The sequence below is a fragment of the Sphingobacterium sp. HMA12 genome, from assembly GCF_002933815.1.
GTDB lineage: Bacteria > Bacteroidota > Bacteroidia > Sphingobacteriales > Sphingobacteriaceae > Sphingobacterium.
This window is the reverse complement of the sequence record NZ_BEYR01000001.1, coordinates 2,785,165-2,900,507: the sequence shown is the minus strand read 5'-3', so window position 1 is coordinate 2,900,507 and position 115,343 is coordinate 2,785,165. Positions and strand designations below refer to the sequence as shown.

At 40.3% G+C, this 115,343-nt stretch carries 109 protein-coding genes (1 of these 109 running past the window's edge); 66 read left to right on the top strand and 43 right to left on the bottom strand.

Annotated elements, in window-relative coordinates; genetic code table 11:
• Positions 1 to 238 precede the first annotated feature (238 nt).
• Positions 239 to 1,048 (bottom strand): hypothetical protein, encoded by an 810-nt coding sequence (locus HMAT_RS12480; RefSeq protein ID WP_104383009.1) that lies wholly within the window; start codon positions 1,046 to 1,048, stop codon positions 239 to 241.
• Positions 1,049 to 1,443: 395 nt separating this feature from the next.
• On the opposite strand from HMAT_RS12480, the gene HMAT_RS12475 reads away from it, so the two are divergent.
• The 4 genes from HMAT_RS12475 (at position 1,444) to HMAT_RS12460 (ending at position 9,781) form a co-directional block, all read left to right on the top strand.
• The gene (locus HMAT_RS12475; RefSeq protein WP_104383008.1) at positions 1,444 to 4,782 is read left to right on the top strand and encodes a TonB-dependent receptor; all 3,339 of its coding nucleotides are present in this window, start codon (positions 1,444 to 1,446) and stop codon (positions 4,780 to 4,782) included.
• Between the two features lie 17 nt (positions 4,783 to 4,799).
• Positions 4,800 to 6,839 (top strand): RagB/SusD family nutrient uptake outer membrane protein, encoded by a 2,040-nt coding sequence (locus HMAT_RS12470; RefSeq protein ID WP_104383418.1) that lies wholly within the window; start codon positions 4,800 to 4,802, stop codon positions 6,837 to 6,839.
• An 89-nt stretch (positions 6,840 to 6,928) separates the two neighbouring features.
• Positions 6,929 to 8,575 (top strand): glycoside hydrolase 43 family protein, encoded by a 1,647-nt coding sequence (locus tag HMAT_RS12465; RefSeq protein WP_104383007.1) that lies wholly within the window; start codon positions 6,929 to 6,931, stop codon positions 8,573 to 8,575.
• A 201-nt stretch (positions 8,576 to 8,776) separates the two neighbouring features.
• Entirely contained in the window at positions 8,777 to 9,781 is a 1,005-nt protein-coding gene (locus HMAT_RS12460) for an alpha/beta hydrolase (protein ID WP_104383006.1), read from the top strand.
• 153 nt (positions 9,782 to 9,934) lie between these two features.
• On the opposite strand, the gene HMAT_RS12455 is transcribed toward HMAT_RS12460, so the two are convergent.
• Both HMAT_RS12455 and HMAT_RS12450 read right to left on the bottom strand, forming a co-directional pair.
• Entirely contained in the window at positions 9,935 to 11,653 is a 1,719-nt protein-coding gene (locus tag HMAT_RS12455) for a hypothetical protein (RefSeq protein WP_104383005.1), read from the bottom strand.
• Positions 11,654 to 11,674: 21 nt separating this feature from the next.
• Positions 11,675 to 11,860 carry a hypothetical protein gene (locus HMAT_RS12450; RefSeq protein ID WP_104383004.1) on the bottom strand — a complete coding sequence of 62 codons (186 nt, stop codon included), beginning with the start codon at positions 11,858 to 11,860 and terminating at the stop codon, positions 11,675 to 11,677.
• A 466-nt stretch (positions 11,861 to 12,326) separates the two neighbouring features.
• On the opposite strand from HMAT_RS12450, the gene HMAT_RS12445 reads away from it, so the two are divergent.
• The 7 genes from HMAT_RS12445 (at position 12,327) to HMAT_RS12415 (ending at position 18,365) form a co-directional block, all read left to right on the top strand.
• Positions 12,327 to 12,584: a hypothetical protein gene (locus tag HMAT_RS12445; RefSeq protein ID WP_104383003.1), complete on the top strand. Its 258-nt coding sequence runs from the start codon at positions 12,327 to 12,329 to the stop codon at positions 12,582 to 12,584.
• Positions 12,585 to 12,605: 21 nt separating this feature from the next.
• Positions 12,606 to 12,830: a hypothetical protein gene (locus tag HMAT_RS12440; protein WP_104383002.1), complete on the top strand. Its 225-nt coding sequence runs from the start codon at positions 12,606 to 12,608 to the stop codon at positions 12,828 to 12,830.
• A 299-nt stretch (positions 12,831 to 13,129) separates the two neighbouring features.
• Entirely contained in the window at positions 13,130 to 14,188 is a 1,059-nt protein-coding gene (locus HMAT_RS12435) for an acetoacetate decarboxylase (ADC) (RefSeq protein WP_104383001.1), read from the top strand.
• Positions 14,189 to 14,215: 27 nt separating this feature from the next.
• A complete protein-coding gene (locus HMAT_RS12430) occupies positions 14,216 to 15,577 on the top strand; it encodes an aldehyde dehydrogenase (RefSeq protein WP_104383000.1) in 1,362 nt (453 codons plus the stop codon).
• 91 nt (positions 15,578 to 15,668) lie between these two features.
• Positions 15,669 to 16,616 carry an NAD-dependent epimerase/dehydratase family protein gene (locus HMAT_RS12425; protein ID WP_104382999.1) on the top strand — a complete coding sequence of 316 codons (948 nt, stop codon included), beginning with the start codon at positions 15,669 to 15,671 and terminating at the stop codon, positions 16,614 to 16,616.
• 7 nt (positions 16,617 to 16,623) lie between these two features.
• Positions 16,624 to 17,559, top strand: coding sequence for an AraC family transcriptional regulator (locus HMAT_RS12420; protein ID WP_104382998.1), 936 nt, complete (start codon positions 16,624 to 16,626; stop codon positions 17,557 to 17,559).
• A gap of 119 nt (positions 17,560 to 17,678) precedes the next feature.
• Positions 17,679 to 18,365 carry a type 1 glutamine amidotransferase domain-containing protein gene (locus HMAT_RS12415; RefSeq protein WP_199768613.1) on the top strand — a complete coding sequence of 229 codons (687 nt, stop codon included), beginning with the start codon at positions 17,679 to 17,681 and terminating at the stop codon, positions 18,363 to 18,365.
• Positions 18,366 to 18,449: 84 nt separating this feature from the next.
• On the opposite strand, the gene HMAT_RS12410 is transcribed toward HMAT_RS12415, so the two are convergent.
• Entirely contained in the window at positions 18,450 to 19,232 is a 783-nt protein-coding gene (locus HMAT_RS12410; RefSeq protein ID WP_233789228.1) for an NIPSNAP family protein, read from the bottom strand.
• A gap of 119 nt (positions 19,233 to 19,351) precedes the next feature.
• Entirely contained in the window at positions 19,352 to 19,927 is a 576-nt protein-coding gene (locus tag HMAT_RS12405; RefSeq protein ID WP_104382995.1) for a phosphatase PAP2 family protein, read from the bottom strand.
• Between the two features lie 838 nt (positions 19,928 to 20,765).
• Between HMAT_RS12405 and HMAT_RS12395 the strand changes: the two genes are divergently transcribed.
• Positions 20,766 to 21,896: a serine hydrolase gene (locus HMAT_RS12395; RefSeq protein WP_104382993.1), complete on the top strand. Its 1,131-nt coding sequence runs from the start codon at positions 20,766 to 20,768 to the stop codon at positions 21,894 to 21,896.
• A 51-nt stretch (positions 21,897 to 21,947) separates the two neighbouring features.
• Here HMAT_RS12395 and HMAT_RS12390 read toward each other — a convergent pair whose 3' ends face one another.
• Positions 21,948 to 22,319 carry a helix-turn-helix domain-containing protein gene (locus tag HMAT_RS12390; protein ID WP_104382992.1) on the bottom strand — a complete coding sequence of 124 codons (372 nt, stop codon included), beginning with the start codon at positions 22,317 to 22,319 and terminating at the stop codon, positions 21,948 to 21,950.
• A gap of 77 nt (positions 22,320 to 22,396) precedes the next feature.
• Here HMAT_RS12390 and HMAT_RS12385 point away from each other — a divergent pair, with 77 nt between their 5' ends.
• Positions 22,397 to 23,248, top strand: a complete 852-nt coding sequence (locus HMAT_RS12385) for a DMT family transporter (RefSeq protein ID WP_104382991.1) — start codon at positions 22,397 to 22,399, stop codon at positions 23,246 to 23,248.
• Between the two features lie 64 nt (positions 23,249 to 23,312).
• Here the strand turns inward: HMAT_RS12385 and HMAT_RS12380 are convergent, their stop codons facing one another.
• The 8 genes from HMAT_RS12380 to HMAT_RS12345 all read right to left on the bottom strand — a co-directional run bounded on the left by HMAT_RS12380 (position 23,313) and on the right by HMAT_RS12345 (position 35,168).
• The gene (locus tag HMAT_RS12380) at positions 23,313 to 24,455 is read right to left on the bottom strand and encodes a P1 family peptidase (protein ID WP_104382990.1); all 1,143 of its coding nucleotides are present in this window, start codon (positions 24,453 to 24,455) and stop codon (positions 23,313 to 23,315) included.
• 271 nt (positions 24,456 to 24,726) lie between these two features.
• Entirely contained in the window at positions 24,727 to 25,947 is a 1,221-nt protein-coding gene (locus tag HMAT_RS12375; protein ID WP_104382989.1) for a TCR/Tet family MFS transporter, read from the bottom strand.
• Between the two features lie 83 nt (positions 25,948 to 26,030).
• The gene (locus tag HMAT_RS12370) at positions 26,031 to 26,906 is read right to left on the bottom strand and encodes a helix-turn-helix domain-containing protein (RefSeq protein WP_104382988.1); all 876 of its coding nucleotides are present in this window, start codon (positions 26,904 to 26,906) and stop codon (positions 26,031 to 26,033) included.
• A 380-nt stretch (positions 26,907 to 27,286) separates the two neighbouring features.
• The gene (locus HMAT_RS12365) at positions 27,287 to 28,474 is read right to left on the bottom strand and encodes a thioredoxin-like domain-containing protein (RefSeq protein WP_104382987.1); all 1,188 of its coding nucleotides are present in this window, start codon (positions 28,472 to 28,474) and stop codon (positions 27,287 to 27,289) included.
• A gap of 29 nt (positions 28,475 to 28,503) precedes the next feature.
• On the bottom strand, positions 28,504 to 29,922 hold the full coding sequence (locus HMAT_RS12360; RefSeq protein WP_104382986.1) for a RagB/SusD family nutrient uptake outer membrane protein: 1,419 nt from the start codon (positions 29,920 to 29,922) through the stop codon (positions 28,504 to 28,506).
• Positions 29,923 to 29,934: 12 nt separating this feature from the next.
• Complete coding sequence (locus HMAT_RS12355) at positions 29,935 to 33,411, bottom strand: SusC/RagA family TonB-linked outer membrane protein (protein ID WP_104382985.1); 3,477 nt, start codon at positions 33,409 to 33,411, stop codon at positions 29,935 to 29,937.
• Positions 33,412 to 33,427: 16 nt separating this feature from the next.
• Positions 33,428 to 34,528, bottom strand: coding sequence for a FecR family protein (locus tag HMAT_RS12350; protein WP_104382984.1), 1,101 nt, complete (start codon positions 34,526 to 34,528; stop codon positions 33,428 to 33,430).
• 61 nt (positions 34,529 to 34,589) lie between these two features.
• The gene (locus tag HMAT_RS12345; protein ID WP_104382983.1) at positions 34,590 to 35,168 is read right to left on the bottom strand and encodes an RNA polymerase sigma factor; all 579 of its coding nucleotides are present in this window, start codon (positions 35,166 to 35,168) and stop codon (positions 34,590 to 34,592) included.
• 311 nt (positions 35,169 to 35,479) lie between these two features.
• Here HMAT_RS12345 and HMAT_RS12340 point away from each other — a divergent pair, with 311 nt between their 5' ends.
• The gene (locus HMAT_RS12340) at positions 35,480 to 36,340 is read left to right on the top strand and encodes a serine hydrolase domain-containing protein (protein ID WP_104382982.1); all 861 of its coding nucleotides are present in this window, start codon (positions 35,480 to 35,482) and stop codon (positions 36,338 to 36,340) included.
• A 454-nt stretch (positions 36,341 to 36,794) separates the two neighbouring features.
• On the top strand, positions 36,795 to 37,763 hold the full coding sequence (locus HMAT_RS12335; RefSeq protein WP_104382981.1) for a metallophosphoesterase: 969 nt from the start codon (positions 36,795 to 36,797) through the stop codon (positions 37,761 to 37,763).
• 408 nt (positions 37,764 to 38,171) lie between these two features.
• Here the strand turns inward: HMAT_RS12335 and HMAT_RS12330 are convergent, their stop codons facing one another.
• A complete protein-coding gene (locus tag HMAT_RS12330) occupies positions 38,172 to 38,435 on the bottom strand; it encodes a hypothetical protein (protein WP_104382980.1) in 264 nt (87 codons plus the stop codon).
• A 345-nt stretch (positions 38,436 to 38,780) separates the two neighbouring features.
• On the opposite strand from HMAT_RS12330, the gene HMAT_RS12325 reads away from it, so the two are divergent.
• The 6 genes from HMAT_RS12325 to HMAT_RS12300 all read left to right on the top strand — a co-directional run bounded on the left by HMAT_RS12325 (position 38,781) and on the right by HMAT_RS12300 (position 48,243).
• On the top strand, positions 38,781 to 39,365 hold the full coding sequence (locus HMAT_RS12325; protein ID WP_104382979.1) for an RNA polymerase sigma factor: 585 nt from the start codon (positions 38,781 to 38,783) through the stop codon (positions 39,363 to 39,365).
• A gap of 54 nt (positions 39,366 to 39,419) precedes the next feature.
• Complete coding sequence (locus HMAT_RS12320; protein WP_104382978.1) at positions 39,420 to 40,628, top strand: FecR family protein; 1,209 nt, start codon at positions 39,420 to 39,422, stop codon at positions 40,626 to 40,628.
• A 102-nt stretch (positions 40,629 to 40,730) separates the two neighbouring features.
• Positions 40,731 to 44,345: a TonB-dependent receptor gene (locus HMAT_RS12315; protein WP_104382977.1), complete on the top strand. Its 3,615-nt coding sequence runs from the start codon at positions 40,731 to 40,733 to the stop codon at positions 44,343 to 44,345.
• A gap of 31 nt (positions 44,346 to 44,376) precedes the next feature.
• Positions 44,377 to 46,128 carry a RagB/SusD family nutrient uptake outer membrane protein gene (locus HMAT_RS12310; protein WP_104382976.1) on the top strand — a complete coding sequence of 584 codons (1,752 nt, stop codon included), beginning with the start codon at positions 44,377 to 44,379 and terminating at the stop codon, positions 46,126 to 46,128.
• 11 nt (positions 46,129 to 46,139) lie between these two features.
• Positions 46,140 to 47,021 carry an endonuclease/exonuclease/phosphatase family protein gene (locus HMAT_RS12305; RefSeq protein WP_104382975.1) on the top strand — a complete coding sequence of 294 codons (882 nt, stop codon included), beginning with the start codon at positions 46,140 to 46,142 and terminating at the stop codon, positions 47,019 to 47,021.
• A 154-nt stretch (positions 47,022 to 47,175) separates the two neighbouring features.
• Positions 47,176 to 48,243, top strand: coding sequence for an SGNH/GDSL hydrolase family protein (locus HMAT_RS12300; protein ID WP_158655810.1), 1,068 nt, complete (start codon positions 47,176 to 47,178; stop codon positions 48,241 to 48,243).
• Between the two features lie 177 nt (positions 48,244 to 48,420).
• Here HMAT_RS12300 and HMAT_RS12295 read toward each other — a convergent pair whose 3' ends face one another.
• The 4 genes from HMAT_RS12295 to HMAT_RS27435 form a co-directional block, all read right to left on the bottom strand.
• Complete coding sequence (locus tag HMAT_RS12295) at positions 48,421 to 49,653, bottom strand: DUF4374 domain-containing protein (RefSeq protein WP_104382973.1); 1,233 nt, start codon at positions 49,651 to 49,653, stop codon at positions 48,421 to 48,423.
• 18 nt (positions 49,654 to 49,671) lie between these two features.
• Positions 49,672 to 52,095 (bottom strand): TonB-dependent receptor plug domain-containing protein, encoded by a 2,424-nt coding sequence (locus HMAT_RS12290; RefSeq protein ID WP_104382972.1) that lies wholly within the window; start codon positions 52,093 to 52,095, stop codon positions 49,672 to 49,674.
• A 496-nt stretch (positions 52,096 to 52,591) separates the two neighbouring features.
• Positions 52,592 to 53,053: a VOC family protein gene (locus HMAT_RS12285; RefSeq protein ID WP_104383417.1), complete on the bottom strand. Its 462-nt coding sequence runs from the start codon at positions 53,051 to 53,053 to the stop codon at positions 52,592 to 52,594.
• Positions 53,054 to 53,291: 238 nt separating this feature from the next.
• Complete coding sequence (locus tag HMAT_RS27435; RefSeq protein ID WP_233789221.1) at positions 53,292 to 53,507, bottom strand: hypothetical protein; 216 nt, start codon at positions 53,505 to 53,507, stop codon at positions 53,292 to 53,294.
• A gap of 692 nt (positions 53,508 to 54,199) precedes the next feature.
• Between HMAT_RS27435 and HMAT_RS12275 the strand changes: the two genes are divergently transcribed.
• A complete protein-coding gene (locus HMAT_RS12275; RefSeq protein ID WP_104382971.1) occupies positions 54,200 to 54,676 on the top strand; it encodes a hypothetical protein in 477 nt (158 codons plus the stop codon).
• Positions 54,677 to 54,746: 70 nt separating this feature from the next.
• On the opposite strand, the gene HMAT_RS12270 is transcribed toward HMAT_RS12275, so the two are convergent.
• The gene (locus HMAT_RS12270; RefSeq protein WP_233789219.1) at positions 54,747 to 55,001 is read right to left on the bottom strand and encodes a metal-dependent transcriptional regulator; all 255 of its coding nucleotides are present in this window, start codon (positions 54,999 to 55,001) and stop codon (positions 54,747 to 54,749) included.
• Positions 55,002 to 55,380: 379 nt separating this feature from the next.
• Between HMAT_RS12270 and HMAT_RS12265 the strand changes: the two genes are divergently transcribed.
• Genes HMAT_RS12265 through HMAT_RS12255 form a run of 4 tightly spaced genes read left to right on the top strand, consistent with a single transcriptional unit; the run spans position 55,381 to position 57,076 of the window.
• Positions 55,381 to 55,620, top strand: a complete 240-nt coding sequence (locus tag HMAT_RS12265) for a hypothetical protein (RefSeq protein WP_104382969.1) — start codon at positions 55,381 to 55,383, stop codon at positions 55,618 to 55,620.
• The gene (locus tag HMAT_RS27055; RefSeq protein ID WP_158655809.1) at positions 55,608 to 55,772 is read left to right on the top strand and encodes a hypothetical protein; all 165 of its coding nucleotides are present in this window, start codon (positions 55,608 to 55,610) and stop codon (positions 55,770 to 55,772) included. The genes HMAT_RS12265 and HMAT_RS27055 overlap by 13 nt, the downstream gene beginning before the upstream one ends.
• Before the next feature lie 28 nt (positions 55,773 to 55,800).
• Positions 55,801 to 56,619 (top strand): ZIP family metal transporter, encoded by an 819-nt coding sequence (locus HMAT_RS12260; protein WP_104382968.1) that lies wholly within the window; start codon positions 55,801 to 55,803, stop codon positions 56,617 to 56,619.
• A 13-nt stretch (positions 56,620 to 56,632) separates the two neighbouring features.
• On the top strand, positions 56,633 to 57,076 hold the full coding sequence (locus HMAT_RS12255) for a tetratricopeptide repeat protein (RefSeq protein ID WP_158655808.1): 444 nt from the start codon (positions 56,633 to 56,635) through the stop codon (positions 57,074 to 57,076).
• A 147-nt stretch (positions 57,077 to 57,223) separates the two neighbouring features.
• Here the strand turns inward: HMAT_RS12255 and HMAT_RS12250 are convergent, their stop codons facing one another.
• From HMAT_RS12250 to HMAT_RS27765, 5 genes are all read right to left on the bottom strand, one after another.
• Positions 57,224 to 57,673, bottom strand: coding sequence for a DUF1569 domain-containing protein (locus tag HMAT_RS12250; protein ID WP_104382966.1), 450 nt, complete (start codon positions 57,671 to 57,673; stop codon positions 57,224 to 57,226).
• A gap of 772 nt (positions 57,674 to 58,445) precedes the next feature.
• The gene (locus HMAT_RS12245) at positions 58,446 to 59,507 is read right to left on the bottom strand and encodes a cytochrome-c peroxidase (protein WP_104382965.1); all 1,062 of its coding nucleotides are present in this window, start codon (positions 59,505 to 59,507) and stop codon (positions 58,446 to 58,448) included.
• Complete coding sequence (locus tag HMAT_RS12240; protein WP_104382964.1) at positions 59,504 to 59,821, bottom strand: DUF3817 domain-containing protein; 318 nt, start codon at positions 59,819 to 59,821, stop codon at positions 59,504 to 59,506. Before HMAT_RS12240 ends, HMAT_RS12245 begins: the two co-directional genes overlap by 4 nt.
• Before the next feature lie 37 nt (positions 59,822 to 59,858).
• A complete protein-coding gene (locus HMAT_RS12235; protein ID WP_104382963.1) occupies positions 59,859 to 60,320 on the bottom strand; it encodes a hypothetical protein in 462 nt (153 codons plus the stop codon).
• A gap of 35 nt (positions 60,321 to 60,355) precedes the next feature.
• Positions 60,356 to 60,736 (bottom strand): rhodanese-like domain-containing protein, encoded by a 381-nt coding sequence (locus HMAT_RS27765; protein WP_104382962.1) that lies wholly within the window; start codon positions 60,734 to 60,736, stop codon positions 60,356 to 60,358.
• A gap of 343 nt (positions 60,737 to 61,079) precedes the next feature.
• Between HMAT_RS27765 and HMAT_RS12225 the strand changes: the two genes are divergently transcribed.
• From HMAT_RS12225 to HMAT_RS12165, 13 genes are all read left to right on the top strand, one after another.
• Positions 61,080 to 61,667 (top strand): TetR/AcrR family transcriptional regulator, encoded by a 588-nt coding sequence (locus tag HMAT_RS12225; RefSeq protein WP_158655806.1) that lies wholly within the window; start codon positions 61,080 to 61,082, stop codon positions 61,665 to 61,667.
• Between the two features lie 233 nt (positions 61,668 to 61,900).
• Entirely contained in the window at positions 61,901 to 62,428 is a 528-nt protein-coding gene (locus HMAT_RS12220; protein ID WP_104382960.1) for a DUF420 domain-containing protein, read from the top strand.
• Positions 62,429 to 62,493: 65 nt separating this feature from the next.
• Complete coding sequence (locus HMAT_RS12215; RefSeq protein WP_104382959.1) at positions 62,494 to 63,630, top strand: efflux RND transporter periplasmic adaptor subunit; 1,137 nt, start codon at positions 62,494 to 62,496, stop codon at positions 63,628 to 63,630.
• A 36-nt stretch (positions 63,631 to 63,666) separates the two neighbouring features.
• On the top strand, positions 63,667 to 66,831 hold the full coding sequence (locus HMAT_RS12210) for an efflux RND transporter permease subunit (protein ID WP_104382958.1): 3,165 nt from the start codon (positions 63,667 to 63,669) through the stop codon (positions 66,829 to 66,831).
• Between the two features lie 21 nt (positions 66,832 to 66,852).
• Entirely contained in the window at positions 66,853 to 68,277 is a 1,425-nt protein-coding gene (locus HMAT_RS12205) for an efflux transporter outer membrane subunit (protein ID WP_199768612.1), read from the top strand.
• Between the two features lie 37 nt (positions 68,278 to 68,314).
• Positions 68,315 to 68,863 (top strand): biliverdin-producing heme oxygenase, encoded by a 549-nt coding sequence (locus tag HMAT_RS12200; RefSeq protein ID WP_233789218.1) that lies wholly within the window; start codon positions 68,315 to 68,317, stop codon positions 68,861 to 68,863.
• A gap of 71 nt (positions 68,864 to 68,934) precedes the next feature.
• Positions 68,935 to 69,159 carry a hypothetical protein gene (locus tag HMAT_RS12195; protein ID WP_104382957.1) on the top strand — a complete coding sequence of 75 codons (225 nt, stop codon included), beginning with the start codon at positions 68,935 to 68,937 and terminating at the stop codon, positions 69,157 to 69,159.
• A gap of 214 nt (positions 69,160 to 69,373) precedes the next feature.
• Positions 69,374 to 69,820 (top strand): hypothetical protein, encoded by a 447-nt coding sequence (locus HMAT_RS12190; protein ID WP_104382956.1) that lies wholly within the window; start codon positions 69,374 to 69,376, stop codon positions 69,818 to 69,820.
• Between the two features lie 126 nt (positions 69,821 to 69,946).
• Positions 69,947 to 70,288, top strand: a complete 342-nt coding sequence (locus HMAT_RS12185; protein WP_104382955.1) for an RNA polymerase sigma factor — start codon at positions 69,947 to 69,949, stop codon at positions 70,286 to 70,288.
• 15 nt (positions 70,289 to 70,303) lie between these two features.
• Positions 70,304 to 70,498, top strand: a complete 195-nt coding sequence (locus HMAT_RS27760) for a sigma-70 family RNA polymerase sigma factor (protein WP_104382954.1) — start codon at positions 70,304 to 70,306, stop codon at positions 70,496 to 70,498.
• 67 nt (positions 70,499 to 70,565) lie between these two features.
• Complete coding sequence (locus HMAT_RS12175; protein WP_104382953.1) at positions 70,566 to 71,696, top strand: FecR family protein; 1,131 nt, start codon at positions 70,566 to 70,568, stop codon at positions 71,694 to 71,696.
• Positions 71,697 to 71,775: 79 nt separating this feature from the next.
• The gene (locus tag HMAT_RS12170) at positions 71,776 to 75,126 is read left to right on the top strand and encodes a SusC/RagA family TonB-linked outer membrane protein (RefSeq protein WP_199768611.1); all 3,351 of its coding nucleotides are present in this window, start codon (positions 71,776 to 71,778) and stop codon (positions 75,124 to 75,126) included.
• 9 nt (positions 75,127 to 75,135) lie between these two features.
• On the top strand, positions 75,136 to 77,019 hold the full coding sequence (locus tag HMAT_RS12165; protein ID WP_199768610.1) for a RagB/SusD family nutrient uptake outer membrane protein: 1,884 nt from the start codon (positions 75,136 to 75,138) through the stop codon (positions 77,017 to 77,019).
• A 986-nt stretch (positions 77,020 to 78,005) separates the two neighbouring features.
• Here the strand turns inward: HMAT_RS12165 and HMAT_RS12155 are convergent.
• The 7 genes from HMAT_RS12155 to HMAT_RS12125 all read right to left on the bottom strand — a co-directional run bounded on the left by HMAT_RS12155 (position 78,006) and on the right by HMAT_RS12125 (position 84,070).
• Positions 78,006 to 78,707: a DUF1080 domain-containing protein gene (locus tag HMAT_RS12155; protein ID WP_233789217.1), complete on the bottom strand. Its 702-nt coding sequence runs from the start codon at positions 78,705 to 78,707 to the stop codon at positions 78,006 to 78,008.
• A 115-nt stretch (positions 78,708 to 78,822) separates the two neighbouring features.
• Positions 78,823 to 79,437 carry a Crp/Fnr family transcriptional regulator gene (locus tag HMAT_RS12150; protein ID WP_233789213.1) on the bottom strand — a complete coding sequence of 205 codons (615 nt, stop codon included), beginning with the start codon at positions 79,435 to 79,437 and terminating at the stop codon, positions 78,823 to 78,825.
• 60 nt (positions 79,438 to 79,497) lie between these two features.
• Positions 79,498 to 80,097 carry a hypothetical protein gene (locus tag HMAT_RS12145; protein WP_104382952.1) on the bottom strand — a complete coding sequence of 200 codons (600 nt, stop codon included), beginning with the start codon at positions 80,095 to 80,097 and terminating at the stop codon, positions 79,498 to 79,500.
• 133 nt (positions 80,098 to 80,230) lie between these two features.
• Positions 80,231 to 81,544 carry a hypothetical protein gene (locus HMAT_RS12140; protein WP_104382951.1) on the bottom strand — a complete coding sequence of 438 codons (1,314 nt, stop codon included), beginning with the start codon at positions 81,542 to 81,544 and terminating at the stop codon, positions 80,231 to 80,233.
• Between the two features lie 4 nt (positions 81,545 to 81,548).
• Entirely contained in the window at positions 81,549 to 82,295 is a 747-nt protein-coding gene (locus HMAT_RS12135; RefSeq protein ID WP_104382950.1) for a hypothetical protein, read from the bottom strand.
• A gap of 79 nt (positions 82,296 to 82,374) precedes the next feature.
• Positions 82,375 to 83,049 (bottom strand): CPBP family intramembrane glutamic endopeptidase, encoded by a 675-nt coding sequence (locus HMAT_RS12130; RefSeq protein ID WP_104382949.1) that lies wholly within the window; start codon positions 83,047 to 83,049, stop codon positions 82,375 to 82,377.
• Between the two features lie 10 nt (positions 83,050 to 83,059).
• On the bottom strand, positions 83,060 to 84,070 hold the full coding sequence (locus HMAT_RS12125; RefSeq protein WP_158655805.1) for an Ig-like domain-containing protein: 1,011 nt from the start codon (positions 84,068 to 84,070) through the stop codon (positions 83,060 to 83,062).
• Positions 84,071 to 84,289: 219 nt separating this feature from the next.
• Here HMAT_RS12125 and HMAT_RS12120 point away from each other — a divergent pair, with 219 nt between their 5' ends.
• The gene (locus HMAT_RS12120) at positions 84,290 to 84,775 is read left to right on the top strand and encodes a hypothetical protein (RefSeq protein WP_104382947.1); all 486 of its coding nucleotides are present in this window, start codon (positions 84,290 to 84,292) and stop codon (positions 84,773 to 84,775) included.
• Here HMAT_RS12120 and HMAT_RS12115 read toward each other — a convergent pair.
• A complete protein-coding gene (locus HMAT_RS12115; protein WP_104382946.1) occupies positions 84,765 to 85,493 on the bottom strand; it encodes a LytTR family DNA-binding domain-containing protein in 729 nt (242 codons plus the stop codon). The two genes, HMAT_RS12120 and HMAT_RS12115, sit on opposite strands and share 11 nt — an antisense overlap.
• A gap of 307 nt (positions 85,494 to 85,800) precedes the next feature.
• On the opposite strand from HMAT_RS12115, the gene HMAT_RS12110 reads away from it, so the two are divergent.
• Positions 85,801 to 86,694, top strand: coding sequence for a sensor histidine kinase (locus HMAT_RS12110; RefSeq protein WP_233789210.1), 894 nt, complete (start codon positions 85,801 to 85,803; stop codon positions 86,692 to 86,694).
• Between the two features lie 300 nt (positions 86,695 to 86,994).
• Positions 86,995 to 87,228 (top strand): putative glycolipid-binding domain-containing protein, encoded by a 234-nt coding sequence (locus tag HMAT_RS12105; protein ID WP_158655804.1) that lies wholly within the window; start codon positions 86,995 to 86,997, stop codon positions 87,226 to 87,228.
• A 32-nt stretch (positions 87,229 to 87,260) separates the two neighbouring features.
• On the opposite strand, the gene HMAT_RS12100 is transcribed toward HMAT_RS12105, so the two are convergent.
• Genes HMAT_RS12100 through HMAT_RS12090 form a run of 3 tightly spaced genes read right to left on the bottom strand, consistent with a single transcriptional unit; the run spans position 87,261 to position 89,216 of the window.
• Positions 87,261 to 87,626 (bottom strand): SRPBCC domain-containing protein, encoded by a 366-nt coding sequence (locus HMAT_RS12100; RefSeq protein WP_104382943.1) that lies wholly within the window; start codon positions 87,624 to 87,626, stop codon positions 87,261 to 87,263.
• Positions 87,616 to 88,563: a cyclase family protein gene (locus HMAT_RS12095; RefSeq protein ID WP_104382942.1), complete on the bottom strand. Its 948-nt coding sequence runs from the start codon at positions 88,561 to 88,563 to the stop codon at positions 87,616 to 87,618. Before HMAT_RS12095 ends, HMAT_RS12100 begins: the two co-directional genes overlap by 11 nt.
• Positions 88,564 to 88,601: 38 nt before the next feature.
• A complete protein-coding gene (locus tag HMAT_RS12090) occupies positions 88,602 to 89,216 on the bottom strand; it encodes a Crp/Fnr family transcriptional regulator (protein ID WP_104382941.1) in 615 nt (204 codons plus the stop codon).
• A gap of 168 nt (positions 89,217 to 89,384) precedes the next feature.
• Here HMAT_RS12090 and HMAT_RS12085 point away from each other — a divergent pair, with 168 nt between their 5' ends.
• Positions 89,385 to 90,422, top strand: coding sequence for a hypothetical protein (locus HMAT_RS12085; RefSeq protein ID WP_104382940.1), 1,038 nt, complete (start codon positions 89,385 to 89,387; stop codon positions 90,420 to 90,422).
• A gap of 55 nt (positions 90,423 to 90,477) precedes the next feature.
• Here the strand turns inward: HMAT_RS12085 and HMAT_RS12080 are convergent, their stop codons facing one another.
• Positions 90,478 to 91,047 carry a GNAT family N-acetyltransferase gene (locus HMAT_RS12080; protein WP_104382939.1) on the bottom strand — a complete coding sequence of 190 codons (570 nt, stop codon included), beginning with the start codon at positions 91,045 to 91,047 and terminating at the stop codon, positions 90,478 to 90,480.
• Positions 91,048 to 91,186: 139 nt separating this feature from the next.
• Here HMAT_RS12080 and HMAT_RS12075 point away from each other — a divergent pair, with 139 nt between their 5' ends.
• Positions 91,187 to 91,558 carry a winged helix-turn-helix domain-containing protein gene (locus tag HMAT_RS12075; protein WP_199768609.1) on the top strand — a complete coding sequence of 124 codons (372 nt, stop codon included), beginning with the start codon at positions 91,187 to 91,189 and terminating at the stop codon, positions 91,556 to 91,558.
• A 154-nt stretch (positions 91,559 to 91,712) separates the two neighbouring features.
• Here the strand turns inward: HMAT_RS12075 and HMAT_RS12070 are convergent, their stop codons facing one another.
• The gene (locus tag HMAT_RS12070; protein ID WP_104382937.1) at positions 91,713 to 92,930 is read right to left on the bottom strand and encodes a hypothetical protein; all 1,218 of its coding nucleotides are present in this window, start codon (positions 92,928 to 92,930) and stop codon (positions 91,713 to 91,715) included.
• 25 nt (positions 92,931 to 92,955) lie between these two features.
• Entirely contained in the window at positions 92,956 to 94,005 is a 1,050-nt protein-coding gene (locus HMAT_RS12065; protein ID WP_158655803.1) for a hypothetical protein, read from the bottom strand.
• 102 nt (positions 94,006 to 94,107) lie between these two features.
• Here HMAT_RS12065 and HMAT_RS12060 point away from each other — a divergent pair, with 102 nt between their 5' ends.
• The 11 genes from HMAT_RS12060 (at position 94,108) to HMAT_RS12010 (ending at position 100,959) form a co-directional block, all read left to right on the top strand.
• Positions 94,108 to 94,440: a hypothetical protein gene (locus HMAT_RS12060; RefSeq protein ID WP_158655802.1), complete on the top strand. Its 333-nt coding sequence runs from the start codon at positions 94,108 to 94,110 to the stop codon at positions 94,438 to 94,440.
• Positions 94,440 to 94,802: a hypothetical protein gene (locus tag HMAT_RS12055; protein WP_104382934.1), complete on the top strand. Its 363-nt coding sequence runs from the start codon at positions 94,440 to 94,442 to the stop codon at positions 94,800 to 94,802. The genes HMAT_RS12060 and HMAT_RS12055 overlap by 1 nt, the downstream gene beginning before the upstream one ends.
• Before the next feature lie 10 nt (positions 94,803 to 94,812).
• On the top strand, positions 94,813 to 95,343 hold the full coding sequence (locus HMAT_RS12050) for a cysteine hydrolase family protein (protein WP_104382933.1): 531 nt from the start codon (positions 94,813 to 94,815) through the stop codon (positions 95,341 to 95,343).
• 40 nt (positions 95,344 to 95,383) lie between these two features.
• Entirely contained in the window at positions 95,384 to 95,701 is a 318-nt protein-coding gene (locus HMAT_RS12045; RefSeq protein ID WP_104382932.1) for a colicin immunity domain-containing protein, read from the top strand.
• 19 nt (positions 95,702 to 95,720) lie between these two features.
• On the top strand, positions 95,721 to 96,221 hold the full coding sequence (locus tag HMAT_RS12040) for a hypothetical protein (RefSeq protein WP_104382931.1): 501 nt from the start codon (positions 95,721 to 95,723) through the stop codon (positions 96,219 to 96,221).
• Positions 96,222 to 96,869: 648 nt separating this feature from the next.
• Positions 96,870 to 97,499 carry a hypothetical protein gene (locus tag HMAT_RS12035; protein ID WP_104382930.1) on the top strand — a complete coding sequence of 210 codons (630 nt, stop codon included), beginning with the start codon at positions 96,870 to 96,872 and terminating at the stop codon, positions 97,497 to 97,499.
• A gap of 71 nt (positions 97,500 to 97,570) precedes the next feature.
• The gene (locus HMAT_RS12030) at positions 97,571 to 97,882 is read left to right on the top strand and encodes a hypothetical protein (RefSeq protein ID WP_104382929.1); all 312 of its coding nucleotides are present in this window, start codon (positions 97,571 to 97,573) and stop codon (positions 97,880 to 97,882) included.
• A 159-nt stretch (positions 97,883 to 98,041) separates the two neighbouring features.
• Positions 98,042 to 99,235 (top strand): ImmA/IrrE family metallo-endopeptidase, encoded by a 1,194-nt coding sequence (locus tag HMAT_RS12025; protein WP_104382928.1) that lies wholly within the window; start codon positions 98,042 to 98,044, stop codon positions 99,233 to 99,235.
• An 11-nt stretch (positions 99,236 to 99,246) separates the two neighbouring features.
• Positions 99,247 to 99,801, top strand: a complete 555-nt coding sequence (locus tag HMAT_RS12020) for a hypothetical protein (protein ID WP_104382927.1) — start codon at positions 99,247 to 99,249, stop codon at positions 99,799 to 99,801.
• 63 nt (positions 99,802 to 99,864) lie between these two features.
• Positions 99,865 to 100,050, top strand: coding sequence for a hypothetical protein (locus tag HMAT_RS12015; protein WP_104382926.1), 186 nt, complete (start codon positions 99,865 to 99,867; stop codon positions 100,048 to 100,050).
• A gap of 6 nt (positions 100,051 to 100,056) precedes the next feature.
• Positions 100,057 to 100,959 (top strand): LPO_1073/Vpar_1526 family protein, encoded by a 903-nt coding sequence (locus tag HMAT_RS12010; RefSeq protein WP_158655801.1) that lies wholly within the window; start codon positions 100,057 to 100,059, stop codon positions 100,957 to 100,959.
• Positions 100,960 to 101,027: 68 nt separating this feature from the next.
• Here the strand turns inward: HMAT_RS12010 and HMAT_RS12005 are convergent, their stop codons facing one another.
• Positions 101,028 to 101,273 carry a helix-turn-helix domain-containing protein gene (locus HMAT_RS12005; RefSeq protein ID WP_104382924.1) on the bottom strand — a complete coding sequence of 82 codons (246 nt, stop codon included), beginning with the start codon at positions 101,271 to 101,273 and terminating at the stop codon, positions 101,028 to 101,030.
• A 671-nt stretch (positions 101,274 to 101,944) separates the two neighbouring features.
• Here HMAT_RS12005 and HMAT_RS12000 point away from each other — a divergent pair.
• From HMAT_RS12000 to HMAT_RS11985, 4 genes are read left to right on the top strand one after another with little or no spacing between them, the layout of a single operon-like run.
• Positions 101,945 to 102,313, top strand: coding sequence for a hypothetical protein (locus HMAT_RS12000; protein ID WP_104382923.1), 369 nt, complete (start codon positions 101,945 to 101,947; stop codon positions 102,311 to 102,313).
• Positions 102,314 to 102,317: 4 nt separating this feature from the next.
• Positions 102,318 to 103,757 carry a TlpA disulfide reductase family protein gene (locus tag HMAT_RS11995; protein ID WP_104382922.1) on the top strand — a complete coding sequence of 480 codons (1,440 nt, stop codon included), beginning with the start codon at positions 102,318 to 102,320 and terminating at the stop codon, positions 103,755 to 103,757.
• Complete coding sequence (locus HMAT_RS11990; protein WP_104382921.1) at positions 103,747 to 106,941, top strand: SusC/RagA family TonB-linked outer membrane protein; 3,195 nt, start codon at positions 103,747 to 103,749, stop codon at positions 106,939 to 106,941. The genes HMAT_RS11995 and HMAT_RS11990 overlap by 11 nt, the downstream gene beginning before the upstream one ends.
• 11 nt (positions 106,942 to 106,952) lie before the next feature.
• Positions 106,953 to 108,317, top strand: coding sequence for a RagB/SusD family nutrient uptake outer membrane protein (locus HMAT_RS11985; protein WP_104382920.1), 1,365 nt, complete (start codon positions 106,953 to 106,955; stop codon positions 108,315 to 108,317).
• A gap of 37 nt (positions 108,318 to 108,354) precedes the next feature.
• Here the strand turns inward: HMAT_RS11985 and HMAT_RS11980 are convergent, their stop codons facing one another.
• The 3 genes from HMAT_RS11980 to HMAT_RS11970 form a co-directional block, all read right to left on the bottom strand.
• Positions 108,355 to 108,687, bottom strand: a complete 333-nt coding sequence (locus HMAT_RS11980; RefSeq protein WP_158655800.1) for a hypothetical protein — start codon at positions 108,685 to 108,687, stop codon at positions 108,355 to 108,357.
• A gap of 162 nt (positions 108,688 to 108,849) precedes the next feature.
• Positions 108,850 to 109,437, bottom strand: a complete 588-nt coding sequence (locus tag HMAT_RS11975) for a MauE/DoxX family redox-associated membrane protein (RefSeq protein ID WP_104382918.1) — start codon at positions 109,435 to 109,437, stop codon at positions 108,850 to 108,852.
• A 106-nt stretch (positions 109,438 to 109,543) separates the two neighbouring features.
• Positions 109,544 to 110,545, bottom strand: a complete 1,002-nt coding sequence (locus HMAT_RS11970) for a helix-turn-helix domain-containing protein (RefSeq protein ID WP_104382917.1) — start codon at positions 110,543 to 110,545, stop codon at positions 109,544 to 109,546.
• Positions 110,546 to 110,822: 277 nt separating this feature from the next.
• On the opposite strand from HMAT_RS11970, the gene HMAT_RS27050 reads away from it, so the two are divergent.
• From HMAT_RS27050 to HMAT_RS11940, 7 genes are all read left to right on the top strand, one after another.
• A complete protein-coding gene (locus tag HMAT_RS27050; protein ID WP_158655799.1) occupies positions 110,823 to 110,963 on the top strand; it encodes a hypothetical protein in 141 nt (46 codons plus the stop codon).
• Positions 110,964 to 111,029: 66 nt separating this feature from the next.
• On the top strand, positions 111,030 to 111,896 hold the full coding sequence (locus HMAT_RS11965) for a hypothetical protein (protein ID WP_104382916.1): 867 nt from the start codon (positions 111,030 to 111,032) through the stop codon (positions 111,894 to 111,896).
• Positions 111,897 to 111,965: 69 nt separating this feature from the next.
• Positions 111,966 to 113,027 (top strand): histidine kinase, encoded by a 1,062-nt coding sequence (locus tag HMAT_RS11960; RefSeq protein WP_104382915.1) that lies wholly within the window; start codon positions 111,966 to 111,968, stop codon positions 113,025 to 113,027.
• The gene (locus HMAT_RS11955) at positions 113,017 to 113,781 is read left to right on the top strand and encodes a LytTR family DNA-binding domain-containing protein (protein WP_158655798.1); all 765 of its coding nucleotides are present in this window, start codon (positions 113,017 to 113,019) and stop codon (positions 113,779 to 113,781) included. The genes HMAT_RS11960 and HMAT_RS11955 overlap by 11 nt, the downstream gene beginning before the upstream one ends.
• Positions 113,782 to 113,845: 64 nt before the next feature.
• Positions 113,846 to 114,139 (top strand): helix-turn-helix domain-containing protein, encoded by a 294-nt coding sequence (locus tag HMAT_RS11950; RefSeq protein ID WP_158655797.1) that lies wholly within the window; start codon positions 113,846 to 113,848, stop codon positions 114,137 to 114,139.
• A gap of 443 nt (positions 114,140 to 114,582) precedes the next feature.
• On the top strand, positions 114,583 to 115,224 hold the full coding sequence (locus tag HMAT_RS11945) for a DUF6266 family protein (protein ID WP_104382912.1): 642 nt from the start codon (positions 114,583 to 114,585) through the stop codon (positions 115,222 to 115,224).
• Between the two features lie 61 nt (positions 115,225 to 115,285).
• On the top strand, positions 115,286 to 115,343 hold the 5' portion of the coding sequence (locus tag HMAT_RS11940) for a hypothetical protein (protein WP_158655796.1). Its footprint extends 329 nt past the window's final position; the window shows 58 of its 387 coding nt (coding positions 1–58); the start codon lies at positions 115,286 to 115,288; the stop codon falls past the right edge of the window.

Below are 115,343 nucleotides of genomic sequence, written 5' to 3'. Positions count from 1 at the left end.
CCGTCTTCTACCTCATAAGGCATATGTATAAGTGGGCTTTCTTTGATGCCTTTCAGAAAGTTCTGTATTTCTAGGCGCTTAGCCATTGCATTATGTGCTATGATCCAAATTAAGTCAACGCCACTTTGTGCTTTAACTTTCGTTTCGATAAGTTCGAGGGGTACCTCTTTATTTTCAAAGTTATGTAAACACGTTTGTCAAATTTTTCTAAACTCATTTATGAATTGTTGGTGTTCATTTATTTGGTTAAGTCAGGCCTTTTTTTTAGAAAGTATTTGATTTCTTTATTTAGAGACCAGATCGAAAAATAATAAAACCCCAAATTTAAAATTCCTATTAATGCAATCATGGCTGTAAGCCCTTCTTCTTTATACATTTTGTATGCAATTATTGAAAAAATAGGACATAACAACAATATGATAATGGCAATGACTAATGATTTCTTGTTGAATTTTTGTTTTTCTACAATGACTGCGGTTTTTCTGTTTTTGAGTTCTTTTTGATAAGACAAAAACGATGAAAAATCTTTGTCCTCACTCATCACAAACCCCGTTCCTTGTGCTATTAGATCTTCAATTACTAAAAATTTTATGTCAGCTGGATTATCGGCTTCTATTGCGTTCAACTCGTTGTCAAGTATGTTATAGAAAGTATTTATTGAATTGTAAAATGCGGACAATTGAGTGATGTCAATTTCAAGCTTATCATCGGTTTCAAATTGCGCTTTGATATACCTGATAAAATCATCAAATAGTGGAATTGTTTCTGGAAAATGCTTTTGTAAAAATATCCTGCTTTTTGACGAATTCACATTTAAAGCTTGTTCGCTTATAGTGATACCATTGGGATTAAGTGTTGAAAATTGTTCAAATTTCTGTTGATTACCGGTTTCTTGATCCACTAGAGACTTTTGCCAATCGTGAAAATATTTCTTTAATATTGTTTTATCTATAAGTGCAATCCAAAAAAATGGCAATGAATTATTTGCCTCAAAGAGGTATAAATTTCTGCCAGTTTTTCTCAGATATAAATAACTTCTATATCCCATTTTCTGAATAAATATTGCTCAACTCCTGTTCTATTATCCGTACTAAAAATACGTAAAAACTTTTCTAATATATCGTCAAATCGAGCAAATGTATTGTAATGTAACTTCATACAGAAACGAAAATCTACAGGAAAAACCACTAAATCAATACTTCGACAAAAAAAGGTTAAAAATTGTTTCTTATTTGACACCGTATCGGGGTGAGGAGTTTAAATTATGGCAAGTTTTTGTGTCGGGAACGATTGCGTAAAAAATTGCTTACAATAAAAATAAAATGTACTAATTTCAATTTTAATGCAACCGGTTGTTTTACTTCAGATTGCGTGGAATAACCAAATTATAAATAGTGAGGGAAATAAGTACTCCCCATTGTACGCAATAATCTTTTAATCATTATGAGACCTAAAATAGAATGGACAGACGTTCTGATCAAAGCAACTACTTTCGCTTTTTTCACGATCAGCGCAAACCAGGTACTGGGACAGGAGAAAAGTATAACGGGAACTGTAAAGGATCTTGAGGGGCGTCCGATTGCCAGTGCGACAATCAAAGTGGTGGGCGATGATCAGCGCTCGATTTCCACGGACAATAATGGTCATTTTAATCTTAAAGTTCCTTCAGTAGCAAGACAACTGAGCGTAAGCTATGTGGGATCCACTACGCAGACAGTTGATATCGTTGCTGGAAAACCTTTACAGATCGTGCTGCAACGAGATGATCAGGCCTTGGATGAAGTGGTGGTGGTGGGATATCAGACTGTAAAACGGAAAGACCTGACAGGCTCGGTGGCATCGGTGACTGGTAAAGATATAGCGGCCACTCCGGTCGCCAATATTGCCCAGGCCATTCAAGGAAAGTTGCCAGGGGTGAATGTCGTATCGCAGGACGGTAGGCCAAATGCCGATATCGCGATCCGGGTACGTGGTGGCGGTTCGATCTCACAAAGCAACCAGCCCCTGATCCTGGTCGATGGTATTATCGTCAACTCCATGAACGATGTACCCAGTGATCTTGTCGAAAGTATCGATGTGCTCAAAGATGCTTCTTCGACAGCAATCTATGGAGCCCGAGGTGCCAATGGTGTTATTATCGTGACCACAAGGCAGGCCAAAGAAGGTAAGATAAACCTCACGTATAATAGTTATGCTAAATTTAATACACCGGCCAAATATCTCGATATCTTAAATCCGTATGAATACCTAAACTATGTATGGGCAAATGCTGATGCCAATGGCAGCGCTTACCGCACCTCCTTTGAAAAACTGTATGGCTTGGGGGAGTACGAGGGCAACAATACGCTGGGGATTGAAGCCTATCGGGATATCGCTACCACTGATATGCAACGGCAGGTATATAAAAGTTCTTTTTCACACAACCACGATCTGACCATTTCGGGTGGCAGTGCTAAAACGAAGGTACTCTTTGCCGCTAACTATATGGATGACCAAGGGATGAAACTCAACTCGTATGCCAAACGGGCCAATCTTTCTTTGAAAGTGACACAAAAGATCTTTGATAACCTGGATTTTAATTTGGATACGCGCTTTTCGGACTTAAGTAATATGGGAAATGAGGGCACGACCAATGGAAGTGGTTCGCTTTTATCTTCGGCCTACCGTTTTCGTCCGATCAGTACCCAGGATATTAAAGGTGATCTAGCAGCACTGCGGGAAGCAAATATCGAGCAGTATGGCAAACTTTCGACCTGGGATAGCTATAGCGCTTATAATCGGATCAAAGATTATGAAGCCTTGGAGCATACACAGAATTTGCGTGGTACTGCTGCGCTTAACTGGCGTATACGCAAAAATTTAAGCTTCCAGAGCAATTTTAACATCAGCAGGCCTTGGGGACAATCTAAGATATGGGGTGGGGCAACCTACAACAATTACCTGGATGATGCCACTGGCGAAAAGTTATATGCGGGTTCAGCTGAGTTGAGTAAATCGGATGGTTGGAACCTACGCTGGACCAATACCTTAAACTATGACCTGAATATACATGAACAACATAAATTGAATGTGATGGTCGGACAGGAAACATCAAATTCTGCAGGCAATTCCGTCCATATCAGTGCCAATCACTTTCCGGCAAGTTTCACGAAAGACAATGCTTTTGCTATGATCGATCAGTATGACCCTGACCACGGAACAAGTTCATTTTCGACACTCGTGGATTCACCGGTACGGATCATGTCTTATTTTGGACGGGCAAACTACAATTTTGCGGACCGTTACCTGTTTACTTTCACCTTTCGTGCGGATGGTTCATCCAAGTTTGCACCTACCCAACGCTGGGGATACTTCCCCGCAGCAGCATTGGCCTGGCGTATTTCGGAAGAGTCTTTTGCAAAAAATATTAATTGGCTGGATGACCTCAAACTACGCCTTTCGTATGGTGAGGTGGGCAACGATGGGATCAGTTCCAACCTATGGTCTCAAACTTGGTCGTCAGAGACCGATCGCAGATTGCAGTATGTGATCAACAATCAATACCAAAAATCTTATGACTTATCTTCGGACCAAATGTCCAACCGCGACCTGAAATGGGAAACGACCATTACCCGTAACATCGGTCTTGACTTTTCGTTCTTTAACCGGAAGCTTTGGGGTACGGTAGACCTGTATAAAAATACGACTAAAGATCTACTGATGCAGACAACGCTACCTGGGATTACCGGATTTACATCCATTTTCCAGAATATCGGGCAGACCAGTAACAAAGGCCTCGAAATTTCGTTGTCGGGGCAGCTGCTGAAAAATGCTGACTGGAATATTACCGCCGGAGCCAATATCAGCTTTAATAGAGGGAATGTCGATGCGCTGGCCGAAAATATCACTGGGCTTTATGGTACCTCCTGGGCGAGCACAAGCACATACCCCAATAGTGACTATATTTTAAAAGAAGGTCGCCCGGTGGGATTGGTACGGGGATTAGTGTATGATGGCTTTTATACCACCAGCGATTTTGAATACGCCAACGGCATGTATACCCTCAGGGAGGGGGTAGCCGATGTCGGTAATTTTATTGGTGTTGTACATGGGCTCGGTTCGAAAGATCGTCCGTCAGGCCAGACTGCCTACCCTGGCGTGGTCAAATATAAGGACCTGGACAATAGTGGATATATCGACGATAAGGACCTTACGGTGATCGGAGACATGAATGCCAAACATACCGGTGGATTGAACTTTAACGTATCTTACAAAGGACTCGACCTCGCCGCGTTCTTTAACTGGAGCTACGGCAACCAGGTGTATAACACCAATAAATTAGCTTCCTTATATGGCTATAAGGAAGCAGGGGTATACGAAAATAAACTTGCAATCTTAAAAAATGCCTATAGCTTATACGAAGTGGCTGACGGTAATCTGAACAGACTGCAGACACCCGAACAGCTTGATGCGATCAACAGAAATGCCTCGCTGCCCCTAGCTTACAACGAAAATGGAGTGACATCTTCCCTAGGGATCGAGGATGGATCCTATCTCCGCCTCAATACGGTTACCCTAGGCTATACATTACCCAAATCGTTGCTTAGGACCAAGGCCATCAATCGACTTCGAATTTATGGCAGTATATACAATGTATGGACGATCACAGGCTATTCGGGGCTAGATCCGGAGGTAAATGCCAATGCCGCTGCAAATCATGCTATTTACCCAACTCCGGGACTGGACTGGGGGACTTATCCACGGGCACGTTCATTTGTACTGGGTCTTAACTGTAGTTTCTAATTTAATTTTAAATGATCATGAAAAGAAGAAATATTGTATTGGCATTGCTCGCATTGAGCATATCTTTTGTCCAATGTAAAGATTATCTGGATACCTCATCGCCATCAAATACAGATGATCAATTTGTGACCACCACACCTTCGGAGGCTTTTAAGATCCTTTCCTGGTGTTATGCCAATTATCGGCAAAATTCATCTGTTCCCTTATATAATTGGAATGATCCGATCGGTTCGGATGCTGAAATGTATCCCGAAGGGAGTTCCACTAACAATATCAGTGCGATTATGCAGCCCGAATTATTGACGGTGGACGCAATGAAAGATGCATTCAATAATTTGTACACAACATTAGCCCGAGCAGTTAAAGTGGCCGACCTAATTAAAGAAAAAGAAGGGTATAAAACCGCCATAGCCAATGGACAGATCAACGACTGGACGCAACTGTATGGTGAAGCCATTACGATGAAGGCCTTCTGTTATTTTAATCTTGTCAAACATTTTGGCGATGTACCATATGGCTTTGAAAATACGTATGTGACGGATTATGGCCTCACTTCACGATTTGATATTTATGATGCACTGATTGCAGAGGTAAGTGCTGTTGAACCTTTTATGTACAAGATCGGCGAAGGGGGGATTACCGCAGAGCGCTTTTCAAGAACATTTGCCGATGCGCTGGTGGGGCAGATGGCGCTATTTGCCGGCGGATATCAAACTATCCGCACGGACGATGCTAATCTATATGGTAAGATCCAATTTTCCCGGAAAGGTGCCGTGGTTGCCAACAGTGTGTATGCACGCCGAACCGATTACCAGAATTATTATAAAATTGCTAATGAATACCTGCAAAGGGCCCTGGACAACAGTGGTACGGCTAAAATAATAGAAACGGACGAAAGGAGCCATACTTCAAATCCTTTTCAACGGCATTTTCAGTATATGCAGGATCTGCAAGTGAGCCCTGAATCTTTATTTGAGGTCGGAAATATCCAGGGAGGACAAGCCGGACAGACTACCAATAGTGATTACCCTTATAATTTTGGGCGGCCTTCCAACGGTGGTAGCAATAATGCAGCACCGACTAAAACTTTTGCCGGTGTGCGCATTATCCCGGTCGTTTACTACAATGATTTTGAAGATGGGGATCGGCGACGGGATGTGTCGGCAACGGTGACAGGCAGTACTGGCGATGGCAATGAGGTTATGCTGACTTTTGTTCCAGGGTCAAAATTGGATGGTGGCATCGCCTTAAACAAGTGGGATGAAAATCGTATGAGCCCACCTTATTCGGCAGCACAGCGTCAATCGGGGATTAATCATCCTGTACTGCGAATGGCGGATGTGATACTCATGCTGGCCGAGGTTAAGGCAGAGCTCGGAGATGCAACCGGCGCACTCGAACTAGTCAATAAGGTGCGGCAAAGGGCTTTTGGCAATAGTGCGCATAATCTGGCTGGATTGACTGGCGAGACGCTGAAGGAGGCAATCTGGTGCGAACGGAAGTTAGAGTTTGTAGGGGAGGGGATACGCCGTTGGGATATGATCCGATCAGGTAGATTTTCAGAATATGCCCTGCAGGTTCGTGCGGCAATGAATATCATGATTACAGCGCTGAAAACAAAGGGTTACTATCAATTCCCGAATGGGAAGATCATTTCGAATTATATCTATACCAAAAACGTAGCGCTAGCCAATCCGTTGACTTTCGAGGCACAAGATCCTGCAGATCCAGTCTTGTACCCCGGTTGGCGAGGTCAGTACGATTGGTCAAAAACGGCCCTCAAAGTGAAAGGAACAACGCATAACACGTCTATAAAAGGATTGTTTGATTATATTGACCCAAATAGTGAGCTGGCAAAATCTTTAGAATCTGAAGGTTATAAGAAAACAAAATGGGCCATTGATATTGTCAACAACGAAAGTAGCTTTGATCGGAATATCTTTTCAGGAATCAAAACAGCACAGGAGCCGCCGCGCTATTTCTTCCCGATCCCCTTTGAAACGGTCAGCAAATCAAAAGGAAAAATAACCAATGGCTATGGTCTGCCACAACAGTAAATGGGCTAAAATGAAGCAGCAGTGTGCAGCTAGAAAACCTGTGAATTGAATGTAAAAGAATTGAAATAAACCTTATATACACAAAATTTATGTTGAATACATGGAGAAATGTCTGGAAATATTCTGCGTTAGTGGCTTATCTGGCCTGCGGCGAATTAACATCGACATTTGGACAAAATTATCATTCCCAAGTGTGGAATCCTGACCTGGGAAATGGAAAATTCAAAAATCCGATCATCAATGCTGATTATTCTGATCCGGATGCGATCCGTGTTGGTGAAGATTATTATATGATAGCCTCGAGCTTTAACCACAGTCCGGGACTACCGATTTTACATTCAAAAGATATGATCAACTGGACGATTATTGGGCATGCATTGCCTCGGCAGGTCCCTGAAGCTGTGTTTAGCAAAGTGCAGCACGGTGGTGGGGTATGGGCACCTTCGATACGGTATCATAACGATGAGTTCTATATTTATTATCCAGACCCGGATTTTGGAATCTATCAGATCAAAACAAAGGATATCCGGGGACGATGGTCTGCACCTATATTGGTATTTGAAGGAAAAGGTTTGATCGATCCCTGTCCATTTTGGGACGAGGATGGGCGTGCATATTTGGCCTATGCCTATGCTGGTAGCCGCGCAGGGCTAAAGAGCGTGATTGGTATTGCCAGAATGAATGCCGAGGGGAACAGTGTGCTGGATCGGGGGACTATTGTTTATGACGGGCATGAATTGGATCCCACGATTGAAGGGCCCAAGGTATATAAGCGAAATGGGTATTATTATTTGTTTGCTCCAGCAGGTGGTGTCGCGACAGGCTGGCAATTGATCCTACGCTCGAAAAATATTTATGGCCCATATGAGCGCAAAGTAGCGATGGCTCAGAATAAGTCTACCGTCAATGGACCTCATCAGGGGGCCTGGGTGGATACACCTACTGGCGAGGATTGGTTCTTCCACTTTCAGGATAAGGAAACCATTGGGCGTGTTGTCCACCTACAACCTATGGTTTGGAACGCCGACTGGCCTATCATCGGAGAGGACAAAGATGGGGATGGAATAGGGACACCCGTGATGAGCTATAAAAAACCGAATGTAGGGACCTCGGTCCTTGCCCGGACCAACCCTCAGGAGTCAGATGAGTTTGATACACCACACCTTGGATTACAGTGGCAATGGCAGGCCAATCCGGACGGTACTTGGATTATGCCCTCCCAAAACGGCAAGCTTCGCCTATATAGCCAACAGCTTCCTGAAGGAAGTAACAACCTAATGGCGGTCCCCAATATACTGACGCAAAAATTCCCAAGTGATGATTTCAGAGCAACAGCAAAAATACGGCTGCGCCCCAATGAAAAGGATCTTGATGAAAAGGCCGGTCTCGTGGTGGTGGGTGAAGATTATAGCCAATTGTTTATCCGTAAGGAAAAGGACAGTTTCCAGCTTTATTACGGCAGCTGTGTCGGGGCCTATTCAGGGACAGGAGAGCATGTCAAGTTCATAGCTACGTTGCCAGAAGACTTTGTCTACCTGCGTGTACAAGTCAAAAATGGAAATAGCTGCAGTTGGATGTATAGCTTGGATGGTAAAAACTATACCGTCGTAGAAAGTGGCTTTCAGGCAAAACAGGGAAAATGGATAGGTGCCACATTAGGGCTTTATGCCAGCCGAGATAAGCATATCAATGACAGTGGCTATGCAGAAGTGGATTGGTTTCGAATAGAGCAATAGAACAGTTTAGGCCCGGGGGCATTTTTTGTTGGCTGCAAGCTGATCTCATTGCGAAACTTGTATATCATCACAGCTTGCACAGCGGTATTTAAAAGCCGCTATTGCGCCTGAGTGTTGGAATGGATGGAATGGCGACAAGATGTTTCCGGATGTATAGTCTTGTTAAAGTTATTGACGATTGGAATGTTAAATTGATGCTCAATGAAATGGAAAAATAAAAGAGGTTGTTACCTGCAGCTTAGTTATATTTTTGTACTTCTTTTTTACAGTAGTACAGTATGGGCGCAGCATAAGGTCATTCCACGGGATACAACCTATAATACCATGCGTGTATGGCGGCAGATTAAGAAAAATTACCCACAAGCTAGACCTGCGGTGGACAGTGCAGGGACGGATCTTAGGGTAATCCGTAATGTCGTATATGCGCATCTACCCCATACAGATTTTGGGCCACGTGATCTGCACCTGGATATTATTCGGCCCAATGATAAGCTGACGCGTGCCGCAGTACTATGGATTCATGGTGGCGGCTGGCGTTCGGGCCAAAAGGAAATGGATATGCCCATAGCTCAACTGTTGGCCAGAAAGGGGTATGTTTGTATTCCAGTGGAGCATCAATTGTCTTTGGAAGCGAAGTACCCACAAGCAGTGCTCAACATTAAATCGGCGATTGTTTGGGTCAAGGAGCATGCTGGGCTATATGGCATAGACAGCAGCAGGATCGTCGTGGCCGGGAGCTCAGCAGGGGGGCAATTGGCAAGTTTGGTCGGATTGACAGGAGGAGTGGGCCGTTTTGAACCCCAGGTCGAAGCTCAGGCGAGTACGCATGTACAGGCTATCGTGGATCTGGATGGCGTGGTAGACTTCATGGCACCACTTTCGCTCAATCTGGAGCGAAAGACCGACTCCCCAGATGCCTTTTGGTTGGGTGGGACGTTCGCCGAAAAGCCGCTTGTCTGGAAGGAAGCATCCCCCATATTCTGGGCCAGGGAGGAACAGCCAGTTCCCATGCTTTTTATCAACAGTGCATTGCCGAGGTTTCATGCGGGGCAAGATGAACTTGTCGGCATGCTCAAGCGCTGGGGTACGGCCCATGAAGTGCATCGCATTGATGTCAATGTACATCCTTTTTGGCTTTTTCACCCTTGGGTAGAGCGCTGTGTTGGCATAATCGACCAATTTTTGAAGCATACAGAGTTAAAATAAAAGAAGAAAATCCATTAAAAAAATAAAGTTCATTGGCATTCACCACCAGAATACAATTAAATAATTATACCCCGAGAATTTTATTTCTCGGGGTATAATTCAAGTGACGATTTATGCCATTTCAAAAGCTTATAGAATCAAAGCTTTTATAATTTAATTATTAACAATTTGTCTTACACAACGGACATTTCTGCCCTCGGCTTTATTGAGATTAGGGTAAGTTACATTTCCCCAAGAGAATAGCCAGGCAACCCTTGTAAATGCAGACTTGACAGCAAATGCTGTGTTGGAGTCTCTATTGTCGGAAGTCCAATAATGACATTCTCCAGAGGCAAAAGCACCTAAAGCGATGCCGCCTGGGCTCCCTATTACTGATGTTCCGCCACCAATTGCGCTCGGTTTAGTACGGTATCCACCAAAAGATAAGGTAAGGTCATTGTCGTCATATGCCGGATTACTAGGGTAATCACTGTCTCTATTCCATTTGTACGCATATTGCGCACCCCAGAATAAACCCAATACCTCTTGTTTTTTATCCGGTTGTCCGATGGATTCCCATTCTTGTTTTGTTGACATACGCCATGTTCCTTCCGGATAAACCGAAACACAAGGATCTGTGCTGCCTGCAGCCCCGGTCGGTGTAGAAGATTTCCAGTTCCAGAATTCAGTGTCTTTTGTCGCCGGTGTTGATCCGCCCGGATTGGATTTCAACCTATAGTGGTCCATCTCAGTTGCGCTATACACCAGGTTGGATCGTGCCCATAAAACACCTTTAACTTTAACCGGAGATTCAATAAGGCGGATATTCAATCCATAGGTACTACCTATTGTCGGAGTGTAGGCGCCGGCATAAGTGTAAGTCAATGGAGTAAATGTTCTTATACGTGAATCATCCAATGTAACTTTCAATGTGTTAAACTTCATCTTGAAACTATTGGCAGGAATTGTTTCCGTGCTCAATGTGAAGAAGCTTGCTACTTTAACTGTAGCAGCCGGATTTCCACTTTCCTCTACCATCGAAGAACCTAATACCGCTTTGTCTACATTTACGACATTATTAAACTGCCCCGTTAGCACATTCAAATCACCCATTTGCAAAACAGTCGTATTTGTACTGTTTTTTACTAATGAAATGCTCGTACTATTCTCTATTCTGGCAAAAAGCCCTCTAACATTCAATTTTACTTGAATTCTAGCGGTCATGCGTTTAAATGTTATCGCCAAATAGTTCTCACCATTTACGGTATTGACGTTGCCTGAGGCATACAATACATCTTTGTTCTCTAGCCCGGTACGGGAGATCACTCCGGCACCATTTACATCTGGAACAGATGCATTCTTTTCATTTACGGATACGGCGTACCAAGTATATTTCTTATTGGCGTCTACCTTGATCTGTGGATCCACTCCTGAAGTAACAACTTGATTGACGACAAGAGCGTTAGCAGCATCGTAGATCAGAAGACGGAATTTAGTGCCATTTTCCATTTGAGATGAAGCTACCGCTTTTGTTGTTCCTGATGCGGCTTTTTTGCTCAATGTATCTGTTGAGCTGGCTTTTGTTACAACCGGTAGGTCCTTACCGAGTGTACCTTCACCAAAATCCACAAAAGCATCTACGCTTCCAAATGATACTAATGATTGCTTATTAATACCACTATTTCCTTTGTTGGACATTTTCAGGTTATTTCCTGTTCCACCAACTATTGCTTCTTCTATTCCTTTCACACCAACTTTCAGTACAGCACCGTCTCCGGTTGGCACTAGCTGTTCTTCTTTCGAAGAGCAGGATGTGAAACTGGCCAATAGTAAGCAAAATACGGCCGCTCCGGAAATGTTTCTTCTTAATTTATTTGATATTATACTTTTCATCTTTTCTTTTTTTATTTAAGATTAAATATCAAAGTCCGAATTCTGACTGCCATTATCAAACCAATCTTCAGTTTTGGGACTTGAAGGATTGGACGAATCTCCGGGATTAACAGAAGCCGATCCCGCGGCAATGCCCTGTTCTAATTCAACAATCGTAGTGGTTACACTCGGTACCACATAAGACTTGCGTTTTTGTTGTTTTTCCATACTTAATTTTTTTTAATTAATGATAATTGTGATTTATTTGGCATAGTCATTATTACGTGAGCAAAACTATATCCATAAAAGTTAAAAATCATTGTTTTGCAGTATGTTATGTTTTGTGTGTAGATGTCGACCTACGGTTGTGTGGCGTAATAGCTACAGGTTGTTATATTTTTCATTTATACTTAATATTTCAAATTTAGATATATAGTATATTTTAATATTAAAAATATTAATGTTTACACATTTATGTTTGCACTTTTATTAAATGTAGTTTACTGTTTGAGGTTTGAGTGGATGTATTTTAATTGGGACTATGTAGAAATAAAGCTACAGGTTGTAATTGGGCTTCTACAAGCTTGTAATGAGAGGCTGATAAAATGTTTTTTTTTTATAAAAAGAACCACATTTGCTTGCAATATTTCATCATCCGAGGTAGATAATAAGTTATAAACCAAAATAAACTGCAATGGAAAAAGATAATAATGATGGCAAGAGAATCTCGAATAAAGCGAGGGTTCAATGTGCAATTTCAGATATAATGCGTGGTTATTTATTTTTACATGAGGCTGTAGAGAAATATGAGGTTCCCGCTTCCACCATTATTCTACATTTAAAAAAAATCCAAAGAGAAAAGCAAAAAGAAAAGAAAGATCCCTTACCAATTAACAATTCCAAAACAGTAGCTAAGGAAAACACCGACTCGAGAAAAAAAGACGATAAATAAATAGAATAAACAAACGAAAAAATGAAAAATAGCAAAAACATTATTGAAATTTTGGACAGTAAATACAGAACCTATTTGGAAGCCGAGGGAAAATGGCTTAATGAAGGGTTTAAAGGTGTTTTTACTGATAAGGGCGAGCAAAAGGAGAATTTAAAAACGCCAATATATCTGATGTTACCGAAGGAGATCAGGGTATATGTGGATCAGCTCCTATCGGACGAAGGGCGTTTGACATCTACTGTGTAGTACATTTAAAAATATTTTCCTTTGCTTGAGATAAAGTCTCTGAATTTTCTTATGAAGTCCAATAATCGCTGCTCTTATGTCATTTGTAGAATCTCTACATTAAAAATAAAACTATCCCGGATTGGGATAGTATAAAATTCTAAAAGACCCAATACCATATTTCGCTCCCTTTTCAGGTCTACTGTGTAACGTTTGAAATTTTAAATAATTTAAAACAGAGATTCTGTTACAACTTCCCCTAATCCAGCTACTCCTGCTGTCTTCACAGTGCTGAACTTTGTCATAGAAAATAAAAAAGTATGAATATTATTAAAATATTGACAACAGCAGGACTTGTAGGGATGTACTCGCAAGTAATAACAGGTAGTTTTGCTGCTGCTTATCAAAAATCTTTTGATTACAATACTGTATTTGCAAACCAAAAAAATCAAATCACGATGGACACGATCAAACCCGAACAGACAATTATTGATCTTGCAGGACATCAAGTTCCTGTGTTAAAGGATGGACTTTATGATCGGTTCCGTTCGAATCCGCCATTAGCTGTCATTGAAAAAGAAAGACCGGATATTGATCTTAGCTGGTTCAAGACTATCCAAAAAGAGAAAAAGAACGTTGGATTTACAACCTATTCTCCCAATTTTTATTACAGCAACAGCAGTATTACAGCAATCTATACAGCTGATATGAAGACCTTGAAAAAACTGATTCCAGTCGAAGTCCGTGATATTGTAAAACCAATTTCCATCACACCGGGACGGGGGCTTATTGCCATCACTGCATATGCCTATCATTATTGCGATAACGATTCGTATAACGAGTTGTCTATTTCTATTGTTACGACCAAACCTGATGCAGGAAACTGGGGTGTATTCTCTTTGCTCAGCGAAGTTAAAAATAAGAATCTTTGGGGATACGTTTTAAAGCTTCCCGTAGATACAGAGCTAGCCAGAGTACGAGGAGTAGTTGGGTATAACTTACCGAAATGGCTAATCCCAATGGATTATAGTGACAAAGGAGAGGTTATGAACTTTACTTTTTATGATGAATCAGGTAAGTCGGATTTTTCGATAGCAGGAAAGAAATTAGCTATAGAAACCACAGAACCTGAAATAGTTCGTTCCAATTTCATTAACTTGGATAAAAACGGGAAACTAACTCACGGATACACAGATGTACGGGCTCTAAAAAAAGCAACCAGTAAAAAGAAAGAAGACGTGAAACTTGATCTTACTGAGGGCCCTTTATCAAAATTCATTAGATCACTGGATCTGGGTAAACTGATGCGGTATGATTATCAGCCGGAATTTCAAGCTGCATTGTACACTCCTGAACAGGTAAGTAATACAAAGAAATAACGGGTTTAAACTTTAAAGACTATTACAATGGATTATGCAAACATATTTCAGTCACAAAAAGAGTTTTTTAATTCGCACCGAACAAAAAACATTGCTTTTCGCAAGGAAACTCTGCAACAGATAAAAAATCTCCTGAAATCAAATGAAGAGCAACTTTATGAAGCGATCTATAAAGATTTTAGCAAAGGAAAATTTGATACCTTTCTTACAGAACTCAATCTAGTGTATAATGAAATAGATTTTTTTCTAAAAAATTTGGACAAGCTGAGCAGGCCTAAAAAGGTCAAAACAGCACTGAGTTTGCAACCCGGTAAGAGTTACATTCATTATGACCCATTGGGAGTTACACTTGTCATTGGCGCATGGAACTACCCTTATCAATTGACATTGAGTCCTATGGTTAGTGCCATTGCAGCTGGAAATACCTGTATCATCAAACCCAGTGAACTTCCCGAAAATACAATGCATCTGTTAGCAGATCTTATTAACAATAATTTTCCATCAAACTATCTCTATGTCGTGCAGGGAGGTATTCCGGAAACAACAGAACTATTGAAACTTCAGTTTGATAAAATATTTTTTACCGGGAGCCCGAAAGTTGGGAAGATCGTATACGAGGCCGCTGCAAAAAACCTGGTTCCTGTTACATTGGAGCTTGGAGGGAAATCACCTGCCATAGTCACAAAAAGTGCAGACCTTGAAGTTGCTGCAAAAAGACTGGTCTGGGGGAAATTCCTAAATAGCGGACAAACCTGTATTGCACCTGATTATCTGCTGGTAGAAGAATCCGTAAAACCTAAACTTATGCAATTGATTAAAGAAAAACTTCAGGAAATCAATTACTCGGATGGTGCGGCACATTATACAAGTATCATCAATAAACGGAATTTTGACCGAGTCCTTGGCCTTGTAGATGAGTCAAAAGTGATATATGGAGGAAAATATAATACGGATTCTCTTTACATCGAACCTACGATCATGGATAATATAACCTGGGAAGATCCGGTGATGAAGGAGGAAATATTTGGTCCGGTCTTACCAGTCATTACCTACAGTAATTATGATGATGTTCTCAATAAAATAATCGAAGGTGAAAAACCATTGGCTGCTTATTTGTTTAGTAATAATAAAGAAGAAAAAGATAAGCTTTTAAATTTGGTTTCTTTTGGTGGCGGATGTATTAACGACACACTGATGCACATTACAAGTGACTATCTCCCGTTCGGAGGTATTGGGAACTCCGGGATTGGAAATTATCATGGTGAGTTCGGTTTTCTTACCTTCTCCCATCAGAAATCAGTGATTGAAAAAACAACTTGGGGCGAACCGGACTGGAAATATCCGCCTTACACAGATAAAAAAATGCACTGGCTGAAAAAGGTGATGTAACAGAGATTATGTTACAACTTACCTGAATTGAGCTACCCAGGTCTTTATAGATCTTCTGAAACTTGTGTCGTAATTTAAAACAGCAAAAGATATGCAAACGATATTAGGAGCTAACGGTCAGATTGGCGAAGAGCTCGCAAGAGAACTCAAAAGAAATTTTACTTCATCGATACGGATTGTCAGTAGGGATGCGAAAAAAGTAAATGACACGGACGAAGTCTTTTCTGCGGATCTATCGATTCGTGAGAAAGCAATTGAGGCCGTAAAAGGAAGTGAAATTGCCTATTTTACATTAGGCCTTCCGATCAGTTCAGATCTATGGGAAAAACAGTTTCCGCTGATCCTTCGTAACGTGATTGACGCCTGTAAGATTAACCATACAAAACTTGTATTCTTTGACAACACGTATATGTATCCCCAGGATGATCGCGTTTTGACAGAAGAAACAGCTTTTGCACCGGTGGGAAGAAAAGGTAGAGTCAGAAGAAAGATGGCCGAAATGGTGTTAAAGGAAATCGCGTCAGGTGAACTTGAAGCCGTTATCTGTCGCGCGCCAGAATTTTACGGGCCCGACAAAACACAGAGTATTACCAATACCTTAATTTTTAACAACATCAAAGAAGGTAAGAAGCTAAAGGTTCCATTGAGTGCAAATAAGAAAAGAAGCCTGATCTGGACGCCTGATGCGAGCCGTGCGGCTGCGTTGATCGGAAATACTCCCGATGCATTCGGTCAGACCTGGCATCTCCCGGTGGATAAAAGTCATCCTACCTACAAAGAGTTTATCCGAATAGCTTCAGGCATCTACAGCAGAGACCTGAAATATGCTGTTGTTCCGAAATTGATCTTCAAAATAGGATCATTTTTCAATAAAAGTGTAAAGGAATTACTGGAGCTTCTGCCAAGGTATGAACATGACAATATATTTGATGATTCAAAATTCAGAAAGAAATTCCCGGATTTTGAGGTCACCACGTATAAACAGGGAATAAGTATTATAAAAAATGAACAGCTTTCAGGGAACAAAATAATTAAGTAAATTGGTCATGTATAAATCTGAAAATCAGCATATGAAAACTCCGGAAAAAGTATCATCGATAAGTATGCTTCATCAATTTTTAGGGCTAAAAAAGCCTACAAATCCGCTAATCAGTGTGTTTAATTTTGATGATGTCAAGCTAGAACCGGGAACCATTCTAGGAGCTATTACTACTGACTTTTATGTCATTGCTTTAAAGAAAGACTGTGCCGGAGGAAAATGCAGGTATGGCCAGCAATATTATGATTTTGATGAAGGTATTATGTATTTTATTGCCCCACATCAGGTCCTTCAGTTTGATGATATACTACTGAATGATGTAAAAGGGTTTGTATTAGTGGTACATCCCGATTTTCTTCATGGATTTAGCCTAGCATCTGACATTAAGGAATATGGCTATTTTTCCTATATGGCCAATGAAGCATTGCATCTCTCTGAAAAGGAGGAGCAAACAATATTTGATATAATAGATAATGTGGGTCGGGAAATAGATGGAAATATGGATACCTTTTCGCAGGATTTACTGATATCAAATCTTGATCTGTTGTTAAAATACTGTGACCGGTTTTATAACCGCCAGTTTTTGACCAGAAAGAAAGTCAATAGTGACCTTCTTTCGAAACTAGAAACGTTATTGGACGACTATTTCAAAAACGATAAATTAATCATTAATGGAATACCCTCAGTTCATTCCGTTGCCGAGCAGCTGCACCTGAGTGCCAACTATCTGAGCGATATGCTAAGAGTACAAACAGGGCAAACCACGCAGCAACATATCCAGAGCAGGTTGATAGAGAAAGCAAAAGCATTACTCTCGACTACATCAATGTCGGTATCAGAAATTGCTTATCACCTGGGGTTTGAGCACCCGCAGTCTTTTCATCGTCTATTTAAAAGCCGTACCTCAATTTCTCCACTTGAATTTAGATCATCATTAAATTGAGGGGCTTTATTTAAAGGAATGTTTAATTGCAGAGATTCGGTTACAACTACCCGTAATTCGGCTACGCGCAGTCAATAGTTTCTTATCAACTTTGTTATATAAAAAGAAAAAATATCAGCATGATGAAAATCTTAATCATAGTAACCAATATTAGTATGTATGCAAGTGGTAATCTGAAAACCGGTTTGTGGCTTAGCGAACTCACTCATATCTACCATGCCGCTAAAGAGAAAGGTTATGATATTACTATTGCAAGTCCGCAAGGTGGTAACATTCCGGTAGATCCTGAAAGCCTTAAACACTTCACGCTAGATAAAATTTCTGAACAATATTGGAATGACAATGACTTTCGGTTATTGCTTGCAAATAGTGTACAACTATCTGAGCTCACTCAACAAGAGTATGATCTGATCTATTTAGCTGGAGGTCATGGTACGATGTACGATTTTCCGGATGACCTTACTATACAATCCATGATTAGGAATCAGTATGAAAAAGGAAAGAAAGTCGCGGCGATCTGTCATGGAGTTGGCGGATTGTTAAATGTAAGGCTTAACAACGGTGAATATCTGATCAAGGGAAAATCAATGACCGGCTTTGACTGGTTTGAAGAAACGATTGCAAGACGCAAACGTGAGGTTCCATTTAATCTTGAAGCAGCCATTAAAGAACGAGGAGCAGATCTTAAAAAGGCTTTTATCCCAATGACTTCCAATGTTGTTGTGGATGGTAATTTGATAACGGGCCAAAATCCGTTCAGCTCAAAGGAAATGGCCAAGGTGGTTATCAGTGAACTTGGAAAATAATGGTGGGGTGGATCATTAAAAGGGCTAAAATCGACCGAGTTTCCATCGCCTAAGGAGGCAAGGCTGCAATATTATTTATTTTCATTATATATCTGAATAATCTGTTGGCGTACAAAGAGTGGTTACGTTTTTAGAAACGTTATTCTGGTATTGCGGCAGTTCAGCCATTGGTTTATACAAAGGTCCAAAAGCTTTCCAATGTGCATCACGTTCTGTCATATTTTCAAAAGTCGTCAGATAAATTAAATTCGGCATCGTGCTGCCCGCAATAACTTGACCATAAAAAACGGCATTAAAATTCAGTTTTTTAAAGATATCGATCTCACCATTATTAAACATGGAGATTTTATTTGCAGATAATTTTTCCGTTGGACCTTCATAACTCCTCAATTCGTATACACGTTCACGTTTGTCCGTAGTTAATTTTGGAAGAGAAAGAGATGGCATCCCCGCAAAGGCTTTCATTAAAATCGTTTCAATCCTTGAATACGGTGCACGGTTATATGCGGCTTCTAAGTACTCCTTTCCCGACTCTAAATACTGTTTATCTTTTAAAATATCTACATCAAGACTTGCATATTTTTCAAGATTAGGCGATGAACTGAATACATAAACCAATTTATCTGCTTTGTCCTTATTATCAATCGGTTTGAAAACAGCAATTTCTTTAAAGCCTAATTTGTGCATCGCTGGCAAGTAGGCTTTTTCAAGAAAACGATCGATTACCTGTTCTTGGTCCGTGGTTTGGAAGTGATATACTTTCAATTGGAAATAAGTAGTTGCTGCGCGGGCAAAACAGCTGGATTGACTACTGATAAAAATCAATAGGATCAACACCCAATGTCCCGGGTTCATAGATCTGACCATGTTTAAAATTTAGTTTTATAGATTTAGATTATTATTTTTTGTTTTCTTCTTGTTAAGAAAATACAGCTTAAAAATAGGTTTTTTATTTGTATAATATAGCTATTAGAATTAAAACTATGCTATTTAGGGATGTATTTGATATCAACCATTCTACAGCATTTGTTCCTGAAAAGCCTATTTAAGGAAATAGCGATCAAATAACTTATGATCACAGATCCCAATACGTCACTTAAATAGTGAACCCCTAGCGCAATTCTTGTGTATGCTATCGTTATAGCCCATAACCATATTATCAATTTTAGCCCCAATTTTGTAGGAAATAATTGCGAGATTATCATCGCTACGATGAATGCATCTGCCGTATGGCCAGACGGAAAGGAAGGACTTCCTCCGGATGTCACTTTGGTAATTAACTGGTCATTAATATATGGCCTTTGTCTGCCAATTGCATATTTTAGCACAGTGACCACAATTGTATTGCATGAAAATGTTAGTATGGCCTGAATTGATCTCACCTTCAATTTGTTATCCACTTTGAAGAACAAAACCCAAATTAGCAATAATGCCATTAGTACAGGCACAGCAAATACAGTATCGGTCATAAAAATGAAAAAGGTATCCAAAGAAGGAATGCGATGCTGATTCATCCATTCTACAATATTTCTGTCTAATACAGACAAACTATTTAATTCCATTATCTAGCATAATTTTAGTGGCCCCCTGTTCTGAACTAGCCCAAAATTCAAATTTTTGGGCCAGCATGATTTTAGATGCCACAATAAAACTAGTACCAGATTTTGAAGAAATTTAGAAGCCTTTATTTTGGCTTACTATTTTTTATTGAAAAAAAGGTGATCGCTTTCTAATAGCCAAAAAATGGAAGGTGTTCATAGCCCAATGTAAAGCTCTATTAGTACAGCACAGATTTCATCACAGATTCTTTCTGGTGCCGTTTTTGAAATAAAGTCTATCCGGTTTTTATCAATAGCATTACGGGTATTGTGCGTACTGATGATAGCATGGCAAGGCTTCACAACCATTTCTCCACTTTCTGCAGACATTAAATTTAGAAGCGTCAAAATGGGGGACTGGACTATCAGGGATCAGGAGGTTTTATCATTTCGGGTCCAGGTCTGCAAGGACTAAAAGAGATGAGCTTAGATATTTCTTATGCTAAATTTTTAGGGAATGTTCAGACGATAAACAAAGATTTTACAGGAGGATTAGTTTATTCGTTCAACTCAACTAAAGATATCAATCAACTGAATGTAGAATTGGATCTTGGAGATTTTACTATTCCGCTTCTTTTTTACACAAAATTAAAGATGTGAGAAATCAACATACAATCGTCGTTCAGATTCCAACGTATCTACTCGTCCTTTCGCTATTGGGAAAATCATTTACGGATACGACAAATAACGAATACGGAATCTTAGAGATGCTAGTTATTTATCCATATCACTAGCATCTTTTTAATTTTTCTAGACTTTGTCAGGGTAAAAAGGTTTGAAGTTGTCTAATTAATAAACACACATGATAAAAGCAGCAAAAAATAGCTTATGGATCGTTACATGCCTTTTGATAACGATAGTTGGATGTAAAAAAGCAGATCCTCCCATCAAAGACGATGCGGATACTTTTCGACAAATAGATGCTTACATTGGATCTTTAGTGGATAGTGCCGGGATTTCTGGTATCTCCATAGCGATTACCAATGGGCAAGAAGTCGCCTACTCCAAAAGTTTTGGCGTTGCTAATGTACAGACAGGAGAGCAATTAACCAACGCACATTTTTTCCATGTCGCTTCGGTTTCTAAAACATTTACGGCAACAGCCGTCATGCAACTGGCCGAAAAGGGAAAGATTGATATCAATAAGCCGCTGATAAATTATCTTCCTTATTTCAAAATGAAAGATCCCCGTTACAAAAACATCACCATAAAACAGATGCTAAATCATACCTCTGGTATACCAGATGTTACAGATTATGAATGGGAAAAAGCAGAATCTGATGCCGAGGCATTAGAACGGTATACACGTCGTCTGGCCGATTCAGTACTGCTTAGTGATCCTGGATCCACCTATTATTACAGTAATATAGCTTTTGATGTATTAGGTGATTTAGTTGCGAAAGTTTCTGGAATGAGTTTTGAAAAATATGAAAAGGATAATGTGCTAACTCCACTTGGGATGAACGGAAGCAGTTTTTATTATCCGGAGATGAGAAAGGATTTGCAAACCTCAGCACACACGGGTAACCCGCAAACAGTAAGTGCCGTGTACCCATATAATCGAAAGCACGCACCCAGTTCAACGTTAACCTCAAATATTGCAGAACTTTCACATTGGGCGATCGCCAATATGTACGAAGGAAAATATAAAAACACACAGATCATAAGTCCTTCTACTTTCAGGACGATGACAAGTCCGACAGTTACAGTGGATCCTGGTCAAGGGCTATCGATGGGTTTGTGCTGGTTTATTTACCCCTATAAAGGTTATATGAATTACGCACATGAAGGTGGTGATATCGGCTACAGAAGCATACTTTCATTGCTTCCTGAACGGAAACTTGGAATCATCATACTCAGTAATAGCGATAACATAGATATCCAGCAAGTTTACTTCCATATTGTGGACATCCTATTGGCCGATAAATCCTAATTCAATATGCATTTCTTAGCCTGGACTTTACTGTCTGGTCTTTTTTCGGTGTTAACATATCTTGATGGGGTCTAACGGTCTTTTGTGTTGTCCGCCCCACTGGCAGAGTTCGCGTAAAAGAGGGATCAGCGAATCGGCCTTCTCGGTGAAGTTGTATTGAATACCTTTTGGGATACTGAAAGGTATTTCCGATTTCTCAATAATTCCTTCAATTTCTAAGCTCCGCAACTGTCTTCCCAGTACCTGATCGGATATGTTATCGAGATCCTGCTTAATCAAGCTGAATCTGTTATTGCCATGGGCAATTGAAAAAATGATCTGTGATTTCCATCTGCCACCAATCAATTGCAGGACATAGTTGAAGTCACAGGTGTTTAACAGGTATCTTTCATTCAAGCTATTCGTGGAATTTTCTTTTTTCATTGTACTCACAATTTAGTTCGTTATTGCCCACTGGTCAACTTTGTGGCAACTTTGGTATAAAGTTACAATTACCGATCATGATAAAAAATGAAAACCAGCATTCATATGCTATTTATCTTATTGTTTTGGCAATGCTATGTGTGCAGTCAGGTACTGCAATTGCTAAGTTTTTATTTCCCGTATTAGGACCCGGCGGGACAGTAAGTCTAAGATTAGGAATTGCATCGCTTATACTTTTGATTCTTTTCAGGGTTAAAATATGGGGACGTAAAAAATCAGATTATGTATTGTGCCTGCTTTATGGAGCCTGCCTGGCAGGAATGAATCTGTCATTTTATTATGCTATAAAACTTATCCCTATGGGATTGGGCACAACAATTGAATTCGTAGGGCCCTTGACCTTGGCCATGATGTTATCCAGAAAGTATACCGATTTTATTTGGGCGGGATTAGCTGTACTAGGGATTGTATTTATTGCCCCCTGGAACCATTCCAGTGGTGTAAGCCTTATGGGAATATTGCTTGCTGTTTTGGCGGGTGCATTTTGGGCAGGATATATCCTGTGTGGGAAGCTAGTCTCACACAGGATGGATTCTATAGATGCTGTTGCCCTAGGAATGGCTTTTGCTTTTCTACTTGTTCTTCCCTTTGGTTTAAATGATGGTTTTTTTGTAAAGTTAAATATGAAATGGCTCTTATTGGGAATCTGTGTCGCTCTGCTTTCTAGTGCGATTCCTTTTAGCTTGGATATGAAAGCATTCAAAAAAGTGTCTTCACAAACTTATAGTATACTGATGAGTCTGCATCCTGCATTGGCGGCATTATCTGGTTTGTTGTTTTTAAGCGAGCATCTAAGTTCCCTCCAAATCATTTCTGTCCTGTTGGTCATCGCAGCAAGCATAGGGTCAACTATTACATCTGCAAAGTAATTATTGAGCTACTTCCTACAAGATATGCTCGAATGCCATCGTGCGTTCCAATTTGATATTATTCTTAGCTGTTTAGCCGGTTATACTTTCGTAAAGTATCTGTTAGGAGGTCATGAGAAAGGCCATAAGCGATATTTCCGTTGATTCCTACCATTGTTTCGGCAGCAATCATCGCATTAATGATAGCTTCTTCTACAGCTTGGACAGTTGCCTCAAAAAGTGGCGTTAACTGATCATTCGACAATGATTCAGCAAGTATATTGCAGTTTCTGTCAAAAGCGTTTTCGTTTGCGGTAGAAAATGCTAAAAAGATTTCTCCCGAGCCATTAGCACCTATTCCGCCCACGGCTCCTATACCGAGACTTACCCTTTGTGCAATTTTCTTTAACTGATGAGGCAACAGTGGTGCATCTGTTGCTATGATGACGATGATGGAGCCGTCACCTTCCCGTCTTCTAGATGTTAATGGGCCATTGAAAACAGCATTGCCTACGTTAAGCAATTCCAAACCAACAGGCACTCCGGAAATGGTCAGATTTTTTTTGATGCCAAAGTTAGATTGTACCAGAGCGCCAACGGTAAAAATGTCATCTTTTATATGCGCAATTCTTGAGGAAGTTCCGGTTCCTCCCTTGAATCCAAAACTCATCATTCCGGTTCCACCACCGACATTGCCTTCCGCTAGTTTTCCTGAACTCGCGTTATCAATAGCTTCCAATACATGTTTTTCTTTAACGTGGAAACCATAGATATCATTGAGAAAGCCATCGTAGGTTTCGGCAACAACTGGATAAGTATACCACCAATCTTCCGTTTTATGCCAGTCGGTTTTCACATACCATTTTAATACAGCATCTAGTACTATTCCAATGCTATTAGAATTGGTCAGCATGATAGGCGATTCAAGAAAACCCGATTCAGTGATCCAGGTAGTTCCAGTCATTTCACCATTTCCATTTAAACTATGCCAATTGGCATATACCGGATTGAATTTTTTTGCTTTTCCTGTGGGAAAGATAGCCGTAACCCCGGTTCTCACAGGTCCCGCACCGATTGATTTGCTGTTTCCATCAACAATAATAGTACTGTATCCAACTTCAACACCGGCTACATCAGTTATCGCATTGTTTTTGCCAGTAGATCCATCAAATTGGATTCCTAGATCTCGGGCTCTCGGTTTTTGTTTTTTTGTTTCTGGTTCTTTCATATTGCAAATTTTTGATGATCAAATTTCAATATGTATCTCCCCATATACAATAACGAACAAAATTGTGAGTTGGCGCATTTTGACCTCTCCCCGGATTTAGAAGTTTTCTAAAATGGAATTCTGCTGTTCTGTCAGTATCTCAAATAAACTTTCAAACGCATAGCTTTCCTTTTTTGGACGGTAGCCTATCAATAAGCTTCCTTACTTCCTGTTGAATAATGAAATCCCTATTCAAGGCAGTAAACTAAAACGGATAAAATAAAGATTACCCCTATTTATGATTATCTTTTTTTAAAGCGATACCGACGATTACGACGCTGGTGGCCATTAATAGAGCGGCAAGAAAGAAGGGAGCTCCAGTAAATTTGAAAGGAGCGCTATCCTGCGTAAAGTAATAAAATAGATTGGTCATGACAGGAGGACCTACAATTGCTGTCGCACTCGCTAAACTGGTCAATGCTCCCTGGAGCTCTCCTTGTGCATTTGCAGGTACATTTTTTGTAATAACCGATTGCAGGGCAGGGCCACATATGCCGCCGAGACTATACGGGATTAGGAAAGCAAACATCATCCAGCCTTCACTGGCAAACGCAAATAAAAGCAGACCTATTGCGTAACATAGCAGACCATAGTAAATGCTTCGTTGCTCTCCTAATTTTGGCGACGTCCATCGTATCAGAACTCCTTGCACCAATCCTAACAGTAATCCGAGCAAGCCCAGCGAATACCCCACCATTTGCTCATTCCATCCAAATTTGTACATCGTAAAAAAATGCCAGTTGCTCTGTACGGCGTGGACACCGATGTAAGTCAATACCAGTGCCGTCACAAGGCCTGAGATCTTAGGATGTCTCGCCAAAAATTTAAAGGAGCCGATTGGATTGGCACGTTTCCAATTGAAAGGCCTCCGTTTTTTCTTATCTAAACTTTCAGGCAGGATAAAATAGCCATAACTAAAATTCAATAGGCATAGGCCGGCTGCAGCGTAGAATGGAACCCTCGCCCCAAATTGCCCAAGCAGGCCGCCGATCACGGGGCCAATGACAAAACCAAGGCCCAGTGCGGCTCCGATCATTCCAAAGTTTTTGACCCGATCTTCATCTGTTGATATGTCTGCAATATACGCACTGGCGGTCGACATACTGGCACCTGTAACCCCAGCAATTATCCTTCCTAGAAATAACCAGCCTGTCGTGGGTGCTAGCGCCAGGAAAATATAGTCTATGGCAAACCCAAAAAGTGAGATTAAAATAATTGGCCGCCTTCCGTATCTATCGCTAAGGTTACCTACGATAGGCGAAAATAAAAATTGCGTAAAGGCATAGGCAAAACCAAGCCATCCGCCATAGGTCGCCGCTTCACTGATATTCGCATGTATAAGTTCTTGAATGAGTTTGGGAACCACTGGAAGTATGATTACCCATCCTGTAATGTCGATCAGCAAGGTCACAAATATAAAACCGATAGCTGCTTTTTTTGTTGCGATTTTCATGCTGTAAAAGTAGGTCGCAATCGGGCACAGATCTTTTACACTTTTATGGTCTTTGTGTACAATTTGTAAGATTAGTCAGGTAATTATCCTCGATTTCTAAATACGGAGGGTGAGGTGCCGGAAAGACGTTTAAAGAACCGGCAAAAGATGCTTGGTTCATCAAAATTTAGCTTGTTGCTGATCTGTTTGATCGACAAGCTGGTTGATTTGAGTAAGGTTTTGGCATGCATGAGCGTAACATAATCAATCCATTGTAAGATAGATTTTCCTGTTTTTTGCTTGAGGAATGTAGAGAGGTATTGCGGGGTGAGATGGAGTTTCTCTGCATAAAAATAAACACTACGCTGTTGGGTGGCATATTTTGAAATTAATAGATAGAACTCATCAATAATTTCATGCGTACGGCTTTTTATGGGATTATTGTGGTCAGCTAGCGCGGGATAAGACTCAGCGATCAGGTTCATCAGTGAAATGACAAGATGCCGTAGCATTTCGATTTTTTTAGGACTTTGATTTTTGTGAAATACCTTTTGTATGAGACTTAACAATTCATTTTTTATTGTCATTTCTTCGGCTTGAAGACCCAGGACAGGCTGCCAGCGAATCTGGTTGTTCATGACAAAGTCATGTAGCATTGGAAATGTCGAAATGAAATCCACAGAAAGACCGACGGTAATGATCTCCGCATTTTCCGTCATGGATAGTGTCTCTAGCATTAATTGAGGTTGGACAATAGCAATCTGGCCTGCACAAAGCTCGTGTTCCAGGAAATGAATACGGGCTTTCATGGAGCCTTTGACCATAAATGCAAGAATCAATCCATCAAACAGGCGGGGATTTTCCGAATACGCTTGCCCATTGACGTGCTTCTGCTGGAGCACAGCGATTCCTTCTATCTTTTTGGAAAGATCAATATTATATTGTTTATACACGTTGTCCGATGTAAGGGATACTGCCATATTCAAATATCGTCAAATTCATTTGTATGGCAATGCGGGGATTTTTCGGTATTCCCTGATAATGCTTACATACGCCTTCTTTTCCTCAGATATCGTTATCTATAGCCTGACATTTGATGCATGCTTTAGCAAAGAATAATACTAGTCTGCGTTTAAATGGTTGACGGGCAAAAAGGCAGTTTTGGCAGATCAATACATAGACGTTAACCCAAATTTACGTATAGCATTACAATCGTAAATTATTCCTCTAGCACGATGAATAATTCGTGATAGAAAATATCGATTGGTTAATTATTTGTATGTAGAATAATTTGTCAATAATAAATGCGGGCAACAAATTCGCCCGCACGATAATTTAATTATTTTGAAGGGCAGATTGATTATCTGGTTAATTCTTCCAACGCTCGGTCTAAACTTGCTCCACGCATACCATGTTTTATAATTGTACCATTTGAGTCGATAAGCAAAGCGTATGGAATGCCTTGGATATCGTAACTTTTAGCAATCTGACTATTGAAACCTTCCCGGGCATTGTATTGGTTCCAAGCCATATTCTCTTCGGTCATTGCTTTTTTCCAGTCCGTTTCTTTCTCATCCAGCGAAATACTTACGATATCAAAACCTTTGTCTTTCCATGTTGCATAGGAATGACGTAAATGTGGAATTTCACCCCGGCATGGACCACACCATGAAGCCCAAAATTCAAGTAGAATATATTTTTTGTCTTTCGGAAATATGGAGGTTAACTGCACCTTGTTCCCCGCTTTGTCCAAGATTGGGCCATCTAATATGTTGGATCCAATCGCTGTTGCTTTGGCTTTTGTGACTGCAGTCTGAAAATCAATAAATGTTTTTTCACCCCGCCAGGAAGGTCCAAAGAGCTGAAGAAGTTCATCCATTTGTAATTTGGAGAGACTTTCTTCCCCATAGCCCATGACCATATAAGAGGCTTCATCCAGCGCGACCCGGGATGTAGGGTTGTTCCGGATAAATGTCCATTTTTTTTCAAAGACAGTTTTTTTGTATGGTTCCATTTCTCTAAGAATCGAAACACCTCGATCTGTATAGAATTTTCCATCGATCGCCGGAAGATGATACTCCTGCATATAGGCCTTGTCCAGTTTACTTAATGCTTGTTGTTCACCAATGATGCTCCGGTTTAATTGATTAGCTAAGTTTTGCGTTTGTGAACCTTCAACGATAGCTTTTACGTTAGGCGATTTCGGATTGTAATAATAGGAAGGAAGGCTGTCGATATGGCCGCTCAGAAGAAGTCGGCCCTTATCTAAATAGAATCCGCTTGCTTTCCATAATTTTTGGTCAGATTTTTCAGCAGGAGCAATAATCATTCTTACCAATTCAGGATGATCAAAAGATCCTTTGATCTGAAAGCTATTATTTTTAATGACAGCACTTCCGATTTTCCTTTGTCCATTATCTGCCCGTAGACTAACGGTCTGTCCATTCGCTTTTTCGCCATTGATTTTACCGGACAGAGAATAAGTCTGTTGGGCGTAGGTGATCAGTGTAAGCGCACTGTAGGAAAGAGTTAAAAATAGTTTTTTCATTAGATTTTATTTTTAAAGACATAAGGTTTTTAAAGTGGATTCTGTTGCAATTGATTATTCCCTGCCAATGCAGTTTGTGGAAGGGGCAATACCAATTGAATGTCCGATTTGATCGTTGCTTTGATTGCATTTAAATTCATGTTTTTTTCATGATAGTAGCGGACAAAATCAAACCAGTCTTCGCCATTTTCAGCAAATAGTTCCAATGCCTTATGTCGAAAGATAGCGGTCAGCAGTGTGTTGTTACTGATCTTACTGGCATAATCTGCAGGATATCCAACACGTGAGGCCATTGTTTGAAAGCTTTGACGTGCACTATCATAGTGACCGTTTCGGGCAGCAGCTTCGGCGTGGATAAAATAGATTTCACCGAGACGTAGTACCATTTGCGTGTTATGCTTTCCCGCTCCATTAAGTGAATAAGGATGTTTTCCATTGCCCTGAGCCCCCGCTAGTGTTGGATTGAACATCAGGTAAAAACGTTGGTCATAACCATCTCCGGTATTCAGATTTCCATCGTTGTCACCGGCCACTAGTATATCTGCCACACGTCTGGTGTATTCACTGTAAGTGGTACGGGCAATCAGATCGGTAGCACTTTCCATAGCGCCTTCGGTATAGGTTGCGAAAAGTGCCTCAGGAGAATCATAACCATTGGTGAAGATGCTTCTAAAAGACTCCTCCAGTCGGTAGCCATTGTCTTCAGCTAAAGCAATAGCTTCTTTAGCAATGTTTTCAGCTTCATTGTAGTTGCGCATATGTAAGAGAACTTTTGCTTTCAAGGCTTGGGCGGTGGCCTTTGTAACATAATAATGGAGCTCACTATGTTGCGGTGCGTTGGCAATAGCTTCGTTCAAATCCGCCAGTATGAAATCATAGCTTTCCTGTACGGATGCACGTGCTGAAGTTTCCGTCCCTGCAAAAGGCATATTTCTCAACACAATTCCATAAGGTGATGACAGATCAAAAAAATAGCCGAAATGACGGAGTAGCTGAAAATGGGCGAGTGCGCGCTGGATCTTACATTCGGCGATGATCTCTCTGACACGTTGTTCGGGAGCACCTTTTGCATCCCCTCTTTCCATCAAATGAATCAAATTGTTCGCTGTATTAATTGTGAGGTAAGATCCCTGATAAATATTAGCAAGAGCGATATTATTGGCCTGTACACTATTGGTTACAAACTCTTGACCTCCAGTCAATCCACCGCCTTTGCTTGCGGCGGTGCCCGAAAGAATGGACATGTAAAGGCGGAAAGAAGATACGTTAAACGCTCTCCAGCTTTTGTATACACCGCGCAAAACAGACTCTGCTGATTCCAGGTTATAGACGACATTGTCTTCTTCCATTTTATAGTAAGGTTTGATATCATCGATATCCCCTACCATGGAGCAGGAATTCATTCCTAATGTTCCTGCCAGTAATATTCCCAAATATTTTATTTTCATGTTGATTGTATGTTAAAATGCAGCCTTAATGCCCAGAGAAAATGTTTTTGACATCGGATAGGCATCATTACTGGATGTACTTGTGGTAATATATGTTCCGACAAATTCAGGATCCAACCCCGGCCATTTGGTCAAAGTCCATAGATTGGACGCCGAAGCAAATACTGATACCTGATTGACGCGCCATTTTTTCGTTAGTGCAGTCGGTAGGGCATAACTCACGTTGATGTTTTTAAGACGCAGGAAAGATGTTTCGTACACCAGACGGTCAGAAGTTCTTGCGTTGGACGCCGGGTCATAATAAGTTATTTTGGCGAAATGGGCGCCCGGGTTGGTCGCTGACCACATATCGCTATAAATTTCCTGCTGAAGGCTCTGACCTAACATGCCAAAGAGGCTCGTCTGAAAGTCATCCATTACAGCAGTTGCACCTTTGGAATATTGGAAAACAAAAGAAAAATTAAAGTTTTTATAATGTATACGACTATAAAAACCGCCGAAATATTTGGGTTGTGCAGTCGCGATGACTTCACGGTCATCGGTCGTGATCACACCGTCGCCGTTGAGGTCCTTATATTTATAATCGCCGGTACCTGTAGCCATATTTTGGTAATACCCTGTCGATGAACCGTTGTTCAGTGCATCTATTTCCTCCTGTGAATCAAGTATTTTTTCAACTAAATATCCCTTTCTGGTACCAGCAGGATAGCCTTCTATGTAACTATCTAAGGAATAAGCGTTAATATTAGCACCGTTTAAATGTTCGATTTTATTTCGGTTGCGGGCAATATTAAATGATAGATTCCAGGTGAACTCCTGCTTTTTGATAAGATCATAGCCTAATTCAAGCTCAAAGCCTTTATTGCTCATATCGATGATATTAGCTGAATAAGTGCTAGAGCCAGCTTCCAATGCTATCGGTGCCGGTGCCAATGCACCAGTCGTGTAGCGGTCATATATATCAAAACTACCTGTAAATCGATTGTTGAATAGCGCAAAATCCAATCCTGCATTATATTCACGTGTTTTTTCCCATTTGACATCACGGTTAGGAACATTCGGATCTAATACAATCGCTGGTTTGCCGCCCCAAAGGTCATTCGAACTGCGTACAAAAAACTGACGGTACAAGAAGTTATTGATATTGGTCGAACCGGTATTACCCCAGCTCAGGCGTAGTTTTAGGTTGTTGATCCAGTCGGCCGTTTGCATAAACTTTTCGTTATTGATACGCCATCCCATGGATAAAGACGGAAAATATGCCCGTTTATTTCCGGGACCGAATTTAGAAGATTCATCCGTACGGAAATTTGCTTCAGCCAGATACCGGTCTTTGTATTTATAGCTTAATCGGCTGTAAATAGAGTTTAACCCTTGATCGGCCCTGTAGTATGTGAAAAACGTGTTTCTGGCCGCCGATCCCGGATCTATCAGAATCTCATCGTCCGGAAATTCTTCGTAGCTATTTGAATCGCCTGAATTCTTTGAGCGGTCAAATCCGATACCAGCCATTGCATATAATTGATGGCCATTCTTTTTCCAGTCATAATCTGCCCTGAAATTGAGACTGGTATTGCTGTTATTGGATGTATTTGTATTCAACGTTGCGTACAGTTTACTGCCAAAAGCCGTAAAATCATCCTGTGTGTAAGTTGGGGCAAAAATACTTGCGCCACCATTATAAGAGGCAATGCTGATGTCGCCACGCAATTTAAAATTTTTGAGCACTTCATATTCGGCATAAGCTGCCCCCAAAAATTGGTGTATATTATTTAAGCCGCGATTGCTGAGCTGAGCCAAAGGACTTGATAACATCACGGGAGCACCATACATGAGCGAACCGTCAATGCGGTTGAAGTTACCACTTGCATCGTATGGCACCACATCGGGTCTTACTAGCCAAGGTTTTGTATTACCTCCGGCGAACAACTGTTGGCCATATTTTAGTGTGCTGTAAGCATACGATAAGGAGGCTCCTGCAGTCAGACGATCTGTAATGTTGCTATCAAACGACAGTCGGCCGCTATGGCGTTTGAGACCGTTGTTGATATATAACCCTTCCTGATCGAATGTATTAAAGTTGAACGCTAGGTTACTGTTGTCCGATCCTCCAATTAAAGAAAGGTTAAATTGTGAAGTACGAGCATTTTTATGGCGGATTACTTGTGTCCAGTCGGTATTGCCCGGTCCGAAGGCATCATTGTTTAATCCATCATAGCGGTATTGCAAGGGAGTACCAAATCCGTCATCTGCTAAAGGGCTGACAAACGCCATTTGTTCTATAGCCGGTATTTGATTGTAGTAGGCTTCATAGGGGTCAATTTTACCGTCATTTATACCATTTATTGTATTTAGTATAATGGTGTTTTGCGCATCTTTAAATTGATCGACGGACAGTGGCTTGTACATGCGCGTGGAGTTGTTGATTGAATGGGTGTAATCTGCCGAAATTGAAAAGGGCCTATTTTTCTTTCCGCGATTGGTCTTGACAATGACCACGCCATTCGCCCCGCGTGATCCGTAAATCGCAGTTGCAGCAGCATCTTTTAGGATGTCGATACTTTCGATTTCCGAAACCGGTATATTTGAAAGCGGGTTGATCGTTGGAAAATCAGAATATCCATCGATAAAAAAAGGTACCCCGTCTATCACGTATAGAGGTTCGTTGGTACTGCCCGATAAGGGCGAAGTAATGCCGCGAATGTTGAGTTTGGCCGTTGAACCTGGTGCACCAGAGTTTTGCGTCACCAAGACACCTTTTGCGGCACCGCCCAGAATAGACTCGAATGTTGCCGCATTATTACTAAAATCTGCTAGTTTTTCCTGATTAATAGAAGAAACTGAACTCGTCAGATCCTTTTGTTGTTTGGCTCCATATCCGATAACTACAACCTGATCCAATTTGGCATCAGCAATACGCATAGTCATATCCTGATTTAGCTTTAACGTATTTAAATGGATCATGGATGCGGCTGTCAAATAACCGATATAGCTATAGGAAAGCTGATAGGTACCGTAAGGAATATCAGCAAAGGTATAATTTCCTTTTGGGTCCGAGACAGTGAGTAGATCAAGTCCTTTTCCGACTATTTTGATCGTGACCCCCGGCAGGGGAGCATTTTCATCTATGCGTCTGATCGTTCCGGATACGGTGCCCAATTGCTGCAGCTTGTTCTTGATGATAATGGTTTTATCTTCAATCTGGAAGGATAGGGGCTGCGCCTGGAAAATGTCTGTCAGTACATCCCGGAGATTTTTATCTTTAATGGACAAGGTAACAGGAGATGTGTTTTTTAACATGTCATCGGCGTACAAAAAGCGGTAGGGGATTTGTTCCTCAAGCTTTTTGATCACCGTTTTTAGGCTGCTTTCATGTGCCTGTAAAGTAATTTTCTGCGCATAGGCAGCTACAGAAAAATCCGTAAAGAAAGCAATAAGGAGTAACAATGTAAGATAAAATCTTACATGATTAAAATACTTAATATTCATAAACTTTAGAGTTAAGTTAGTTCGCTTTTACATGGATTGTTTGGTTGTCAATCTTAAATTTTACTTTTTCGGTTATTTCAAGTAGATGTAGGGTCTGGTCGATTGAGTGATATTTAGATATTCTTCCAGTAAAGCTTATTTTGGCAATCTCTTTCGTTTCGAATCTAACTTCGACATTGTACCATCTAGACAATTGTTGCATGATTTTGCCAAGCGGTTCACTATCGAAAACAAAGACATCTTCTTTCCATGACGTGACGGATGAGGTTTTGGCCTTGGAGACCAGCATGTGTTCACCGGTATACAGCGCCTGATCGCCGGGGAGAAGAATCACCTGTCCTGTAGGTGTTGAAACCTGGACTTTTCCTTCCAGAAGAGAAGTGGTTATATTTTTTTCATTACGATAGGCTTGTATGTTAAACTTAGTCCCTAGTACAGTGACCTCTTGTTCTTTGGATGATACGATAAAAGGTTTATATTTATTTTTGGTAATTTCAAAATATCCTTCGCCAACCATTTTTATCCGACGCTCACTGCTTGCAAATTGGGAAGGAAATTCAAGTTCGGATTCAGAATTGACAACGACCAGCGAGCTATCAGCAAGCTTTATTTTAAATTGACTCCCACGAGGAACAATCAATTTGTTTAATTCGCCTGTGTTTTTAACATCGGATTGAACTTCATATGAAATCATTCCATTATCAAGTTTTTTTACGTTGATGCCATTCGCATTTACTGTTTGCCCAATTTGTAGCGCATCCAGATTTATCGAGTCTTTCGAACCCAAAAATAGTGTCGCTCCATAGCCAACGGTCTGAATTGTGGTCGATGTGTGGGAACTGTCTTTTTTATAATTTAGGGCAATTATGTAAGAAGCGGTAGACAAGAGCAAGAGGCCGATTAAGACCGCAGCATATTGATAAAGGCCCCTCTTTTTTATAGGCTCAATATTTAATGAATGCCAGGTTTGATACTTGATTTCCTCGAATTCATCCACTTGAATTGGATGTTGATACTTCAAAGAATTATACCAGGATTCGACAAGGATTATTTCATCTTGCGTGCATTGTTGATCCGTATACCGTTTTAAAAGGTCTGTAATTTCTTTTTCCGTCATCGCAGTCTAAATGAGCTTTTATAAACAGGACAAAGCTAATGACCGATGGGAGTAGATGAACTTAAAAAAAAGTAAAAAGTACGTAATTAATTTTTTTCTTAAGTATTTTGAGGGCATTGGCCACCTGCTTTTTGACCGTTAATTCGGAAATGGACATCAAATCGGCAATTTCTTTATGCGAGAGTTCCTGATGTCTGCTGAGCAAATAGATCTGCTTCATCTTGAGTGGAAGAGCATCTATTTCATTCTGAATGATTTTTTCAAGTTCGTTTTTATGGATTGTTCGGTCAGTCGTGGCCTCAAAATGAGTTTTAAAGTAATGATAGAGTTCGTGACGTTCATTTTGTTTTTTAGTTTTTATATAATAGTTGATAATACTATTTCTGAGGGACACGAAAAGAAAGTTGATAACTTTTCCTTCGATCATGATGTGCGCCCGTTTATTCCACAGGTTCATAAAAAGATCCTGCGTGAGATCTTGCGCATCTTCTTTGGAAGCCAGTTTATGTAAAGCGTGCGCAAATAACACATGAAACAAACGATCATATAATGTTTTATATGCAGATGTGTCACTAAGCTTTATAAGCTTGAAGAGCTGTTCGTCACTACATTCATTGTATTTTTTAAGTTGCAATTCCATAATTTGATAAAAGAGGATTTACCTTTAAAACCGTTTTATAGTTGATACAGGATTTATACATGACTTTTGGTTACCTTTAGAAATAAGATAATTTATTGAATAACCTGAGTTCCCGTGGTGAAGGTAGATTTCAAATGGTCATTTATATATTGCGAAGGTATTGAAACTTATGTAATACATAAAATATTTTTCTATCGAATTCACTTTTAATATTTTTGTAAAATTCGATAAATAATATAATCCGCAGTAGTGTAATTGAGCTCTGTAAGGGGTTCATTACAAGGGCCGACGATTATTATCAAAAATATTAGATAGGACTACCAAATAAATCGATTAGTCATGCCTACGAATACAGCAATACGAATTATGCGCTATTGGGGTTTATACTGGAAAAAGTATATCACAAGTCTTATGCAGCGCTATTAAATGAAAAGATATGCGAACCACTTAAATTAAGAAATACATATTTCTCGACAGAGACAGATCCAAATAAACATGAAGCGATATCGTATAATATTCAGAATAGGTATATTGAAAATTCAAAGGTAAATTTTTCCAATCATCCTGCTAGCGGTGGTATAGCGACCACGGCGATAGAACTTAATAGATTTCTTTCAGGCCGGTTTGAGGGTAGGTTAATTTCAAAGGAGAGCCTGGCATTAATGCTACCCGAGAATAAAGGGGAATATGGAATGGGAATTGAAAAAGCACGATTTAAGAATCCGATAGGGTATATTCATGGTGGTAGAATTGAAAACTATTTTTCGGATTACTGGTATTTTCCAGCGGAAAAGCTAGGGATCGTGACTTTGTGTAATGCCGTTAATATTAACCTAAGCCAGGTCCAAAATACACTCATCCAATGTGTTTATGGCAAAGATCCCATCTTACCTGATTTCAATAAAACAAAAGAACTGACCGAGGAGCAGTTTCGCCAGATAAGAGGAACCTATCAATATAAGGACGGTAGCCAAACGATCACGATTTCCTCGGATGGCACAAATTTGATCGGTCAGCTATCGGAGAATGGACAGATGTATGTCCCTTATCACTATAAATCAGACCATACATTTGTGTACGGCGATGAAGGTAGCATCTTGGAGTTTATACCCGGTGAACAGCGCCTGTTGTTGAGGGAAGGAGCTTTGGTTCTAGAGTTCAAGAAAATATAAGTAATATTTGGAATATATTTCGGTAGAAAATGTTTATATCCCTTATTGCATTCATCTATACAAATGAAATTTACTTTATCTGTAAACTCTAGGTTTTCAAATTTATTGCTAAACACAAATTACGAGAAATATAGTATTTTTTTTGTCAGCTTTATTTTTCGCAATGCCAAATACGGCAACCAATTCACCAAAAATAAAATAAAAAACAGTTAAATAATACTAAACATAGTTTAGTATTATGCATATATTTGTTTAAAACCAATTTCAAACAATGGTAAAATTGCAGGTGATCTATCATAACTCCTAACCTTGAGAGTGTTGAAAGCAATATTGTGACCGTAATCGGCGGATCTGATGAAAAGTGGGAGTATGGGTAGCAACGACAACAGAGCCATTATGTTTCCTTCAGATCATGTAGTAATAATGACAAGGTTTCAACTAAAAAAATAAAAAAATGGACAGAAAAGAGTTCTTTAAAACAACGGGTCTCGCTGGTGGTGCCCTGCTTTTTTCAAGATATCCTGAATTAAGCCCAACGGATAAAAAAATCAGGATCGGGATGATTACTGATCTACATCATGATATTATGCATGATGGTATCGAACGTTTATCCGCTTTTATAAAGGAGATGAATGAACAGAAACCGAATTTTATTATTCAGGGAGGGGATTTTTGTGTGCCGAAACAAAGTAATATACCATTAATGGAGGTTTGGAATAAATTTAATGGGCCCAAGTATCATGTGATTGGCAATCATGACAATGATGGCGGATATACACATGATCAGGTTGTTGCATTTTGGGACGCTAAGGCGAGATATTATTCGTTTGATTCAAATGGATTTCACATCGTAGTGCTTGATGGCAACGAACATAATGAAAGTCCTGACCGTCCAAAGGGATACGCACGATATATTTCACCGGTTCAGTTAGCATGGCTCAGAAAAGATCTTGATGAAACATCTTTACCGACGGTCATATTTTGCCACCAAGGCTTGGATAATGATGCCGGCGGCTTGGAGAATGGGACTTTGTTGCGTTATACCCTAGAGAAAGCAAATGATAAGGCAGGCAAAAAAAAGGTCATTTTGGTTATCAGTGGCCATCATCATCAGGATTATTACAATCATATTAATGGAATACATTATGTACAGATAAATAGTGCATCATACCAATGGCTTGGTGATGATTACAAAGAGATCCGTTATTCAGAAGAGGTTGATAAAGCACACCCTTATATCAAGTATACTGTTCCGTATAAGGATCCCTTATGGGCCATGATTGAAATTGACCATAAAGGCCGGATTATGATCAAAGGTAAAAGAACTGTATTTGTCGGGTCATCCCCCGAAAAACTGGGGGTAAATATGGATAATTATGTTTATCCAATTGTGCCTTTTATTTCAGACAGAAAACTCGGCTAATAACAGTTCAGATATGACCATTATCGCCCTAGTTAGATGATCAGATTATGTTCTCTTACACTACTGTTGATATTTTGTGTGCTACCCATAGCTGCTTATAATCAGACAATAAGTTATAAGCAGTTTTGGAATGATTTTCAATTTGTGGTGCCGATAAAAGGGAAGTGGAGCAATGAAATAAACAATTCCTTTTATACCACCGCTCAGATCTATGTCCGGGGTCCGGTTGCATTCTTCACTTGATAGGTTTATTATTTTCTCATTGGATTTATCTTTTTTTAATCCCTTTGCTAAATTCCAGCGTTTGAACCACTTTGTCGAAGCCGCTGGCGGACAATTTAGAATAAGAATTTGCCGTTTACACGTCCAAGTTTGCCTTTGGTATTTTTGACTTTGCGTATCAACTAACTAAGATTCAATTTCTTTCTTATCCAATACAGTTCGCAATGCTTTATATACCCCTAAAAATAGGATAATCAGGCAGGTCAGTGTAAGACCAAGATATTGCACCACCCAACCAATAAGAATTGCAACAATATGGATCTTGCCGTTCTCGGGTCTGAACATCTCCCCTGTAAAAAGGTAAAAGGCAAAGGTAGCGAACAGGCCCAACCAGATCAGGGCATAAATATAATGCAGAGGGTTTTTACTAAATTGGTATTTGTTCAACATAGTGATCTTTAATTTAAATTTAAATATATAGAGGTTTGGATTTGTTTATGAATGGATTTACAATTCGCTCGATGAGATTTATGAATCGTTGGTTCGTGATAGCACCGGAATTCGTGGATAAGTACATTGATCGTGATTCATCACCGAATCCACTACTTTTAAGTACTTCAATTTTTTGCAGAGGGGTTACATTAATTCTATACAAAAAATAAATACAAATGAACATGGTGTAACTGACTGAAATTTCGGGATACGTACATTTCATTTTGAAATAACCTTGCATTTATATAGATTTAATATGAGTTTTGTTGCTTAGACCAAGTGTAACCTAGGGAAAATATAACCATGGATTTAAATGCAGTTCCATTGAGTCTTGATGAATTTAATCGCTTTAAATTGGGAGACGAAAAGGTTTTTAAAAAGATTTTTGATTTTTACAGACCTTTAATGTATCACAAAGTGCGTCGTGTATGTACTTCCGACGTAGATGTGGAGGAGATTACGCAGGAGATTTTTGTACAGCTTTTTTTGAAACGCAATTCAATTCCCTCTGCGGAAGCCATCTTTCCATTTTTGTTTTTAGTAGCGAAACGAATGGCTATCACTTTGTTTCGAAAAGAACTATCAAGACAAAAATACCAACTTTCACGCTTGGCTGAATGGGATGAATTGAGTGATGAATTGGAACGGACGATAGCTCATAAAGATTTAGATAAAATACTCCAGACGATTGTATCCTCCTTACCACCACAACAAAAGCTTGTTTTTCATAAAAGCAAAATAGAGGAAATGAGCTATGCGGAAATTTCCGAAGAAATCGGTATTTCCAAAAATACTGTCCGCAACCACCTCGTAGCAGCATGCCAGTTTGTACGTTTGAAACTTGATAGTTTACTTTTAATCTTTTTTTTAATAAAAAATATCTTTTGACTAGTTCATTCTATCCAGTTGTACGAATAATATTATAGCGTACAATAGATAAGGATGTCCAAAGTAGAAGCATATAAAATTATTATCAGCCAGTTTTTGGCAAAAACATTAGATGAGCCTGCAAAGGAAAATTTTGCTAATTATCTCCATGATCCAGATTTTTTGGAAGCATGGCAACAGCTTATGGAGGAGGAAGAGATAGCGCAGTCTCCAAACAATCAAATTGCACATAATAATCTTTTTAAGACGATCATTCAAGATAAAAGAATAAAAGACCAAGTTGTTTCCAGCTCGAATAAAAAGAGAGCATCAATGCATATGCTACGATATGTCAGCATCGCCGCTATATTGCTATTGGTCGGTATATCTGCTTCAATCTTCTTTTATGTACACAAAAATAGACCTGATAATCATGCTATAGCTGCCAATTCTCTAGCTGTAGTTCCTGGGTCCCAAAAAGCCGAAATAATTTTAGAAAGTGGCGAGCGAATAGATCTCGAAAAACTAAAATTAGATACCATCATAGATAATGGTGCATTTGAAATTATCAAATCGGACAAAGGCATCATATCATATCGTTTGAAGAGATCAGAAGCTGAAAATCAGAAGACAGCATATAATACAATCGTTACACCACGGGGTGGAGAATATAAGCTACTGTTGGCGGATGGTACAAAGATCTGGTTGAATGCTGCCACTACACTTCGTTATCCGATTAGTTTTAATGGCGATGAAAGAAAAGTCCAACTACAGGGTGAAGCTTATTTTGAAGTCGCTAAACAAATCCATCATGGAAGGCATGTGCCCTTTATTGTCAATACGGGAAATCAGAAATTGGAGGTTTTGGGGACGTCTTTTAACCTTCAGAACTATGGTAAATCTATCGTGACAACCTTGGTAGAAGGCAAAGTAAAGTTAAATGTTCAAGATGGCTCACAAGACAAGATATATTTAAATCCTGCTGAGCAGGCCGTGTTACCTTTTACGAACAAAAACTTTTTAAAGACCGCAGTCGACCCGCGCTATTTCACCGCTTGGAAAGAAGGGAAATTTGCTTTTTATAATACATCTATTGACGAAGTCATGGAAATTATCAGTAGATGGTATGACGTGGAAGTCCACTTTGATTATCGTCCCGAAAATTTTGCTTTCTCAGGCACGGTGTCAAGATATGATGATATCAACAAACTGCTCCGTACGATCGAATTAGTCGGAGATATTCACTTTGAATTGAAAGGGAGGAAAATATATGTGAAAAGATAACCAATTGAGAAGATTTCAGGAGCGTTGCGATCGCTCCTGAATTTTGTCTTCGAAAAGACTAGTTGAAAAAGATTTAATAGACTTAAAAACCATTACAACCGTATGCAAAAGTACAAAAAAAAACGGTATGGAGATCCTATGCCTAAAAGTACGATCTCTACCAAAAAAGAATTTGCTATGAAAATGTCATTAGCGATTCCCTTGTTGCTGGCCTCTAACCTCCAGTTGAGTGCAATTACATTTGGACAAGGAGTCAATTTCCAAAAGAAAAATGCTAAACTCGAAACCATATTAAAGGTTTTTGAAGAGCAGAGCGGTTTCAATATTCTGTATAAAGCCGCTCTGCTAAACGATGCCAAACGCATTGATGTCAACTACAAGAATGTACCTTTCGAATATGCATTGAAAGACCTTCTCGCAAACTATCAGATTGTCTATAAGATTATGGACAACAATGTCGTATTAAGCAAGTCAGCTTCTACACCAACAGCAACCCCATTGAATCGATATATTGCAGGCCTCAATCATACTGTTGCGCTCCAACAGCGCAGCGTAGAGGGAAAGGTTGTAGATTCGAAGGGCAATCCAGTAGGCAATGTTACAATAACGGAGAAAGGAACTCAAAATAGAACAACTACTGACGAAAATGGCAGATTTGAGATCAATCTTAAAACAAATAATGATCGGCTTATATGTTCCATGCTTGGCTACCAGTCCAAAGAAGTGGATGTGAATGGACAAAGTAAGATTCAGGTTAGCCTTGATATGGCTATCACAGCGATGGACGAGGTTGTGGTAGTAGGTTACGGTGAGCAAAAGAAAGTTAATCTAACAGGAGCTGTCAGTCAGATATCGGGAAAAGAATTTGAAGATCGTCCGGTTACACAGCTTACGCAGGCCCTTCAGGGTAATATTCCCAATCTGAACATTGTCTTTGGGTCAGGAAAACCTGGTACTAGCGGTTCGGTCAATGTACGTGGTAATACATCGATCAACGGCGGTGGTCCTTTGATCTTGATCGATGGTATCTTGGGAACATTGGACCGTATCAATCCCAATGACGTAGAATCTGTTACAGTGCTCAAGGATGCTTCAGCCGCTGCTGTCTATGGTGCGCGTGGTGCTTTTGGTGTCGTATTGGTCACAACCAAAAAAGGTGGTAAAAATGGAAAGACCTCCATTGAATATAATAACAATATTGGTTTCACCACTCATGCCACGAACACTGATTTTATAACCAGTGGTTATTGGAATGCTAAGATCAATGATGATGCCATGTACAATGCATTGGGGTATCGGACCACACGCTATACGGATGAAGATTATGAAGAATTGCTAGCACGTGTTAACGATAAGACCGAAAATCCTGACAGACCCTGGGTTGTGATTAAGAAAGATGCGAGTGGCAATGATATCTATCGGTACTATGCCAATTTTGATTGGTTCAATTATTTTTACAAAAAGACAAGACCAAAAAACGAGCATAATCTTTCTTTTTCCGGATCTTCGGGCAATACGCGTTATGCGTTATCTGGTTCCAAAGCGAGTGAACAGGGGATATTTAATATTGATCCGGATAAATTTGGACGTTACAATCTCCGGGCAAATATTGCGTCAGATATCCGGAGCTGGCTGACCATCAGCAATAACACACATTTTTTCAAATCTACCTATGATTGGGCCGGATTGGAAAATAATTTCAATACAGTTGCCAACAACGTAAGCAATAGTCCTACTTACCATTATCATGCGATGTACGTGCCACGAAATCCGGATGGCACACTTACTGGTTATTCGGGTATCAATAGCTACCCCATTGGTTACGGCCTGCACAATGCACTCGAAAGTGGTACGATGCGTGGGTATACCCGTGGTACAGAATTTACCAATATGACAGAAGCGGTTTTGAAATTAGGAAAAGGGCTTTCACTGACAGGTAACTATTCGTATCGTGAATATCGTTCTGACTATTCTTATCGACAGACCAAACAGTACTATTCGAAATATCCAGGACAGCTCGAATTGTCTTCACTCGGAGCGTTAAACCAAGATAAACTGCGCGAAAATATGGGTAAATATGCTTGGCATTTTATCAATGTTTTTGCTACTTACCAAAAGGATTTTGGCGATCACCACGTTACTGTGATGGGCGGTTTTAATCAAGAAGATCGTTTTTATAAGCGCATTGGAGGAATCGGTCAGGATCTATTGTCTGAAAATTTAAATGATCTTGACTTGGTCATCGGAGAGAAGCAGTTTGAGGCTGGAGGCGACGAGTGGGCCGTCCGTGGTGGATTTTATCGTGCGAATTACGATTATAAGGGTAAATATTTACTGGAAGTCAGTGGACGGTACGATGGTACATCACGTTTTCCGAAGCATAGCCGTTTTGGATTCTTTCCATCCTTTTCTGCAGGTTGGCGCATCAGCGAAGAGAAATTCTTTGCTCCGCTAAAGGATAAGGTCAATAATCTGAAGATCAGATATTCGTATGGTTCCCTTGGTAACCAGGAGGTGGATACCTATGCTTATATTTCATCTATGGGTACGGGGCAGATTTCTTATTTAGTTAATGGTCAGAAATTGAACGTCGCCAATAGTCCCGCTCCGGTAGCACCGACATTGACCTGGGAGAAAATCACGACCAGTAACCTAGGCCTTGACTTTAGCCTGTTCAACAATAAACTTGATTTTCAATCTGATTTTTACATCCGGCAGACCAAGGGGATGCTGAGCAAAGGCAAAACCCAGCCTGCGGTATTTGGCGCTTCCGAGCCAAAAGAGAATGCTGCCGATTTAAAGACCAAAGGCTTTGAACTTTCCCTGTTATGGAGAGACCATTTTGATGTCGGCGGAAAACCTTTTAATTATTCTGTACGAGCAATGCTGTCTGATTATCAAGCTGAAATTACCAAGTTTGCCAATGACGCCGGACTATTGAACAATTATTATACAGGACAAAAACTAGGGGAGATATGGGGTTATCATTACGACGGATTTTTTAAGACAACCGAAGAAGCACAGGAATATGCTAAGCAGGTCAATCAAGATCAGATCAATAGGCGTCGTGTGCAGGCTCCCACGGCAGACCTACGTATGCTTCAAGCAGGGGACATCAAAATATTGGATCTCAATGGCGATGGCATTATTGATGCCGGAGACAATACACTTGCCAATCCCGGCGATCGCACGATCATCGGTAACGATCAGCCACGTTACTCTTATGGGTTAAATCTAGGAGCGAATTGGAATGGTATTGACCTGTCTGTCTTTTTTCAGGGTATAGGGAAGCAAAATTGGTATCCTAATCTGGAGGCGCAAGCTTTTTGGTCTGTCTATGCGAGACCATACGATTCATTTATTCCGTCCAATTTTCAGGATAAAATATGGTCGGCGGAAAATCCAGATGCTTATTTCCCTTTTTTACGCGGCTATACAGCGCAAAACTCTGAACTTTCTGTCGCTAATGACATGTACATGCAAGATATAGCCTACCTAAAACTGCGTAATCTGACTGTAGGTTATACATTTCCTGTGGCACTTACCCAGAAGGCAAAGATCAATAAGCTACGTTTATTCTTCAGTGGAGAAAACCTCCATACCTGGACGAAGTTAAAGACCGATTATATTGATCCCGAACAAGTAATGAGCGATAATACCGGCAGGAGTTATCCTGTAGGTCGTGTCTATTCTTTTGGCGCTCAATTGTCTTTTTAGTTTGTGCGTGTAAATTTTAAAATGAAAAATCATGAAAAGAAACATCAATATTTTTACGCTCATTATTGGACTTGCAGTTAGTTCTTGCAACAACGATTATCTGGAGCGATACCCCATAGCCGAGCTGGCACCTGAAAACTATTTTCGGACCGCGTCTGAGTTACAAACCTTTACCAATGCTTTTTATGCAGATCTTCCTGATGCGCTCGCTATACATTACAATACGCCGGGGCAGGGTGATGACGAGGCCCGAAATACGCTGGCTTCTGAATTTCAGGGGACCCGTACAACGCCAGCTAGCGGGGGAGGGTGGACATGGACATCCCTCCGTCGTATAAATTTCTATCTTGAAAATTCGCATAAATGCGCAGATGAGGCAGCACGCCTACAGTATGATGGTATTGCCAGATTTTTTCGTGCATATTTCTATTATGACAAGATCGTACGCTTTGGCGATGTACCTTGGTACGACAACGTAAATCAACTGGATGATCCTGCTATGTTCAAACCTAAGGATTCCCGTAAAGTTGTGTTTGCTAAAATACTTGAAGATCTTGATTTTGCTATAACCAACTGTAGCACAACTAAAAGCGCTCAGTTGATCAGCAAGTGGACCGCATTGGCTTTTAAATCCCGCATGTGTTTATTTGAAGGGACATTTCGCAAATACCATGGCTTGGGCGATTGGGAAGATATTCTTCAGCAAAGTGTGGCTGCTGCCGACGAGTTGATGAAGTCCAATACCTACAGTATTTATAAAAGTGACCCAAGTAAGGCCTATCAGGAGCTTTTCATTGCTGAAGATGCCAATCCCTCGGAAATGATTTTGTCGCGGCAGTATAACGCATCTGTTCCTTTTGTACATTCTGCAAATTTCTATATTCTGTCCGCTTCCTATGGACGCCCAGGGATGGTTAAAGAACTTGTGAATAATTACCTGATGAAAGATGGAAGCCGATTTACCGACAAGCCCAACTTTGATAAACTATCGTTTTACGAAGAAACGCAGGACCGTGACCCACGGCTATCACAAACCATTCGCACACCAGGTTACAAACGTATCGGTGCGAATACCACCTCAGTCCCTGATTTTGCAACATCAGTAACAGGTTATCAATATATAAAGTATATTCTTTCACCAGCCTTTGATGCAGGTCAAAGCACCAATGATATGCCTATAATCCGTTATGCAGAGGTACTGCTTAACTATGCTGAAGCAAAGGCCGAATTGGGTACGATCAGCCAGAACGATATCGATAGATCCATTAAGTTGCTTCGAGATCGTGTTAATATGCCCAATATGATATTGGCCGATGCCGACTCCAAAGTTGATCCATATCTTTTGGCTACCTATCCCAATGTAAGCAAGAGCGGTCAGACGGGGGCGATATTGGAAATCCGACGAGAGCGCCGTATCGAGCTGGTCAAAGAAGGACTACGTTACGATGATCTTTTGCGATGGAAAGAAGGAGCGAAAGTTGCCAAGCCTTTTTATGGAATGTATTTTCCGGGAGCGGGCGAATATGATCTAGATCAGGATGGTAAATTAGATCTTGTTATCTATGAAGGCACTGCACCGGTCAAAAAGCCCGGTGTCCAATATCAGAAACTAGGTGAACTCGTTTTAGAAAATGGAAAAAGCGGAGGCCGTATTGTCAATTTGCCGGACATCCTTAAAAAATGGACAGAGGAAAAAGATTACTACTATCCAATCCCGACACAAGAACTTCAGTTAAATCCCAAGCTCGAACAAAATAAAGGTTGGGACAGATCAGGTACTTAAAAAATAAGAAAATGAAAAATTATAAAAATACGATTGTTATTGCCATCATCATGGCTGTAAATTTGAACGTAGCATATGCGCAAGAAACATTAAAGATTGTATCGTATAATGTGCTTTATGGATTAAAGAAAGATTCGATCAATATAGATCGGTTTGTAAACTTTACAAAAGATTGGAAGCCAGATGTGATAGCACTCGAAGAAATGAATGGATATACGCAAAAGACGTTAGAACAATTAGGAAATCAGATCGGTCACGACTATGTTCTTCAATCTAAAGAAGAGGGATTTCCAGTAGCAATTACTTCGAAATATCCTCTGGTCAATTTTAGGAAAATCACTGAAAATATGTGGCATAGCTACATCTATGCGAAGATCAAAGGCGTACACTTTTTTGTCATTCATTTTTCGCCATTTAGTTATGAGAAGCGATTGAAGGAAGTAACTGATATTTTGGCACAAGTCAATGAGATCCCTGATAACGAACCTATACTGATCATGGGTGACTTTAATTCCCTGGATATTTCGGACAAGGACAAATATGGAAAGGAGGTTTTGAACGCTATGCAGCAAAGTGAGCAAAAACATGATCACATCCGTAACTTGCGCAATGGAGCTATTGATTATTCTGTACTGGGTAAATTGCATGAAGCAGGATTTCAGGATACTTATCGTTTGTTAAATAAGGAGTTTGAAAGTTCTGTTCCGACCTTTAAGGATGGTAATGGAAATATAAAGCAATATAATACCGGTCATCCCAAACGTATTGATTTTATTTGGGCCAATTCAGTAGCAGCATCACGGGTTACCAAAAGTGGTATTATCAAGAATGAATATACACATTATATTTCTGATCATTACCCAACATTTATAGAGCTTAAGCTCAGTAAATAATAAAATCCGCTCCCATAAGGAGCGGATTTTATTATCTTGTGCGATCAAAAAGTTGATCGACGTATTATCCAATTTTTTGAAGACAACCGTGTCAAGAGTAGATACGGCAATGATTAAACCAATTATGATTTCTGTTCATCTAAATTTAATTGCAATGAAAAAAAAGATCAGTACTTTTATTTTACTCATCCTTATCTGTGGTTCATTCTCTATTTATGCACAACAAATTGTTCCTGCTTCTAAATTTGAGATTCAAGGGAGGCCTTTTGAAAATACCCCCAAATTTTACCGGGTAGATACATTAAAGTATAAAGATCTTCCTGCCGCCGTAAAGAAATTGTATACACATTCTACTGGAATGTTTGTTACTTTTAAGAGTAATACCAGCAAATTATCCCTGAGATGGAAGACTGTCGATGCTGAACTGGGCAATAATTCGACTCCGATTATGTCACGGGGATTTGATGTATATGTAAGAGAAGCAAACGGCTGGCGTTTTGCGGGGGTGGCTCGTCCCGATCTCAAGAGCACAGAAAGTAAGGCTATATTGGTCGAAGATATGGCTAAAACCGAAAAAGAATTTCTTCTTTATTTTCCTTTATACAAAGAATTAGTGGATTTTGACGTGATTATTGATGAGAGAGCATCCTTTGTAGCCACTAGGCAATCATTTAATAAAACGGTGGTGGTTTACGGCTCCAGTATCGTCCATGGCGCTTCTGCAAGCCGCCCGGGCTTGGCTTATCCCGCTCAATTAGGGCGTAGGTTGAACGCCAATGTGCTTAACATGGGAGTCAGTGGCAATGCCCGCATGGAGTCCGCGGTAGCTGATATGCTCAGCGATATTGGTCCCATAGATTTGATTATCATGGATTGTGTTCCAAATAGCAGTCCGGAGGAGGTGAAAGAAAGGACCTTTAATTTCGTAGCGCGGCTTCGTAAATCTCATCCGAAGGTACCCATATTGCTCATAGAAAGTATTACACGTCAGGTAGGTAACTATAATCTTAAATGGAGTGCCCGATTGATAGCGCAAAATAATAATTTTAGGCAGCAATATGAAAGACTGCAACAGGCGGGATATAAAGATTTATATTATTTACCAACCGATCATTTGATAGGTGACGACTCCGAAGGAACGGTGGATGGTACTCACCCAACAGATGTAGGATTTGAAAGGATGCTAAAAATAATTGGCGCTAAAGTAGAGACTATTCTTTAACGATCGCATAAGGATGGAAGCAAAAGAAAAGAGTCTTGGGTTTGTTGAGGCTGACAATACCATTATTGAATGTGGCAGTTGAATAGATTGCCATCAACTAGAAAAGCACCTGTTTAGGTGCTTTTCTAGTTAATCCATATTTACTTAGGATATGAATATGAAAATTGGATTTTTAGATTAGTATGTTAACTTGGATATGGCAGTGATATTTGAGACACCAATAAAGCGAGCTCCCTGCATAGCAGTTGCTTTATCGACGTCAACTTTATAAACATAGAAGTTACCTTCGTTATTTTTCATCACATAGTAAGCTATATTTCCCTGGCTGTCCACGTAAGTCTTGTTATCATAAGGCATTTGTGCGTGATTTGGAATACCATTTACAGCAGTGTACGTTTTGTTAATAACATCAATGATTGCCAAATTGACAATTCCGCCAGATACACCACCGACCTCGCTTGTTTGGTACATGGTCATGAGGAATTTACCTTCTTTAAGATAAGTACCGCGTGCGATTTTATGTCCTGAGGCAGCTTCGACATCAAAGAAGTAAGTTTTATCGACTTCATCAGTTGATGGATTTATCTTGATAATTCCAGAGTGGTTTTTTGGTGTGAGCGCTTTATTCAGCGCATTTCCCGAAGTAGACCAGGCGTATACATCACCGGTGGAAATTTTTTCTACGCCTTGCATGCCGAACCAGTTTCCGATAGAACCTATTCTACCGTCGCGGATTAATTTTTTGTAAGCTAAAGTAGATTTATCAAATACAGCGATCCATGCACTGTCGATATAAGCTGTACTTTTACCGGTAATCCCCGTAGCCGAATTAAGAGGCATATAAAGCTTGTCGCCGATTTCCTTTACGGCATTGTAATTGGCAAATTCCCCAGTTTTGAAAAGGTCTAGACTAAAAGGTTTACGTAGGGATACTTTGAAATTTTTTGCATCATATTTATACAGAGTCGCTTCAGGGTTCTCAATGCCACCAGAAAGAGATACGCCCACATAAGCATCGTTATTGATTGGTGTATAAGCTCCGGTAAATTCAGTATTTACCTGGGTTCCGGCTTTCTCCATCTTTCCCGTACTATTAAGTTTAAAAGCTTGTGTTGGACCATAATTGGCATACGTAATGCCAAAGAGTGTATTGTTCTGTACCAGAAAAGAATATGCACTGGTTTCGACGCCATTGTTCTTGATGGAAATTTCGCCTTTACTGAGATCATCAGCAGTGATAATATAATTGGCAGCTTCTCCAGCTGTACCATCAGAATAAGCAACAAATACGAATTTTTCTCCGCTCCCATTTACTATTGGAGCAGAATCGTCTTTGCTTTTACTGCAAGCAGATAAACTGGAGATCGCAATTCCTAGAAATGCAATTTTTGTATAGAATTTTAAGTTCATGATTTTGTTGAGTGTATATTATTTTGAAATTGTATATCTGAATTTGACGCTAAAGTTGCGGCTTGGCTTCTGTAGCATATAATTATCATAAAGTAAAGCGTCCGTGAGGTTTCTACCATCAATACCAATATTATATTTACCGTGGGCAAATGAGTACACGATGCTGGCATCATAAGAAAGTTGCTCTGGAATAGTTTCTTTTGTACTGGTTGTACCAGCCGAGGGCCATCTTAGGAAATAGTCATGCACATAATAAACATAGGTTCCTACCTTCAGACTACTGTTTGGGAATAACACATTCCGCCACTCATAGGAGATGTCACCATGTCCAAATAGGTAGGGGATATTAGGCAGACGGTCCTTATAGAATATGCTGACATCAGTTGTACTTGTCTCATATTTTGTGTTATTGCGAAGATTTTGATAAGTTAAGCTCCCACGGATATTAAATCTTTGGTCATATGCATAGTGAATTTCGAGATCGCCCCCGAGGTTATTGACATCGCGCTGATTTTGTGCCATCTGCGTCATATTTCCATTATTATTGGACGCTGAATTTACATAGCGGATAAAGTCTTTGGCCTGACGGTATATGCCATCAACGCCGACAGCGAGTGCATTCTTTTCATTCCACAGAAAAGTATGATTAATGTTTAGGTTGAAGTTGTGCGAAGATTCCGGTTTTAGTTGCGGGTTAGCCGTGAGGTTGATCACATCACCAAAAAGTTCATCTACCGTAGGCATACGATACGTTTTCTCATAGGAAAACTTGATTTGTGAATTGTTGTCCAACGCATATGAAGAGGCTAATCCATAACCCAGCATATTTTGCTGGTCTTCATAGTTACTATATATGCTATTGTTTACCTGATAAGCGTGTACATGTTGCGCGTAATATTTAACGAAAATCTGGTTGACCATGTGCTTGATATCGGCATTTCCTAAGGCGAGCCCTGTTATATTTTTTTGTAGTTTTTTTGGTTGTTTATAAAAATCATTGTCAGGTTGCAATATATTTTCCCCTTTTCGGTTATTAGAAGTAAAGGTATTATTGAGGTAGAGCGTATTGGTCGGATTGATGGCGTACTTCACGTTAAGGGCAGCATTGCCATTATTGTTTTTATAAGTGTATAATTCTTTGGATACCTCTCCGCCCGCGTCCCATGAATTTCGGCCTTTAGGGATACTTTCTCCGTACCAGTTGAATTGTCTGTATACCGTATCTACATTTTTTTCCTTGCCCAGATTAAAGCTTCCACGTAAGCTGAGATCCAATCCCTCTATCAAAAAGTTATCTTTTTTATAGTACACGGATGGCAGTACAATGGTACCCTCCCTAAAGCGTGCTCCAAACACATCATCCATACGATTACCAGTTTGTATGTCCGCATGATTATCACCCAACTGTAGGCCAACAAGAAATTGATCAGCCCACTTTTTGTTGCTCAAGCCGACATTCAGGCCCAGCATTTGGTTGTCATATTGATCGTGGAAGCGTCTTACGCGGTCTGCCACAGTTACCCCAGTTTCGATATCAGGTACGACATTGATGTCAACCCAATAATTATTTTTGGAATAATTTTTATACGCATTTAGTTCTACTGTGAATCCATTTTTAGCGATATATCCCAGATTTACGTTAGCGCGGTGCGTATTGAAAGATCCCAGCGAATACGAAGCATCTATAAAATTACCAGCTTTTGTATTCTTTACTAGATTAATTGCTCCGCCCAATGCGTCGCCACCCAGCCATACCGGTACAACACCCTTGTAAACTTCAATTTGATTGATATAATTGATCGGAATATTGTTTATCTGGAATGAACTGCCGTAATTGTCAATAGGGAGTCCGTCAAGAAATAGTTTTACCTGATTGCCCGTAAATCCATTGAGACTTATTGCTGTCTGTGATCCCATACCACCAGACTCACGGACACGGACGCCCGAAACACGGTTGATCAATTGCCCTACATCCATGGATGTGTTGTGCAATTTGGTCGCGTCCAATGCGGTTACGTTGAAAGACTGCTTATTGACTTCGTCTACTTTACTCAATCCTAATATTTCAATTGCTTCTAGTGTATTGATTTGCTCCTGAAGCATAAACACTTTGGTCCCTCCGGCCAGTTCGTTGCTTGAAATTTTGTCTGTTAAGATTTTTTTTCCAATAGAAGAAATGCGCAGGCTGAACGTACCGTTTTTAGGAATAGAAATGTTAAACTGCCCTTTTGCGTCTGTTGTACCCACATTTTTCCCGTTGATCATAACTGTCGCATTTGCTAAAGGACTGTTGCTTTCGTCAACAACCAGAGCTTTCAATGTCGTTTTGAAATTTGTAGACTGAGAGAATGCTGGAAGGCTAAATGAGCATACAACAATGATTGCTGTTAAAATATAGTTGATATACCCTCTAACAAGTGTTAAATAATTATATAAATTCATTTATTTAGATTGATTAAAAATTGTAGTCAAATATAAAGAGAAAGGAATTGCTTATGCAAATTATTACAAGAAAATATTTATTATTGAATTTCAGCGTGGTGCTTATCAGAGCTGATGGCTAGGAAAATTGTAGGTTAACTTGCGCTAGAGATGCTGTGGAGCAAATTAAAACCGCTTGGCTCAAATCGGGATTGATTAGAGCTACCTAAGATATTTTGTTTCGGAGACAGCGATGATTCATTTAATAAAACAGATTTTCCAGGTGAGGACCAAAGTATGCATTGGGCTGGGGTAGTTATTCTGTCAATGCTGCCTTAGATGTCGCTGTTATTGGTTTTTCGATACTTGAACATTAGTTTACAGCGTAACTAAGCCCAAACCAGCATAGGTACCCTTTTGTCTTCTTATAAAAGGCAAATCGGCGGCAAGTGCGCACCATGGCATAGCAAGGATCGTTATACGAGTGCTGGAAGATGGACTTTGTCTTTTCTTGTTTTTAGAAATCAGCAATAATGATTTTTTTCATTCCCATCATTTTTTTGAATGCGCCGGGTCTTTTGTTGAGTTCGTCCCAATTTTCTGGACAAACCTGCCAGCTTAATCCGTATTTGTCTTTCAGCCATCCACAAACGCTCTCTTGTCCTCCGCCAGATGTAAGCGCTTCCCAATAGTAGTCTATTTCAGTCTGGTCTTTGCAGGGGATCATCAAAGAAATAGCTTCGTTAAATTTGAATATCGGTCCGGCATTGATCCCGATCAAACGCATTCCCAGGATTTCAAACTCAATGGTAAGCACTTTTCCAGCGAAATCCTTCTGGAAATCAGCCAGTCCTTCGGCTTCTGAATTCGGGTAATACGTAATATTGATTATTTTTCCATCTTTGAAAACCGACAAGTAAAATTCTGCGGCTTCCTGTGCGTTGCTATCAAACCAAAGGTTTGGAATTATCTTTTGCATAGCTTTTATATTTTGGTTATTTTTTTCTTTTTCAGTATAGCCTACAATTGATGCTCCTCTATTACACCCTATCTGAGTTTTGATCATTTGCAGTCTTACAAAGCTAAAAGATTTATTCCTAGATTAACTTGGCGTAGGATAAGAAATAAAATCGCAGGAAAAGCGTATTGCTATAATAAAAACAGATCTAGCGAGAGATTATTAAATTACCAAACAGATAAATACTAGGTGGTGGGTGTTATACCGTTTGTACGTCATGTATCTTACCGATTTTATTTGCAAGCCAACGTCCAGCGATTATAAAATCGGCCTCCGAAACGTTTATTTCTTTTGGGCTTTTTCGCGCGGCACTCTTGTTATCTTCCGCATTTTCGATCGCATGTTTTATAGCAGTGTCTCCACTGGCAATGGTCCGACAATGATATCGCTGGAGACAGTGAATGTCGGCGGGCATTCCGATGCATTTAAGATGCCAAGCCGGCCGCTTGTTCCGGCGCCTATATAAATTAAATTAACTTAAGTTCTTTATTTTTAACCATTAAAGGGGGACTGCAGAAATCGTTAGAGTGATAGTTTAAAGCAGAAAATGCAATCTGTTAAAAACAAAGCTAATCGAAGTCCTTCATTCCTGTTATATAGGTATATGGATAAGAAGAGGGGGGAAACTGTTATGCAGGCATGGAGGGAATGTATATGCTTTAAAGCAAGATCTTTTGAAAGTAATAAACATTTAAATAGAGCGCTTATAGGTTTACGCTCAACAAATAATAAACTAGTCCCAGCGAATTGTAAACTGCTCGGACAATAATGCTTAAAATGTACTTATTTTAGTGAAAAGGATGCTTCGGATTGCAGCATAGAGCTTATCGATGAAATCATAAACAATGTAATCAAATTGAGAACAATGTATAACTACTTGATTTACCTACGATCTGGGTCGCAAAAGACGGCTGTAGAACTACCTGATGAGTATTTGATTTTCGAGACAAATTAGTTTTACTCCCAACTTATATATGATTGGCAGATGACCGAAACTGAATTTAGCCCATTAATGAATAATAGATAATGAATAGACTGTTTTCAATATTAGTTTCCGCGATTTTATTTTCAAATTGTCACAACGATTCGAAACATAAGCCTGATAGGATGAGTGTATCGGAACAGCAAACTGTTTTGGATGCGTTAGGTAGTCACATGCACCCTAGCATTACCGATCTCACCGAAGCAAAGCGTGTTCCGGCCAATCAGTTTTTATTGGCGAGCTATTATCCATTGACTCCAGCGGAAACTAAGGCCATGGAACTCGCTTCTAAGCAGCCAGGCAGCTTCGCAACGGATTTAGCGGACGAAATACATTGCACGCTCACACGTGTTGAACTTAGGAATGAAAAAAACGAAGAAGTGAGCTTGCTGGATACCGTTCAAAATCCATTGTATCTGCAACGTTTTGGTCTTTGGGACCATGATCATAAACTCTGTCAAAATGTGGGTATAACGATACAAACGAGACAATTTTTTTCTAAATTAAAAGGTTCGGTCCAGCTCAAATTACAAATTGATCAAGGACCTGAAAAGCTTTTTGATATCCCAATAGAAATCAGTATAAACGATAACTTAAAGTAGCAGCGTCCATCACCGATCGCAACTGCTAGGCTATCTCTTTTCCATAATATAATTTACTAAATTCATATATTTATTTCGTTTTATTTATGCCTCGGTATTTGAATGAAGATGAAATTAAAGCTAGACTACGATTAGGAAAGTATGTGGAGCAATGACTGGTAGCATGTACCGCTTCCCATCGGAATCCCATTTTTGCAGCGAAATACACTTCAGTCAATTGATGTTTTCGAATGACAAAGGCAGCTTCTTTTTGTGTACTTTCGGTTAACCTTATCAATTTATAACTTTCATAAACAATAAGCCCCTTCTCTGCAAGTCGTTTCATTATACTGTTTACAGTGGGCATTTGCCGTCGCAACACCCTTTTACTGGGTCAGGGCAAACAGCACTTTTAAATAGTTCTCTTCTGTATATGAGATCATGAATCAAATATAAGATTGTTAGGTCATACTAAAAAAAAGTATACAAATAATTTTGTTAGTTGATTCTAACTTTGTAGTTTTGTTTTTATAAATTTGAAGTTGCAATGGTAGATGTTAGATCAAAACAATTTTTTCTTACGGCTGTTTTAGGGATCGCATCGATAGCTGTTTACACGTAAACGGGAACGCTACATGGGAAAATTATCGACGTTGACAGTAAAGCCCTGCCTGCCGCCACAGTATTCTTTCCCCAGTTAAAAATTTACACTAAGTCTAACAGTCTTGCCAAATTATATCTTGCAATCAGTGCCGTTTGATACTTATCAGCTCGAGGCTACTTTTGTGAGGTATGGGATTTTTAGCCGAGCAGTCAAGATTGACCGGGCGAATGAAAGACAGGATATCAAACAGTTCAATAATCCGTACAACAGCCTGGACGAAGTCGTGGTGTCAGGTACGATGAAGAAAATTTTCAAATTGGATAATCCGATACAAATTAATACCAAACTATGGAATATGTAATCACACTCTTGGAGTATACACGTAAATCCTTGGAGCAAGAAATCAGGGATGGGGATCTATTGAGGAACAATATGCCCAAGGCAACACGTTTGCTTAGGCAGATAAAGGAACTGAAACGTGGTATCAAGATATTACGTGCGAAATTGAATTAAAAAATAATGATGTTGAAATCGAATTTTTATGCTTAATGATATCATAGACTATCTCGGAACCATAGATCCCGTTTTAGCGGCACTGTATGCTACACTTTTTACCTGGCTGATCACCGCGCTGGGTGCCGCATTTGTTTTTTTGTTTAAAGAATTGAACCGAAATGTGATGGATGTGATGTTGGGATTTACAGGTGGAGTTATGGTTGCTGCCAGTATATGGAGTCTACTTATTCCGGCGATTGATATGAGCCAGGGGGAGGGGTTTGCGCAGGTTTTTCCAGCGGCAGTAGGTTTTCTGGTGGGAGCCGGTTTTCTCTATGCAGTGGACAAGCTGTTGCCGCATATGCATCCCAATTTTAAACAGGTAGAAGGTGTAAAAACACCTTGGCAAAAAACGACCCTAATGGTTCTTGCTATTACCATGCACAATATCCCCGAAGGTTTGGCCGTCGGTGTACTTTTTGGTGGAGTTGCTGCGGGTATTCCCGAAGCAACCGTTGGTGGAGCGGTTGCGCTTGCATTCGGTATTGGACTTCAAAATTTTCCGGAAGGTATTGCTGTTGCAATGCCGCTCAGGCGGATGGGAATGAGCCGACGTAAAAGTTTTATGTATGGGCAATCATCCGCTATTGTAGAGCCTGTAGCAGGCATGCTCGGTGCAATTGCGGTAACTACTTTTACTCCAATATTGCCTTTTGCTCTGGCTTTCGCAGCTGGAGCAATGATCTTTGTCGTCGTGGAGGAAGTAATTCCCGAGGCCCAGCAAAATAAAGGATCTGATTTGGCCACAGCTGGATTTATATTGGGGTTTATATTGATGATGGTATTGGATGTTGCACTGGCTTAAGAGAAAAGACAAAATGAATCAAAAATCACTTGTGGCTATTGAATCAACCTGGAAGCAGTTTACGCTTTCCGCGAATACATTCTTTGAAGAAAAACAGTATGATCGTGCGCTCTCGCAATATCGGCAGGCTCTATCAAAAGCAGAAGCTTTAAATGAGCAACCTGAAAAATGCAGACACCTCGCAATTCCAAGCATACAGATATATATAATTTCGTGTAATAACCTCTCCAATATCCACATTGCTCTTGGCCATTTAGAGGAGGCTGAGCTGATGCTCAAGAGAGTTATTTATTACTTATTTCATTTAGTAGATGAATATCCTTCAATAAAAGAAGAAATCTTAAAAGAACTTGGAAGAGCAGTTACAGAACTTCTTTCATTCGGGAAACTTTATGGCGGGTCTCAGGACTATAATGAGAGTCTTCTCGCGATGTTGAAAGAAGTTAGAGCAATGTGAGTATATATTATTAATTGTCTGCAGGCCAAAGAATTTGTGCATTTTATGGTGCAGAGACAAATATATCGTTGCTGGAGAGTACAAATGCTATGGAGCGTATATTCTTCCTTCGACTTTTCGGGGGTAGCGGTTTCGTGGCTTTTTGGGTTACGCTCCAAACTGCTTTAAATGGTGGTTGCAATGTTTGTATATGAACTGACCTAATTGGGCTCTGGACATTCTACCAAAGAACCAATGTACAAATGTATCTTTTTCAAATGTTTCATATTTCTCGATTAATAATTTCCAATTTCGTTTCTCCATTTCTAAATCATGTATGTCTTCATTTACGATAAATACAGAGGATGTGGATGCATTTTTGCCAAAACTTGTTGTTTCATCTTTCAATATCCCCTTTATCGCATTTTGACCAAACATTCGCCCTAAAAATGAACGCTTAACCTTTATGGATCCTTGGTAATATTGTTCACATAATATACAATGCCTGACCATTTGTGTTACTGTCATTTTTCCCCAAAGAGCATCGCTGTCCTGGTGTAATAAATTAATTCTTTCGATGACCGCTTCTCTTATGTTTTTCTCAAATATTGATTTCATATTAGGAACATTTATCTATTCTATCTGGATGTTGATCATTTGCAGTCTTACAAATCTAACAGATTTGTTCTTCGATCGACTTGGCATAGGATAAGAAATAGAACTGCATATCTAACGCATTGCATCTCGTTGATAGTCTAATATACCGGATAATTTTTCGAACGAGATATTCTGAAAACGGATTTTTCGCCCTGGGTCAAACTGCCGGAAGTACCTCAAGTTTGATGGATAAAATATTAAAATTTATGGTGGTTTAACCAGAAGATATTTCAACTATATGAGATGAAGTGGAGGTAATATAAATAAATCGGCTCGTTGGACCAATTTTAAATATCATTAGCTAAATATGAATAGACAAATTACACAAAAAAACTTAAAAGACAATACATTCTTTTGGTATACCTATATTAAATGGTTCAATGAGTACGATGACATCAACGAGATCAAAATAGGATGAGCATCTTATGAAAAGAAGAATCATGCAAATGTTAAGGGGTGAGTTCAGTTTTTTTAAGTTTTGTTTTTCTTGCATTCTTTATTGTCTGCTTGCCTTGTTGCTTGTTAGCTGTATGGGAGGCTTAATTGCCATTTTGCTAATTTCTTGGTAAGAAGAAGGCAATTTGTACCCTGTCTACTAATGGATTGAAAAGCTAAAATTGTTCAATTGGTGTGCGTAAATAGATAAGATATGAGTTCCATTTAATTCAAACATAGAGAAATGCAGGGTGCTGTGCATGATTCCTATGAATATTTATCCTAATATTATACCTGTTCATGGCCGTTGAAATCTTGGATCAGTTAAAAATTCCTTGTCTGTTAGCGTTTTTAAAAATGCGATAATTTTGCTTTTTTCACTGGCAGAAAGCGTAATGCCTATTTTGCCATTTTGCTGTAACTCTCCATCCAGATTAGAATTCTGCTTTATGCCTGCTGTATAATGGTCTAGCACCTCTTCCAGTGTCCCGAGTCTCCCATCATGCATGTAGGGCGCCGTGACTTCAATATTTCGGAGTGAGGGCACACGAAACTTTCCAACATCAGTTGCTAAATGCGTCCAGCTACTTTTTCCGGGATCTCTTGATATAAGGTCTAGGCCATTATTACGATAACTCATATCTGTGAATAATGGCTCCTGGTGGCATACGCTGCAATTTTTTTTAAATAAGGTATACCCCTGTTTCTCCGTATCCGTAAAGATGCCACCATTTTCATGCCTTGTATATTTGTCGTACCGTGAATTTGCGGACACGAGCATAGTCATGAACTGTGCAAGTGCGTTCAGCACTTTTGTCGAATCTATAGCTGTTGAACCAAAAGCAGTTTTAAAAAATCCTTTATAATTGCTGTTCGACTGAAGTTTGTCAACTGCGCCCTTCATGCTGTTGGCGATTTCACAAGGATTGGTAATGGCGTTGTGAGACGATAGTTGCAATTCTTTGATGCGTCCATCCCACATAAATTCCTTTTGCCAGGCAAGATTAAATAATGTCGGAGCATTTCTTGTTCCGGTACATTGTTTCATCCCTTGACTCAACGCCTTATTTTCGTCTGAAAAAGCTGCAGCTGCCTGATGGCAGCTTGCACATGAAATGGAATTGTTTAGGGAGAGCACCCGATCATAGAAGAGAAGCCTTCCAAGTTGAAATCCAGCCGGGGTTATCTGTTTTTGATCAAATGCGGCATTAGGATGGGGAAAGTTGGCTGGTACAGTAAAGTCTAGCTTTACCAACGCTGCGTCATAATTTAAGGTGGAAGGCCGGATATGGTATCCCACAAAAATAATGATCAGATTTATGAACGCTATACTAGCTACGATTATCGTTTTCTTATTCATTCCGCCTCCATGATAGGTTTGAGAATACGTCTGTCGATATAAAGTGTGCCGAAGGGGATAAGGCAAGCAAGCAATACTTTCCAAGTTGTTTGCCTGAATTTCCAGTGCCTTTCGACCCCCACACTGAGGGTTGATATAACAAACCATAAAAAGAGGATACCATGAATCGGTCCAAGCGCTTTAACTAGCATGGGCTGTTGTCCCCAATATTTTAGTGGTACCGCAATAAAGACAAGGATAAGTAGCGAAATACCTTCCAGATAACTGATCAGGCGCAGACGGCCTAACTGTGTTTTAAGAATTTGATTTAACATTTGTACATTGAAAATTTGTAGCGTATAATAAATTGATTTAGAATGAGCGTAGATAGGGGCGTGCTGACAGCGGGGAAAACGGCCATGGAATTGCGATTAGTATAAGAAATAATGCTAGGGTAAACCAGCATAACATGGTTCGATATTTGGCCTGATCATCTTGTATCCGTTTAGCCTTAGCTGACCCGATAGTAATCAACACGATTGCCAATACTGCAAGTGAAATATGGACATATTTGAAGAAAACATGCGGATTAGTCATCGAATCCAATGCGTCATTCGTGTTGGCCAGCACAATAGGGCTTTGGATATAAAGTGCCATTCCGATCAATAACTGAATATGGGCAATGGTTGCAGTCCAGTGACGAACGGCGTTGGTCTTGGGACTAAATTTTTTTTTCAATCTCAATCCGCTCAAGGCAGTGAATATGGCATAAATTAAACTACCTAAGACAAGCCATCGAATAGCCGAATGACAAACAAGAAAAAAGTAATACATAACATGTTTTTTTAGTGATAATAGATAAAAGCTCGTTATTTTGCTGACCGATGTTTATGGTCTTCTAGTCGTGTGACCAAATCTTCCCGGGATCCACCATTGTAAACATGCTTTAAACCTCTAGATTTCAATAAACCTATAGCCCTGATGCTCCTCACACCGTGTGAACAATAGGTTATGATGGGACGCGTGGAATCGAATTGATTCAAGGAGACAAATTCAATACTGTCTATCGGCATATTGATCGCAGCCACTATATGCCCCTTTTCAAATTCTGTGGGGCTGCGAACGTCTAGTATGATGGGATTACTAAGAAGTACGCGGTCCAATGTGCTATCAGTTGTTGATAAACTAAATAATTTGTAAAGGCTTAATATGGATACAAATAATAGGAGAAAAAAACCGCGGTATATCATATTATAAACAATGAATTATAAAAAAAAAGTACTAACTAGTATGTTTTTGTCTAAATGCTTAAATGATGAAATTTCTAACTTAAAAACTGCTTCAATGTTATGGAAATAAAATAACATACTATGTAGTATGTTTGCAAACATATTAAAAGAATCTAGTGTTTCGATTTTGTTAGGGTCATTTTACAGTCAAAAACATCTTATATACAATTAGCGCTAAATAGCCCAGTAATAGTGGTGAAGTGACTATTTCTTTTAATTTTTCAGTTTTACTTAAGAATGACAAGCGAGGTGTACAAGCAGTGCATTTGCTCTGTATATTTGCGACATACTAATTGGTATGTTTATGTCAAAAGCGCAGGCAACAAGATCTGATATTCTCACAAGAGCGATGGAATTAATATACAAGCAAGGTTTTCAATCGACCAGTATTGATGACATCTTGGCTACAACACAAGTGACCAAAGGAGCCTTTTACTATCATTTCAAAAATAAAGAAGAGATGGGTATAGCGTTGATAGAAGAAGCTATGCATACGGAGATTTGGCCTGGCATTCAAAGTTCATTGTCATCAAGCTCAAATTTTAGAGATAACATTTATAAAATGATGGATAAACTTCTCTTTAAACATCCGTTTATGACGGTTGAGCATGGTTGTCCGGCTGTAAATCTTATCCAGGAGATGGCACCGCTGAATGAAGCATTTCGGTTGGCATTGAAAAAATCGTTGAATAAATGGGAGAGAGCGATCGAAGCTGAGATCATACGAGGGCAGGAGACAGGACAGTTAGCGCGTTCGCATGATGCCAAACAGATAGCGCTTCATATCATAACATTATACCATGGAGTCAGAAATATGGGTAAATTATTGGGAAAACCCTATTATGTATCATTCCTGAGCGAATTCCGACAATACCTTGATTCATTGAATTAAATTTTTTTAAACTTAAACATACTTTATAGTATGTTTTGGTTAGTTTCTTAAAATCTACTTTTTACATACTTAAACATACTGATTAGTATGTTTAAAAAAAATATTACCTACGATGAAATCCTATTTGTATTCAAAAACATACCATATAGTATGTTTTAATTATTGGAGTCAACATTTAATTATGCTTGCACTAATACCAGCTCACCCATCAATCCCAAAATATCTATAAAATAATGCCATACAGAAATTCTATATTACTTATCTGGATACTCACCATTGCTATAAATGGTTTAATCCTGCTTACTTTTTTCTTGCCCAAAGTAAGCTTGGTAGCAGGCTGTGATTATTCCAACCTGCCCATGCTCAATGCAATTTTAAATGGTTTAACGTTCTTTGCGTTGTTATTTGCATTGTTTGCCGTTCGTCGTAAAAACATACTCCTGCATCGAAGTTCCATATTTCTTGCCTTCTCCTTTACCTCCTTATTCCTGTTTTCTTATTTGCTCTATCATTTTTCCATGCCCTCTACTAACTATAAAGGCGATGGCCTATTGCGAGGGGTTTACTACTTTATTTTGCTCACGCACGTTGTGCTGGCTGCTATTATTGTACCCCTTGGGCTTTTAGCCCTGGCTTTTGCGCTAAATAATCGAATTAGTCAGCACCGCAAGATTGCCCGGTGGACTATGCCGATCTGGTTGTATGTTAGTTTTACTGGAGTGGTCGTATACTTACTGATTAATCCGTACTACCAGCACTAAATAATTTAAGAAACTCAACAGTCACTCATATTCTCATACATTTCAATAATATCAAATCAAATTTTATGAAAAAAAATCTGTTACTCGGAATAGCAATTCCAGTTATCATATTTTCTTCCTGCAAATCTGGGCATCAACCTGCTCAGGAGCTAAGTATCCCTGAGGTTCCCGTAATGGTTTTAAACAAGACCGATACGGTTGTTTATACAGAGTATCCCGCACAGTTGGAAGGGCTTACGGATGTCGAAATACGCCCTCAGGTAAATGGGATCCTGGAAAAGGTTTTGGTTCAGGAAGGAGCCTATGTTGAAAAGGGCAAAGCGCTCTTCCTGATCGATTCACGCCCATACCAAGAAGCCTACAACGATGCGAAAGCGCAACTGTCCATTGCGCAAGCAGAAGTACAGACAGCAAAAATTGAGGTCGAAAAGCTAAAAGCGCTCGTGGATAATCGAGTCGTATCAAACTATCAGTTGAAAACTGCACAGGCTAGTTATGATGCAGCGGTAGCTGGGGAGCGAAAAGCGATGGCAAAAATAGAAAATGCCAAAATCACCTTAAACTTTACCACCATTAAAGCTCCTGTAAGTGGTTACATCGGCCGTCTGGGAAAGAAAACCGGCAGTCTTGTTGCTCCTTCCGATGCCCAGTCATTGACCTATCTTTCCGACAACAGGGAGGTACACGCTTATTTTTCTGTTGGAGAAGCTGATTTTGTCGCCTTCAAAGATGGCCTTCAAGGTCGTTCAATCGACGAAAAATTAAAGAACAGCGCTGAGGTAAATTTGGTGCTTTCTGGTGGAACTGATTATCCCGTAACAGGTAGACTTGATATGGTTGATGCAGCATTTGACAGGTCTACAGGAGCAATCACCCTAAGGGCTACTTTTCCCAATAAGCAAGGTTTACTTCGTTCCGGCAATTCTGGCCGTATTAGACTTGGCCTGAGGCAACATGGTGTAGTTGCTGTACCCCAGGCAGCGACGTTCGAAATGCAGGACAAGCTCTTTGCCTATGTCGTTGACCAGCACAACAAAACCCGACAGGTCGCATTAACGGTTACCGGAGCTGCCGGAAACAGCTATTACATCTCCAGCGGCCTGGCTAGTGGGGACAGACTTATTTTAAAAGGGCTGGAGTCCCTTAAAGATGGAATGGCTGTTAAACCCGAAATATCATCCGATAAAATGGCGAGCAACTAGTCACCTTATTTTACTTATGCTAAAGACTATTATACCATGTTAAAAATTTTTATTGATAAGCCAGTTATTGCTACTGTGGTTTCCATCATGTTGGTCATTCTCGGCGCGGTAGGTCTGATGGATCTACCTATACAACAGTTTCCAGATATAGCACCTCCAGTGGTTCAGGTTTCGGCCAATTATCCCGGGGCAAATGCCGAAACGATGGTGCGTGCGGTAGCGCCACCGCTAGAGGAAGCCATTAATGGGGTTGAAAATATGACCTATATGAGTTCCACTTCGAGCAACGATGGTACACTCATCATATCTGTATACTTTAAGCTGGGCACAGATCCCGACCAGGCCGCTGTCAATGTACAGAACCGGGTTTCATCTGCTACGGGGTTGCTTCCGCCCGAAGTTGTGCAAGCCGGTATTACCACCCAAAAGGTGCAAAATTCACTTATTATGGCGATCAATTTGATGAGTGATAAGCCCGAATTGTATGACGCGACCTATTTGACCAATTATGCGCAGATAAACATCATTCCGGAGTTAAAACGTATACAGGGCGTTGGCCAGGTCAATTTCTATGGCAGTAATAGAGATTATTCGATGCGCATATGGCTCAATCCGGCACAAATGGCTGCTTACAATATCACACCTACAGAAGTGATGGCCGCTGTCAAAAGTAAAAATCAAGAAGCTGCCCCGGGGAGATTTGGTGAATCAAGTGACAGGTCTTTCGAGTATGTACTCAAATATGCAGGTAAGTATACCAGACCCGAGGACTATGGGAACATGATCATCAGGGCGAATAGCGATGGCAGTATGCTCAAACTTAAAGATATCGCCAAAGTTGAATTGGGTAGTTACACCTACAATTCAGTAAATACCGTACACGATAAAAAAAGTGTGCTATTCCAGGTTATACAGTTGCCGGGCACCAATTCGAGAGAAATACAGACGAAGGTGGCCGAATTTTTGAAAAAAGCAGAAAAAGATTTCCCTCCAGGGATCAAGCAGCAGATACTCTACAATACCAAGGATATGCTTGATCAATCCATTAATCAGGTAGAGCATACACTTCTGGAAGCCTTCATTTTAGTTTTTATCGTTGTATATATATTTTTACAGGATTTCCGGTCCACATTGATTCCAGCCATCGCTGTTCCGGTGGCGGTCATAGGTACCTTTTTCTTTATGTCCGTTTTCGGATTCTCCATTAACTTGCTCACGCTATTTGCACTCGTACTGGCCATAGGTATAGTCGTAGATGATGCCATTGTTGTTGTTGAGGCTGTACATTCCAAACTGGAGGATAAAAATATGACAGCCAAAAAAGCGACTATGTCCGCGATGCATGAGATCACTGGCGCCATTATATCGATTACCTTGGTCATGGCAGCAGTGTTTCTTCCTGTTGGTTTTATGAAAGGGTCTGCAGGTGTGTTCTACCGTCAGTTTGCCTTTACTTTAGCTATTGCAATTGTTATTTCTGCCTTGAATGCTTTGACCCTCAGTCCCGCATTATGTGCCTTGTTGTTGAAAGATGTCAATCATGATCATCATAGAGAGCCTACCAATTTTAAACAGCGTTTTTTCTACGCTTTCAATAAAGGCTTTGAAAATGTAACTGCGAAGTATGTTGGCGCAGTGAAAAAGCTGATCAAGTTTAAATGGGTAAGTCTTGCGGGGCTAGCACTCGTTGTTGTTATTACGGGCTGGCTTATTCGTCGGACTCCGACAGGATTTATCCCGTCAGAAGACCTGGGTTTTATTGCTATTTCGGTCAATCTTCCTCCGGGTTCGTCCATGAATAGGACGCAGGCAGTCCTCGATGAAGCGGCCGATAAGGTGCGGGATATGAAAGCGAAATTTGCATTCAATGAGGTAGCAGGCTTCAATGTGTTGACAAATTCCACCAGTCCATCATCCGGAGTAGCCTTTTTCAGGATGAAAAAAGATGGTGAGCGTGGAGAGATGAACGATGTTTCTGCTAATATTGCTGAAATTCAAAAACGACTCAATACGATAAAAGGTGCCCAGTGCTTTGTATTTTCTTTTCCTACCGTGCCGGGATTCAGCAATGTGGATGCGTTGGATCTTGTCCTCGAAGACAAAGCCGGCGGCAAGCTGGACAAATTTGGTGGAATTGCCAATAAATTTATCACCGAGTTGAGCAAACGCAAAGAAATAGCTGTTGCGTTTACCACCTTCCGCGCAGATTATCCGCAGTACGAGATGATTCTTGACCACGAAAAAATCGAACAATTGGAGGTGGATGAAAAAGATGTTCTGGGAACTATGCAATCTTTCTTCGGTAGTGCGCAAGTTTCCGATTTCAATCGCTTTGGTAAGTATTATCGGGTCATGGTACAAGCCGAAAAGCAAGAGCGTGCAGATCCGGCTTCAATGAATGAAGTCTATGTCAAGAACAGATCTGGCAAGATGGTTCCCATAAAAACCATGGTCAGTTTGAAAAGAGTCTTTGGCCCAGAAGTGATTACACGATATAACCTTTTCAACTCGATCGGTGTCAATGCTGTGCCCAAACCGGGCTATAGTACCGGTGACGCTATCCAAGCTGTCCGGGAAGTCGCAGCTGATGTATTGCCATCAGGTTACTCTTATGAATTTTCGGGAATGACTCGGGAAGAGATCTCGTCCGGCGGACAATCCGTGATTATTTTTTCTCTCTCTCTACTATTTGTTTACTTCCTGCTGTGCGCCCAGTATAACAGCTATATCCTTCCTTTGGCCGTCGTTTTTTCAGTTCCAACAGGTATCATTGGTGTTTTTGCAGCTATTGGCATGGCAGGCATTGACAATAATATCTATATCCAAGTTGCATTGATTATGCTGATTGGACTGCTGGCCAAAAATGCAATCCTGATCGTCGAATTTGCCGTACAGCGCAGACATGCAGGTCGTACATTGCTGCAATCGGCACTAGAGGCTGCCAAACTGCGTATCCGGCCCATTATTATGACTTCAATCGCGTTCGTAGCGGGTATTTCTCCTATGATGCGGGCCACAGGGCCATCAGCGATGGGAAACCATTCGATCAGTATAGGCGCTGCCGGCGGAATGATCAGCGGTGTCATTCTGGGATTGTTTATCATACCGGTGCTCTTCGTTGTGTTTCAGGCCCTACAGGAAAGAATCTCGGGTCGGAAAACACAACCAACTGCAGCAATCCAACCTGCTATCGAAGCTTAAGAAATATAAAAGAGACAATTTATGAGCTATTTAATTAAAAACTATCGTCAAATTATTCCAATCACAGCATTACTAGGCACCTTGGTTGGCTGTGCAATCACTAAAGACGTCCAGCTGCCCAAACCGGAGCTACCTGCGACTTTCCGTGGCGAGACCGAGCAAGATACGCTGGGTATTGCTATGCTGCCCTGGAAGAGTTTTTTTACGGATAAAATGTTGCAGGTATTGATTGATAGTACCCTGAAGAAAAACTTAGATATGCAGGTCGCGCTGAAAAATATTGAATCAGCACATCTGCTTGTGCGGCAGTCAAAGTGGAACAATCTACCTGTTATTGGTCTCAATGTAATGGGAAATACAAGTAATCCTTCCAACTATAGCCTTAATGGGATGACGGCAAGCCAGTTTTTAGGGGCCAATCATATCGAGGATTATTCCTTAGGAGCCAGTCTGTCTTGGGAAGCCGATATCTGGGGAAAGATACGTAATACCAACAAAGTGGCGCTCGCAGCTTATTTACAAAGTGACGAGGTTCGTAAAGCCTTGCAGACCGATCTGATAATCAGTGTTTCAAAAGGTTATTATAATCTTCTCATGCTAGATCAGCAACGTCGTGTCGCAGTAGCGAATATGGCATTAAATGATAGTACTTTGCGTATCACAAACGTTCAGTATAGGATGGGGCAGGCAACCTATTTGGCTGTCCAGCAAGCCGAGGCACAACGACTGGCAGTGGCGGAGCTGATCCCGCAACTCGAAAAGGAAATCATATTGCAGGAGAATGCGCTACATGTGCTTGCTGGTGAATTGCCGGGTATACAGCACAGGCGTGCTATGCTCGAAGAGATTAAATTTCCGGAGCAGCTGTCGACCGGTGTACCCATTGCTATAGTCCGGCGACGACCAGATGTTCGGAGCCACGAGCTGGAGCTGGTGATTGCGAATGCAAAAGTGGGCATTAGCAAAGCACAGATGTATCCTGCACTTCGCATTACTGCCGCCGGCGGAGTGGGAGCACTGAAAGCAAGCGATTGGTTCAATATTCCGGGGGCACTCTTTGGTACTGTGGGCGGAACTATCTTACAGCCATTACTTCAACATAAGGAACTTAGCACACAGTATAAGATAGCTGCTATTGAAAGAGAGAAAACAATTGTTGCGTTTCGAAAAACAGTATTGGGAGCGGTTGGAGAGGTATCCGATGCCATAGTAAAGATCGAGAAGCTGAAACAACAGCAGTACATTACAGCCCAACGTGTCAATACACTTCAGCAGGCCACTGCAAATGCCAATACCCTTTTCGTGAATGGCATGGCAAACTATCTCGAAGTGATTACAGCACAGGTTAATGTATTGCAGAGCGAACTCGATCTTGCATCTGTCCGACGTCAGGAGCTTTCTGCCATTGCCGACCTGTATCGCAGTCTGGGTGGCGGTGTAGAATGATAGAACAAAAATCACCCTTTTACAATAAAAAACAATAATGATGATACAAGAAGAATTAAGAAATCAAACCGCCTCACCGCACCAACAACTGGAGAAATTGGTTGTCGCCAGATTAAAGCCGATCCGTAGCAATGCGGAATACGCAGATCTGTTGAAAATATTTTATAGCTATTTCAAGAATTTAGAAGAGGCCATTGCTCCATATATCACTAAAAATATATTGGCAGATTATCCCGAAAGGCGACATGCTGTTAGTCTTGCAGAAGATATTGTAGAACTTGGCGGAGATCTGAACGACCTTACCGAAGTGCCCGTTCCTTTCATCGATAGTACTGCGAAGGCGCTCGGTGCACTTTACGTAATGGAAGGTTCCGTGATGGGAGGGATGGTCATTGTTCGAATGCTGGCGAAATACGGAATAACTGAAGGAGTCTCGTTCTTCTCCGGCTACGGGTCAGAAACAGGTCAGAAATGGAATGCCTTTATTGATGCTTTGGGTGCAAATATTTCGGAAGAACATGCTGCAGATGCCATTTATGCAGCAAGAGACACGTTTGCCCGATTTGCTGATGCATTTCAAATCTGATTATCTATGGTGTCCCCGTTGTTTTTTGGTGTCAGCGGGGCGCCATTTAAGTATTCTAAAAATTATGTGTTATGATTGCTATGATTTTTTTTGAAAAAATGTTAGGCTTGAAAATCGAAACCCTTGGGAACCTGGGTAATATTTTCGACTGTTTTGTTCTTGTCGGGAATGACGTTGAGGTACTCGACGAGTTTGCCCTTTATCTGGAAAAGATGGATAAAACTGTTTATATCTGCTCAGAGATAGGTGAAGTAGTGCAACTAATCACAAAAGATGTAAAAAGCCGTATTTCTTAACCCAGAGCTCAAATCCGTTTTATTGGAGGTGGTCAGAAGGCAAAAAGACCTCCGTATAGCGCAGAAAGAACTGGGATGGCAGGCCGTTCCTGTTAAGGAAGCTGTAATCACCTGCGCAAACAGACTATTGGAACTACAAATCGTAAAATAATAGAAAAGCTCAAGGCTGCACTTTCTTTTAGAGGAATACTTACAGCAAGTGATATTGATCTGCTTGCAGAGTTTTAAATTACCTCAGGTAAAAGCAGGAACCTATATCGAAGAGCTCCATGAAGTAGCCTCTGAGATTCTCTTTGTTGAAAGCGGTATCTTACGTTTGCTTGGGATTGATGCATCAAGCAACGACGTCACAAAGCATTTTATCAAGGAACAGCAATTTTTTGCAAATCTTGAAAGTTACTATACCAAGCAGCCGGCGACAAATGCTATTCAGGAAGTTGTTGCCAGCAAGATCTATACGAAAGCTTTTTCAGCTTTTGAACGTTATTTTCAGACCATTCCAAATCTATATGTTTATCTCGAAACTCTTAGTAAGGCTTCGCTGTTGCAAAAAATAAAAGATAATGATTTTCTGAATTATGGTGCTTTATGCTTTGGCTTCAATTTATATTTAAAGGTTCTTTTTTTGTTATTAAGAATATATATCCTATGCTTGGGGTAAAACTATTTAATGGCTTTATAAGTTTGTTGAATGTGTAACTTTTATAGGAAGTTCCCCTCAGAATTTATATATTGCATCAATCAATTTTAAGCCACTATAATTTCGCAACATTATAAACCGTTAGCTATGCGTAGTATGAGTCTAGAGGATCTTTTTCTTTTGGTGAAAGAATCAAATGAAGGCGCATTTGACGAACTTTATCACCGTAGCTGGAAGAAGTTGTATGAAATCGCTTTTAGAAGGCTACAAGATGAAAATATCGCAAAAGAAATTGTTCAAGATATATACATTGACCTATGGGAGAAACGTGATCGCAAAACGATCCAAGATATAGACCATTATCTTTGTCAAGCTGTACGTTTTAAAGTGATTGACAAGTTTAGAAAGGAGAAAAAGTATTTTGACGAACTGGAAACACTGGTCGAAAAGTTGAGTGACGGATCAACTGCCGATGAGCGATATATATAAGTTGAACTCCAAACCATGCTCAACGGATGGATCGCACGTATGCCGCACAAGCGTAGAGCTATATTCCAATTACGATACAACGAAGATAAAACGGTCAAGGAGATCGCTAAATTGCTTGGAATATCTACCAAAACCGTTCAAAATCAATTGCTCAACACAACAAACACGTTAAAAGATCTGATCCATAAAATTCTTTTCATTTTTTTTTAATTTTTTTTTGGGAATTACCAGGGGTGACAACGACATATAGGAAAGGGACCATTATAAACCATCTGATATGTCTGAAAGGAAACGTCATGTTCGTGCAGTTTTAAAAGATCTTCTCGACCGATATATTTCGGGGAGTACGAATCATAAGGAGCAAAAGCTTGTCGAACATCTGTATGATGCCATGGACAGGGGCAAATCTGAGTCTGAAGATCTAGTGCGTATCGGTGAAGAAATCAAAGCAGGTGTGCAGCAGCGCATTGGAAAACGTAGGGTATCTGATTTCCGCTTACATACAGCCTGGTACACAGCCGCAAGTCTATTTGTGGTGCTGGGCATATATATATCTTTTCGGATTATCGACCATTACAATACCGATGACAGGCCGAAACAGGCAAATCTCCAAAATCCATCCTTATTCGTCGGCAGTCAAGAACATTTTGATCTATTGGATACATTGCCTCCAGGTAGTCATTACACGACAATAAACAAGGAAAAAGTACTGGCACTTGGCACACTCGCGCAAACGGTCGGTAACAGTAAACTACGGATTGAGAATCCTTCGCGACGAGTCTTTTCAGTTTTGTTGGACGATAGTACACAGGTATGGCTCAACTATATGGCATCACTAGAGCTTGATCCCAACTTCAATCAGGGCAACCGCTCTGTACATGTTAGGGGAGAGGTTTTCTTTGATGTGCATAAGCAGTATGCTATGGGACGGAAAGTTCCCTTTTTGGTTCACTCTTCCATACAGACCATTGAAGTTCTCGGTACCAAATTCAACGTTAATACCGCCAACGGCTTGGAGGAAAATGTACTGTTGAGCGAAGGCAGTATCCGACTTACACACAATCACTACGGCACCCAGGTGCTGATTAAGCCCGGTCAACAGGCTTTCATACAGAAAGATAAACCGAAGATTTTACTGATCCAGTCCAAGGATATCGAAAAAGCCAATGCTTGGCGAAAAGGCTTATTTTACTTCGACAATGAAAACTTTGCGGATGTCGTGCTTGAATTTGAACAGTGGTATGGAGCTGAGATTGATATCGAGCCAGCGATCGCAAATCTTCCGATCACGGGTATGATCAGCAGATATGAAGATATTCGGGAAGTCCTAAATATCATTAAAATGACCAATAATATAAACTATTCAGAAAAGAAAGGAAAGATATATGTAACACAAGCAAATCCGTAAAAAAAATTAGGAATGCTGCTACATTCCTAATCGTGCCGTAAAGGCTTTGGATAATGATCAACTATTAATCAATTTTCAAATGTATAAATTACTTATGACATCCCGCAAACAAATTAAGTTTGCGCGAAACTTTTTATGCCTTTTTTTGGGCTGTCTTGTCTGGTTATTTAGTTCAGCCAGGCCATACTTTGATATCCAAAAAAACATTACCCTAGATTTTAACAACCTGTCAGTAAAGCAGGTATTTAAAGAGCTAAATTCCAAAACGGGATTAAAATTTATTTATTCGCCAAACGATATTGACGATTCTAAACGTATTTCGATGACGTTCAGAGATCAGCCGATAAAGGTGGTTCTGGATCGGATTTTTTCAACTTTAAGAGTTTCTTATACCATAAACGACAATACGATCATCGTAAAGCGTTTTGCTAGGCAAGCTACATTACAGGAGGAGCGTGTGGCAGTCGGCCGTGTGGTCAACAAGCGCCAGGTCGCCCTCGCCAGGGCGACTGTGAGCAGCGGCCAAGGTAAAAATACAACTTCTACTGATGAGGATGGTCAGTTTACGCTCAAATTGGACCCTCAGGATAGCTATTTTATAGTGAGTTTGGTCGGCTATGTAAGTCAACGCGTGGCGCTAAAGGCAAGTGGAGATTATACTGTAGTGCTCGCCGACAGCGTTAGCGCGCTGGATGAAGTTGTCGTCGTCGGTTTTGGTACACAACGGCGAGCTTCTGTGGTAGGGGCCATCACAACTATTGAACCCAAACGACTGCAGATTGGAACTTCCCGTTCTATGAGCAATAATCTTGCTGGACAACTGGCGGGCATCATCGCGGTACAGCGCTCCGGCGAACCAGGGTATGATAACTCGAATTTTTGGATACGTGGTATCAGCACTTTCGGGGGAAGCCGTAGCCCATTGATCCTTGTCGATGGAGTAGAACGTTCGTTGGACAATATGGATCCCGAAGAGATCGAGTCATTTTCGATCTTAAAAGATGCCGCAGCAAGTGCGGTCTATGGTGTTCGTGGCGCAAATGGAGTGATCCTGATCAACACCAAAAGAGGAAAGGTGGGAAAGCCCAATGTTTCTGCCCGTTTTGAGCAGGGCATCACATCTCCCGTCCAGCTCCCTAAATTTGTTGGGGCTGCTGATTATCTGGAAGTCATGAACAGTATCCGGGAGGAGCGGGGTGAACAGGGATTATATTCTAAAGAGCGAATCGAAAATATCCGGAACCAAACTGATCCAGATCTTTATCCAGATGTCAATTGGCTCGATGCTGTACTCCGCGATCGCGCTGGCAATTCAAGAGGCAACGTGAGCGTCAATGGGGGCTCGGATATCTTGCGTTATTCCTTGGTTACCTCCTATTATCGCGAGGGTGGTTTGATCGAACGTGATGAGAAACAGGCATGGAATTCTTCCTCCCGTTTAAACCGTTATAATGTACGCTCCAATGTGGACATTAATGTCAGTCCGACCACACTCTTCCGGCTCAATATTGGAGGCTATCTGCAGGATCGGACCCGTGCGCCGCAAAGTGTGGATGACCTATTTCAGGAAGCATTTACGATTCCTCCATATGTCCATCCCACCATTTATTCTTCAGGTGAGATACCACGTACGCCACAGCGCACAAATCCCTGGGCTTTGGCCACGCAACGTGGCTATGAACGCATCAGCGCTAGCAAAATCGAATCTTTATTTGCTGTAGAGCAGGATCTTTCATTTTGGCTCAAGGGATTAAAAGCAAGGGGGCTTTTCTCGTTCGACAGGTATTCAAACACGTCCGTTGTAAGAAGTAAAAGTCCCGATTATTATAATCCAGCGATCGGGAGGGACGAAAACGGAAAACTACAGCTTGTGATTGACAGCTATGGACAAGAGTTTTTAGGTTATGAAAAAAACTCAGACTGGGGCGATAAAAGCATGTACCTCGAAGGAGCCATCAACTATACCCAGTCTTTTGGCAATCACAATGTAGAAGGTATGTTCCTGTACAATCAGCGTAACTACGATAATGGTGATCTGTTGCCTTATCGGAATCAAGGAATAGCCAGCAGGTTTTCCTACAACTATAACAATAGGTATATCGCTGAGTTCAACTTTGGTTATAACGGATCCGAAAACTTTGCTCCCGGCAAACGTTACGGTTTCTTTCCTTCCTTTGCCTTGGGTTGGTACATATCTGAAGAACCATTTATGCAACAGCTGAAAAGTACATTCTCCAAACTCAAACTTCGCGGTTCGTATGGACTTGTCGGTAACGACAAGCTTGATGGCCGTCGGTTCGCTTATATCACGACCATTAATGAGACTGGCGGTTACTCCTGGGGCTTAAACAACGACTTTAAGCGTGCAGGCCGTATGGAAGGCGATCAGGGGAATAGTAACCTTACTTGGGAGACAGTAGCCAAATCCAATATCGGTGTCGAACTCGGTTTATGGCGAGCATTAGAATTCCAGCTTGATCTATTTAATGAGAATCGCGAAGACATTTTTATGCAGCGCCGCTCCATTCCCGGTTCCAGTGGTTTTACCAATGCACCATGGGCAAATTTTGGGCGCGTCAACAATAAAGGTATATATATGTCACTTGAGTTGAACAAACAGCTGAATCCAAATTTCTTCCTTTCCGTGCGCAGCACCTTTACCTATGCCCGTAATAAGATCCTAGAGCAAGATGAGCCTATTGCAGTGGTTGGAAGCGCACGTTCCTCTACCGGCAAGCCGATTGGGCAGCTGTTTGGCTTTATTGATGAGGGACTGTTTACTGATGCTGATTTTTCAGATGTGTCCACTGGTACACTACGTCCCGATATCCCGCGGCATACCTTCGGGCCAGTGCGCCCCGGCGATATCCGCTACCGCGACCTGAATAATGATGGAGTCGTCGATGCACTTGACAGAACAGCAATTGGCGGTACCGAAGATCCACAGATCGTATTCGGTTTTGGCTCCAATCTGCGGTACAAGGCCATTGATTTTGGCTTCTTTTTCCAGGGAATTTCGCGGACCTACCGCATTATCGGTGGTTCTAATTTTATTCCCGGAAGTGCCAATGGTGCCATGGGAAATATGTTTGACAATGTTTCAGACAGATGGACTGTGAGCAACCCCAGCCAGGATGTCTTTTACCCTCGGCTGTCGGATTACCAAAGTGCCAATAACAATCTGGCGTCTACTTGGTGGTTACGCGATATGAGCTTTGTTCGTTTGCGCAATGTTGAGGTGGGGTATAGCTTACCGTCACAATTGCTGGATCATCTTTCCATCCGAAATTTTAGAATATTCTTACGTGGAAATAATTTGTTAACAATCAGTGATTTTAAGCTTTGGGATCCCGAACTGGGTTCAAATAACGGCATGCGATACCCAATAATGAAATCGGTATCGATGGGTCTAGAGTTAAATTTTAAATAGCATTAACCAATGATGAAGATGAAAATACAACATAAGATTACCCGGGTAATAGTACTGGCGGCTTTGGGTATCACAGTGGGGGCCTGTTCGAAATATCTTGACAAAAGCCCTGATGATCAGCTTACCCTTGAAATGATTTTTAAAGATAAGACCAGAACGGAGGATTGGCTGGCGGGTATATACAGCAATGTGCCCGATCCCTATTGGGGAAATACGCGGACATTGGGCTGGGATCCTCTCTCTGATGATATGGCTCCGTCTACCGGTTGGGAGCAGTTTGGCTGGTCTGTTATTGGTATGCAGACCGGGAACTGGAATCCGAGTACATCCTGGGACCCCAATTATTGGGTGGAGCTTCCCAAACGTATTCGTTCGGCCTATATTTTCCTTGACAATGTCAAGCCCAACCCTGCGCAATTGGTGACCGAAGAAGAGGTCAACCTAATGAAGGGAGAAGCCCGCTTTATGATCGCCTATTATTATACACTTCTACTTGAAACCTATGGTGCGATACCATTCCATCTTGGTTTGACAGATCCCAGTGCGCCTGCTGAGGAACTGATGATTGGACAGACTCCCTTTGATCAGGTGGTACAATGGGCAGATAAAGAACTATTGGATTTATCGGAAGTTCTGCCCGCAAGGTATAGTGCGGCACAAAAGTATGGTCGGGTAACTTCCATTATGTGTCTGGCGGTCAGGGCACGTCTTCTTTTATTTGCAGCAAGTCCATTGGTCAATGGAAATACATCCTATGCCGGTTTTACCAATAACAAAGGTGAGGCGATATTTAATGCTACTTATACGGCAGATAAATGGAAATCCGCAGTGGCAGCGTCCAAGCTCCTTATCGAAAAGGCTGAGGCAGTCGGGCACAAATTGTATATAGAATATAACAGTGACGGTTCTGTTGATCCATTTCTATCCTATCAGAACATGTTATTCCGCAGGCCACAGGACGGCAACGAAGAGATTCTTTTTGCCCGGCCCGACTGTAATTTCGGGGAGTATGACCGCCATGCGCAGCCTAGAGGAACTGGTGGCAATGGGGGATTGGGGATTACGCAATCATTGGTCGATGCCTTCTTTATGGAGGATGGCCGGACCATCGACGATCCATTGTCCGGCTATCAGGAGAAAGGTTTTTCAAAAACTGCAGAAGTCAGAAATACACGTTGGGCCGAGTCCCAGGGCAATGGCAAGGTTACGTTGGAGGGAACTTATAACATGTATACCCATCGCGAGCCGCGCTTCTATATTTCTGTATTATACAATGGAGCTTGGTATAGGAGGGAAAATCGCACCACCCAGTTTTATAGCGGCAACTGGGATGGAGGGCCTACCCACGATGCGCCACAGAATGGCTATCTCATCCGGAAGAAAGTTCATCCAGACCATGACCCCCGCAATAACACAAATCCTTACCGGCCGGGTATACTTTATCGTTTGGGAGAGGCTTATCTGAATTATGCCGAATCCCTCAACGAGACGGAACCCAATCATCCGGATATCTTAAAGTATGTTAATTTGATCCGCGTGCGTGGCGGAGTTCCACAATATGGCAACGGAAAGGATGCACTGCCCGTACCAGCTTCGCAAGAGGCGATGCGCAAGGCCATCAGGAATGAACGTCGTGTAGAGCTCAACAATGAAGGTATCCGCTATCGCGATATTCGACGCTGGAAGATAGGAGAGACCACACTGAATGGAAATTTTTATGGGATGAATTTTTCCGGAACTGAAAAGGACGATAATGAGGCTAATCCCAAGGCTTTTTTCAAACGTTCGGTCTATCAAAAGCGCATTTTTACTGCTAAAAACTATTGGTTTCCAGTCCCGCAAGCTGAAATAGACAAGAATCCAAATTTGGTACAGAATCCTGGATGGAACTAGTGCGGAATATGATTTTTTGCGTAATATTAAGCCGCTTGGGATTGCATCCTAAGCGGCTATTTTTTTCCAACTGTTATCTTTCAATGATCGGCATCAGAGCAGATTCACCGAACTTAGAAGACCTGAATTTAAGGTCGAAACCACCTGGCCATTGCTGCGTAGCCGGGAGGTTTACTTTCTCCGGTTTACATCAGTGCTGGAACATGGACTGCATATATAACGTATTGCATCTCGTTCGTGGTCTAATATACTGTTGATAATAAACATGGTAAAATGTATTTGCATGGACAGGTTCGAGATTATAAGCAGTATTGTAGCAGATCATCAAATTTATTCATACCATTGATATATCAATAATAAATAATTAAGGAGTTACGAAAAGAAATTACAGAATCCTACTTCCAGCCATCGATAACCTTATCGGGAAATGGACCGTGGCAAATGACGATCCTAGAATGGCCGTCGATGGTTCCGTTACGTACAAATTCAACTCAGATATGACCTGTATTAAGAATATCTATAATGCGCTTTCAAATCGAGATACTACCATTAACAGAACTTATGTATTGAGCAATGATAAGATTTTGGTTACGCTCTACGATGAACGCAAGATATATACAGAATAGTATCTGATAAAAAAATTGAATGAGAAGGAAATGAAATGGGAGAACGCTTCCCCAAATGACTGTAACGAGAATAAAAGGTTAGTTCGATCTAACCATCAATAAATTTCTTTAATTATGCTTATGTTACTGAGGTATGACAGCCCAGCAGACCTTGAAAAGGAAATCGAGATGAGCTTCCAAAAATGTTCCCCATTGGCATGGAGCAAGCGTTGATTCTCATTTTGTGCAGGTGGCAGTTACAGGACGTGAGAAAGGAGAGACCGTCTGGCTTCACGAAGTGACAGATGAAAAATATCGCACATAAAAATAGAAGGATCCAGTTATCAAAAAACTGGATCCTTCTATTTTTATGAATATTCATTATTTATTTGTCACTTTCAAATCCCTAAAAAATCCTTCCGTTCCGATATCCACAAAAAGACCAATAGCCCCAGTTTTATCGGGACCCATTCTGAGATCATTGACAATCAGATTGGGCTCTTTGGCGTCATCAATAAATAACTGAGCTGTTTGGCCCTTTACCTCGATTTTTAATTTGATCCACTGATTGAGCGCAATAGGCGCGTAGGATTCGTATTGACCTGGAGCGGTGGCACGTGAATCCGTAAATTTAAAATTTGGATAGGAAAAGTATTGAACAGTCCGGTTTCTTCTCAGCTGGTCATTGGCGATACTATTTGTTGGACGTACATAGATACTTTCAAATCGGGAATTATCTTCATTGATCCGAAAAGCCAGACCGATAAAACCTCTGGCATGAGCAGGCGCATCGGGCAGCAGTCTTGACAAAACTTTTACCTCTATCATACCATCTTTAAAGTCCAGATCATTGATCCTAACATAGGTTGCTTCATCATCAGCAAGTACTTTTGGCGATTTGATTACGCTAACAGCTCTTTTTCCATTGATACGTGTCATTGACATGGAGGTTTGCACCGGAGTAAGCCGCTTTTCTTCCAGTTTTATTTTTTGTGCAGATACTGTATTTACAATTAACCCTATTAATAGAACGATTGTATAAAATCGCGCGTAACCCATTTTGTAAAGCTTAACCTTCTTCATATATTATTCTTTGATTAAAAACTCGTACAAAGTTACCCAACTTAGTCCTTTAGGATGCATGAACAATCTTAAGAAATACCCTTAAACTAGTTTAAGGATTGAATTTAGATCATGCTCACTGTTTTTTACCCGAAGCCTTTTTTCGGATCTTGCTCAGAAATTCAGACGTGATGCCCAGGTAGGAGGCGATCTGTGTGCTCGGAAGTCGGTTGATCAATTGAGGGTATTGTTTCTGAAAGACAACATAGCGTTCATCTGCGTTGGTACTAATATTCAGAAGAATACGGTTTTGATATTCCATTAGCTTCCGTTCAATGATGATCCTAAAGTTGCGGTCAAATTTATGGTAATTAGTATATAGATACAAAAGATCTTTGTGTTGGATCTGTAGTACGATAGCCGGCTCTACCGCTTCGATGTATAGTCTGCTTGGCTCTTCATTATAAAAACTTTGAAAATCTGCGATCCAATCACCTTCCGCAGCAAACTGTAGATTATGTTCCCTAAAATTAGTGTCTATAGCAAACATCTTAAAGCAGCCAGAGACAACGAAATAATAATGGCGGCAAACTTCCCCTTCCTGAAGCAAAAAAACTTTTCGCTTGACTATTCTTTGTGTAAAGAGACGTTTTACCTCATCCTGTTCGTTCGTACTGAGCGGAAAAAATTGCTTGAAATTATCAATTAGCATTTGTAATGGATCTTCAGTAGGCTGTATCTGTTCCAACATGATTGTGTTTTAGCGCTAAAATTATATCTTAATGTTAAATATACTATTTTTGTTCCCATGTTAGAATTTGTCTACTGGTACTTTTTTCGACGGTACATGGCGTAATTTTCTCCATGGAGGAATTCTACTGATGAACGGTTTGCCAAAGTGGATGTCCATCAATAACAAAACCACTATAATTCCTACAATTGTCATCAATCCGAATCTCTCGCGGCCGGCCAATAGCAGAGCCTGCTGATTTACCTTTGCATATAGCGCTTTCCCGGCAATTTTAGCGGCGTCTGTACTGGTATGTCCCATTCCCAGTATTTTGCTACATGTACTCCGATGTAAGTCTGAGGCTAATTGGTTAAATTGGCCTATCTTCGTCGCTAACTTATTTTGATAATCTAAAGTCCGCCAATACTCCGCATAACCTATGAGCGAGCTCGGTATGAGACTTCCCAATGCATTTCTGACCATAGCAAGATAATAGAGTACCTGTGTAAAAATATCAAGTTCAACATTCCTGGTCACATATTTTCCTACACCGGCAAAAACGAGCATATTTCCGAAACCTCGTAACAAGTAGGGGAGTGTAAGGATTCCGGCCTCAGTATAGTTTCCCAACGTGAAAAAGATCATAAGATAATAACCTGTCAGCGAAGCAAAGGCGATCATAAAAAATATTTTGAAAGAACCATTTATTCGTAAAAAACCAGTAGTAACTAAAAAGAGCGCCCAGAACGATGCCAATAATAATCCACCAGTTCAACATTCCAACCTGCTGGGATGGACGGCTTCAATCGGTGAATTAAGGCTGCTCATAAAACGGTAATTTAAATGTGGCCGAAATATCCTTGTTTTCAGTAAATCCGCAGTCTTTTAGCAAGTAAAATGTACCGGTTACCGTTCCTGCGATGTAATCATCGCCAGACTCCATGATCGTTACTTTGCCGCTGAATTGCTCGGTCCCCGAGCAGGGCCTATAAAAGTTCCACAACATGACCCGGGGATTACCTTCGCTGAATGTCATGTAAAATTCTCCTGGCCCGCGGCCTGCAGGGTAGGTCTTGCCTGTTAAGCCGTTGCAATAAATATGGACACTTTTACCTGATTTTACATCTACACCTTCCAACAATAAGGATAAGTCTCTGACCCGTACCCCCATTTTGCTGCTCTCAAAAGGCTGCCCGCCCACGATCCCTTTGAAGTAGGCGTCTGCTGTCAGTTGGAGCGGGGTAAGAAAAATCATTTTACCTATTGGTAGCTTACCACCCGGATATCGGGGGTCGGGTAGGCTACCTTTGGCAGTGATCTCCACCTGCACCGTGACCGTCCTGGAAACAGGGACTGATTCTGGTGCAATATAGACTGCTTTTGCAGGTAGGCCGTGTACATTTTTCTTGATTTCGAGCTTGCCCGGCCCCTCAACGATCTTCCAGGTGATGGATGCTACAGTCCTAGGATGTAGATCCTCAAGCGCGCTGAGCGGCCATTGATCGACGTCTTTGGTAGCCTGCGGAGCCAATAGGCTGGTCTGAAAAAGATCCAGTGTCACCTGGTCATTTTTTTCGATTATTTCGCGATCTTTCCGAAGGGTTATTTCTTCAAAGAAAATCCAGTCACTGAAATGGTCACTTGTAACAGAGAGCGTACCCGCCTGTTGGTCCAGCATAGTGGGCAAAGCACACCAGACCCCATCTGCGCGCTGGTAGGCGATGAGCAATCCTTTCTCGGCACCTTCCGTAACCTTCATTTCTGCATAACGGAAGCTGATCGTCACCGGTTTCGTAAAACGGATTCCTTCCGGTAAAATCCGGAAGGCAGGCCGATCTATTCCTTCCTCCAGCGTATTCGTTATTGGAAGGATGCTGATCTCGGTGGGGACTTCAATGCTTCCCTCAGGTATGGTGATACGCACGGCTTTATCGGTGGTTTCGATCACGCCTCCATTTTTGCCTATCATTTTGACTATGGGAGCTCCGGCTGGTGTACCCTTCGGTTTCACAGCTGGAATTCCTGTTCCGTCATCGGAACGGCCGTCAATTTCTTTCGGCCCTTTGCTGCAGCAGATGCCGAGCAGCAAAAGGGGGATGGCCCAAATTAAAAGTATTCTTCTTTTCATTGAATCAGTATTGTTTAGGTGAATATTGGTCGAGTGTTGTTAAAAGTTCGTTCAGGTCGGGTGCTGACAAGCCATCACCATCGGTCATCTTCCAGAATGCCAATTGGATGGCGTTGTAAGGTTTCATCCATTCGGGTTCTATGTAGTCTTCGTCAAAAGCATCCCAGGGGTTTTGATGTTGAACAAGTTTCAGACCTGGCCTGTCATTGAGCAGCGAAATGAATTTTAACACTTCGGGCTCAGTAGTAACAACCGAAGGCCGGTACTTGCCTTTACCGATCACGTAGTTCTTTGTGTCATCAGCGAAGTTATCTTCCCACGGAAAGCCCCGGGTGGCATTCATACATGCAACACCTAAATATACAGTGGTCGTGTCTCCCTCGGTATCATGTATATTTGGCGGTACATTAATACCTACTCTGCCCATAAGCATGCCGTTTTGTATACCACTGGGGGAGATATTTAACATGATGAGGCCCGGGGGGAATTCAACATGTCCGCCATCCCAGGTAGGATCGCTGACTATATTAATGTCAGCATAGAAGGTATTCATGTTGCCAAATAACCGCTCGATCGAGGGATCGAACGGATAACTGTCCCGCGAGACAAACCTGAGTCCTTTCGGTAGCTGAAAGGGGATACCTTCAGGATTCCCTTCCTGCTTACCAAAGCCCGCAACAGACTGGACACTGCCTATCTGCTCAAAAGGCAAGCTATCTCCCTTAGGCTTGTTTCCCTTGTCACAGCTCATCAAAAAAAGGTGAAGGAGCCCCCATAAAGGCTATGCTTCTTAAACGATTCCGATTGTTCATAAATTTTTTCCTTTTTAATTAAATCGCTAGTTTGAACGGTAGTAAGTTATGGTATCCCATAAAAATTAAAGTACCTTCGACAGTGCTATGCAGGAGGATATTTATCGTGATATTGGTATACCTGTGGTACACGAGTGCCATCATGATACCCCAGCAAAAACTGGACATAATCCCATTAACCGCCAAATGACCGGAAAGCATGCAATAAAGAAGGGCGCTAATGCTGATAAAAATCCATTTTCCCTTGATGCCGGCCCGTTGCAATTGCGTATAGACAAAGGATCTGAAGTATAGTTCCTCGCCTATGGCGGTGATAACGGCAGTCTGAAGCAACAGCGTGATTAATTCAGTCCGGTCGCTGGATAGCGGTATGGTCAAAGTGTATTTTAGCTGTTTTTCCACTAGCCAGGTATTGTCCATGGACTGTAACGCTCCCATGATGCAGACGGCGAAAAAGTAAATCAACATCGTTCTGTTGATATCCAACAGCGAAGCGAGTCTGAAATTCACGGTCTGAAAAGCTCCTTTTTGCAGGTTTAGACCGGCTACAACGATTAAGGTGACCAATAGCGTCGACTGCCAATACGGGAGATAGGGATTAAACATGAGTGCATTTGCAAATAATAGGAGTACGATTGGGCTAAGCTTACTTAGGGGCTTACTACCGCATGTCGCTGATGTGATGAATTTCATTGATGTCTGCTCAGTTCATTTCAATATTTAGAGGCACTTCTTTCCAGTTGCCAAACCAGACCAGACACTCGGGATCGCCGGGAATAAAGGTAAATTCTGCTTTTCGTAACGCTTGCTTCGGCGTCAGGCCAAATTCATCTTTCAGGTTGATTCCTTCCTTCATGAAAATGGGCGCTCCGTCGCCGGTTTCTATTTCGATCGAGTAACGTCCCAGGGGAATGTTATTGATGTAAAGCTCACTGTTCAGTACCTGTTTTTTGATGACGAATGTGACCTTTTCGTCTGCATGTACCAGGTCGAGCGGAGTCAATTTGACGACAATGACGGTGCCGATGGGGAAACTTCCCGGCAACGGAAGGGTCTCTGTTCGCAGGCTATAGGAGAGGTGCACTGAGCCTCCCATATAGCTCGAGGGCCATTGGGGCGATTCGGCGATCTGATCGGGCCTGCCCTCGCCATATGGGAGCAGGGCAAAATTCTTTACAGCCCCGCTGCTGGAGGCAAACTCATTCAACGTACTGTCGGCAGGAAATAGAGAGACAAACGCCCGGCCACCCTCATGTAGCATATTTAATTTGGCTCCCCAGATTTCGGTATGGCCAACGGGAATCTTTACTTCGTAGTAGCCTTTGGAATCACTTTTGGCAGTGGCCGAGCTGTAAAGTCCCCCGGCGATAGAGGAGCGGACGCCGATCTCCGCGTTGGGGACTGGACGGCCAAAGACATCTTTTACATATCCGCGCAGTATGCCCGGTTTCACGTCCAGGGGCGCGAACTTTGGTAATTTGGGGCGTTGTTTTTCCATAACGTTGACATACCGCCGGTTTCCGGAAACATTCATGCTCTTGTTCCGTGCGGGAAGCTGCGAAAAGGGCAGCTGTGGTCTTATTTCTTCTTGAGGATGGGGATCCTCGCCGGCATTCGGCGGGTTATTGCCTTTTGAACAGGCTGAAACCATCAGACAGCTGAAAAATAGAGAGGCCATCCGTACGGTTTTTCTAGGGTTGATAAGTTTGTTCATAGCTAATTTTTTTGCTAAGTTATCCAGCGGACCTTTAGGGCGGCACCTTTTTCGATGAATGGCGCATTACAGGTGCCGAGCGGCGTAAAATAAGGGTAAACGAAATTCACCGCATCAGTTCAGGGGTCAGAATATACCGTTTGTCTCCCTGACAGGCTGTTCATCGTTTATTGGGATAAGGTATTGCTGACCGGGCGATCTTTGAAAAAAATATACGACATGAAAATGATCAGATTAAACGTATTCATTCTTTCGCTGGGCCTATTGGCCCTGTTGAGCGCGGCATGCCAAGCCAGTGGGGGCGGGCGGCCGAACAGTACCTCTTTTGTAGGCAAAAAATGGCAGATGGAAAAATTCACGGTATCGCCAAGTATTGATTGGGATCTTGATGGCGGCAAGGACACTGACATCTTTGCGTTGCTCGAACCCTGCGACAAAGACGACTTTTTGATCCTGCGGGAGGGCGGCATTGTCATCCGCGAGGGGGGAGCAGAAAAATGTGACGAGGACGAAGACTTGCAGTGGGAAGATGGCACCTGGAAGTATGATGGGGCGACCAGCATGCTGACCTTCTTAAAGGAAGGAAAGCAGGAGGTATCAAAAGTTCTTAAATCAAATTCGGAAAGCCTTATTCTGGAACATCATTTCAAAAGCACCAAAGGCGAGGAACATGTGCTTACTGCTGTCTATCGGGTTAGAAGATAAGGTGTTTAATGGTGGGGAGATAACTTCTCCCTACGGTGAGTTCTGTGCCGTTGTCCATGAGAAGAAAAGTTTTTCCGATATCCCGGTAGAGTTCCGAAATGTGCTGCACATTAATGGCGACGGATCGGTGGATACGGAGAAACTTCTCTGGATCAAGTCTCGATGCCAGGGAGCTGATACCTGACGAACTTAGGTACATCTCGGATGACGTATGAAGCTCGGTGTAGTCACCGAATGCCCGGAGGAAAATAATATCGGATACATCGATGTTGCGGTATCTTTTCTTGAACTCTACAAGGATCCTTTCGGGAAAGGCTGATTTTTTTCCGAAGGTTTCCCCCAGCATAAAAGAAGATTGAACAGAGTGGGTATGCAGTTTTTCCATGGTCCTTTCAAACCGTTCCTTGGTATATGGCTTTAGGAGGTAATCGGTCGCATTCGTTTCAAACGCCTGAAGGGCATATTTGTCGTATGCAGTGGTAAAGATTATCTGCGGCACATGGCCGATCTTCTGCAGGACTTCAAAGCCATTGGCCCCCGGCATCTGAATGTCAAGAAAGATGAGATCAGGCTCAAGCCGGTCTATCTGCCCGATGGCTTCCAGCCCATTGGCACATTCACCCGCCACATAATACGTTTCAAATGGTTTCAGATACTGCCTGACCAGCACCCTGCCGTGCTCTTCATCATCGATGATTAAAACTGACTTTTTTGCCATGGGATCATACTTTTATGCAAGATAAACAGAATTATTGTGTTGTCCTTATTTTTCGACAGACGGCATTATAGACAGATGAAGGTTAAAAATGTAGTGCTGAATCAACATAGTAGGTAAAAAAAACATAAATTAAGGTATAATTTAGAAATTTATGACATATCCGGGGCATTTAGGTAACCCCAAAAGGGAAATATTGCTTTTTATATTCGTTTTGCTGGTGATGAGCGCGCTTTATGCCACACCGCGTCTCTTTGCGGGCGGCTTTTCGCTCGGTTTCTTAAAAGAACTGCTGGTTGATTGTCTGATCATGGCGGTGGCCTGCTTTCCGGTCTGGTGGTTACATTTCCGCAAATGGACGACGCTTCCGATGAAAACGCGCTTTGCCCTGCATCTGCTTACTGGCATTTTGTATTATGCCAGCTGGGTGATTCTTTATCAGTTCTACAACCGATGGATAGGGGTACCGGTCATGACGGGCAGACAGATGATACAGAATATCGGTCCCAATCTCCTTTTTTATATCCAGGTATTCAGCTCGCTGCATATTGATCTGTTCTTCCGCGAACGGGAGTATCAGCAGAACAGGGAAAGAGAATTACGTGAATTTGCCCATCGAGCAGAGATCGAAAGCCTTAAGGCACAGATCCAGCCCCATTTCCTGTTCAATACGCTGAATAGTATAAGTGCATCGGTACCAGCAGAAAATGAGCACACCCGAGTGTTGATTGCTCAGCTGGCAGATACCTTTAGGTACGCGCTGCGGTCTACAAGGGAGGAGCTGGTTCCGCTCTGGCAGGAACTCGATTTTTTGAAAAATTACCTGCTGCTGGAGCAGAGCAGGTTCGGAAAAAGACTTGAATTTGAAATTTTGGCCGACGACGGATGCCGGCAGGTCAACATTCCCCCGATGCTGCTGCAACCTCTGGTGGAGAACGCGATTAAGCATGGTATAGAACCTGCGGTATATGGAGGACAGGTAAATATTACCTGTAAACTTGACCGTGGATTTATCCATTTTTGCATTCGAAATACGGGTGCTCCTTATGCCGGAACGGTTCGGGAAATGTTTAATGCAGATGGAGTCGGGCTTTCAAATACGGCCAAACGTCTATCGAACCAGTTCGGAGAAAATCTTCATATTGAGCTCGACGAAAATGGTGCGGTCGCGGTATCCTTTGCTCTTCCGGCTAGGCAGAGCTAGACTGCCTTGAATTTTGGTGTGCTCTGATAACAACAATTTATTCCAGACCGGCTTTTTTTTATCATTCCGTGGATAAGACCAAAAGAGCTATTCCCCCGTAACGGTTTTTATGTCGTTTGTCTACCGATATGTGCGTCTTATCGAAAAGATCAGCATCCTAACCACAGGACGACGATATTTGTCAACAGTTAGTAATACTAGTTTCATTTCATATGTGGCATGTCGTGATGATATTCCGATGTTTATTTAAGAATTGCCAGGGCCTCCAAAGCCCTTGGTTTTTTTTATTGGCTCCTTTTATTGCCAATCAACAATCTGTTACTGGATATAGGGCAATCAAAGTCTATTGATGTGATATACATCAACATTCTTGAAAATGAAATAAAGCCAGTTAAGCAGCTTTATAGCAGAAAGAAGAAGGATGAATATCTGTATGACAATCTCGATACAGTATTTTCCTCGTCGATCACAGTCGATCAGAAAGGCATTGTAAAGAGCTATCCCGGTCTATTTGAATTAGTTTTGGAAGATTAGGGAAGATAAAACAATCCCTATTCACATGGGATTTAAGAGTCCAGCAACAGCTTTAGATCTTCAATCACTTTTGACCAATATTCTCTCGTCACTTCACGCTGACTTTCATTTTTTAATTTATCAACATGAAATGAAATTGTTGTTTTATCTTGATTTTTCGAAGGAATAAATCTGATCTGTAAATTGGCATCTTCTGTGAAATCTTTGTGCCTCCACTTTGTCCGGATATGTGAATATTTATTAAAAGTTGAAAAACCCTGGTCTACGCCTTCAGACCAATAACTTAATCCCCGGTCTGAAAAAACGATATTCCACAGTGTTTCCAGGTTCGCTGGCATAGTTTTTCTGATTCCGAACTGCCAGCCTGCATCTTTTGTTAATCCTACGTTATTTTTCATGTAATTGTGTTTCTTGCTGAAAGCAATTTCGTATTTGAATATAATTATTTCTTTTAACGGAAGCAAATGCCCTGACCGGAAAAGTCCCCACACCTTTAAATTTTGGTGGAACGGCTGTAAACGTAAAATTCTCAGCCGGTAATTTATTTAAATTGCAGAGATGTTCAACGATTAAAATCCCGGCACCCAATAGCACCGTATGGACAGGTCTTCTTCTCCCATCCGTGTCATCTATATTATGGGAATCAATACCTACAAGTTTGACCTTACAGTCCCGAAGATACATTGCCGCCTGTTCGGTAAGAAATGGATGGTTCTGATAATATAGCTCCGTATTCCAATGTTTATCCCAGCCGGTCTGTATTAATACAGCCTTATTCCTGATTTCTCTATTTTTAAGATGATCTTCCGTAATTTTCAGGGTTTCTGTAAATGGTATATGGATCATCACTGCATCCAGCTGTACAAAATCCTTTAATGCTGTTTGAGCTGTGTCTTTGCCATCCGCAAATCTATGAAATGGACAATCGATATAAGTTCCGGTGTTAGAGATCATCTCTATTTTTCCAATTTGAAAAGATGTATCGCTGTCATAGTTCTGTTTTGATTGTTCTCTGGAGAGATAGTCGCAAATAATCGGTGCGGGTAGCCCCTTGTAAGTTATCAGGCCATCTTCGATTGTATGACTTAAATCTATTAAGACATCTTCCACCACACTTTCATCAATTGGCTTACGTTTATGAGATTCAATGAGGATTTCTTTGTTAAGGATATTAACTTTTCCTACCATTAGCAACTGCATATCTTCAACGATGTAGTCCGCCAGGGCACTGTCAATGATATCGTCTCCGGATATATCTAATCTGAAATCTTCCCCCTTGATACTACCACCGTTAGTAAAGAATATCTCGAAGTCAAATTTTACTCTTTTTTCCATAGGATATTTCAATTTTACTATGACAAAAGTGTGGAAATCTAAATATTGTTTACTTGACTTAGATCAATTTGATTGAGTTTTTTACTCCTGATTCTACTGAGTGTTTCAGGACTCATCCCAAGGTATGACGCGATATGGAAAAGCGGTATCCGATTATCTGCATCCGGGAACTGTTTTAGAAAATAGTGATATCGTTCATTGGCATCCAAAAGCAGAAAGGAACTCTCTCTTCGGCATTTTTTGATATATTCTTTGGCTAAAATATTATTCAATAAAATATTCCATTTGGTATCCTCCCGGAGCAATTTATCAATGACTTCCTTTGGTATGCTTATTAAATCACATTGTTCAATGCATTGAAAATGCAAATTGGTTTTTTCCTGGGTCAGATAACTTGTAAACGCAGTAAAAAAATCATTTTCAAAAAAGAATTCGGTATTGATTTCTTTATAATCTTTCTGATAAAAACTTCTAACAGTTCCCTTTTCTAGAAAAAAAAGCCGATCGGCAACACGCAGCGGTCTGATCAGGTTATTTTCCTTTTCTGCGGAAAAAATGCTGATACCATCCTTCAAGAGTAAAATCTCCTTATCATTCAAAGGGAACAACTGCCTAATAATTTTAATTAAATGATATAATTGAGTATCTTTCAAGCTTTATATTTTAAAAATTCCACAATTGATGCATATTCTTGTCAATGTAGATAAAATATTATTAATGAAAATAGTAAAAATTCTTCAATTGGATATATTTAATTTGTTTGACATGCCCCAAATACATAAAAATGAAAATTAAACCTAATTATAGATTTTACAGTCTCCTTGTTTTATTGCTGTTCTCAGTACAGTATTTACCTGCCCAGACTAGGTAATCTTGTCAATAGTCTTGTCGGTAGTAATATTGATTATACACTTTTAGGTCCTTTTGTTAAAGGAGGTCATATTATTAATAGCAACATTACATCGAATAATGTCGATCATGCGCAGCGTTATTCCGATACCGGAACCAATCCTTCTTACAATTCCAAAGGTGCTGTTCATGCTGATCGATTTGATAAAACAATTATTAGCAACAATAATTTCACGATCAGTTCCGGATCTTCCATCTTGTCCGAGGGACTCACGAATTCCAAAATCCAGGGCAATATCTTTAATCGGTGGGGAGTAGCCAAAGCGGCAGCCGTTGCCTGTATCGTATTGGACTCAGGTGCGAATACTCTCTCTAAAAGCTATGGCAATGAAATTGATGGAAATACCTTTTATAATACATTGAAAGTTGGCGGATATCTATTGGAATCAGGTACCTTCGATACAAACAATTTCTGGGGAAATGGTAACCGGATCCGGTTGGAATCCCAGGCAACTTTGACAGCTCTGTTCAATACGCCAAATTTTAAATTGTCCCAATCGGTAAGCTTTAGGCGTAATATCGTTTCGGGGGAGAATATTGGCGATGCAAGTAGCGAGACTTTCAGTATCTCTGGTTTATATAATATTACCAATGATACCATTGCAGCAAGCACGATCGGCCTTCCAATTGGAGTAGCCGGAACATTAAAAGTTGAGGTGGCTAATCTTGTTGCGACACGTTATTACATGCCTTATAGATCGATAGGTAACAGTAATATCTATATTCAGAAAATTTCGCGTAATGTTGCTGGTGAATGGCTAACGATAATAACATCAGAAAATGAAGCATCTGTCGATGCCGTTGGTGCAGTGAAAAAATCTGGGGCAGTAGCTGATGTGGCTTCCCAAAATGCAACGGACTTGCTGACAGCTTTAACCTTAGTCAATGAATTAAAAACACAGTTTAATTTAAAACTGGCATCTGATCGGGCTAGTGGGCAGCAGGCTTAGAATAAATAATAATCCACATCTGGCTAGATGTGGATTATTAATTTGATCAAATACTTTATATGCTTTTTTTCCAATCCTCCCTGAGGATACTATACACGTAAGTTCCTTCACTTTCTCCATAAGATTGAATGTTGTAGTTTCTTAAAAATCCCTCCTTGATGGCGCCGATCTTTTCTATAGCTTTTTGTGATTTGAGGTTTTTGATATCGACTTTAAATTCTACTCTTCTTAGGTCCAGACTGTCAAAGCAATAATCGAGAAGAAGGCTTTTGCAGCTAGCATTGATACCCGTTCCCTGAAATTTTTTTCCAATCCATGTCCAGCCTATTTCCAATCTTTTATGTTGAAAGCTAATATTTCCGAACATTGTTATTCCGATTGGATCCTTCGTTTTTTTGTTTATGATAATTAACGGGTAAAGTTCTTTTTCTGTCCTTGCACCTAGATTGAAGTTGAAATATTCCATTAAATCATTTCTGTTCTTCACCCTCGCTCCAAATTCGCCCAATTCTTTGTGAAAACTAATAGACTCAATGCTGTCAATATCATTTATAGTCAAAGGGCGTAATATGATCGAATCATTTTCAAGAATCAACTCGGATGAGAAAAATTTTTCTAAAGTCATTGGATAATGGCTATTTGTGTTAAGCTAATATAGATAAAAATCCCAAGACCAACCTAGTGGGTGTTATATCATTGACATCAAATTCAGACCAATAGAACATGAAGCGAAGAATGTTTATATATTGGGGAGTCTATCAGCGTTGGCTTTTATCTGTTTTGTTGTTTTTAGACCACGTGCATTACAAAAAATACCCAAAGACGATCAGCCTGCAGAGGTAGTCCATTTTGGCTCGATCCAATTTTATCCCCATGAAAAGCTATTGAGGATAAATAATGAAAATATAGATCTGACTCGGACGGAAGCAAGGCTAATGCATATTTTTGCTCTATCCCCTAATGAGACGATATCTAGGAGTCGGTTGCAAAAAGAGATATGGGAAGATGAGGGGGTGATTGTTGGGCGCAGCTTGGATATGTTTATTTCCAAACTCAGGAAAAAATTGGAAACAGTTCCCGATATCAATATTGTTGTGGTGCGTGGTAAAGGCTATAAGCTTGAAACTAGATTTTAATGTAAGTATGCCGAAGGAGATCTACTTTACCGGGTATTTATCATTCAAGCAGCTATGTTTGTACTTACTTTCTTTGTTCTGAGTTATCTATTAATGGCAAAAAGTAAATAAAAAAGAGCGGTTGATAATGAGGATGATAACGCGATGATAATCACTATAACAACAGTGCGATATTAAAATAAACATCTTTATACCTCATAAAATCTTCATAGTTGACACCAAGCGACAATCCTTTTGCAAAAAATCTGCTATTAAAATAGATAGACTTTGACAGATCAATTTTATAATTGGTTCGACCTTCGAATAAGGATGCCGATATTCCGGCATTGATATTAGGTTTCGTAAATCCTTTTGATGCAGAAAGATAGACACCACCTAGGTTACCTTCTTTCCTCAGATAATCTATACCGCCTCCAACTTTAAAATTGTTCTTAAGCAGCAAGCCGTACATGAGCTGATGATTTTCAAACTTCTTGGTAGCATTCTCTATAGTGATCTTTCTCTTCTGGTAGTTATAGGCGATATAATCAGTAAGGTTAGTCTTTTCATAGAAGATTTTACTCTTAGCTAGGGCGGTGTGCAAATGGTAAAAACCATTCCCGCTGAAATTATATTGCAGTGATGCACCCAAATTCACTTTTGTACTTCCTATGTATCCTGCATTATAACCGGTGTAAAAACCATAGGGTAGTTTTGTCGCAGCGCTATAGCCCGCCCAAAAACTGTTCGAAACATAGCAGATTACTGCCATTCCACCAGTATGATAACACCCTTTACGGGGTAATGTGTTTTTGAATGACTGGAAGGCTTCTTCCAGTCTTAGCGTATCCGATAAGTTATTCACGAAATCCGAAATTGCTCTTGCTTCCGACAGCCCATGTTGAATGGAGGGTGTCCAATAGCTTTTTGCACTGTAATTCCCATTGTATGCCTGTTCTATGATATAGGTTATACCGTCAGCCCCCTTGCTCCATCCCTTTATCTTTTCACCTGTAGGTATATTTAGCAACTTAAGATTCAGAAAAAGTTCATAAGCGGCCTTTGCCTGATCAGAGGAAAGGGTCGCTTTATTGAATAAGGTATCTGTTCTGTAATCAGTGGATTTTTTTTGATGGTATATATAGTTCGTTACGGTACCTATAATACGTGTGCTGTCTGCAGTGATATCGATTGCCTGTCCGCGAACCCAAAATCTAAAAGCAAATTCATGATTAGACTTTTTCAGATCTGGCAGTCCTAATTTTTTCGACAGCGATTCTTGGTGAATATCAATTGTAGCCGTATTATCCTCCATCTTTTTAGATTGTGCATATACATCCTGTAGCTGCAAGAGAAAACCTACCAATAAGATCGCTGCTCGAATATGTATCATGTCAATATTTCGCTGTTTTGAGAAACTATTCGTACATAAAATCACTATGCTCAAACGCCTTTTTATGATGCTGCCTGGCTAGTTCAGCAAATCGCTCGTTCCGCTTGTTACTGCCCAAAAAACCACTTACACTTTCTACATTAGAGTTTTCAAATACAGGTAAAAAAACTTCTGCATTTTGGCTTCCATCCCAGATTATGAATTCTTTCAGATTTGGAACATCTTTTAATGAAGATACATCTGTCAATCCACTCATGTTTTCTAGTGAAATCCGTCGCAATAATTTACTTGTAGAAAGATCAGGCAATGCAGTTACCTGTTTAAGTGATTGAATAAATAGATTTTGCAGAGATGACAGTGCTGAAATAAATGAGAGATCAGAAAGCCCACGTACCTGCCAAAGTTCCAGGTATTTAATTGAGGGTAAGTTTTTTAGAGCTTCAAAACTTTTTATTCCACCGAGTTTAATGTCCACCGACCATAAGTGTTTTAGTCCCTCAAGATAATCAATGTTAGGGGTTGAGATCGAACGTAGAACAATTTTTTTTAGATCCTTTAGTTTACTGATCGCATTGATTCCGTTTTGTTGCCCTTCAAGATAGAGGTATTCCAGGTTTTCGAATCTTTCAATACCTTTAATATCCGGTTTTTTGGATCTGGTTTGATACAAGAATAGCTCTTTTAGATTGGGGTTGATTTTTTGTAAAAAGTCAAAATTGTCCAAAGTTAGAATACCGACAGCTAACGTTTCTAAGTTTTTTAACTTGTTAACCGTATTGATTCCAGTTGCCTCAATTAAACAATCTATTGAAACCTTCTTCAGGGAGGGAATACGTTCCAGAAAAGTCAGGTCACAAGCTGTGGAGTAATGTCCAAATATCCGTAATGCAATATCCTCCCTTTGGGAGAAAATAACCTTTTCCAATAAATCTATTTCATCATTTGATAGCGGAGTGGAAAATTGGATATATTTTGTACTGCTATCCACCGCCAGAGCCCGTAAATCAGTCTCTTCAAAACCTGTTGAAATAGTATAGTATCCAGATCCTCTATTTATACTTTGTATGCTCATCATAAAAGGTTTGGTAAATAAATATAGTAAAAGTTTGTTTTGTGTAAGTGATTATTGATCTTTATATAGATGAATCGTCGATAAGCCAATAGAACTATGCGAAATATGAAGAGAAGACTGACCTCTGCGGAAATAAAGCTGATTTCTTATTTGGTTTATTATACACCGGAAGGAGCCGCAATTATTGCTTCATTGAAAGACCTATTTGTTGAGGAAATGAACGATGGCGGTATGGGGAGTCTGAAAGTTGTTGTTGAAGGGGAGGATAAGCGCCGTACAGGAGGTATCTTAAATGATATGGAATTCCATGACGCTGACGATATGCTATTAGTAATAACAGTTATTTTAGATACTGACGATAATTTTTACGAACTGGATATTTTCAAAGGTGATTTTTCTCCTTTGATAAAGATTCCAGATGTCTCAATAAATGTGTGATGCGGTATTTAAACGAAGATGAAATTCAATCCAGATTGAGGCTTGGAAAGTCTGTGGAGCAATGGTTGGGTGATGTCCAGGAGGAGGATTATACTATACTCAAGTGGTTAAGTATTAACATGGAGAAGGACGAAAGCTTTTCTGTAGCCTATTTTGAATCCTTTAATGAGGGAAATGAAGATTTCTTGGACATATATTCGTTTTCATTGGTTGATCCAGATGAGCCATTTGGCGTGATACATGTTTTTAATTCGATTGCTGATGCATTAAGTTTTGCAGAAGTCACTTATAAAGCCTCTCCTAATAAATATATTTCAGCAGGAGTGATTCAGGAAGAATATAGAGATTATATTAGTCGATAATTTTGCGTTAATGAGAGCCTTACTAATAATAGATATGCAATTGGGGAGTTTCAGGCCCTATGAGCTGCGGTATGATACCTTTGCTGTTATTGATCGGATCAACAGACTTTCTGAGGCGTTCAGAAAGAACGGGGATCTGGTCATTTTTATACAGCATGATGGGACAAAGGAAAACTGTTTTCTGCCGGGGACAGAAGATTGGTCGTTATTACCAGAGCTGATCAGAGGACCCACAGATATATTTGTCTCTAAAACAGTAAATGATTCGTTTTATGAAACAGAACTTCAAACGTTATTGACCAGCAGCGGCGTGACGGAATTGGTCTTGACCGGATGTGCCACAGATTTTTGTGTGGATGCTACAATAAAATCGGCCTTGACGAAGGACTATTCTATTACTGTAGCTGCCGATGGACATACCACCGCTGACAGCCCCATAATCCCTGCCCGGCAGGTGATAGACTATTTCAATTGGTTGTGGTCAGAAATGACGTCCACAGGAGGGATGATTCGAGTTGAAACTTGTGATGTAATTTTATAAATGACAGCCCTCGTATGAACTATTTAACTTCAAGTCTGATATGAGCACAAGTTTAACCCAAATGGAAAAGATCCAGCTTCGGAAATATCTTTATTTACTACGTGCTTTCCTAAATAACGAGATCGCAGTTTCAGTTTTTGAGACGAGCTTTCTTCAGCTTAGGAGGGAAGATATCCACTGGATGGCATCTGTTTCTGACAATGGAATCTACCGAATTTTGGATACGCTATTCTTGGATGTGGACGAATATGCTCCTGATGAATTGTATGATGAGAGGGATCAATTTAATATTAGTGAATCTGAACTTAAAAGACGGCTAGGAGCTCATTTAGTATTGCTTGAAGAATTGATATCGTAAATAACTAAATTTCGAAAAAATGAATTGCGGGAAATTGTATTTTACTCTTGAAAGGAAAGCGAATCCATACGAAGAAGATCAACTCAATGGACTTTGGGGGAGTATTCAGATAAACTATGAATATTTAGGTTTAACCGAAAATATACTTGATTGGGAGTGGGATATTAATGAAGTTATAGAATGGTTTGATGAGGCTGAGGGTATACTAGCTATCAAAAACTTAAACGTCTTAAATGATGGGAATAAATCCATTGCCGAATTGCGAAATCTCGGTTACGAGCGATTCTTTTTCTTCAGTGAGGATGAGCAGTATTTGTACTACAAAGAGTTGGAAGAGTGCTTTTCTGATTATAAATTTCATTTGAGAGGCACACCTACACAGATATATTATATTGGATTGAATAATGGAGAAGGTGAGCTTTCCTATTTTTGTCGCGAACAAAAAGTATATAAACGATACTGTTTTAACATGGATGAATTTCTGGAAAGTACAAAAGAAACGCTATTGAATTTTCGATAGTTTTTACATGGGAAGTAGGTAACTTTCCGATAGGTGAATATATAATCCTGAAGGCACCTAGGGAAGAGGTAATCCCCTTTTCCGTCAGAGTGGTGCAAAAGTAGGATAAATAGTAATATTTAAAAGTTTAAGTGGGTAAAAATGACTGTTTTATGATTGAGTACTTTCTTCGTAACAATAACGTAATATTTTATAATTTAAAGTTATCCACATTCATACACTTCAGTATGTCAGGTAGTTAATGTTAGTAATAAGCAGCAAACGCATCCTATGACAATCTTTTGTCCAAAATGTGTAAAAGTCAAACTACCGCTTCGCAAAAAAATCCCTGATATTTGTTGTAGAAAGATAAAAGCCACACTGCGAATGTGGCTTAAAATCTTTGGGACAGGTCCAAACCCGTCTTCATATTTGGTTTTCAAATGTAAATATTTACGCTAATTCGTAATAATTTAATTGAAAAAATGACAATTGGTTTGGCTCCCCTAATTTAATGAGTTTAGTGACCTCTTAACTCATATTATTCAAAGATGATTCGTAAGAATACAACGGAACTTTCAAAACTAGGTTTTGGAGGAAATGGGAGGAGTCTGCATGCCAGAATTGCAGCAAGTTTGATGGTAGGATACTGTAGAAAAGGAGGTTGTGATGAGATTGTCATGTAGACAGCTAGATTTTGCACAGGAGAATCCAAAAGGGATGGCGCAGTTACTAAAGACAGTGGCAATTGTTCGAGGTGGGTTTAATAAAGTAACTCACGAGATTTGTTATTCTTTAGCAAAGGGAAATATCAATTTTCAGGAAGCTAAGACATTCCTTGAAATTAGATTGAGAGACGAATTTGCCGATAATAGGAAAAATCGAAAACGTAGAGAATTGTGCCTGGCTGTGCTTGAGAATTTTTATACATTTTTGACCGAAGAAGGTCTTTCTTGTGTACTCAATTATTCACAGATGAACGTGAAATTAAAAGATGGACATACAATAGGAGGACAAAGTTGCGCTGTATTTAAGGACTCATATGGAAATCCAGTCGGAGTCGTTTTGACAGAGAGTGAGTTTGACTTCGGAAATACTTTGCGATTGCCTATTGAACAATATTGGATAGCTTGGAAGATGAAAGCAACTAGTCTTTCTGCTGTGCGGGTATTTGTTTACAACACTAGTGATCATTCTTATCAAACTATTTCGTATTCCGATGAAAGGATACAATATGTGTTGGATCGATCCAGTGAAGTTATTACAAGGGTCGAAATTGAATTGAAAGAGATTGGATAAATTAGATCACGCCATTCTCTAAATGGCGTGATCTAATTTATTTGTAGTGGATATTTTGTTAAACTTATTTAATGAACATAGAATTAATTATAGATTTTTTTCTTTCAAGAGAAAATTGGAAAGATTTTATCATACCATCTTTGGCTATTGCAATCCCTATTTTTATTACACTAATTATTACCCATTTAGATCGTAAAACAAATGCGAAAAATAGGTTAGAGGATTTAGCCCAATACGAAAAAGATAAAATTAAAATGCTTTTGAAACTGGAAAGACTCTCAGAAAATTCAAGTATGATGCTAAATGCTATTAAGTCAGGAATGACAACACATGTTAGCGTATTAATTAGGGTAAAACAATTTTTAGATAATGAATCACTATAATGGATGAATGACCAGTAAATTAACTTTAAATCATCCTGCAAGTCTAAATAAATGGATATTGATTAGATTTTTTTACAACAAAAATAAAGGGTATTTACCCTTTATTTTTGTTTTTTTATTATAAAATTGCTGTATATTTGAGGGTAAATACTTTCAGAAATGAAAAATATAGATGTAGATAAGCTTCTTCAGGAAATATTCAATGACGAGGTGTCCTTCGATTTGAAAGCACGTTTTGATGAGAAGATAGAAGAATATGGGATCACAAAGACCAAAGCGCTTAAGTTATTGAGTATAGATAAAGATGTGTTTGAAGATATCATTAATGGTACAGCCAAGCAGCCGAATCTTATTCATGTCGTTAAAATCGCCGAGTTTTTAGATGTTGATGTAGATGACTTTATCCAAATGGTGCTTAGAAACCAGAATGTTGAAAATATAGCTTCGATAGATCGTGCACGCAAGGTGAAATTCTTAATGAAAAACTTTGATGTAAAAGCACTTACAAAGGAAGGTTTTTTTGAGAATGTTGATGATGTAGATTTACTTGTGGAGCGGGTTTTACATTACTTTGGTTATGATTCCATTCGGTCGTTTGAAGAGGAACTTGTTACACCGTTGTATAGCAGAGTCAAACGTAAGTTCTCGGATAAGATGAAAGATTTTTGGGTACGTTCAGCTTATCAAACATTCAAGCTGATTGACAATTCGAATGAGTACGAACGTGAGCGATTGAAGGACGTTATCGTTAATATGAAGCCATATTCGCAAGATGTTAAAAACGGTCTTTATACGGTATGTAGAGCCCTATACAATATTGGGGTTACAGTTATATTTCAGGAGTATTTGACCACAACGCAGGTTAAAGGGGCGACTTTTATTATCAATGGTAAGCCATGCATTGTATTGACAGACAATCCAAGAAAATATCCTACAATCTGGTTTACATTACTTCATGAGTTACACCATGTTTTGTTTGATTATGATGCAATTAGTACCAATCGTTATCATTTGTCGGATGATGAAGATCTATTTTTGATAGAGGAGAAAGCGAATACTTTTGCGCGTGAATACTTTATGCCAAAAGCAGATTTTGATTATATCAAGACCTATATCAAAAATGCATATGTTGTCGAGCGGTTTGCTAAGGACAAGGAGATTCACCCATCGTTAGTTTATTCGTTCTATGCTTGGTACCAAAAGGACCTTTATGGTAAGAATTATTATGGAGCCTTCAAGGAGTTCTATCCCGATTATAAAATTGCAGTTGCTCGGCTGAATCCAATTGCATGGAATGAGGAGAGTGTACGGGTTGCGAGTGAAAAAATAAAAGCTGTATTTGAAATCAATTAATAAACTATTTTATGGAGAATAATAATAAAAAGAAAGCACAACAGGACGAAGCTGTCGGTCAAGCAGATTTAGAGCGTCTGGAATTATTGCGGCGTGCACATGAGAAAAAAGGCAAGCAATTAACTATCGATGGTGAATCTGGAAGCTTGAGGGAAATCGACGAACTACGTGAGTTAGTTGGTAAACAACTGGAGAATCCCGAAGAAAAGTATAACATTTACTACAAAGGAATTCGGAAGCTATTAATGGATCATTTACCAAAAGGAGATGAAGCTAAGGAGATGCGTGATATTATTTATGATGAGAAAAATATCTTTTTAAATCTCGGCAAGCGTAAGTCAGATGGAGCAGGAGTTCGCGGGTCTGATGGACGTATGACTTTTCAACCAGTTATGAATGAGATCTTGGATATCATTATAAAATGGGTAGGTAGCTCGCAAAATCCTTTTGAACTTTATCGTGATTTCTATATGCTCAACGAAAGACATGAATATCAACACGAAGATTATGATGATACTACTGCGAGCGTGGCAAAAGCAATGTTAACATTGGGAGATAACTTGTAATAAACAAGCAATTTTAAGTATTGGGGCATAAAAATTAAATAGTGATTGATATTAAGTTATATTATGGAAGAGGTTTTAAAATTTGTTAAAGAGCACCAAATGCTTTCTGGAAGTATAGGTATTATTCTAGTTGCGATTATCGGGATCTTTATCAAGAATAAGAATAATGGGGCGAGCCAAAAGCAAAAATTAGGTAATAATTCTAAAGGGTACCAAGCGGGGAGAGATATAAAGATAAATAGTAAATAATATGTTTTGAAGATTTTTGAAATAGTAATTAAATATATTATGGGGTCATCTAATAAATTAGATCAGAATGCTGGTGATAATTCAACTAATGTTCAAGCAGGCAAGGATGTGGTAATTAATACATATGGGCTAGAATTTAAGGATGTTAAGGAAATCGTTGAATTGTTGTTTGATAAAAATTTTCCAAAATTGCAGGAAAAAGCCTTGAAACAAGCGGAAGAGCATGTTCAACTGTTTTATACGCAATTCGAAACTAAATTGAGGGAAAAAGCTGATAAAATAGATGTTGAGAAACTTAGCGAACCGGATATTCAAGCAGATCTCAATGATGCAATCAGAGGAGCAGCTCGAAAAGGTGAAAAGGGAAATCTAGATTTATTAGCGGAACTTTTGACTAAGAGATTGGAAGTTGCTACTACCGAAGTTGTTTCTATGATGGCCTCTGAAAGTCTAAATGCTGTACAGTATTTAAACACTAGACAAATACAATTTTTAACATTATTATTCGGGATAAAGCATTTTCATTTTGTACGGGATACTTTAGCTGAATCTCTTGACGTTGGAAAGAGACTTATTTTAGGAGGTTTGGATTTAGTGAAGGAAATTAACAATACAGATGTACAAGTGTTGGAATTATACGGGCTGATAAAACATTCCGAAGTGATTATGGAAGATCATACTTTGGAGAATATTCGTCGCAAATACGAGATTTTTTCTAATATCTCAAAAGATTCATTTAAAGAACATTTAAGGGTTGTTTGCCCATCGTTTTATTCGTATTGGCAGATATATGAAAATAAGGCTGGGGGGAACATCGCTTTAACTCCAGTTGGAAAGATAGTCGCTATTACTTTTTTCAATAAGATCCAAAATTATTATAAAGAAACACCAGAAAGGTGGATTCATTAATTAGGGAAGGATTAGATATTTGACACTATTTCCTTTTGGATTCTTGTCCAAATTCGTCGATTTTTATTTTACATTATAGCTTTTTCTGGCAAAAAATCTCTTGGAGACATTCCAAAATGGTCAGCTAAGGCATTGATATGATCGATATTATATTTTGCTCTATTTGATGGATTTTCTACATTGGTTACAAAAACTCGGCTTACTCCAATAATTGTGGCGATATCAGCTTGATTTAAGTTTTTCTCTTTCCTTAGCTTATAAATAAAGTCAATAATATATTGTTCAATTTTACTAATTTTTGCTTTACTCTCCATAAAAGCTAAAGACTTCAAAAAATATTATTAAAATGTATTGCATGTATTACATTTTAATTTTATCTTTGTTATTGTATTAAAAATGAAATTATAGAAAAGACATTAATAAGAACATAAGCTAATAAATATAGACTCATAACAATACTCGTAACAAATCTGGCGATTTAATTAATGACAATACGAGTGTGGGTAATGCGTCAATTCATTATCTTTGGAAAATATTTCCTGAGGTAGGGTTGACGCTTACTTATCAGCGCCGTATTGTCATCCCAATCGCTCCTCAGAGGTTGGGGGCCTCGCCAGGGCTTTTGTTACGGCGACAGTAAGCGATCACCCAACTTTTGTTGTATAAATACTACAAAAAGCATTGATTACATGTATTGTTACAGTGTAATCAATGCTTTTTTATTTTATATCAAATGAAAAAACAAACCACAAAAAACATTTTCAAATCTCCCGAGTAGCTCGGTATGATTCAGCCAGCAATGATCTGGTCACATCAGCTATGGAATTCGAGACGCCCAATTATTTACCTAGTGATACTCATTCAGAAGAATTCTAGCTACCCCAATTAATCAATTTTATTACACATGGCTTATGGCCTGAAAAAGTAGCTGATTCAGTCGGACTGGAATAGCTATGCCCTAAGCTTGAGATTAAAAATCTAAAAAATGAGATCCAATTATGCTCACCTAGTCCTCCTTGATATGGTGATTTACGAGACCCATCGATCAGGATATGATCCTGTTAAAAATGTTCAAGACTTTTGGGATAAGTATCCTCTAAGCACAATTAAAAACTATATCGTTGCTTTACATCCCAACACGAGCGATAAGGAAAAGATAAAGAGTAATCCACAATTGTCTGAATTCTCCGTCGATCTTCTCCGCACATTGATAGCTTATCTAATGATCCACACGCATCAAATGGATCTAGGTAAAGTGTCAATTTCAGTAGAGGTAAACAAAGAGGAGATAGAGACTTCTAAAACGATCTCGGATTTCTTCCAACGGGTATCACCTTCCAATAAAAATTCCTAGAATTATGAAAAGATTAAAACTACAATCCAATAACAGCGTATTGCTAAATATTCAGATATTAAAGATCGCGGTACTCGTCATCTTATACTTTCTAGTTTCTATGTTTAGTTTATCAGCTCAGACGCCCCGCAAGGACAGCGGGGCCGATGGGCTTTCTATTAAATCGCTCAAAGTAGGGGATTCTATTCCTACAGACCTATGGAATTTGCCGTTGACAGTTATAAATGACCACAAGGGAAATAATACGATTAAGCTCTCAAATTTTAAAAGCAAAAAACTGATTATCATTGATTTCTGGGCGACATGGTGTGCTCCTTGCATTAAGATGCTCCCCAAACTAGAGGGATACCGATCCATATATGGTCAAGACATCGCGATACTTGCTGTAACAGATGAATCCAAAGAAAAGATACAGACCTTTAGTGCTAGAAGCAATAATCCAGTCTTTACTGTCTATGAAGATCAGATTTTAAAGAGGTACTTTCCGCGCCACTCCTTACCGCATTCGATATGGATAGCGGATGGTAAGCTCCTGTTGTCAAATTCCAGCGATTACATTACGGATAGCAATATCCAAAAGGCTATTCAAAGAAAAACAATAGCAGAATTTAAAAAGCCTGCATTCGCCGATTATGAAGACAGTATCAATTTAAAGAATTTCCTCAAGGAAAAGGTCATTACTCAATATGGTTCAAACCGGGCTTTTTATCGCTCGTTCAATTGGCATATTGGTCGATTGAAAACAACTAAATCTTACTTACGCTATCTCAATGGAGCTATTGAAGATATGCTCTACAAACTTTATAGCAGAGATATACCGCATTACGGCCGATTCAACAGATTGGTGTATGATATTCCTGATTCGGTTAGAGAACGCTTGTGCTACGATTATGAGAAGTTTGCGAGTATGCCGATTGTAGAGCGATCTAAGTGGAATTTTCAATGGAAAAAGGATCATTATTATTGTTATGAATTTATCAATATAGATAGTACAACTGATCTTGATCCGAAGACGATATTCAGGGAAGATCTTCGTTCATTTTTACTGGAAAAGTTTGGTGTGTCCTTCTCGTTGCAGCCTATGCTGAGAAAACAATACTTGATTACTGTTTATCCGTCAAACAAAACATTGAAAGGATTAAAAACGGAAAACTTTTTTGATCCCAATACACGAAAGGCTCGATTTGTCAATATTCCACTAGAAAATATCCTTGGCATTATTGCAGAACAAAACAAGCATAATCCTATACCGATCGTATGGGATAAAGCCTATACAGAGCAACTGTACAGCATCGACTTTGCCTGTTCATTACAGGATCTGCCCACTGTATTCGCTATACTGAAAAAGCATGGAATCCATGTAGAGCTTTGTGAGCATCCTTTGCTCAGTATTCATCTCACACAAGCCGCAACAGTTGGAGAGGAGGTATCGGATGAAAATTAATGCTCTAATCTTTTTGCTCCTGCAAATAATCTGTTTAAGTAGTCTTGCACAGACAAAGTTAAATATCCGGATCGCAGATGACGAATCAAGACCAATCAAAGGTGCTTCCCTAAAGATGTTGGGGAGCAGTAATGCCGTGATGTCGGATCAGAATGGATTTGCTTTGATAACAGTGTCGCTTGCCGATCGCTATGTGGTGTCGCATTTAAACTATCGTACGGATACGCTTGCTGGCAGTCGGCTTTTGGCGGAGAGGACCATTGTACTTCAACCGCTTGTCAGAAAGATCGAAGAGGTATTGGTACAAACAGGTTATCAGTCGATATCCAAAGAACGGTCGGCAGGCTCATTTCAGGTGTTAGGAAAGGAACAATTGGAGCGTTCCAATTCAGCGAACCTTCTCAGTAGACTGGAAAATATAACCACGGGACTAGCTTTTATCCGTAAGGATAATAATGGAGAGGGCGAGGGAACTCCCAAGCTGCGATTGCGGGGAATGACCACCATATTTGGTGACGGCTCACCACTGATTATCCTCGATAATTTCCCTTTTAATGGAAGTATCACAGATATCAATCCGGAAGATATTGCCACGGTTTCGGTTTTGCGTGATGCCTCGGCGGCAAGTATCTGGGGAGCACGGGCTGGGAACGGTGTGATCGTGCTGACAACAAAAAAAGGAAGTCAAAAACCACAAAGTTTCCAGTTTTATACAGGACTTGAAGCGGCTTCAAAACCAAATTTTGACAGATCACCTTATCATATTAATGCGGGTACATTTATGGACATGGAGAAGACTTTCTTTGATAAAGGATGGTATGAGCAGAACGACTGGACACTGAACTCTCCGTATGTCGATCGGTTATTTGATCTTAAAAATGGAAAAATATTCGAAACGGATTTAAATTCATGGACTACAGTGATGCGGCAAAGGGATTTCGTCAATGAGATGCGTAAGGAATTATACCAAGTGCCCATTCTGTTGCGATATGGTATAAATAGTACCGGTGGGTTTGCGAAGGGTTCTTATTACTTTTCTATAGCGAATCAGGCGGACCAAATTACCATTCGCCATAATTCGAATGCTAAAACCAATGTCGTCGCCAATATAGATTACCGACTGACTGATGCGTTGACACTGGATATCGAAACGCAGGTGATGCATAATGTCATCAAAAACGATGGCATGGGTATAAGCAATATCATTGCCACAGGCAAATCCTACCTTCTTCCATATGCTTCTTTTGGAGATGAATATGGCATCCAGAAGCGTTATAGTCTGCCGTATATTGAATCGGCAGAATCAAATGGCTATCTTGATTGGCGCTTCTATCCTGAGCGGGATTATCTATGGCGGGAAAACAGAGACCGTGATTTATCATTTCGATTTAATGGAGGCTTGCGCTATAAATTTCCTTTCGGTCTTGATATCGGATTTAAGCAATTATATACGGTAGGCAGCTCTGCATCGAGAAAATATTATTTATCAAATTCTTATGAGAGTAGAAACCTGATTAATCAGTATACTTCACCAGACGGCACGCGTGCTATACCGAAAGGTGGTCTATCTCATACATCAAGTGATTCGCAAAGGGGATATGCGACTAGATTCTTCCTTTCTTTTGACCGTAATTTCGAGGACCTTCACCAGCTGAATCTATTTGCTGGAGTAGAAAGGAATGAAAATATCATCGAGGGGACTCCGACAATGACCGTGTATGGTATTAACGATCAAACGTTGGTGGGAGCATCATCAATTGACTATAAAAATCCAGTACAGATGAGTCCGCAAGGAAATTGGGGATATATTCCTGCACCTGATAGTAGATCGATGTTGAAAACGGATCGATATGAGGCATACTATGCCAATGTGGGCTACACCTTTGATCGTCGGTATACTGCTACAGCTAGCGTACGTGTAGACCAAAGTAATCTGTTTGGTGTAAACTTCAATCAAAAGCGCGTTCCGCTTTGGTCTACTGGTTTAATGTGGAATGTGAAAGCAGAGCATTGGTTTAAAAGCGATCTGCTTTCAGCCTTAAAGCTACGGGCTACAATTGGCGAAAATGGAAATGTGGATAAGACATTGACGGCATATCCTATTGCTACATACGGCAATGATTCCTTTAACGGCCTTACTCGTGGTACGCTTGCCAATACAGGTAATCCATCTTTACGGTGGGAGAAAATAAGAACACTTAATTTGGGGCTGGATTTCGGTCTATTTAACAGCAGGATTGTCGGGCAGGTTGAATTTTATAATAAATGGGGGCGTGACCTGATCGGTGATGCGATTGTGGATCCGACAACAGGAATTGATAATCAAATTTTACGGAACCGGATTAATTATGCGAATGCTTTGACCAGAGGTCTTGATGTTGACCTGACTGTACAGGCGATTAAGCGTAATCAGTTCAGTTGGACGGGCAATGTGATTCTCAGCTATGTAAACAATAAAGTCACACAATATGATGATGGTCAGAACGGCTGGGCTATTGCTACTTACCTTGGTCAGGAGCAGGTATTCTCACCGCCTCAAGTTGGTAAGCCTCAAAATTATCTGTATAGCTACAAATGGAATGGTCTGGATAATGAGGGAGATCCGGTTGTTTACCTGACTGATGGTACGGTTTCCAAAAATTATGCAGCTTACCTACAGGGACTGGAGTTGTCGGATCTTGTGTATGCAGGTAGTACAGTGCCGACATGGTTCGGTTCGTGGCGAAACTCATTTAATATTGCTGGTAGGTTTAACGTTAGTTTTCTGCTGAGTTTTAAAGCAGGCTATGTGTATCGTAGACCCTCATTGTCTTACTATAGCTTACTGAACAACTGGATGGGCCACATTGAGATGGTGGATCGTTGGCAGCAATCGGGAGACGAAAACCATACATCAGTGCCGGGTATACCCAAAGACCTAGCGTCGATGTCACAGCGGGATATGGTGTATCAAATGAGTGAACAGACAATAGCATCCGCCGCTAATATTCGTATGGAGGATATTCAGTTTGCCTATACCTTTCCTTGGAAAAACAGGCTGTTTAAAAAGGTAGATTTAAGTTTCAATGTAAAAAACTTGGGGATACTCTGGTCCAAATCCAAGGAACATATAGATCCCGATATGCCATTGAGTTTTTATGCACTCCCTTTACGGGCGTCAATGCTTTTGAAGATTGATTTTTAATGATTTGAATAATGAAAAAAATAAAATGTATTGCTTGCTACACCATGTTTGGCTTGCTCACCTTAATAACAAATGCCTGTAAAAAGGATTTCTTGGATGCAATTCCTGATCGCGCCCGATCGATCCCAACAACGCTTACGGATTTGAGGGCACTATTGGATAACTCGTCCATCATCAGTAAACTGGCTGGATATGGGATGCCCGAAATGTCTACGGATGACTACTATGTCAATCTGAATATTTGGGCGGCTTTATCTCGAGCCGAACAAAAAAATATGTATACATGGGCTGCGGATATCTATGGGAATTTTGAGGGGATAGATGATTGGAATGCTCCTTACCAGCGGATCTTATATTGTAATTTGATATTGGAGCGTCTGAAGGCTGTAACAGAGCCTTATGATGTTCAGGAATTTAACGATATCAAGGGAAGTGCATTGTTTATCCGTGCGTGGTCTTTCTGGGAATTATACAATTGTTTTGGCGCACTATACGATCCAAAGACATGGGATACCGAATTGGGAATCCCCTTAAGATTGGCCTCCGATATTACTTTGCCAACAACTAGGAGTACGGTACGGGAAACGCTGACACAAATTGAAAACGACATGAAGGAAAGCGTAGATCTCTTGCAGGGGCTGCCTCTGGTAAAAACACGGCCATCAAAGGCTGCTGCATTGGCCTTTCTTTCTCGGTTTTACCTGTTTATGGAGAATTATCCTCAGGCAGAAAATACGGCATCGGAAAGTCTTTCATTGCAATCAGATCTCCTTGATTATGCTTCACTTTCTACCTCGTTAAATTATTCCTTTGGACTGTTTAATAAGGAAGTGATTTTCCATACCAATATGACCATTTATACTATTTTAAACGCTACAAGGTTAAATGTGTCAAAAGAACTATATTCACTTTACAACGAAGGTGATCTGAGGAAAAGCTTGTTTTTCAAAGCTTCTGGTAGTGATTTTCAATACAAGGGCTCTTATAATGGATCAGCTTCCTTTTTTATGGGATTAGCGGTTAATGAAATATGGCTAAATAAAGCTGAAGCTTTGGCACAGCAGGGTAAGCTTCAGGATGCAATTGAAACTTTCAAACAGTTTGCAAAATTTAGATATAATACGGAGCAGGATGTACCAACTGCCAAGAATAATCTATTAGCATACCTAAGGGATGAAAGGCGTCGAGAGCTGGTCTTTCGAGGTATTAGATGGATGGATCTTAAACGATATAATCGGCATAGCGATACGCAGGTAATGTTAAAAAGGTCTATTGATGGTAAAGATTATACTTTGGAGCCTCAAAGTAGGCGTTATGTGTTTCCGATTCCGAACGAGGTGATTCGGATAACAGGAATAGCACAAAATGAACGTTAAAGTAAAAGGCCCGAGTTAGATCGGGCCTTTCACATTTTTATTCTACATCGCGATGATATTGTTCAATCTCAGAAACTGTAGGATCTGATAGTGCATCATTCACTGACGTCGGAACAGAAGCTGTAGTTGTCATTTTAATAAAACAGGTATTACCAGGATTTTCTTCTTGACATTCGCTATCTGCGGGGGGATTATCTTGCGGATTTGATGTGTCGATAGTTTGCCCGTTTGCAGCAACTGGATACCATTTGGTAACTGCACCTGATTTTGCTTCGAATTTGTCGATCATCTTAAATGAACTGAAACCTATGATTGCTAAGCCTGCGATCAAAAGCATTGCATTATTTTTTATGAGCTGTATAGTTCTCATTTTATGGCCTTTTATTTTACGCAATCAAGTTTTTTATATTGCGTTTGATCAAAAAAAGATTACCTCAAAAAACTTTGGTTGAATATATAGCGATCAAGACTTTGCTTTAACGAGATGTCTCTATCAATAAGTATCTCGGCTGTGCTTTTTACGTGGCACAGCTCACGTGTCATAATTTAAAGCTATACCGGCCCAAGCCGGGAACAAGGCAAATTTCTCTGGAAATCGCTTCCTGACCACCATTAGGAAGTGGTATAGCGGCACCAAAAGTACGATAGAAAGGAGGGGATCTTTGGCGTTTTCTTTGCCGTGTTGTTCCTCTTTGTGCATGGGGCTGGTTGGGCCAGTCAAGTACCATCCCAGTATGGACAGGATCAACAGAATCAGATTGACGACCAAGTGCCAAGACCAGGATAAGCGGCTGAAAACAGAGGCACAGCCGCATGGTCGGTTTGGATAGAAACCCACGAGTCCCAGAGCAATGAATACACTAAATGAAAACAGTAGAATAGCGGAAAGTAAGTAAGCGTAATGTCTATATCTTCCGATAAACAATAAGCCAAGAAGCAGCTCAGTCAATGGTAGAAGCCAATACAATAGGTCAGTCAGAAACGTAGCGAGTGGCTGGCGCTGTAGAGCCGCGTGGAAAGCATCCAGCTCGAGCAATTTGTCGACAGACACATAGAGCCAAAATACCATCAGAAAGATGCGGATACTTTGTGTAATGATATGTTTGGCTTTAATGTTCATGTTGCTGTCTTTTACTTACATACTGTGTAAAGCAAAGTTAGGTCAGCAAAGGAGCTAAGACGTGTCAAACTAGAAACAGCACTGTTGTCGAAATCGAAACCTCAAGCTACTCTCCCCGAATTTTTTCTAAGTATTCAGAGGGTGTCATTCCGGTAGTGTTCTTAAAAAACTTATCAAATTGCTGCACACTGTTAAAGCTACAGGCGTAAGCAGCTTGTGTGCTATTGGATAATCTGATCAGGTTTTCCTTTGCCAATTCGACTAAAAAGTCTTTACGGCATTGCCTTAGTGAATGGCCAAATACAGCCTTGTATACCCGTCCAATATATTGCTGGCTTTTTTTGAATAGGGGTGGCAGCTCATCCAGCCTAAATTCCTGGCCATCTACCGCTATGCTCCGCCGTATCTCTTCCCGTACCTGGAGCGCTAGGATACTCCCGTCATAAACCTTTTCATACTCCTCAAAAATTTTTTCTTTACTGAGCTTGAGCAGTTCGAGGATCTGCCGATGTAGAAATAGCTCGGTATCCAGATCGATAAACCGCAAATGTTCGAGTAGGCGCCCGATCATCACTCGGGTACGTGGGCCAATTCTGAAATCAATGCTCTGAAATGGTCGTGTACTCTTATTGCGAAAAGCGGCAACGAGTTCGTGCAAAAAATTGAAATGTCGCTCATGGTTTTTACGGAACATCTTGCCACGGAAGTAAAAGGAAAATAGTTGGGTATGCCCTTTAGGAAATTCCAAGATATATTCTCCTGGCGGAAGATAACAGTAACAACCCCGTTTGGGATGAAGATCAAACCGTTGATGATCTTTTATTAATAGAATGGGCTCAGCAGACTCCAATACATAGAAAGCATGCAGGTCGCCCCGCTCGATCCGTAGTCTGATGCTATTTCTTTGTTGTCCATAGCGATGCAAGGAGGTCAGATAGCTCAAGAACCCATCAAACTCCTGTAGTAGCGCCTCATCTCCATGTTCGTTCTGAAAATAGGATGGTTTGGCGATCTGCATAAGCTGTACGCCCAGTATATGGCGTAAGGCTGAGGTGTTGCTGGTCGAAGTATAGTGTTCCTCCAGCGCAATAAATAGGCTTTTTTGCATGGTCAGATTTTTAATAAAAAGAGCAATATCGAAGCAGCGATAACTATTGGAAGAATTTAACCGTAGACAGCCGATTCTTTGCGCGAACGTCGCGCGAATGGCAAAACTGGCGTGAATAGGAAAGTTGACGCAAAAATAGGCTGAGTACGCTTTTATTCGCCTTTTCGGTGTATTGGATTGGATATTTGTAGTACTGATTCAGCAAACTCTGTCGACAAGAGTCTGGGATTTCCAACCCTGCGATTTTTGGACTTTTAGAATTGAAAAATTGTAAACAATGACTGAAATAGTATCGAATAAGATTTTGGTCCTGAATAATAGCACAGCGCTGCAGGTCGTGAGATTGGCAGACTTTCTGGCTATCTTTTCACGAGCTGGTGAAGATGAAGCGGATAAGTGCGAAATCTGGGCCTTCTGACAACTGCAACTACTAATCTGCAATCTCCGGCTACGACGCCGGGGATTGTTTTTAATCCAATTATATATGACTAATGACCACATGAACTATGCGTTTTTCAGCGCCAACTTACATCACTATGTTCCGTCAATACCCTGGGAAGAGCATAATGCGCTGTACTCAATATTTAAAAAGTATCATATCCCACGTAATCCAGCGCTTTATGGCGCTACGATAACAGGCCTTGATAAGATGACGCGAGCTGGAATATTGACTGGCTTCCATCTAGGACAACATGAGCTTTTGCCACTCTATCTCGCTGGAGCGGGAATAGATTTTGATATTTTGATAAGCAAAAAAGTTTATCAAAAGTACAGACATAGCTTAAATCTGCACCGGACATCTCTTGAAGTAGCAGATAGGCATTTTGATTTTCTCTTTGCCGAAGACAAATATATCGTGCTTCAAATGAAGAGAGCGCTATATTCAGGTAGACATATTCTGGTATTTGCGGACGGCAATCTTGGAACTGGAGATATAGATGGTCTTCTTGTGCCCGTATCTTTTTTTAATGAGAAGCTTTATGTGCGACGTGGGATTGCTTTTATTTCCCATTTACTACAGGTACCAATATATCCGATACTGGATAAGCTAGCCGGCGATAATGTCAACATAGCTATTCAACAGCCTATCTATCCTACTTTTGAAGTAGGACGGACTGACTATATTCAGGACTGCATGCAACAACTTTTTGACTTACTATCGGATAGGTTAAACGGTAAATGGGCAGACTGGGCCTGTTGGGACTACTTGCATCGCAATGGAATGCTGTGTTTAAATGACTCTGAAGATGCATCGATCGAATTACTGAATCCAGAGCATACCTTTTCGTTTCATGTAGAGTCGAAAACTTTTATCTTAGATAGATTGAATTATAATATTTTTGTTATTTAAGGTTATTATTGTATTTATTAAATAAAATAATGGTAAATTTATAATTGTAAACCTATCATATAACCAATTATGATTAAGATTTTAAAGAGATATCGATCGCCAATTATATTATTTTTTAGCATTGTACTAATCTTGATCATCGGAAATCTGTTACGTTATCAACGACTGCTAAATGTCATGCAGATCATCGGTATTATGTTGTTATTTGTGCTCTATTTTAAGTTTTTGGACCTTAATCTAAGGTTGGTCATAAGTTCATCTTGGTCAAAACGTGGTATCGGAACCTTACTTTTTCTTTTTGTCTTGTATACCTTTATTCCTTTTTCGAAATGGGTCATATATGATTTCTATCCCCTTGTAGGCATTTTTCTTTTTAAGATAAATTCAGAGTTTGATGCGGTACAGTTTAAACTAAGAGTGGGCTCAAGTTTTAGTTCCATTCTATTGTTTACCATAGGCAATGTTTTTTTTAGAAAGCGTAAATTCAAACAATCTTTATTGGAAGCTGATAATAGCAATGCAAAACATGAAATTGACAATTTGCGTTATCAGCTTTCGTTGCGTGATATCAACCCGCATTTTGTTGAAAGTATCTTATCTACAGGCATCGGCAGATCGCTTATGGGAAAGGGTAGGGAAAGCGCTGATATGTTAATCCGATTTAACCAGGTGCTACGCTATGTGCTGGACCAGGATATTGCCGGGATGAAAGCTGTCCCATTAAAGATTGAATGGGATTATTTTATTGACTTGACTGATATTCTGCAATGGAAATATGGCGATGCTACAGTGGAGTTGCAGGTGGATGCTGACTGGGAAAAATGTCGTCATCATATTATTCCGATGTCTTTGGTGACGGTCCTCGAAAATGCGATCAAGTATGCCGTTTTCCAATTTGAAGGTGCGATCGTTATTAGCTTGGTCGTGAGCCGTTATGGGTTTGTATTTGAATGTAGAAATCTTTTCGATCCTGTGCAACGCGTGATGATGAAATCTTCCAATTTTGGTCTTGGCAATTTGCGGCAACGCCTGTGCAAAGATGAGCAATGTGGCATATTACATATTGAAGAATCTGGCAATGAATTTATTGTGCGGATTGTCCAGAATAAATTTAATGCGGATGGAAACTAGTATGATTTATCGAATAGGAATAGTAGATGATCAATTGGATGAACTACTTCTGATCCAGCGATATATAGCAGATGATCCCAGCTTAAAGATTGCTTTCTGTACTTCTGATCCGGTGCAGGCATTAAGCCTGATGGAGCATCAGGAGGTAGATATACTAATATTGGATATGAACATGCAGCCACTGAATGGCGTACAGTTCCTGGAAGCGCTAAAGGTGATGCCCCAAGTCATCGTCTGTTCCAATCACCCTGAATATATCTATGAAACATCGCCTTATCAATCGGCATTTATCCGTAAAACAATTGGAAGAGCGGCCTTTAATGAAACTATAGAAAGGGTTAAGGCATTCGTTGATGTTCCCGAAGATTTCATTGACCTGAATGATAATGTTTTAGATATAAAGACATCAAAATCTGCTGGCTATCACATTCAGGTAAATACCGACCGTATGATGCTAGCGGTTATTGAGGATAAAACAATGTGTTTTTACAAGGAGAATACAAACAGGCTGGGAAACAAGATGTATTTTACTAAAAATGGAAATATCACAATGGACTTATTGGAAAGTCTATTGGATAAAAAACAATTTGTACGTGTACACCGAAGTTATTTGGTTAATATGGCGTATGTAGAGCACTATTCTATAGATCATATTGTGATCAAGGGTACCGATGTGTTTGTGCCGATCGGGAAAACTTATCGGAACCGCTTTAAAGACAGCATCGGCAGATACCGTAAAAAGAACAGATGCTAATGAATTAGTCTGCGGACAGTTGCAGTGCGATAATCGATACGGTTTTAGTAATTAATCTGAATGTATGATGAAAAGATTTGACCGATTATTACTCCTGATTGAAGCAATTAAAAATATGTTGGAAAAGCTATTAAATGGAGGCGTTTTACCCCAAAAAGAAAAGCTCCAGGCTGAAGACCTATTGACATCCAAAGAAGTACAGTCTCTCTTTGGAATAGTTCATAGTACCTATTATCGGTGGATCGACCGAAAATGGTTAGACCCAATTATTATCGGAGGAAAGCATTATCATCGTCGGGATGATATCCAATCGCTATTAGTGAAGCGAAAATATCGTGAAAGGGGTGGCCTGAATTAGCTTGTCAAGCGCTGATGCTGTCTTCGACAGCCCTTCGAAAAGGTTTCGACTGCTGTTCGGGACTGCTCCCAGACTGAGAGGGGGCTGCTTCGGCAATTCTTCGACTGGGCTTCGGGAGTGCTTCGACTCGTTCCCGAAGCCCAGTCGAAGCGCAGTCGAACAACAGTCGAATGTGACCCGAAGCAGTCTCGAATAGCTCGGCAACGAAACCCGAACGCTTGTCGAATGGCTCCCGAGGATCTCTTATCCTGTCCCACTTTGTCCCTTTTGTTATCCCAATTTCATTACCCTGTTATCCCCTTTTTTATCCTTTTCTATCTCGTATTATCCTGAATTATCCCATTGATTTAAATCGGCGGGGATCCCGCTTAGTTTAGCTGTTGATATATCAAAATAGTCCTGCATGCGGACATAGTATTAAACAAAATTAAAAAATAGTAATTATGGCAACATTTTTAAAAGGTATCCACGGCGCATACAGTGGTAAAGTGGGTAATATCGTAGGAAGTAATTGGCGTTCAGTTGATTATGTTAGGTCGGTGGCGAGGCCGACCAATAAGCCAGCTTCGTTAAAGCAACTTGCACAGCGTGAGAAGTTTGCATTATCGACGGCTTTTTTAGGGCCGTTAAAGGAACTCTTGAACCTGGGCTACTCTGATGTACAACAGGGTAAATCGACAGGGTACAACCAGGCGTTGCGTGATGTGCTCAAATTTGCGATCACTGGGATATATCCTGACTTTGAGATCGATTACAGCAGGGTTCGCATCAGTAGAGGGGCCTTGGCAAATCTTTTTGTCCCACAATGGACAGAAAGTGCACCCCAGGAAATCACATTGACGTGGATGAAATCTACAAGTGACCTCATGGGATACAACGATGACTCTGTGATTCTTCTGGTCTATAATAAAGATAAGAAATATTTTAATTTGATGGAATCGGCAACGCGAGATGACGAAACATTGACATTGACTTTTCCGTCGATATATGCTGGAGATACAATCGTGGGATGGGTATTTACAGGACACCGGGATGGTGTGAAAACCTCGTCAAGCGAATACATTGGTGAACTCACATTAAGTTAATAACATGAATAGCTACGGTAATATCAAATGTTACTACCGTAGCTTATTTCAGAAATCAAAAATGAAAATAGTACAAAAACAACTGGTCTCAGATATCGAGGATATCTACTGGCCTTTGA

Bases quoted from the DNA above. Each gene is read 5' to 3' on its own strand.
- HMAT_RS12175 (WP_104382953.1), top strand. From the start codon at position 70,566: ATGTCTGAAAGGAAACGTCATGTTCGTGCAGTTTTAAAAGATCTTCTC.
- HMAT_RS12220 (WP_104382960.1), top strand. From the start codon at position 61,901: ATGCCATACAGAAATTCTATATTACTTATCTGGATACTCACCATTGCT.
- HMAT_RS12315 (WP_104382977.1), top strand. From the start codon at position 40,731: ATGCAAAAGTACAAAAAAAAACGGTATGGAGATCCTATGCCTAAAAGT.
- HMAT_RS12170 (WP_199768611.1), top strand. From the start codon at position 71,776: ATGTATAAATTACTTATGACATCCCGCAAACAAATTAAGTTTGCGCGA.
- HMAT_RS12115 (WP_104382946.1), bottom strand. From the start codon at position 85,493: ATGGCAAAAAAGTCAGTTTTAATCATCGATGATGAAGAGCACGGCAGG.
- HMAT_RS12055 (WP_104382934.1), top strand. From the start codon at position 94,440: ATGCGGTATTTAAACGAAGATGAAATTCAATCCAGATTGAGGCTTGGA.
- HMAT_RS12260 (WP_104382968.1), top strand. From the start codon at position 55,801: ATGCTTAATGATATCATAGACTATCTCGGAACCATAGATCCCGTTTTA.
- HMAT_RS12310 (WP_104382976.1), top strand. From the start codon at position 44,377: ATGAAAAGAAACATCAATATTTTTACGCTCATTATTGGACTTGCAGTT.
- HMAT_RS12040 (WP_104382931.1), top strand. From the start codon at position 95,721: ATGAATTGCGGGAAATTGTATTTTACTCTTGAAAGGAAAGCGAATCCA.
- HMAT_RS12430 (WP_104383000.1), top strand. From the start codon at position 14,216: ATGGATTATGCAAACATATTTCAGTCACAAAAAGAGTTTTTTAATTCG.
- HMAT_RS12235 (WP_104382963.1), bottom strand. From the start codon at position 60,320: ATGTATTACTTTTTTCTTGTTTGTCATTCGGCTATTCGATGGCTTGTC.
- HMAT_RS12200 (WP_233789218.1), top strand. From the start codon at position 68,315: ATGATGATACAAGAAGAATTAAGAAATCAAACCGCCTCACCGCACCAA.
- HMAT_RS11995 (WP_104382922.1), top strand. From the start codon at position 102,318: ATGAAAAGATTAAAACTACAATCCAATAACAGCGTATTGCTAAATATT.
- HMAT_RS12470 (WP_104383418.1), top strand. From the start codon at position 4,800: ATGAAAAGAAGAAATATTGTATTGGCATTGCTCGCATTGAGCATATCT.
- HMAT_RS12420 (WP_104382998.1), top strand. From the start codon at position 16,624: ATGTATAAATCTGAAAATCAGCATATGAAAACTCCGGAAAAAGTATCA.
- HMAT_RS12245 (WP_104382965.1), bottom strand. From the start codon at position 59,507: ATGAATAAGAAAACGATAATCGTAGCTAGTATAGCGTTCATAAATCTG.
- HMAT_RS27435 (WP_233789221.1), bottom strand. From the start codon at position 53,507: ATGCCCGCCGACATTCACTGTCTCCAGCGATATCATTGTCGGACCATT.
- HMAT_RS12450 (WP_104383004.1), bottom strand. From the start codon at position 11,860: ATGGAAAAACAACAAAAACGCAAGTCTTATGTGGTACCGAGTGTAACC.
- HMAT_RS12065 (WP_158655803.1), bottom strand. From the start codon at position 94,005: ATGATGAGCATACAAAGTATAAATAGAGGATCTGGATACTATACTATT.
- HMAT_RS12440 (WP_104383002.1), top strand. From the start codon at position 12,606: ATGAAAAATAGCAAAAACATTATTGAAATTTTGGACAGTAAATACAGA.
- HMAT_RS12380 (WP_104382990.1), bottom strand. From the start codon at position 24,455: ATGAAAGAACCAGAAACAAAAAAACAAAAACCGAGAGCCCGAGATCTA.
- HMAT_RS12480 (WP_104383009.1), bottom strand. From the start codon at position 1,048: ATGGGATATAGAAGTTATTTATATCTGAGAAAAACTGGCAGAAATTTA.
- HMAT_RS12290 (WP_104382972.1), bottom strand. From the start codon at position 52,095: ATGAATTTATATAATTATTTAACACTTGTTAGAGGGTATATCAACTAT.
- HMAT_RS12005 (WP_104382924.1), bottom strand. From the start codon at position 101,273: ATGGAGAGTAAAGCAAAAATTAGTAAAATTGAACAATATATTATTGAC.
- HMAT_RS12295 (WP_104382973.1), bottom strand. From the start codon at position 49,653: ATGAACTTAAAATTCTATACAAAAATTGCATTTCTAGGAATTGCGATC.
- HMAT_RS12475 (WP_104383008.1), top strand. From the start codon at position 1,444: ATGAGACCTAAAATAGAATGGACAGACGTTCTGATCAAAGCAACTACT.
- HMAT_RS11950 (WP_158655797.1), top strand. From the start codon at position 113,846: ATGATGAAAAGATTTGACCGATTATTACTCCTGATTGAAGCAATTAAA.
- HMAT_RS12435 (WP_104383001.1), top strand. From the start codon at position 13,130: ATGAATATTATTAAAATATTGACAACAGCAGGACTTGTAGGGATGTAC.
- HMAT_RS12370 (WP_104382988.1), bottom strand. From the start codon at position 26,906: ATGGCAGTATCCCTTACATCGGACAACGTGTATAAACAATATAATATT.
- HMAT_RS27055 (WP_158655809.1), top strand. From the start codon at position 55,608: ATGGAATATGTAATCACACTCTTGGAGTATACACGTAAATCCTTGGAG.
- HMAT_RS11990 (WP_104382921.1), top strand. From the start codon at position 103,747: ATGAAAATTAATGCTCTAATCTTTTTGCTCCTGCAAATAATCTGTTTA.
- HMAT_RS12330 (WP_104382980.1), bottom strand. From the start codon at position 38,435: ATGTTGAACAAATACCAATTTAGTAAAAACCCTCTGCATTATATTTAT.
- HMAT_RS12240 (WP_104382964.1), bottom strand. From the start codon at position 59,821: ATGTTAAATCAAATTCTTAAAACACAGTTAGGCCGTCTGCGCCTGATC.
- HMAT_RS12365 (WP_104382987.1), bottom strand. From the start codon at position 28,474: ATGAAAAAACTATTTTTAACTCTTTCCTACAGTGCGCTTACACTGATC.
- HMAT_RS12205 (WP_199768612.1), top strand. From the start codon at position 66,853: ATGAGCTATTTAATTAAAAACTATCGTCAAATTATTCCAATCACAGCA.
- HMAT_RS12125 (WP_158655805.1), bottom strand. From the start codon at position 84,070: ATGAACAAACTTATCAACCCTAGAAAAACCGTACGGATGGCCTCTCTA.
- HMAT_RS12185 (WP_104382955.1), top strand. From the start codon at position 69,947: ATGCGTAGTATGAGTCTAGAGGATCTTTTTCTTTTGGTGAAAGAATCA.
- HMAT_RS11975 (WP_104382918.1), bottom strand. From the start codon at position 109,437: ATGAACATTAAAGCCAAACATATCATTACACAAAGTATCCGCATCTTT.
- HMAT_RS12465 (WP_104383007.1), top strand. From the start codon at position 6,929: ATGTTGAATACATGGAGAAATGTCTGGAAATATTCTGCGTTAGTGGCT.
- HMAT_RS12045 (WP_104382932.1), top strand. From the start codon at position 95,384: ATGAGCACAAGTTTAACCCAAATGGAAAAGATCCAGCTTCGGAAATAT.
- HMAT_RS12140 (WP_104382951.1), bottom strand. From the start codon at position 81,544: ATGAAAAGAAGAATACTTTTAATTTGGGCCATCCCCCTTTTGCTGCTC.
- HMAT_RS12385 (WP_104382991.1), top strand. From the start codon at position 22,397: ATGATAAAAAATGAAAACCAGCATTCATATGCTATTTATCTTATTGTT.
- HMAT_RS12080 (WP_104382939.1), bottom strand. From the start codon at position 91,047: ATGACTTTAGAAAAATTTTTCTCATCCGAGTTGATTCTTGAAAATGAT.
- HMAT_RS12095 (WP_104382942.1), bottom strand. From the start codon at position 88,563: ATGGAAAAAAGAGTAAAATTTGACTTCGAGATATTCTTTACTAACGGT.
- HMAT_RS12070 (WP_104382937.1), bottom strand. From the start codon at position 92,930: ATGATACATATTCGAGCAGCGATCTTATTGGTAGGTTTTCTCTTGCAG.
- HMAT_RS12110 (WP_233789210.1), top strand. From the start codon at position 85,801: ATGGCGGTGGCCTGCTTTCCGGTCTGGTGGTTACATTTCCGCAAATGG.
- HMAT_RS12210 (WP_104382958.1), top strand. From the start codon at position 63,667: ATGTTAAAAATTTTTATTGATAAGCCAGTTATTGCTACTGTGGTTTCC.
- HMAT_RS12035 (WP_104382930.1), top strand. From the start codon at position 96,870: ATGAGATTGTCATGTAGACAGCTAGATTTTGCACAGGAGAATCCAAAA.
- HMAT_RS12060 (WP_158655802.1), top strand. From the start codon at position 94,108: ATGAAGAGAAGACTGACCTCTGCGGAAATAAAGCTGATTTCTTATTTG.
- HMAT_RS27050 (WP_158655799.1), top strand. From the start codon at position 110,823: ATGACTGAAATAGTATCGAATAAGATTTTGGTCCTGAATAATAGCACA.
- HMAT_RS11970 (WP_104382917.1), bottom strand. From the start codon at position 110,545: ATGCAAAAAAGCCTATTTATTGCGCTGGAGGAACACTATACTTCGACC.
- HMAT_RS11980 (WP_158655800.1), bottom strand. From the start codon at position 108,687: ATGAGAACTATACAGCTCATAAAAAATAATGCAATGCTTTTGATCGCA.
- HMAT_RS12270 (WP_233789219.1), bottom strand. From the start codon at position 55,001: ATGAAACGACTTGCAGAGAAGGGGCTTATTGTTTATGAAAGTTATAAA.
- HMAT_RS12020 (WP_104382927.1), top strand. From the start codon at position 99,247: ATGGAGAATAATAATAAAAAGAAAGCACAACAGGACGAAGCTGTCGGT.
- HMAT_RS12405 (WP_104382995.1), bottom strand. From the start codon at position 19,927: ATGGAATTAAATAGTTTGTCTGTATTAGACAGAAATATTGTAGAATGG.
- HMAT_RS12025 (WP_104382928.1), top strand. From the start codon at position 98,042: ATGAAAAATATAGATGTAGATAAGCTTCTTCAGGAAATATTCAATGAC.
- HMAT_RS12335 (WP_104382981.1), top strand. From the start codon at position 36,795: ATGGACAGAAAAGAGTTCTTTAAAACAACGGGTCTCGCTGGTGGTGCC.
- HMAT_RS12165 (WP_199768610.1), top strand. From the start codon at position 75,136: ATGATGAAGATGAAAATACAACATAAGATTACCCGGGTAATAGTACTG.
- HMAT_RS12050 (WP_104382933.1), top strand. From the start codon at position 94,813: ATGAGAGCCTTACTAATAATAGATATGCAATTGGGGAGTTTCAGGCCC.
- HMAT_RS12355 (WP_104382985.1), bottom strand. From the start codon at position 33,411: ATGAATATTAAGTATTTTAATCATGTAAGATTTTATCTTACATTGTTA.
- HMAT_RS12000 (WP_104382923.1), top strand. From the start codon at position 101,945: ATGAGATCCAATTATGCTCACCTAGTCCTCCTTGATATGGTGATTTAC.
- HMAT_RS12255 (WP_158655808.1), top strand. From the start codon at position 56,633: ATGAATCAAAAATCACTTGTGGCTATTGAATCAACCTGGAAGCAGTTT.
- HMAT_RS11955 (WP_158655798.1), top strand. From the start codon at position 113,017: ATGGAAACTAGTATGATTTATCGAATAGGAATAGTAGATGATCAATTG.
- HMAT_RS12120 (WP_104382947.1), top strand. From the start codon at position 84,290: ATGAAAATGATCAGATTAAACGTATTCATTCTTTCGCTGGGCCTATTG.
- HMAT_RS12100 (WP_104382943.1), bottom strand. From the start codon at position 87,626: ATGAAAAATAACGTAGGATTAACAAAAGATGCAGGCTGGCAGTTCGGA.
- HMAT_RS12445 (WP_104383003.1), top strand. From the start codon at position 12,327: ATGGAAAAAGATAATAATGATGGCAAGAGAATCTCGAATAAAGCGAGG.
- HMAT_RS12215 (WP_104382959.1), top strand. From the start codon at position 62,494: ATGAAAAAAAATCTGTTACTCGGAATAGCAATTCCAGTTATCATATTT.
- HMAT_RS11965 (WP_104382916.1), top strand. From the start codon at position 111,030: ATGACTAATGACCACATGAACTATGCGTTTTTCAGCGCCAACTTACAT.
- HMAT_RS12325 (WP_104382979.1), top strand. From the start codon at position 38,781: ATGGATTTAAATGCAGTTCCATTGAGTCTTGATGAATTTAATCGCTTT.
- HMAT_RS12375 (WP_104382989.1), bottom strand. From the start codon at position 25,947: ATGAAAATCGCAACAAAAAAAGCAGCTATCGGTTTTATATTTGTGACC.
- HMAT_RS12390 (WP_104382992.1), bottom strand. From the start codon at position 22,319: ATGAAAAAAGAAAATTCCACGAATAGCTTGAATGAAAGATACCTGTTA.
- HMAT_RS12305 (WP_104382975.1), top strand. From the start codon at position 46,140: ATGAAAAATTATAAAAATACGATTGTTATTGCCATCATCATGGCTGTA.
- HMAT_RS12015 (WP_104382926.1), top strand. From the start codon at position 99,865: ATGGAAGAGGTTTTAAAATTTGTTAAAGAGCACCAAATGCTTTCTGGA.
- HMAT_RS12285 (WP_104383417.1), bottom strand. From the start codon at position 53,053: ATGCAAAAGATAATTCCAAACCTTTGGTTTGATAGCAACGCACAGGAA.
- HMAT_RS12225 (WP_158655806.1), top strand. From the start codon at position 61,080: ATGTCAAAAGCGCAGGCAACAAGATCTGATATTCTCACAAGAGCGATG.
- HMAT_RS12155 (WP_233789217.1), bottom strand. From the start codon at position 78,707: ATGAAGAAGGTTAAGCTTTACAAAATGGGTTACGCGCGATTTTATACA.
- HMAT_RS12275 (WP_104382971.1), top strand. From the start codon at position 54,200: ATGAGTGTATCGGAACAGCAAACTGTTTTGGATGCGTTAGGTAGTCAC.
- HMAT_RS12145 (WP_104382952.1), bottom strand. From the start codon at position 80,097: ATGATCGCCTTTGCTTCGCTGACAGGTTATTATCTTATGATCTTTTTC.
- HMAT_RS12350 (WP_104382984.1), bottom strand. From the start codon at position 34,528: ATGACGGAAAAAGAAATTACAGACCTTTTAAAACGGTATACGGATCAA.
- HMAT_RS12460 (WP_104383006.1), top strand. From the start codon at position 8,777: ATGAAATGGAAAAATAAAAGAGGTTGTTACCTGCAGCTTAGTTATATT.
- HMAT_RS12425 (WP_104382999.1), top strand. From the start codon at position 15,669: ATGCAAACGATATTAGGAGCTAACGGTCAGATTGGCGAAGAGCTCGCA.
- HMAT_RS12410 (WP_233789228.1), bottom strand. From the start codon at position 19,232: ATGGTCAGATCTATGAACCCGGGACATTGGGTGTTGATCCTATTGATT.
- HMAT_RS12130 (WP_104382949.1), bottom strand. From the start codon at position 83,049: ATGAAATTCATCACATCAGCGACATGCGGTAGTAAGCCCCTAAGTAAG.
- HMAT_RS12030 (WP_104382929.1), top strand. From the start codon at position 97,571: ATGAACATAGAATTAATTATAGATTTTTTTCTTTCAAGAGAAAATTGG.
- HMAT_RS12415 (WP_199768613.1), top strand. From the start codon at position 17,679: ATGATGAAAATCTTAATCATAGTAACCAATATTAGTATGTATGCAAGT.
- HMAT_RS27765 (WP_104382962.1), bottom strand. From the start codon at position 60,736: ATGATATACCGCGGTTTTTTTCTCCTATTATTTGTATCCATATTAAGC.
- HMAT_RS11960 (WP_104382915.1), top strand. From the start codon at position 111,966: ATGATTAAGATTTTAAAGAGATATCGATCGCCAATTATATTATTTTTT.
- HMAT_RS12250 (WP_104382966.1), bottom strand. From the start codon at position 57,673: ATGAAATCAATATTTGAGAAAAACATAAGAGAAGCGGTCATCGAAAGA.
- HMAT_RS27760 (WP_104382954.1), top strand. From the start codon at position 70,304: ATGCTCAACGGATGGATCGCACGTATGCCGCACAAGCGTAGAGCTATA.
- HMAT_RS11945 (WP_104382912.1), top strand. From the start codon at position 114,583: ATGGCAACATTTTTAAAAGGTATCCACGGCGCATACAGTGGTAAAGTG.
- HMAT_RS12345 (WP_104382983.1), bottom strand. From the start codon at position 35,168: ATGGAATTGCAACTTAAAAAATACAATGAATGTAGTGACGAACAGCTC.
- HMAT_RS12455 (WP_104383005.1), bottom strand. From the start codon at position 11,653: ATGAAAAGTATAATATCAAATAAATTAAGAAGAAACATTTCCGGAGCG.
- HMAT_RS12150 (WP_233789213.1), bottom strand. From the start codon at position 79,437: ATGTTGGAACAGATACAGCCTACTGAAGATCCATTACAAATGCTAATT.
- HMAT_RS12195 (WP_104382957.1), top strand. From the start codon at position 68,935: ATGATTGCTATGATTTTTTTTGAAAAAATGTTAGGCTTGAAAATCGAA.
- HMAT_RS11985 (WP_104382920.1), top strand. From the start codon at position 106,953: ATGAAAAAAATAAAATGTATTGCTTGCTACACCATGTTTGGCTTGCTC.
- HMAT_RS12320 (WP_104382978.1), top strand. From the start codon at position 39,420: ATGTCCAAAGTAGAAGCATATAAAATTATTATCAGCCAGTTTTTGGCA.
- HMAT_RS12360 (WP_104382986.1), bottom strand. From the start codon at position 29,922: ATGAAAATAAAATATTTGGGAATATTACTGGCAGGAACATTAGGAATG.
- HMAT_RS12300 (WP_158655810.1), top strand. From the start codon at position 47,176: ATGAAAAAAAAGATCAGTACTTTTATTTTACTCATCCTTATCTGTGGT.
- HMAT_RS12135 (WP_104382950.1), bottom strand. From the start codon at position 82,295: ATGAGCTGTGACAAGGGAAACAAGCCTAAGGGAGATAGCTTGCCTTTT.
- HMAT_RS12395 (WP_104382993.1), top strand. From the start codon at position 20,766: ATGATAAAAGCAGCAAAAAATAGCTTATGGATCGTTACATGCCTTTTG.